The sequence below is a fragment of the Erythrobacter sp. K21-9 genome (genome assembly GCF_055808355.1).
Genome location: NZ_CM147866.1, coordinates 2,223,461 through 2,334,871 on the forward strand (window position 1 = coordinate 2,223,461; position 111,411 = coordinate 2,334,871).

Here is a 111,411-nt window from a genome sequence, read left to right on the forward strand (position 1 = left end):
CCCCGCCGGACCGAGCGCAAAGATGATGTCATCGCGCGCAAGGCTGCGCATGTAAGTCACCTGCGTCGCGCTACGCGGCACGATGGTCTTGCGCCGCGCGCGGATCATGATTGGCGGCGATTCTTTCTCGCCCGAAATGATCCCTTCCAGAGTCGGCTCGTTCGACATCGCGATCAGCGCTTCGATAGCGCCCGCATCGAGGTCCTGCCCCATCGCCAGCCGGTCATACATCGTGTTGAGCGTCTCACGGGCACGGGCGACATTGTCCTCCGGCCCCTCGATCACGATCTCGTCACCGCGTGCGTGGATCATCACCGAAAGCCGGTTTTCGACCTGTACGAGGTTGGCGTCGAACTGACCGAAAAGCGGGCCCAGCAGCGACTGGTCTTCAAAGCTGATCTCGGCGCGCGCGCGGCGCGATTCGCGAATGGGGGTCGGATCGGGCGAAAGCTTTGGCTCTCGCTGGGGATCGGCTGCGCGGGTTGGTCTACGGCCCATAGGTTCCTTTGTCTCAAGGCGGAAATTGGCCCGCCTCCGAGTCGGAAAGGTAAGGTGCGCGCAGCGCAAAGCAAGTTCGTGGGCATCGCGTAACGGTGGAAAGTCACGCAGATGTCACGCGCGCACTCAGGCCGGGACGGTTTCGCGCAGGGCGCCCTCCAGCGAGTTGGGTCCAGCTTCGACCAGATCGACATGGACCATATCGCCGATTGCGACGTCGCCTTCGAACCAGACCGATTGCAGCCACGGCGACTTTCCGAGCCACTGGCCGGGATGCTTGCCCTTGCGCTCGACCAGCACCGAGCATGACTGCCCGGCCTTCGACTTGTTGAAAGCAAACTGGTCCCGGTCGAGCCGCGCCTGAAGGCGCTGAAGCCGCTCGTCCATCACTTCCCTGGCGATCTGGTCGGCCATTGTCGCGGCAGGCGTGCCGGGCCGGGGCGAATACTTGAAGCTGTAGGCCTGCGCATAGCGGACCTCGTCCACAAGGCTCAGCGTGTCCTCGAATTCGGCCTCGGTTTCTCCCGGGAAACCAACGATGAAATCACCCGACAGCGCAATGTCGGGCCGCGCCGCGCGCATCTGCTCGAGCAGCCGCAGGTATCCCTCGGCCGTGTGCTGGCGGTTCATCGCTTTCAGCACCCGGTCACTGCCGGACTGCACGGGCAGGTGCAGATACGGCATCAGCTTTTCGACTTCCGCGTGACACCTGACCAGCCCTTCGGTGAAATCGTTGGGATGGCTCGTCGTGTAGCGAATTCGCTGCAAATCCGGGAGTTTGGCAAGCTCTCTTATCAACCCGTCAAGGCCGATAGTGTGACCTTTCGCATCCTCGCCGCCCCAGGCATTCACATTCTGTCCGAGCAGCGTGATTTCGCGCGCGCCGTTATCGACGATGCGCTTCGCTTCATCCAGCAGATCGGCAAACGGGCGGGAAATCTCGGCACCTCTGGTGTAGGGCACCACGCAATAGGTGCAGAACTTGTCGCACCCTTCCTGCACCGTCAGGAACGCAGTAGGAAACCGCTTTTTGCGAACCGGCAGGCTGTCGAACTTCGCAATTGCCGGCATGTCGGTATCCGTCGCGCGCTCGCCCTTCACGGCCTTGCCGAGCATGTCGGGCAGGCGGTGATAGGCCTGCGGGCCGACCACCATCGACACGGCGGGGGCGCGTTTCATGATCTCCTCGCCCTCTGCCTGAGCGACGCAGCCTGCAACCGCGATCATCGGCGCCTTTTCCTGAGTCTTGCCCTTGGTCAGGCGCCCGATATCGGAATAGATCTTCTCCGCCGCCTTCTCCCGGATATGGCAGGTGTTGAGCACCACCAGATCGGCATCCTCGCCCTCGCCAGCCTGCGAAAGGCCCTGTTCGTTCAGCAATTCGCCCATACGCTCGCCATCATAGACGTTCATCTGGCAGCCGAAGCTTTTGACCCGGTAGGTCTTGGGAGGATTATCGGTCGGTTTCATGATGCCGGCGCGTTTAGCGGGAAGCCGCCATTTTATCAATCGGCGCGCTGTTCATCCGCCAGGCAGGCGGCGCGGCGCAAGTCCTTCTCGCGCCCGAACAGTTGGAGGATGGTGATCAACTCCTCACGATCCGGAACAAACAGTCTGTGACGATCGACCATGACCAGCTGTCTGGTTTCAGGAGCGACGCGCTGCCATTCGCCGCCAGCCTCGACCTCCAGACCGTACATGAACTCAACCTCGACCTCTGGTTCTGACCAGCGACCGAACCGTGCGGAGCGGAACATTTTTTTGCCGACATCGGGCGTGTCGGTCAGCGGCAAGTGGCGAAAAAGCGCATCGATATCCGGACGCGAAACGAGCACGTCTATATCGGCGATATTGCCCGCATTGCTGCCATGCAATGCCACCGCTGCACTGCCGATAATCCACCAGGGTTCTTCTGCGCCCTTCATTGCTTCGGCAAGCCGGTGCAGCGAACTTCGGAGCGCAGGCTCAGTCATCTTTCTCGCGCCGCGACTGGTGCACGCACGGCGCGAACTGGCGAAAGCCGACGCCTGGATGCGGCTTGTTGTCCTCCCCGCACTCGACCATCGGTTTGGGCACCGCATTAGCCGCGACCACCGCACCTGCATCCTCGCTACCATATGCGGCAATCCATGTGATGCAGTCGGCGAGCGGCCTGATCTTGTGCTTGGTGAACCGACCTGCCTCCGGCGCGCAATTGATCACGAATTCGTCCGCCGCCGGAGCCATGCGGTAGCGCGAGGCCCTGCGCAACAGTTCGCCGCGCTCGTTGATGACGGTCCGGCGCACATCGTTCGTCATCGCTTCGCCGCGGTAAAAGGGCGATGTGTTGAACATGTAGGCCTGCACTTTGGGGTATTTGATCGAAACCTCGGTCGCGAGCGCCCCGCCGAGCGAATGGCCGGTGACAATCCATTTAGGATCATCGCCCCACCGCTCCCGTTCTGCCTCGAAATATCGGAGCGCAATCTCGATCTGGTCATCGCGAAGCGCGCCGTAGAAGATATCGGTGAAGCCGTCGAAATCGGTCCCGCGAAAGGCGAGAATGCGAGCGATGGCCGCGCGCTCGCCGTCTTCGCCAGGCGGGCCAAGCTGCTCGAAAATCTCGTAGCCAAAGCCCTTGTCTGCATCCTCCGGTGCTATCTCCAGCCGCTCGAGGCGTTTGAGCGCCGGGCCAAGGTCTTTGTAGAGATCTTCATCGCCCATATAGGCGTTGGTCGAGGCCACAGCGAAAGGATAAGCCTCCACCGCCGCATCGCGCACAAACGCACACCACCCGCCGGGTTCGGTCCGGCAGGGGGAGCGCGATTGCGTGATGTCGGGATAGGTGACGCAGCCGGAAAGGAGGAGTGCGAAGGACGCGATTACAACGTGATTCGGCGCTCTAAACAGAAGATCAAGGACCGACATGACCGAATACAGCCCAAATCTCACTGATCCGTCCATCCTTTTCGCGCCAACGAACAGACCATAATGAAGAAATTGGGAAGCCTTTGTTGCGATACGTGAGGACGCGGAAGTCATCGCTCGAAGTAATCGTTTCTTCAAACCCCTGAGCCAATAAAGCGGCTATCATGAATTCGACATCCGAACCGACGGGAAACAGCTCCTCCACTCGTTGCTGAAACGCTACTTCCCCTTTGGGCACAGACGTCGAGAGGTCTCGAGCAATTTCCGGCGCCGCGACGGCGCCGCAACCAGCCAAAGCCAGCAATCCAGCGACCGCTGCGAGCCGAAAAGCACTTCCAATCTCAGCCAACCGTCGCCTTCACGATCTTGCCCGGCTGCGCGGGCGGTTCGCCTTTTGGCAGTGCATGGACGTGCTCCATGCCGCTCTGGACCTGGCCCCAGACGGTGTATTGTCCGTCGAGGAATTCTGCGTCTTCGAAGCAGATGAAGAACTGGCTGTTGGCGCTGTCGGGCATTTGCGAGCGAGCCATCGAGCAGGTGCCCTCGGTGTGCGGCTCTGCATTGAATTCGGCTTTCAGGTCTGGCTTGTCGCTGCCGCCCATTCCGGTTCCGGTCGGATCGCCGCCCTGCGCCATGAAGCCGGGGATCACGCGGTGGAACACCACGCCATCGTAAAAGCCGTCCTTGGCAAGCTCGGTAATGCGCTCGACATGGCCGGGGGCGAGGTCGGGACGCAGCTTGATCGTAACGTCCTTGCCCGCGCCATCGCCGGTGTCGAGCGTGAGGGTGAGTGTGTCGGCCATGAATGAATCTCCTTTGATTTGCCACGGCGCTATAAAGAGTTGAGCGCCAGAGTCACCCGCTTGCTTTTCAAGGGCGCGACTCTAAACCCGCACCCATGGTCGAACCGACAGATCTTCACGACGACACGCTGCTGGCCGACTCGCCGGAAGAAGAAGTGCGCCCGGACGACCGGATCGACGATGAGCGCCATGACGAGGAAAATCGGCTCAAACCCGAATATGTGCGCGGCGTGCGCGATGCGCTGGAGGCGGGCGATAAAGGCGTGGTCTATGACCTTGTCGAGCCGCTGCACCCGGCTGACATTGCCGACCTGATCGAGCTGCTCGACAGTGACGAGCGCGCGCAGCTTGCGACATCGATCACCGACCTGATGACGAGCGATGTCGTTGCCGAGCTCAACGATCACGTCCGCGAAGTGATGATGGAGGCGCTCGAGCCCGAAGCGGTCGCCACCATTGCCGAACAGCTGGAAACCGATGACGCGGTCCAGCTGCTCGAAGACCTCGACGAAGACGACCAGAAGGCGATCATCGCCGAGCTGGAGCCGGAAACGCAGGCGGCGGTCGAGAGCGCGCTCGCCTATCCGGAGGAGACGGCTGGACGCCTCATGAACCGCCACGTGATGGCGGTGCCGGAACACCTGACCATCGGCGATCTGATCGATTTCCTGCGGGAAAACGGCGATCTCGAGCACGATTTCCACGAGGTCTTCGTGATCGACGCGGCGCACCATCCGGTGGGCACATGCGCGCTCAACTGGATCCTCACGACGCCGCGCTCGGTCAAGCTCACCGACGTGATGAAACGCGACCAAACCCTGATCCCGGTGACGATGGACCAGGAAGAAGTCGCGCTGATGTTCCAGAAATACGCGCTGATCTCCGCCGCCGTGGTGGACGATAGCGGGCGGCTGGTCGGGCAGATGACGGTCGACGATATCGTCCACATCATCTCCGAGGAAGCGGGCGAGGATGCGCTGCTGCTGTCGGGCGCAGGCGACGGCGATATCAATGAACCGATCCGCGAGGCCTATTCGAGCCGCGTGCGCTGGTTGATCGCCAATCTCGGCACGGCGGTGGTTGCGAGCGCCATCATCGCATTTTTCGGAGCGGCGATCGAAAAGCTCGTGGCGCTCGCAGTTCTCATGCCGATCGTCGCGAGTATCGGCGGCAATGCAGGCACTCAAACGATGGCAGTGGCGGTGCGCGCCATCGCGACAAACCAGCTGACCCGCGCCAATACAAGACGGATCTTGTGGAAGGAGCTGCGCGTCGCGGTCCTCAACGGGGCGACGGTTGCGGTGCTGATCGGGATCGCGGCAGCGCTGCTGTTCTCTCCGATGATGGGCGTGGTCATCGCTGCGGCCATGATCATCAATATCGCCGTCGCCGGCCTTGCAGGCGTGCTCGTGCCCGTAATTTTCGAGCGCCTGAACCAGGACCCTGCCGTCGCTTCATCGGTGTTCGTGACGATGATTACCGATTCCATGGGCTTCTTCGCCTTCTTAGGTTTGGCAGTGGCGAGCGGCCTCACCGGCTGATAGCGCGTCCTCTCGGCGACGATTGAGGGGAGAATGAAATGGGCAGGGTTCAGGACAAGGTCGTGCTGCTTACAGGCGGCGCGATGGGATTGGGCAAGGCCGCGGCAAAGGCGCTGCTGGCCGAGAGCGCGACCGTCATCATCACCGATATCGACGAGGCGGCAGGCACGGCAACTGCAAGCGAGCTTGGCGCGAATTGTTCATTCCTGCCGCAGGACGTCACCGATTGGGAGCGCTGGCAGGCGCTCATCGCCGAGGTCGAGGAGAGCCACGGGCGGCTCGACGTGCTGGTCAACAATGCCGCCGTCACCGTGTTCGGCTCCATCGCCGACATCAGCCCGGAGGATTTCCGGCGGTGCTACACGGTCGACGTCGATTCCATCTTCATGGGCTGCAAGGCGGCGATTCCGCTGATGGCGCGGTCCGGCGGTGGGTCGATCATCAATTTCTCCAGCGCGGCTGCGAACAAGCCCAATGCCGACCTCGCCGCGTATAACAGCGCGAAGGCTGCCGTGCCGATGCTGACGAAATCCATCGCGCTGTATTGCGCGCGCGAGCAGAACAATGTGCGGGTGAACTCGGTCCAGCCGGGCACGATCCTCACCCCCAATGTCGAGAGCGTGATCGCGGGCGCGCCCGATCCCGACGCCACGCGTGAGGCGTTCTCCATCGCCCAGCCGATAGGCCGCATGGGAGAGCCGGAGGATATCGCGCATCTCATCGTCTATCTCGCCAGCGATGAGAGCAGGTTCGCGACCGGCGCGCCCTTCATTGTGGATGGCGGGCTAAGCATCGCTTGAACCGCGCGCAGGAAACGCCAGATTGAACCCATGCCTCTGCACATGACCAAGATCGCGTTCGGCGCGAAGAGCTGGAAGGACCTGGCGGGCTGGTACACAAACCGAAGCGAGATCGCGCTGACCACCAAGTATCGTCCCACGCGGCACGAGGAAATGGTTGGAGGCTCGCTTTACTGGATTCTCAATCACTCACTCGTCGCGCGCTCGGAAATCCTGGGCTTTACCGAAACCAGAGACGGGCGCTGGCACATCAATCTCAAGCCGGAGCTTGTCCGCGTTCATCAGAAGCGCAAACGCGCGCATCAGGGCTGGCGCTACCTCAAGGAAGAGGATGCACCGCGCGATCTTGCCGAGGGCGAAGAGATTGGCGACGTCCTGCCGGGGAAGATGGCGGCAAAGCTGGAGCGGCTTGGGCTGATCTAGTCGGCGAAACTAGCCGAGCGGCGGCGCGCCCAGCCATACCCACGACGCCAACGCCGCAGCAACGATGAATGCGATGCCCGCCCTGCCCCAGTCAGGAGCTTCGATGCCTTCGACATTCACAGGCACCTCGCGCTTTCCAGTGACCATTGGTCCGACAATATCGTCCATGCGAATAAAGGCGTAAACGCTGATCGCGATGATGTGCAGCGCGATCATGCCAAGGACGACATAGACGAATATCTCGTGCCAGTCGGTAAGCCTATCGGCGGTCATCACGCCGACAAGACTGTTGAGCGGCCCGGTCGCGCCGTCATAAGGATCGCCTGCGAACAGCCCCATGCCGACCTGCGCAAGCATCACTGACAACAGAGCCAGGACCGCCAGCGCGCCAAGCGGATTGTGCCCGATATTCTCGTCCTTGGAGTAACATCCCTTGAGATAGGCGATCACACGCGACGGACCGGCAACGAAATTCGCGAAACGGGCCGTTCGCGTCCCGATGAAACCCCAGACCAGCCTGAAAATGAGGACGCCGAGCAGCACCACGCCCAGCCGCGTGTGCCACCACCACAGCGAATTCTCACCAGTGTACCACATCGCCAGCACGAGGCCGACGAAGCTCCAATGGCTAAGCCGTACTGGCAGATCCCAGACTTTGACCGGGCGGGTCGTCATGGAATTGGGGCCGGTAGATTAGTCGTCATCGACGCGGAACTTGTCGTGGCAGGCCTTGCAGGTGCCGCCCATTTCCTTGGCCTGAGCGCCCACCGCAGCGGCATCTCCAGTGGCCGCCACTGTGACGAGCTCAGCGCTGGCTGCGACAAGGTCTTGCGCCGCTTGCTCGAACTCGGTCGGTTGCTCCCAGATCGCAGCAAGCGCTTCGGTGTCGTAGCCATCATCGATGCTTGTGCCCTCGGGGAAATATCCGGTGATCCGCTTCGCGCGTTCGTTGATATCGGTCGCTTGCGCCTCGATCGCTGCGAAGTCCGGATCGCCGCTTTCAAGCTGGCCGCGGATCGCCTTGAAGGCATCGCCAATGGCTTCGTAATTGTCCTGCCGCTCATATATGATTGCAGGTTCCTCGGTTACGGACGCTACCCCGTCGTCTTGGGGACCGGCTTCACGGTACTGCGCGCCGTGAGCGTCAGAAGGATTGCCGCAGGGCCGATGGCGCGAAGAACGCTCTTGGATTGCATGGTCGATAACTCCGGTCGCGAAAGGGGTCGTCACGATAGGTCGCTTCCGGGCCGGCGGCAAATTGTCATTTTCGCGAGTGAAGGCCGGGTCAGGCAGGCGCGCGAATCCGGAACCAATGGGCGGTGTTTTCCATTGATTGCAAAAGGAGATTATTCATGCCCGAAAGACAAAGCCTTCACCCCGATAACGAACTGATCGACGAATTGACCGCCGGTCTCACGCCGTCACAATCCAGCACATCGGGCGGCAGCGTCAACGTGCGCGTCGGCAAGCGCGCCGAGCTCAACCGTGCGACCGATCCGGACAACAGGGAGCCGGTGATCGGCTCCGACAATCCGGTTCAGGATGCGCAAAAGGGTCCGAAGACAATGCAGGCGATCAAGCAGGGCCAGGCGAACTGATCCGCGAACCGACCGGCAATTACGAAACCCGCGCCTGAGCTAACCTGCTTCGGCGCGGGTTTTTTGTGCGACCCGGCGCAGCGCATTCACATAGGTTTCCGGAGCCTGCGCGCCGGGGATCATAAACTTCTCATTCACGATCATCGCCGGAACGCCTGAAATGTTGAGGTCCCACGCCTGCCGCTCTTCGGCGACTACTCGCGCTTCGAGATCGGGATCGCTCAGTGCCGCTTTCGCCGCTTCGCGGTGCAGCCCGACATCGGCGGCAATATCGAGCAGCACCTCGCGGTCACCGATGCGCCTGCGTTCGTTGAAATGCGCCTTGAACAGAGCGAGCTTCAACTGCGTCTGCACCTGCGGCCCGGCCTGTTCGAGCGCGAAGCCGAGCAGTTTGTGCGCGTCGCGGGTGTTCCAGATCATCGCAGGCGGCGCATCGCCCTCACCCTCATAGGCGAGCGACACGCCCGCCCCTTCGGCGATGTCTTTCATCTGGCTGCGCACCGCCGCGCCTTCTTCAGCCGAGCGGCGATATTTGCGCTGAAGGTGCGCTTCCTGTTCCTCGCCCTCGCTCGGCATATCCGGGTTGAGTTCGAACGGGCGCCAACGGATCTCCGCGTCGATCTCGCCATCGAGTTCGCCGAGAGCCTTTTGCAGCTGGCCGTAACCGATCGCACACCACGGGCACATGACGTCCGAATAGATGTCGATGGTCAGCTTTTCAGGCGCGCTCATTTCGATTTCTCCAGCCACCATTTCATCAGGCTGTAAGCGATAGCAGTCGGCGGCGGCGCGGTGAACGCTGTCTCCGCACCGTCCCCCTCATATCCGCGCGCATGGGCGACCGATTTCTCGACTTCCTCGCGGGTGAACCATCGCGCTTCTTCAAGTTCCTCAACGTCGAGCGTGATTTCGGTGTCGTCGGTCTGCGAATAGCAGCCAATCATCAGCTGGCTGGGGAATGGCCACGGCTGGGTCGCGATATATTCGACATCGCGCACGCGCAGGCCAGCCTCTTCCCAGACCTCGCGCGCCACGGCCTCCTCGACGGTTTCGCCCGGCTCCACGAACCCTGCGAGGGCGGAGAAACTGCGCGGCGGAAAACGGGGCTGGCGGCCCAGAAGCAGACGGCCCTCGTTCTCGACCAGCATGATCGTGACCGGATCGGTGCGCGGGAAATGCTGCGCCTGGCACGCCCCGCACGTGCGCTGCCAGCCGCCTTTGGCGATTGTCGTTCCTGCGCCGCAGCGGGCGCAGAATTTGTGCCGCGCATGCCAATCGACGAGGCTGCGCGCGCCGCCATAGATTGCGAGATCGGGCAGGCTCAGCTGCTGGATCGCCTGCCATGCGCGAGGCATGGCATAGGCAGGCCCAGTCGCCCCATCATCGGGGACAGCGGCAAAGCACGCCTTGTCATCGAGCAGGCCGAGGAAGACCAGCTCCGCATCTGGATCGATATCGGCCAAGGTGCCCCATAGCAGCGCGCCGTCATCGCCGATCTGTGGCAGCAAGCCATCGAGCAGCAGCACCTTCGCGCGCCAGTCCATCCTTGCAGACAGCGCCTCTGGATCGACCCGGATCAGGTCGGCGCGGTCTATCGGAGAGCCCGCAAATGCGATCGGGCCGGTGCGGGCAAGCTCTGGATGCGCCGGGTGGCTCATCAGGCCGCCTTGGCAGCGCGCATCGCAGTGAGGTCGGCCTCCAGCGCCTCGAGAAATTCGTCGCGCATCGGATAGGCCTCGGTCGGCATGTACTGTGTCCAGAGTGCGGATCGCAGGCCGAGATTGTAATCGACCGCAGCGATAGTGCCCGCAGCGCCGCCCCAGCCGAACGTGCCATCGACCACGCGGCCACCGGCGCCGTGGCCTTGCCCTGCCATCCACGATCCGTTGGTATCGACCGACTTGGGCAGCAGGTTGGAGGTGCCGACCCTGACGGCCAGCTCACCCATCACCTCGGTCCCGTCGATTGTGCCGTAGCCGAGCAACATGCGCAGGAACCGGTCGTAATCCTTGGGCGTAGAGACCAGCCCGCCTCCGCCCGACGGCACTTTGGGCGCGTCGCTGTAGATCGTCGCCGCCGCCGGATCGAGTGGCAGCGGAAAGCCGCCGAGAATGCCGTAATTGTCGGTCATGCGCGAAAGTTCGCTCTGCGGCACGGTCATCCAGGTGCTGTCCATGCCGCACGGTTCGAAGATGCGCTTGGCGAGGAACTCCTCGAAACCCATCCCCGATGCAACTTCGATCACCCGGCCCAAAAGGTCGATGCTGCACGAATAGCTCCACTTCGTCGCAGGCTGGTACATCAGCGGCAGCTCGGCAAGCCGGTCGGCCCAGACTTCAAGGCCCGGTGCGGGCGTAACCTGAGGGATGCCGGGGATCGGCATCCGGCTGACCCGGCCTCCGACAATGCCGGCGTCGTTATATGCATCGCGCAGCGGCCCTTCGCTGATGATGTTGTAACCAAGGCCCGCCGTATGGGTGAGCAGCTGGCGAATGGTGATCGGCTTATCGGCGGGAACCCTGTTGCCAAGCGAACCAGCCGGATCGACCAGCACCTGCATATCGCGGAACGCGGGAAGCACTTCATGCAGCGGCTGGTCGAGACCCAGCAGGCCATCGTCGATCAGCATCATGGTCGCCATGCCGGTCACCGGCTTCGTCATCGAATAGATGCGGTAAAGCGAATCCTCGTCCACCGCGCGGGCGCGATTGAAGCCGAGTTTCCCGCCGCCGACCGTATGCGCATGGTCTTCCTGCCCCCAGCCGAAAGTGAGGAACAGGTTCGCCACTTTCCCTTCCGAGAGGTAGCGCTGGGCGAGCGATGCGACAGTCGGCCATGCCTGGCTTACGTCATGGGCAAGCAGACTGCGCCCGAACGGCAGCGTGCTGAGCGCAGCGCCCGCCGCGAGGTAGCTTCCGCCCCGAAACAGCGAGCGGCGTGAAAGGTCGGTCTGGTGGAATGCGCGAAATGCCATGGGGGTATTCTCTCCGGGGGGTTTTGCTTGACGCCTGTGTGAGCGAGTTGAAACCAGTGGTCAATCAGGACTTGATCTTCAGCGGTGTGGTAGCCATATAACACACATGTTCAATCTCCTCTCCTGGCTTATCGGCCTCCTCTCGCTTGTCATCGTGATACCGGCCCAGATCCCGCTGCTCGGCTGGGCCAACTGGATCGCCTTGCCCTTCATCGTGGTCGGCATCATATTTGGAGCGCTTTCCTCGAGCGACAGTGGGCGCAATTTCTGCCTCGTCGTCCTGCTTATCGCGGCGATCCGCCTCACTATCGGGGGCGGAATTCTTTAATCGCGCGCTAGAGCGAGCCTTGCGGCTTTCAGGAACAAGGTCGGCAGGCCCGCCTCTTCGATCCGCTGGATCGGCCACCACTCGCCATCGCCTTGCGGGTCGGTGGCGATTTGCGCGCGGCTGACGCTCAGGGTCAGGTGCGCGTGGGTAAAAGTATGGCGCACTGCGCCAAGCTCCTGCCATTTCGCAGCAAACGGCGCTTCATCCGCACCGTCCTCGCGGGCCGTCCACCCGTCATCGGGAAGCGCGCGCATCCCGCCTAGCATTCCGGTTCCTTCGCGCGTGACGAGCCAGACATGCTCGCCGCGCTCGATCCAGTAGGCCCTGCCGCTCCGTTCGGGTTTGACCTTCTTGGCAGGTTTGACCGGCAGACGTTCCGGCGCACCGGCCTTCCTTCCCTCGCAATTATCATGCAGCGGGCACAGCGGGCAGCGCGGGGCCTTGCTCGTGCAAATCCCCGATCCGAGGTCCATCATCGCCTGCGCGAAATCACCGGAGCGATCCTGAGGCGTTATCGCTTCCGCGCGGGCGCGAATGGTCTTGCGCGATCCGGGCAAAGGCTCGATAATATTGAACAGGCGCGATACGACCCGCTCGACATTGGCATCGACCACCACCGCCCGCTCGCCAAATGCAATCGCCGCTATCGCCGCCGCAGTGTAAGCGCCTAGACCGGGAAGCTCGCGCAGCTCGGCCTCGGTTTTCGGAAAGCCGCCTTGCCCGGCCACCTCGCGCGCGCATTTCACCAGATTGCGGGCCCGCGAATAATAGCCCAGCCCTGCCCATGCGGCCATCACCTCGTCATCGGATGCAGCCGCGAGATCATCGACGCCCGGCCAGATGCGCAGGAATTTCTCGAAATACGGCTTCACCGCCGCAACCGTCGTTTGTTGCAGCATGACTTCGGATAGCCATACGCGGTAAGGCCATGCCGCGTTTTTGGGAGCAGGCTGCCCCGGTGGATTGCGCCACGGAAGCGAACGGGCATGGGCATCATACCAGTCCAGCAGCGTGGAAGAGATGTCGTCGGGCATGGAAGTCACGCGCGCCCTATGGCATGGCTCTTGGCGAGATGGGAAGCGACGACACCAGGAAGCCGGGCAAGGGGCGCAAGAAAACCGCCAAGCCCTATCTGCGTCCGCGCGGCGGCGGGCCCAAGGCCATTGGCGATCTCATGCCGGAAATCGGGCGCACGGCGTTTCGCCGCTTCGGCTTCGTTCAAAGCTCGGTCGTAACCCGCTGGCCGGAGATCGTCGGACCGAAACACGCCCGCGTGTGCAGCCCCGAGGCGATCCGCTTTCCGCCGGGCGAGAAATCGGAAGGCATCCTGCACCTCGTCGTCAGCCCGGCCCACGCTCCGCTGATCCAGCAGGTCACGCCGGAAATCATGGAGCGGGTGAACCGCTTCTTCGGCTACAGCGCGGTTGCGCGCGTGAAGATCCGGCAAGGCGCGGTTAAGCCTGCCCATGCTCAAAAGCCCGCCAAGGCACCGCCTTCGCTCAAGCCGATCCCGATGGAACTGGGTGACAGCCTGCGCGATATTGGCGATCCGGAGCTGCGCACGGTGCTCGAATCGCTGGCGCGCAGCTTCGGCAAAAAGGAAAAGGACGGGGACGCAGAATGAGAGCATTGATGGGCGCTGCTGCGCTGGCTGCTCTGTGCCTTCCGGCTCTATCGTCGGCGCAATCGCTCGAAGACGAGCGCAGCGTGTTCAAGGATTTGACGAGCAAGAAGGCGTGGCACGCGGAGGTCGAGCGGACCGAACGCGGGCACCTGATCGGCAATCCCGATGCGGACGAGCGGCTCACGATGTTTGTGAGCTATGCCTGCGAGGGCTGCTACGATTTCGCGTTTCGCGGTGATCCCGAACTGGACCTCGCGCTGCTCGCTCCAGGCATACTGAGCCTCGAGATACGCCAGCGGCTGGACCATCCCGCCGACCTGCCACTCAGCCTGCTTGCGCAGTGCGGGGAGCCGGCCAAGTTCAAGGTCAACCATTCGATGCTGATGCGCGCGCAGGAGCGCTGGATGGAGCGCTGGGACAAGGCCTCGGCTTTCAACCGCACGAACTGGTCGCGCGGCACGCTTCCCGCCTGGCGCAGCCTCGTGAGCGCGCTCGATTTCGATGACATGATGGCGCGCCGTCGCGGATATTCGCGGATGGACCTGGGCCGCTGCCTGTCCGACCGCAAGGCCGCCGCCAAGCTGCGCGCGGATAGCGAGGCCGATACTGCGGAATACGGGCTGCCGACCGGCAGCGATGCTTTTTCCAAGCCCTATTTCGCGCTGAATGGCGAAATGCTCGAAGGGGTCCATTCATGGGACGCGCTTTACGAGGTGCTGTCCGGGCGCTTCAAACCCGAACCCGAGCCCGAGGACGATTAGCCTGACAAGCCTGCGCAATTCGTCCCAAAACGAGCCAATGGCGCAGTTATGCAGAATTTTTGCACAAGGACGTGTCCCCGCGCTATTGGCGCTCTCCGAACCACCCGTTTATCCTCTGCAATTCGATTGAAGGTAGCATCCAGATGATTTCGACCAGCAAACGCCGCATCGCGGCCCTCAGCCTGACCGCTCCTCTTGCGCTTGCGCTTGGCGCGTGCGGTGCTGAAACGGACGAAGGCGCCATTGCCGCCGGTGAACCGATCGAGGCGATTGCAGCGCCGGATGGCGCCAACTGGACCGAGACTGTCACGATTTCGGAAGACGATGGCTACGTCATCGGCAACCCCGATGCACCGCTGAAGCTCATCGAGTTCGCGTCTCACACATGCGGCGCCTGCGCGAGCTTTTCGCAGCTCGGCAAGGCTCCGCTGAAGGAATATGTCGAGACCGGCGTCGTCAGCTTCGAACAGCGCAATCTCGTGCGCGATCCGATCGATCTCACCATCGCTACGCTCGTGCGGTGCGGCCAGAAAGAAAACATGCAGCCCCTGTCCGATCAGGCATGGGGTTCGCTCAACGAAATCTTCGGCAGCATCCAGCAGAATTCGGCGCAGTACGAGGCATCGGGCAACCTTCCGATCGAGCAGCGCTTCATCGCAATCGCAGAGGCTGCCGGATTGATCGAATTCTTCTCGGCACGCGGGCTGTCTGCCGATCAGGCGCGCACCTGTCTTGCCGACACGCAGAAGATCGAGACCATAGCCAACAATTCGCAGGCTCAGGCCGACGAATTGAACGTGAGCGGCACTCCGACCTTCTTCCTCAATGGAAACCGCATCGAAGGCATTACCTGGAACGATGTCGAGCCCGCTCTCCAACGCGCCGGCGCGCGTACCGAGTAAGCGGGGGAAACAGCAAACATATGCAGATCAGCCGGCTCAAGCTCAGTGGTTTCAAGAGCTTTGTCGAGCCGGCCGAGTTGCGCATTGAACCCGGGCTGACCGGGGTCGTCGGGCCCAATGGCTGCGGCAAATCCAACCTTCTCGAAGCGATCCGCTGGGTCATGGGGGAAACCTCTGCCAAGTCGATGCGATCGGGCGGGATGGAAGACGTCATCTTCGCAGGCACATCCAGCCGCCCCGAGCGCGCCTTTGCCGAAGTTGTCCTGCACGCCGAAGACGACGAGGGCGAAGAACTGGTCGTTACCCGCCGGATCGAGCGCGGCGCTGGCAGCGCCTACCGCGTCAATGGCAGCGATGTCCGGGCCAAGGACGTCGCGCTGACCTTTGCCGATGCGGCAACCGGAGCGCACTCGCCTGCACTCGTCAGCCAGGGCAAGATCGCGCAGGTCATCGCCGCCAAGCCCGACGAGCGCCGCAAGATGCTCGAAGAGGCAGCGGGCATTTCCGGCCTCCATGTCCGGCGCAAGGATGCCGAAAGCAAACTGCGCTCGACCGAGGCGAACCTCGCGCGGCTCGAAGACCTCATGGCGGGGCTGGATCTCGCAGATGGCCTCGCTCAAGCGGCAGGCCAAACAGGCCGAGCGCTACAGGAAACTCACCGACCAGATCACCGTGGCCGAAGCGCGTCTGCTGTTCGCTCGCTGGCGCGACGCGGCAAAGGCAGCGAAAGAAGCGCGCGCCGCCGCAGAAGGTGCCGAGGCCCGCGTCGCCGAAGCCAAGGCCGCAACGGACGCTGCGCAAAAGGAACAGGCCGAGGCCGCCGCGAAACTTGCCGAAGCGCGCGACGAACTGACCGACCGCCGCGACGATGCCAGCGCGCATGGTCACCGCATGTCGGCGCTGTCCGAAAAGCTTGAGGCCGCCGAAGCGCGCCTCGCCGACCTTGATCGCCAGCGCACCCGCCTCGAAGAAGACCGCATCGCCGCCGACCGGATGACTTCGGACGCAGCCGAAGCGCTCAAGACCCTCGCCCGTGACCTTGACGCGAGCACTGCATCGGTCGCCGAGGCTGAAACCCGGCGGCCCGCGCTCGCGGATCGCAGCGAGGATTCAGAACGCGCGAGCCGGACCGCCGAACTGGCGCTGGCCAAGGCAACCGCCGACCATGCGGGTGTCGAGGCCGAGTGGCGCGTTGCCGAAGCCGCTATCGAGCAGGCCGAAGCGCGGCTGTCCCGGCTCGCCCGCGAAGAGGACCGGATCGCGAGCGCGCGCGCGGAACTCTCGAACGGGCAAGACCCCGACGACGCGGTGATTGCCGCAAGGGCAGCTGCCGATGACGCGGCAAGCGAGGTGTCCCGTCTCCGCGCGAAACTCGAGGGCGATCAGGCGCGCAAGGGCGATCTGCAGGAAGCGCGCGACGAGGCTGCCGCTGCCTATGCCACTGCAAAGGCGGAACTTGCCGGGATCGAGCGCGAATATACCGCGCTCACCCGCGACCGCGACGCCCGGGCAAAGCGCGCCGCGGGCCGCGAAGGGCTGCCCGCAGCGCTCGACAAGGTCAGCGTGGCGTCGGGCTATGAACGGGCTCTCGCAGCAGTGCTGGGGCGCGATGCGAAATCGCCGCTCGGCTCGCCGCAGGAAGCAAGGGACGGACGGTTCTGGACCGGCGGAAATGCGCCAGCACAGGTCGGCGACAGCCTGCTCGCCCATATCAAGCACTGCCCCGATGAATTGCGTGCGCGCCTCGCGCTGGTCCATGTAGCTGGCGAAGACGATGGCCGCACGCTCGCGCCGGGTGAATGGCTGGTCACGACCGGCGGGCACCTGCGCCGCTGGGACGGCTTCATCGCGCGCGGCGAAGGGTCGGCAGAAGCGGCCATGCTCGAAGCGGCGAACCGGCTCGCAGAACTTGAAAAGGTGCTGCCCGATCTGCGCAGCGCGGCAGAAGCCGCTGAAATCGGCGAGCGCACCGCGCGCGAGGAATTGAGCGCGCTCCAGACCGGACTGGTGGCGCAGGAACGGGAAATCGCGGGCGCAATCGAGGCGGAACGCCATGCGCTGCGGGCGCTCGATCAGGCCGAAGCGGCAAAGGAACGCGTCGCTGCGCGGCTCGAAGAACTGTCCAGCACGGCAAACGATCTGGCCGAGCAGGTCAGCGCTGCACAAAGCGAGCTCGAGGCGGCGCAAGAGCAGCGCGCAGCCTTGCCCTCGCCCGATACAGGCCGCGCCTCGCTCGATGCCGCGCGCTCCAAGCACGAAGCTGCCAAGTCGGCGGTACAGGCCGCGATGGCCGAACTGGCGGCGCACGATCAAGGCATGGCGGTTTCGCGGGAGCGGCTCGCGGCGCAGCAGGCCGATCATGCCAACTGGCAGGCGCGCTCCGGCGAAGCGGCGCAGCGCATGGCCGAAACCGCGCGCAGGCTCGAGGAAATCGAGGAAGAACGCGCGGTTATCGCGGCCAAGCCCGCCGCGCTGATGGCGGAGATCGAGCAGGGCGATGCGATGCGCGAACGCCTGACGCGCGAACTTGCCGAAGCCGAGCAGGCCAAGAACGAAGCACAGGGTCTGGTGACATCAGCCGACCGAACGCTGGCCGATGTGACCGAGAAACTGGCGCAGGCCCGCGAGGGACGCGCCACTCTCGCCGCGCGCGCAGAAAGCGAAGAGGAACGCCGCGGGGAAATGGCGCGTATATCGGGCGAGCGCTTTCAGTGCCCGCCGCCGCTGCTCTCCGAGCGGTTCGAATTCCCGGAAGACGACGTGAAGCATTCCTCGCAGGAATCCGAGGAGATGGACCGTCTCACTGCCAGCCGCGAGCGGATCGGGCCGGTCAACCTTGTTGCCGCAGACGAGCTCGCCCGGCTCGAAGACGAGCATGGCACCAATGCCACCGAACAGGCCGAGCTTGCCGAAGCGGTGAACCGGCTGCGCGGATCGATCGGCAACCTCAACCGCGAGGGGCGCGAACGTCTGAAGGCCGCATTCGAAGAGGTAGACGGGCATTTCCGCGTGCTCTTCACCCGGTTGTTCCAAGGCGGACAGGCGCATCTCGCGCTCGTCGACAGCGACGATCCGCTGGAGGCGGGCCTTGAGATTTTCGCCCAGCCGCCGGGCAAGCGCCTGCAATCGCTCTCACTGCTATCGGGCGGCGAGCAGGCGCTTACCGCGACCGCGCTGATCTTCGCGCTGTTCCTGACGAATCCGGCTCCGATCTGCGTTCTGGACGAAGTCGATGCGCCGCTCGACGATGCCAATGTGGAGCGGTTCTGCGACCTGCTCGACTCGATGGTGCGGACGACGAACACGCGCTATCTCATCGTCACCCATAACGCCGTGACGATGAGCCGGATGCACCGGTTGTTCGGAGTGACGATGGCTGAAAAAGGCGTGTCGCGCCTCGTCAGCGTCGATCTGGGCGAAGCGGAACTGATAGCGGCAGAGTGATCCGCCAGGCATGCGCCGGATCAGGTATCCAGCGCCTTTTCCAGGCGGCCGCGCACCTGCTTCAGCTTTGAAATTGCGCCGTTGATCTTTGGCTGGAGGCTAGCGGCGGCTGAGCCCTGCCCGCCACCTGCGTCACGCGCGCCGGCCCTGCGATCGCCGGAACGCCGATCCTCGCTGCGCCGATCAAGCTCGGACTTGCCCGATGACCGCAGCACGGCTTCGGCCCCTTTCAGGGTGTAGCCTTCCTCGTTCACTAGACGGTTGATCGTCTCGACCAACTCCACATCCTTGGGCCGGTAATAGCGCCGCCCGCCGCTGCGTTTCAGCGGTTTGAGCAGCGAAAACTGCTGCTCCCAATAGCGCAGCACGTGAGGCTTGATATCAAGCGCCTCACTGATCTCGCCGATGGTGCGCAGTGCACCATCGTCCTTGCCGTCCTCGAATTCAGCCATGCTACCCGTTCACTCCCAAATGGGCCCGGATCGGGCAAACGTCAGTCGCCTTTTGCGATCCGCTCTTTCAGCAATTGGCTTGCACGAAATGTCATCACTCTGCGCGGTGTAATCGGCACTTCGATCCCTGTCTTGGGGTTCCGTCCGATCCGTTCATTCTTGTCCCTGAGGACAAAGCTGCCGAATCCCGAAACCTTGACGTTCTCACCATCGGCGAGCGCGTCGGACATCTTGTCGAGAATCGATTCCACCATATCGAGCGATTCTGCGCGGCTAAAACCAAGCTTACGATTTATCGTTTCAGCCAGATCAGCCCGGGTCAAAGTCCCCACTGAACGCATCATACGCTTTTCTCCCTTCGTCGGTGCGACCCTGCACGAAGCTCATGAAGTGTAACGATTTTTGCTGAAAGCCGCAACTTGTATGGACATCGTTGCGGAGCTTGTGGACAAATCTGAGCATATCGCGCCTAAACGCGCATCAGTGTTGCGCCCCAGGTAAAGCCACCGCCCATCGCTTCGAACATCACCAGATCGCCCGGCTTGATCCGGCCGTCGCGGCGCGCAGTATCGAACGCCAGCGGAACCGACGCAGCCGAAGTATTTGCGTGCCGATCGACCGTCACGATCACTTTTTCCGCCGGAATGCCAAGCTTTCTCGCGGTTGCATCGAGTATCCGGGCATTCGCCTGATGGGGCACGACCCAATCGATATCGGATGCAGATATGCCAGCGTCGTCAATGACTTCGTTCAGGACGTTGGCAAGGTTTACGACGGCGTGGCGAAACACTTCCCGGCCTCTCATGCGCAAATGGCCGACGGTTTGCGTCGTCGAGGGTCCGCCGTCGACATAGAGCAGGTCGTGCTGCGCTCCGTCAGCGTGGAGGCGGCTCGCGAGGATGCCGGGAGCCGACGGATCGGGAGCGCTGTTTTCGTCCGGAGCCTCGAGCACGACGGCCCCCGCTCCGTCTCCGAACAGCACGCATGTGGTGCGGTCTTCCCAATCGAGGATACGGCTGAAAGTCTCAGCGCCAATGACCAGTGCGCGCTTGCCCATGCCGGTCTTCAGCAGCGAATCGGTCGTCGCCAGCGCATAGAGAAAGCCCGAGCAAACCGCAGCAACATCAAAGGCTACGCAGCCATTGCAGCCGAGCGCGTCCTGGACCTTGGTCGCAGTTGCGGGGAAAGTGTTGTCGGGCGTAGCCGTGGCCAGCACGATCAGGTCAATCGTGCTCGCATAGATCCCGGCATCGGCAATGGCCGCGCGGGCGGCGGCGATCGCCAGCGTCGCAGTCGTTTCGCCTTCGCCGGCAATGTGGCGCTGGCGGATGCCAGTGCGCTCGACGATCCATTCATCGCTGGTGTCGATCTGGGTCGCAAGCTCGGCATTGGTCAGCACCTTTTGCGGAAGTGCCGAACCCGATCCGAGCAAGCGCGCGCCTGTCACGCCGCGGCCTCGCTGCCTGCCGATGGCCCGCTGCCGTTTTCCTTCAGCGCTGCCTCACCCAGTTCATCAAGGTCATGGGCGATGCGCTGTGTCAGCTTGTCTTCGAGCAGCCGCGCGGCAACCGTGACTGCGTGGGCCACGCCCTTGGCGTTCGCGCTACCATGGCTTTTCACGACCACACCATTAAGGCCGAGGAAAACCGCGCCGTTGTGATTGTTGGGGTCGAGGTGGTGGCGCAGCAATTCGGTCGCGGGGCGGGAGACCAGGAAACCGATCTTCGAGCGCACAGAACTGGTAAAGGCCTGTTTGAGCAGGTCGGTGACGAACCGCGCCGATCCTTCGATGGCTTTCAGCGCGATATTGCCCGAGAACCCGTCGGTCACGACGACATGCGTTTCGCCGCGGTTGATCTTGTCGGATTCCACGAAGCCATCGAACTTGAGCGGCAGCCCGCCTGTGTCCCTCGCATTTGCCGCGGTGAGCCGTGCGGCTGCATCGCGCAAGGCCTCGGTGCCCTTGATCTCTTCGGTGCCGATATTCAGCAGGCGGACGGTCGGCTTTTCGAACCCGTTGACGATCCGCGAATAGGCGGCGCCCATGACCGCGAACTGGACGAGGTTGCGCGCGTCCGCATCGGTGTTTGCCCCGAGGTCGAGCATGACCACGTCGTGATGTTCGAGGGTCGGGAGCAGCGCCGCAAGCGCAGGACGATCGATGCCGGGCAAGGTGCGCAGGGCGATCTTGCTCATCGCCATCAGTGCGCCGGTGTTGCCCGCGCTGATCGCAGCGCCAGCAGCGCCTTCCTTCACCGCATTCACGGCAAGGCCCATAGAGGTCGTCTTGGCGCGGCGGATCGCACGGCTCGGCTGCTCATCGCCGCTGATCACATCCTCGCAGTGGAGGATTTCCGACGCGCCGCGCATGTTCGGGTGATCTTCAAGCGCGTTTTCGATCCGCGCCTGGTCGCCCACCAACAGGAAATTGAACTTGTCGTGAGAACGACGAGCCAGCGCCGCGCCTTCGACCATGACGCGCACGCCTTCGTCGCCGCCCATCGCGTCAACGGCGATACGCGGCAGGCTCATATCAGTCTCTCCGATGTCATCGTCAGCGGGGCCTTAGAGCCCGACTGCGACGACCTCACGCCCATTGTAGTAGCCGCAATGCGGGCACAGATTGTGCGGGCGCTTGAGCTCGCCGCAATTGTTGCATTCGTGATGCGCTTCGACTTTCAGCGAATCGTGCGCGCGGCGATTGCCACGGCGATGCGGGGATACTTTTCTCTTTGGAACAGCCATGGCGGCACCATTTCCTCAAATAAATGCGTGTGTTCAGAACGAATGACGTTACGTCTTGGAGCCGCCTGTAAGGCAAGGTCGCGGTTCGCACAAGCGCATAAGGCTGGCGAGCGTCCTTGCCGAAAGCTGGCGGGAAGCCGCGCGCTATAGCGGAAAATTCGCGCGTTGCAAGCGGAGTAGCGCGCGCCTAGCAATGCACGCCACACTTCTTGAGGGTATCACGTTCATGGTATTGCTTCCTGTAACGCTCGCGGCCGCGGCGGCCGCGGCCATTCTGAATATCTGGCTTATGATCCGCGTAGGACGCGTAAGGGCCGCTGAGAAAATCTTCGTCGGCGACGAGGACAATGAAAACGTGATCCGCCGAATGCGCGCGCACGCAAACTTCACCGAAAACGCGCCCTTCGTGCTGATCCTCGTCGCCGCGATCGAGCTGACCGGCAAAGGCGATCCGTGGCTGGCCTATGTCGCCGGCCTGTTCATCATCGGCAGAGTCCTGCACGGCTTCGGAATGGATGGCGGCGCTTTCGCGAAAGGCCGCATGATCGGCACGATCATCTCGATGCTGACGCTGATCGGACTGGCTGTGGTGGCGGTGCTGATCGGGGCCGGGGTGATGTAGCACCGGTCCCGAGGACTGACTAAGCCAGTGCCTGATCGCTCACAAAAGCGTTCGTCTTGCGCTCTTGTCCAAAGGTGCTGGTCGGGCCGTGGCCGGGGATGAACATCACGTCTTCGCCAAGCGGCCATAGGCGCTGGGTGATTGCGTCGATCAGGTCCTGGTGATTGCCGCGCGGAAAATCGGTGCGCCCGATGCTACCCTGAAACAGGACGTCGCCGACAATCGCGAACCGGCTTGGCTCGTGGAAGAACACGACATGGCCGGGAGTGTGGCCCGGACAATGGATAACGTCGAGCGTGAGCTCGCCGACAGTGACCGTGTCGCCCTGTTCCAGCCAGCGCGTTGGCTCGAAACTCTTCGCCTCCATACCGTAGCGCGCGCCATCATTGTCGAGCTGCTCGATCCAGAAAAGATCGTCCTTGTGCGGCCCCTCGATCGGCAGCCCAAGCTCGTCGGCCAGCATCCCGGCCTGCCCGCAATGGTCGAGATGACCGTGGGTGATGAGGATCTTCTCAAGCTCGACCCCCGCCTTTGCAACGCCCTCTTTGAGCCGATCGAGATCGCCGCCGGGATCGACCAATGCGGCCTTGTTGGTCTTGGTGCACCAGATCAGCGAGCAGTTCTGCTGCAGCGGCGTCACCGGAATGATCGCGGCTTTCATGGGCGGTGTAGGCTTCATTTCTGTCATGGCAGCTATGTGGCGGCTCCGCTTCAAGTCGGCAAGACGCTTGCGCGCCCTTGCCCGGCCAATTTTGGGACGATCTTGGGATTAGTGCGGAATTTTCTTTGACATCGCGGTGGCCGATGTGATTCTTGGGCCAACGAGAAAACCCGGTCGCCAGCCACAACCTATGACGCCACGCAAAGCCAGAGCCAATCGAGGTTCCGGGGTGAAACCGAAATGGAAAACACGCAGGTCTTCACCGACTATTGCGCGTTGCTGCAAGTCAATTCGACCTGCGATGCCAAGATGCTCGAAAAGGCGTATCGGCACTTTGCCCAGATGTACCATCCCGACCACGCGGAAACCGCCGATGTCGAGAAATTCCAAGAAATCATCGAGGCGTACAGGGTCCTGAGAGACCCCGGTTTGCGGGCCGATTACGATGAGACTTACAGGGCGAGGCGAAAGGACAATTTCTTCGAATTCGTTCAGACCGAAGATTTCAGGGTCGATGAAACCTCTGCGATCGACGATGCCGAAGCGCACCAGAAAATTCTCTACCTGCTATATATACGTCGCAGGGAACATGCAGACAAACCGGGCATCCTTGGCTTCTACCTGCAGGAATCGCTCGATTGCTCGGATGAAACATTCGAATTTCACACTTGGTACCTGAAGTCCAAGGGTTTCATCGAGAAGACAGAGGAAGGGACGCTGGCGATCACGATCGAAGGCGTGGACCACGTCATTTCATTCACTCGGGCGAACGAAGCCGCCAAGCTGCTAACGTCCGAGGCAGAGCGGCGCATGAATTGATCGCCGCGCGTTGAGCGTCAGATCCGGTCGCCTTTCCAGACGACGCGGCCCACAATCTCAAGGTCTTCGGCGTCGACGTTGACCGGCGGATAGGCGAGGTTCTGGCTGAGGAGCGACAGTTTGCCTGCGCCCGCGCTGGCCACACGCTTTACCATCAGCGTCTCCCCCATGCGCACGACATAGATGCCGTCACGGAACGGACGCGCGGTGCGATCGACCAGTATTTCATCCTTGTCGTTGAGCAGCGGCTCCATCGAATCGCCCTCGACCGTGATGGCGGATAGCTGGGCGCGCTCAAGTCCCTGCTCGGCAAGCCAGCGCCGCGAGAACCGGAACGTGTCGAATGCATCCTCGCCGTCGGGCAGCGCGCCCGGTCCGGCAGAGGCCCCGATATCGATGCGCGGAACGTCCACATAGGCCGAATCGCGCTCCCCAGGCTCACCCGTATAGGAATTTTCCTTCGATCCGCCCAGTTCGCCCTCGCCGACGCCAAAGAATTGCGCGAGTTTCCGGCGGTCGCCTTCCTCCAGCTTCTTCGGCGTCCCGCGCTTTATAAACTGTTGAAGATAAGCGGCATTGCGGCCCAACAGTTCGGACAGCTTGCTCAGGCTTACATCCCGCTCGCGCGACAGTTCGAGCAGTCTGGTCCGCTCCGATGACATTTCCGAATTCGCCAATTTCCGCGCCTTTCCCTGGGTTGGACCCCTTCATTTTTCCTATAGCATAGGATTTTTCCTAGACAAGTAGGATTTGAGTTGGAACATTTGAGGAACAGACACCGAATCGCCTGTTCGTCAAATGCCAATACGGGGACCTAAATGCTGATCCGCAAAGTCGAAAAATTTCTGCGTGCTCACGATATGCCTGCCACCAAATTCGGGCGCCTCGCAGCGCATGATCCGCGCTTCGTCCTCGACATGCGCATGGGGCGGATACCGCGCCCCTCCACTGAAGCGCGCACGCTGCGCTGGATGGAACAATACGAAATCGCCGCCTCGACAAACGCCCAGCCCATTCAAACAAAGGAGCTCGCCCCATGCTGATCGACACCATCATTGCGTCCGCCGATCTCGAAACCAAATCGGCCGATACGGCGCCCGCACCGACCCTGCGGGCGCGCCGCTATCGCCCGCGCCGCACGACTGCGGACCGCGTGCGTGAAGCGCTGTTGGCATTGGCCAAGGGCCAGGCGAGCCTGCTCACCCACGAGGAAAAGGCCTGGGCCTCGATCACGTTCTCGGGCGCGCGGCATGAAGTCATGCTCGATTTCGATGGCAAGGACGCGGTTGGCGTGGGTGAGGAGTTCATCGCCAACCTGCCCGATCACGAATTCCATATCCCCGGCCAGCTCGTCGCCGAGGCTACCGTGCGCGAAGTCGATCACCGTTTCGGCTGCGCGGATGAGCGCATGGTCGTAACCGCAGTGCTGCTGCTGCTTGAGGAGAGTTAGGTCCGCCGTACGACAAGGTTCCGGATTTCGCTCATGTCCTCCATGGCGAACCGGATACCTTCGCGGCCCAGTCCCGAATCCTTCACCCCGCCATAGGGCATGTTGTCGACCCGGTAGCTGGGGACATCGTTGATGATGATGCCGCCGACATCGAGCTTGTCCCAGGCGTCGTACATCTTGAACAGGTCGCGGGTGAAGATGCCGGCTTGCAGCCCGAATTCGCTGCGGTTCACCTCGTCCAGTGCGGCGTCAAAATCGGAGAATTTCTGCAGGATCGCCAGCGGACCGAATGCCTCGTCGTTCAGGGCCCTCGCGTCCTTGTCGACGTTTTCGAGCAGCGTCGCCTCAAGCATGTTGCCGTTCGAAAGCCCGCCGCCAGTGAGCAAAGTTGCTCCGTTTGCGACCGCTTCGTCGATCCAGCTCTTGAGCCGCGTTGCCTCGCCTTCGGAGATCATCGGGCCGATAAACGTCTCGCGGTCCTTGGGATCGCCGGCGATCAGCGTCTTCGTCTTCTCGACCAGCATATCCTTGAAGCGCTCATAGACGTCCTCGTGAATCAGGATCCGCTGGACGCCTATGCAGGACTGGCCCGACTGGTAAAACGCGCCGAACACCACGCGCTCCAATGCGTCGTCCAGATCGGCATCGTGGTCGATGATGACGGCCGCATTGCCGCCCAGTTCCAGCACGACCTTTTTCTTGCCCGCCCTGGCCTTGAGCGCCCAGCCAACTGCGGGTGAGCCGGTGAAGGACAGCAGTTTCAGCCGCTCGTCCTCGGTGAACAAATCGGCGCCGTCACGGCTTGCCGGAAGCACCGAGAACGCGCCCTCGGGCAGCACATCGCATTCGGCCAGGACTTCGCCGATGATGATCGTGCCCAGCGGCGTCTTGGACGCAGGCTTGATTATGAACGGGCAGCCCATAGCGAGCGCGGGCGCAATCTTGTGCGCGGCCAGGTTGAGCGGGAAGTTGAACGGCGAGATAAAGCTGCACGGCCCGATGGGATAGCGTTTCCACATCGATTGATAGCCACGCGCGCGCTCGGAAATGTCGAGCGGCATGACCTCGCCGTAATTGCGCACCGCTTCTTCGGCAGCGATACGGAATGTGTCGATCAGCCGCGTGACCTCGCCCTCGCTATCGCCGATGGGCTTGCCCGCCTCGACGCACAGCGCATAGGCCAGCTCGTCGAAGCGCTCCTTGAAGCGGCTGACGCAGTGCATCAGCACGTCCTGTTTTTCGTAACTGGCAAGCTTTGCCATCGGCTCGGTAGCGGCGACCGCGCCAACGATGGCCTTGTCGATCGTCTCGGGATCGGCAAGCGCGACGCGAAAGGCGATCTCACCTGTATACTTGTCGGTCACCGCGAGGTCGGTGTTGAGCTGCTGCGCCTTGTTGTTGAGATAGAGCGGGTAGGTGTCTTTCAGCGTCGCCATTGTCGGTCTCCTTTCCCTATCAATCTCAAAGCTTTGCGCTCAGTTCCTTGATGTCGTGATTCAGTATCTGGTCGTTTTCAGTGTAATCGACCGGGCAATCGATCAGGTGGACGCCGGGCGTTTCGCGGCACTGCGCCAGCACGTCGGTCAGGTGCTCGCTGCTGGTCACGCGGTGACCCGATGCGCCGTAGCTCTCGGCGTATTTCACGAAGTCGGGATTGCCGTAGGTCAGCCCGTAATCGTCGAACCCCATATTGGCCTGCTTCCAGCGGATCATGCCATAGGCGTCGTCGCGCAGGATCAGCACGGTCAGGTTGAGGCCAAGGCGGACGGCGGTTTCCATCTCCTGGCTGTTCATCATGAACCCGCCATCGCCGCAGATCGCCATGACCTTGCGCTCGGGATAGAGCATGGCGCTCATCATCGCGCTGGGCAGACCTGCGCCCATGGTCGCCAGCGCATTGTCGAGCAGAACGGTGTTGGGCAGGTAAGCGGTGTAACCGCGCGCAAACCAGATCTTGTAGATGCCGTTGTCGAGGCAGATGATACCGTCGCGCGGCATGCAATCGCGCACCTGCTTCACAAGGTGCGGCGGGAAGATCGGAAAGCGGGTGTCGCTGGCGAGCGTGTTCGTGTGCTCCAGTTCGGCATCGTGATAGGCGATCATGTGCTCGAAATCCCAACTGCGATTGGGCGAGACGTCTTCCTTCATCTGCCAGATGGCGTTGGCGATGTCTCCGATCACTTCGATCTGCGGGAAATATACCGGATCGACCTCTGCTGTCCTGGTCGAGACGTGGATCACGGTGACGCCATTGTCGTGCATGAAGAACGGCGGCTTTTCGATCACGTCGTGCCCGACATTGATGATGCAATCGGAAGCCTCGACCGCGCGGTGGACGAAATCGCTCGCGGACAGCGCCGCGCAGCCGAGGAATTTCGGGTGGCGTTCATCGATCACCCCCTTGCCCATCTGGGTGGTGAGGAACGGGATGCCGGTCTTCTCGACAAATTGTTCGAGCATCCGGCCCGTCATCTTGCGGTTTGCGCCTGCGCCAATGACCAGCACCGGATTCCTCGCGGCTTCAATCGCCTTGACCGCCTGGCGCACCGCCTTTTCTTCGGCAGAGGGTCGGCGCGCGCGGCTTTGGGGAAGCGGCTTGTAATCGCTGGTGGCCTCTTCGGCGATATCCTCGGGTAGTTCGATCAGGGTCGCGCCGGGCTTCTCTTCCTCGGCAAGCCGGTAAGCCTCGCGCGCGCGGCTGGGCAGGTTGTCACCCGCCGCGATCTGCACGGCGTATTTGGTGATCGGCTCCATCATGGAAACCACGTCGAGGATCTGGAAGCGGCCCTGCTTCGATTTCTTGATCGGTTTCTGGCCGGTAATCATGAGCACCGGCATTCCGCCAAGCTGCGCATAGGCGGCGGAAGTCACGAGATTGGTCGCCCCCGGTCCCAGGGTCGCGAGGCACACGCCCGTCTTGCCGGTGTGGCGGCCATAGGTCGCGGCCATGAAACCGGCGCCCTGTTCGTGGCGGGTCAGCACCAGCTTGATCTGGTCCGAACGGCCAAGCGAGATCGAGCAGGTCGAGGTTCTCTTCACCGGGCGCGCCGAAAATATACTCGCAGCCCTCCGCCTCAAGGCAGTCGATGAAAACGTCCGAGGCTTTCTTCGTGTCGGTCATTGTGTGATCCCCCAATTGCGAAGCGTTCGATGCGCGGCCTGCGGCAGCGCTCATGCACTGTGTTCGGTGCCGGGCGCCATTGCGTTACACATGTCCCGGAGCAACGCCCCGGATCGCCACGATGCCCGCAATTGATACGCTTTGACAGTGCTCAAGCGCCAGGCAGTTCGCGTCAGGCGATCACGTGGCGACCGATCAAGGGGCGGGCGCTCAGTAACCGCGTGCAGGATCGAAAATCGGCGCAACCGGCTTTCCGCGGCGGTAATTCTCGAGGTTCTTCAGGAATCGGTCCGCGCTGCGAAGAAACATCTTGTCCTGCGCGCGGCCAGACAGGTGCATCGAAATATGCGCATTATCGAGCGCCCAGAGCGGGTGCTCCTCCGGCAGCGGCTCGGGTGTCGTCACGTCGAGGAAGGCACCGCCGATCCGCTTTTCCTCGAGCGCACTGACAAGGGCTGGCTGGTCGATCACGGCCCCGCGCGCGATATTTACGACCACCGCATCGGATTTCATCGCCGCAAGTTCCTGTGCACCGATCATGCCGTCGGTCTCTGGCGTCGCGGGCACGGCGAGGATCACCCAGTCGAACTCGCCCAGCTTGCCGCGCCACTGGTCCGGCGTAAGCGCGCCCTCCCCTCCCGAACGGCGGACGACCGTGACATCGACATCGAAAGCCTCGAGGCGCGGTTTGATCAGCTTGCCTATCGCGCCATAGCCCAGCACCAGCGCCTTCGACCCGGCCAATTCGCGTTTGCCCGGACTGTCTGTCAGCCATTCGCGCCTTTCCTGCGCGCGCACCACATCGCGGTACCCCTTGGCGATGTTGAGCATTCCCATCACCACGTATTCGGCGATGGTCAGGGCATTGATCCCTGCGCCGTTGGTCACCGTGATATCGCGTTCGATCAGCACGTCCATCGGCAGAAAGTCGAGCCCCGCATAGATGGAATTGAGCCATTTCAGGCTTGTCGCTGCGCGCAAGGTTTCGGCCATAGCCTCTTGGTCGTTCATGTCGAACCAGCCGATCTCGGCATCCGGCACGACGTCCAGCGCCTCCTCCTTGGTCATGAACCAACGCACGTCGAGGTCGTCGGGCAGGCGCGGTTCGAGCAAGGGGCGGATCAGGCCGGAAATTGCGAGGGTGGTCATGTCGTCTCCTTGCGCAAGGCAACCCAGGTGAATGCCTGCTCGGCATCCCACGGTGTGCGGTGCATTTCACGCCAATGCTCGATCACGCGAAAGCCGTCACCAAGCTCTTGTGACAGGCCATCGGCATCGTAACGACGCACGGGCAGCCCGCTGCATTTCTCGGGGCCGTCGAGCGCGAAGGTCGCGAGCAGCAGCAATCCGCCCTCTTCCAGCCCGCTTTCAAGAGCCGAGCGATAGGCGCTGCGCTGGTCCGGTTCGGTCAGGAAATGGAACACCGCCCGGTCGTGCCAGACGGCGTACGTACGGCTGGGTTTCCACTTGGTCACATCGGCTGCAATCCAGTCGACGTCTGCGGCGGCACCACTCATCGCCGATTGCGCGGTTGCCAGCGCGGCGGGCGACAGGTCGAGCACCGTGAGATCGCGCCACCCCGCATCGTGCAGCTCAGCCGCGAGCGTAGAAGCGCCGCCGCCGACGTCAATGAGCGAAGATCCGGGCGAGCCACCATGCCGCGCAATCGCATCGAGCGAGGTTCTGGATGACGACTGGAACCAGCTGACCTCATCGGCGCGCTTGGACGAATAGACGCCTTCCCAATGGTTGGCGCGCGTGTCGGTCACGACCCGAGCTTCCAGTCCCATCCGAGCGGATCGCCGTCCATGACCTCCACACCTTTCGTCACAAGTTCGTCGCGCAGGGCATCGGAGGTCGCAAAGTCCTTCTCGGCCCGCGCAGCCTTGCGGCGGGCGAGCGCGTCTTCGATTTCCGGTTCGGTGACCTCGGCCGTCTTCGGCCGGATGCGCAGGTCCGCGCGCGCGAGGTCGAACAGGCCGAGGCCGAGCACCTCGTCCATCGCTTCGACGACGGCGCGCTTGATCCCGGCATCGACCTTCTTGACCGCCAGCGCATCTTCGAGTGCGGTCAGGGCGATCGGCGTGTTCAGATCGTCGGCGATGGCCGCTTCGAACTTGTCGAGCGCTGGCGCAAACTTGGGGTGCTCGGCTTCGGGCTGTGACGCTGCATCTGCCATCCGCTCGGCGAGGATCACCATCCTCTTCAACCGCGTCAGCGCTGCGTCCATCCCTTCCCAGCTGAACTCAAGCTCGCTGCGGTAATGCGCTTGCAGGCACATCATTCGGTAGGCGAGCGGGTGGTAGCCGCGATCGACCAGAGTTTGCAGGACCAGAAACTCGCCCGTGCTCTTCGACATCTTGCCCAACTCGCCCTTCGACCGGTCGATCAGGAAGTTGTTGTGCATCCAGATGCTCGCCGCGCTATCGGCCGAGCAATTGTGCGCCTGGTTCTGCGCAATCTCGTTGGGGTGATGGATCTCGCGGTGGTCGATCCCGCCGGTGTGAATATCGAAGGGATGCCCCAGCAATTCGGCGCTCATCACAGAGCATTCAAGATGCCACCCCGGAGCGCCCTTACCCCACGGCGAATCCCATTCCATCTGACGCGTCTCACCGGGCGGGGTCTTGCGCCAGATCGCGAAGTCCGCCGCGTTCCGCTTGCCCTCGACGGTTTCGATCCGCGCTTCGCCATCCTCTGTCACGGCGCGGGCAAGCTTGCCGTATTCGGGCACGGTCGAGACATCGAAATACAGCCCGCTTTCCAATTCATAGCAGTGCTTGTCCTGCATCTGCTTGCCCCATTCGATCATGCTTGCGACATAATCGGTCGCGCGCGGATGGGCGGGTTTGCGGACGTTCAAACGGTCGAGATCGGCCTCGAACACGTCCTGATAATACCGCGCAATGTCCCACGCGCTCTTGCCTTCACGCGCGGCGGCTTTTTCCATCTTGTCGTCGCCTGCATCGGCGTCACTGGTGAGGTGGCCGACATCGGTGATGTTGACGACGTGGGTGAGTTTATAGCCCTTGTGACGCAACGTGCGCCCGAGAGTATCGGCAAAGATATAGGCCCGCATATTGCCGATATGCTGGTAATTGTAGACCGTCGGCCCGCAGGTGTAGACGCGTGCCTCGCCGGGATGGATCGGAACGAATGCCTCCAGTTGGCGATTGAGACTGTTGAACAGTTTGAGCGGATTATCGGACATGGCCTGCCCATGCGACAATCCGCGCAGGCGTGCAACAGGAGGCGAAGATCAGCAAGGATGCAGGGACTGACACTTTATCGAGGACGCTTGGCGGGATTGCCATTGCCGGCTGCCTGATCGCCGTGATCCTGGACCTGGTCGGTGTCGGCCTTTCGGATAGGGTCGGGATGATCCGCGACACGATCAGCGACCTTGCGGCGGCAAAGCGCGATTCCATGATCGACGATCTTGCCGATATCGGGATTTACGCGTTCGTTCTGGCGGTGCTCGCAACCACGGCGGGGCTGCTGCGCTGGCGGATCGACCGGCTGGACTGGAAGATCGGATCGTACCTGCTGGTGGTCGTGGCGATCTGCGTCACCCTTATCGCCGCATATGAAGCCTATACGACCGGAGAAGGGCCCGTGATCCATTACCGGCTCGTCTATGTCCTCGGCGTCGCCTTCCCGCTGACCGTGCTTCTCACGGCTGGTCAAGTCTGGGAGATCAACAAGCCGCTTGGCATCACGCTCTATGTCGGCGGCGCGCTATGGGCGGTGCTTGGGCCGCTCTTCTTCTTCGTGCCGACCGAATATGACGGCGCCTATGAGCGGATGCTGGCGGGCCTCATGCTCGCGTGGTTTGTCACGATGGGCGTGATGATCTGGCGCGATCCGGACATCGCTCGGCAGGTGAGCGAAGAGCAGCGCGGTCACGCATAGATAGCGCTATTCCCAACCGAGAAAGGTCACCTGTTCGTCCAGCGGTACGCGCTCGCGTTCGTAATTGTTCACCGGCGCATCGGGATCGCGGTAGCCGATCGCCATGCCGCAGAAGAACATGTAGCGATCATGGTCGAGGCCGAGATGGTCGCGAATGACATTGGCGTAATAGGCCATGAATTCCTGGAAGCAGCTGTCGAGCCCTTCCTCGCGTAGAAGCAGCGCGACGGTCTGGAGCCACATACCCGTATCCGACCATTGCGGTTCCTTCATCAGCCGCGGGAAGTAGACGAACATCACCGCCGGCGCATCGAAGCTGGTCGCATTGCGCCCCATCGCCGCCATGCGCGCCGCGCTATCTTCGCGCGCAATGCCGAGCGCGTCGAACATTCCTCTGGACACGCCGTAGAGGCGCTCTTTGTAAGCGTCCTCGGACTTGGGCGCGTCCCAATCGTATTCGAGCTGTTGCGGAGGCGTGGAGGTTATCTTGGCCTGCAAGTCCTTGAGCGGCTGGCCGGTCAGGATCGAGGCTTCCCACGGCTGGTAATTGCACCCCGAAGCGGCCCAGCGAGCCTTGTCCATCACCCGCTTTAGCGTGTCGAGTTCGACCGGCTTGTCGAGAAAATCGCGGATCGAACGGCGGGTGGTGACGGCTTCAGTTACGTTCATTCTGGGAAGGTCCTTGTCACTTCGATTTGACCGACGATTGCTGCGTTGAATTCTTCCAACTCTTCGGCGGGAATCCAGTATTCGGCGTGTTCTTTTCCTCCAGCGAGCTGAACATCATATTTGTCGAGATGATTTTTTCGCACCTCAAACCGGGTCACATAGCCAGAGCCGCTGGCGCGCACATTCCAGTCCCGCGCGATCTTGATGGCGTATTCTTCTGTGGTGACGGGATAAAAGATTGGCTGTTCGGGAAGACGCGGGGGCCATGCTTTCCAGCCAGAGTCCTCGACCAGCTTAAGTTCCTTCGGACCTGTTGGACGCCAGAGTGTGACGGTCTCGACCAAGATATTCTTCCTTTACTCGTCATTCCCGCGAAGGCGGGAATCCAGAATCTGTTTCGGCCACTTAAAAAGAGCAAGCGGGGTCCCCGCCTTCGCGGGGATGACGGAACTGCGCTATCTGCGCCCCTTGCCCTTCTCGTCCTCGAACAACTCCGCGAGCTGCTCCATGATCGTGCCGCCGAGCTGCTCCACGTCCATAATTGTCACTGCGCGGCGGTAGTAGCGGGTCACATCGTGGCCGATGCCGATGGCTACCAATTGCACGGGCGAGACCTTCTCGATCCACTCGATCACGCCGCGCAGGTGCGCTTCGAGGTAGCCTGCGCTGTTCACGCTCAAAGTGCTGTCATCGACCGGGGCGCCGTCGGAGATAACCATCAGTATGCGGCGTTCTTCGGGTCGGTAGATCAGGCGGGAATGCGCCCACAGCAGCGCCTCGCCATCGATGTTTTCCTTCAGCAGCCCCTCGCGCATCATCAGGCCGAGATTGCGGCGCGCGCGGCGCCACGGCTCGTCGGCCTGTTTGTAGATGATGTGGCGCAAATCGTTCAGGCGGCCCGGACCCTGCGGCTTGCCATCGGCGAGCCATGCTTCGCGTGCCTGCCCGCCCTTCCACGCGCGGGTGGTAAATCCGAGGATCTCGGTCTTGACCCCGCAGCGCTCCAGCGTGCGCGCGAGGATATCCGCGCTGATCGCGGCGATGGAGATCGGGCGGCCACGCATCGAGCCGGAATTGTCGATCAGCAAGGTGACGATCGTGTCCTTGAAATCGATATCACGCTCGACCTTGTAGGTGAGCGCGGTCCCCGGCGAGACAACGACGCGCGAGAGGCGGGCAGCGTCCAGCGCGCCTTCTTCCTGGTCGAAATCCCAGCTGCGGTTCTGCTGCGCCATCAGGCGGCGCTGCAAGCGGTTGGCAAGCCGGGTGACGACGCCCTGGAGCCCGGTCAGCTGGCTGTCGAGATAGGCGCGCAGCCGGTCCAGCTCCTCGGCATCGCACAAGTCCGGCGCGTCCACTTCCTCGTCGAACCGGTCGGTGTAAGCCTTGTAATCGAGCCCCTCGGGAATGTCGGCCTGCGGGCGGTTCGGGCGCACAGGCGCGCTGGAAGCGTCGCCTTCATCGCCGGGCTCGCCGTCCTGCATCTCCTCATCGGCAGACATTTCGCTGTCCGCCTCGCCCTCGCCTTCGCCCTCGGCCATTTCTCCGGCCATTTCGGCGCTTTGCGGATCGGCATCGCCTTCGTTCTGATCGTCGCCGGTCTGTTCGTCGTCGGCGCCGTCCTCGTCCTCGCCGTCGTCATTATCGGTTTCGTCGGGAGCGTCGGTCGGGCGCGTCAGGTCAAGCTCGCGCAGCATGTCGAGCGCGAGTTTCTGGAACGCTTCCTGATCGCCGAGCTGATCGGACAGGGCGGAGAAATCCTTGCCCACCTTCTCCTCGATAAAGTCGCGCACCAGCCCTACGCCTGCCTGCGCGCGTTCGGGTATTGCCTCGCCGGTCAGTTGCTCGCGCAGCATCAGCGAAAGCGCGGTCTGGAGCGGGACTTCGCTGGAATTCTGCGCGCGGACGATGTCGTCGCCAGCCGTGCGAATTTCAGTTGCCGCATCGAGGTTCGACTTGATCCCGCCAAACCGGTTGGCGCCGAGCGCCTCGTACCGGACCTGCTCGATCGCGTCGTAACATGCCCGCGCCACCGGCTCCGGCGGAGCGTTCACGGCGTGCAGACCCGAATTGTGGTGGCGCAGCTTGAGCGCGAAACTGTCGGCAAAGCCGCGCGCTTCGGTAACCTGGTCGCCGGGCAGGTCGCGCGCCGGCAATGGCACGCGGAAGCGGCTCCCCGAAGCGCCAGGCACGTCCGCGCTCCACGCCACTTCGACCTCGGGGTCTTTGGCGATGGCGCGGGCCGCCCCGGTCAGTGCGTGCTTGAATGTGTCGAGTGGGGATTCTTCAGCCATTGTCAGCCCAGATAGGGATTACAGGATGCTCTGTCCCGTCTTTTCCCAGTCGGCGAGGAAGCCTTCTATACCCTTGTCGGTGAGGACGTGCTTGAACAGTCCGTGGATCACCTTGGGCGGCGCGGTCATCACGTCTGCGCCGATCTTCGCGCTTTCGAGGACATGGGTGACATGGCGCACGCTGGCGACGAGGATTTCGGTTTCGTAGGCGTAATTGTCGTAGATCAGGCGGATGTCCTCGATCAGGTCCATCCCGTCGAAGCCGTTATCATCATGGCGTCCGACGAACGGCGAGATGAAAGTCGCCCCGGCCTTGGCAGCGAGCAGCGCCTGATTGGCCGAGAAACACAGCGTCACATTCACCATCGTGCCGTCTTCGGTCAGCGCCTTGCAGGTTTTCAGCCCATCGACCGTAAGCGGCACCTTGATGCAGACGTTGTCCGCGATCTTGCGCAGGATGTCGGCCTCTTTCATCATCGTATCGTGATCAAGAGCGACGACTTCGGCGGAGACCGGCCCATCGACCAGCCCGCAGATTTCCTTGGTTACTTCCATGAAATCCCGGCCCGATTTGGCGATCAGCGACGGGTTCGTGGTCACGCCGTCCAGCAGGCCAGTGGCGGCCAGTTCCTTGATGTCGTCAATTTCGGCGGTGTCGACGAAGAATTTCATGGTGGTGTTGCTCCTTGGCGCGTGTGCGATTCGTTGCAGGTGGGGTTGGCACAGGCACCGGCGAGTGGCCAGATGCGAGCCGTGTTACGCACCCTCATTTTTGACGGGGAACGTGCCTCAGGTATTGATCTTGATGTTAATGTTATCACATTGCAGAACAAGTGATGTGTAGGATCATTACGGACGAGACGACGATGCGAGCAGTCACCTTGATCGGCGCGGCCTGCGCCGCGATTTTCGCTAACCCCGCCGCTGCGGCGGACGACGATTTCAACATCTGGGCCGGACAATACATCTTTGTCGATATCGATGACGAAGGTGATTGGTATGTGCGCGCCGAGGCTCAGGAACGCTTCACCAACGATGCCGATCGGTTGGGTCAGCTCTTGCTGCGATCCTTCATCGGTTATCGAATCAGCGATGCGGTCAATGTTGGCGGCGGATATGCATACATTCTGACCGACCCCATTGGCCCAGTAGAGGTTAATGAGCACCGCATCTACCAGGAGCTCAACGTCACGCTGTTCGACAACGGGCGCGGTTTCCGGGTCACCTCCCGCAACCGGCTGGAGCAGCGTCTATTCGAGGAAAGCGATGCGACCGGTTGGCGGTATCGTAACCAGGTCCAGATGGTTGCGCCGATCAGCAAGAACAACAATCTCGTGCTCTACACCGAGCCGTTCATCGGTCTCAACGATGTGTCATTCAATCGTGAGGGTATCGCCAATTGGCGCAACTTCGTAGGTGTGTCTTTCCCGATTTCCGAACAGGTCACGTTCACGCCGGGTTATCTCAATCAGTACGCCGTGCGCGACGGCGAGGACCGGATGGACCACATCGCCAATATTGGATTGACCGCGCGCTTCTGACCCGCGTCAGATCACTGCGCCAGCGCCGAACACGCCGATCAGCACCGGATCGCCGGTTTCCTGCGGATTATCACGAATCGCCGCCTCTTCCGCGCCCATCTCTGTCCAGATCGCATCGTCGATATTCCCGGCGAGCCGCTGCGCAATTCCGCTGACATTCGTGCCGGCGGCAGCATCGATAAGCTGTCCGACCAACGGATCGGAGGCGATGCGGATCGCGTCGCCCAATTCGGGGACCATCGCGTCGATCAACCGGCCGCCCAGCTCTCCGCGAAGCGCCTGCGTGGCCGCGGTCGGCCCGCCGCGAACGAGGTCGATCGCGTTTGCCAGACCAATAGTGCGCACAGCCTCCGTAACGAGCGGCGCGGCGCGGTAGGAGCCCTCGATCGCGATATCGGCAAATGCATCTTCAAGGCGGTCTTTGAACAGCGTGGATGTAAGAATGCGCGAAAGCACATCGCCGCGCGTACCCAGCAGGTTGCCAAGTCCGAGCGTAGCAACTTGATCATCCCAATAGCCGCCAGGCGACGTCAACCTGGCAAAGGCCCGTTCGCTCGAAAGCAGCAATATCCGGCGGATCGCCTCGGTCAGACTGAACCCGGGGTATGTCGCACAGGCAGGCAGCGCCATGACCAGCGCGACCCCGGCCCCGCCCCTTAGCAAGGCCCTGCGTCCCAGCTGCGATTGTTCAAGCCCGTTCATATCCATCATTCGCTTCCTTGTCCTCTGCACCGCATCGCCCCCATATTAGGCGCCATACATGAACCGCGTCCGTCTTCTCGTCCTCAATGCCGCGCTTGGCCCGCTCGATTACAGCGTGCCCGAGGGGATGCATGTCGAGCCGGGGAGCGTCGTCATCGCGCCGCTCGGCCCGCGCACGGTCACCGGGATTGTCTGGGAAAGTGAACGGCTTGCAGCCAGCGAGGTTCCGGCTGAAAAGCTGCGGCCACTGCGCGAAGTCGTCTCGGTCCCTCCGCTGTCCGCTCCCCTCATGCGCCTGATAGAATGGACCGCCGATTACTATTGCGCCGCGCTAGCCAGCGTAGCCCGCATGGTGCTTTCAAGCGGCGGCGCGCTCGGCGGGCCGGCGACAATGACCGAATACCGTTTGAGCGGAGCCGAACCGTCGGGCCGCCTTACTGCGCAGCGCAAGCAGGCGCTGGAAACACTGGGCGGAAAGCAGGGCACGATCAGGGAGCTTGCCGGATACTCGAGCGTGTCCGAGGGCGTGCTGCGCGGCATGGTGAACGCTGGTCTGATCGATCCTGTCACTGTTGCCATCGACCGCCCTTACCCGCCCGCCGATCCGGACTTTCACCAGCCCGCACTCTCCGCCGATCAGATGGGAGTCGCCAAAATTCTGGTGAAAGCGGTGGAGGCGCGCACATTCGCCCCCGTGCTGCTTGACGGGGTGACCGGATCGGGCAAGACCGAAACCTATTTCGAGCCGGTGGCCGAAGCGATACGGCTGGGGCGGCAGGTGCTGGTCCTGCTGCCGGAAATCGCGCTCACCGAAAACTTTCTCGTGCGGTTCGAACAGCGTTTCGGCACCGCGCCGGTTCTGTGGCATTCCTCGCTCAAATCGACCGAGCGCAGGCGCGCATGGCGAGCGATCAGCGAAGGGCCGGGAAATGGAGGGGCGCAAGTGATAGTCGGGGCGCGCTCGGCGCTGTTCCTGCCCTATGCCAATCTCGGGCTGATCGTGGTCGATGAAGCCCACGAGGTCAGTTTCAAGCAAGATGACGGCGTGCGTTACAATGCGCGCGATGTCTCCGTGATGCGGGCACGGTTCGAGGATATTCCGGTCATCCTCGCAAGCGCGACGCCCGCGCTTGAAAGTCTGCACATGGCGCAGACCGGAACGTATGAACTGCTCGAATTGCCGAGCCGGTTTGGCGGCGCGCAATTGCCCGAAATCAAGCTGGTGAACCTCACCGAGGAAAAGCCCGCGAGCGGTCGCTGGCTGTCGGCGCCGATCATTCACGCTTTGGAAGAACGCCTTTCGCGCGGTGAGCAATCGCTGCTGTTTCTCAACCGCCGGGGATACGCTCCGCTGACATTGTGCCGCAATTGCGGGCACCGGTTCCAATGCCCCAATTGCAGCGCTTGGCTGGTCGAGCACCGCCTATCCTCGCGCCTCGCCTGCCATCATTGCGGGCTGGAAACGAAAGTGCCCGATGCCTGCCCCGAATGCGGCGAAGGCGACTGCCTCGTCGCCTGCGGACCCGGTGTCGAGCGGATCGCGGACGAGGTCGCAGAGCTTTTCCCGGAGGCCCGCGTCGCGGTCGCCACGTCCGACACACTTGGCAATCCGGAGCGAGCAGCGCAGTTTATCGCCCAGGCCGAGGCAAAGGCTATCGACGTGATTGTCGGCACCCAGCTCGTGACCAAGGGTTTTCACTTTCCCGAGCTGACGCTGGTGGGAGTGGTCGATGCGGATCTCGGCCTCGAAGGCGGAGACCTGCGCGCTGCCGAACGGACTTATCAGCAGGTTGCGCAGGTCGCCGGGCGCGCAGGGCGCGGCGCGAAACCGGGCGAAGTCCTGATCCAGACGCGCCATCCCGACGCGCCGGTTATCGCCGCGCTGGCCAACGGCGACCGCGACGCTTTCTACGCCGCCGAGACCGAAGCGCGCCGCGATGCGGGCGCTCCTCCATTTGGCCGGTGGGCGGCGATCATCCTGTCCTCCGAAGACGAAAAGGAAGCGCGCGAGGCCGCCATCCGGCTCGGCGACACGCGCCCGCAGCTCGACGATCTCTACATCCTCGGCCCCGCCCCTGCCCCGCTGGCGCTGCTGCGCGGACGCTACCGCTACCGCTTCCTTGTGAATGCGCGGCGCAGTGCAAATCTCCAGACGGTGCTGCGCGAATGGCTCGACGCTCACAATTTCGCACCCGGCGTGCGAATTGGGGTGGATATAGATCCCTATAGCTTTGTATGACGACGAGTATGTCTTTGCCTGTCCAGCTTTTTATTCGCTTTGCAGCTGCTTTCGCGCTGACCGTTTCATTAACCACTACTGTTGCTGCTTCCGATTGGAAACGGGCGGACACGCACAATTTCGTGGTCTATTCGGAAGGATCGACAGGCCAGCTTGAAGACTATGCTCGCGACCTTGAACGGCTGGATGCATTGTTGCGCAAATTGTGGCGCAAGGATCCGGTACGAACAGAGGGCGCGGCTGACCGTCTACCTCCTCGAAGACAGCCGGAACGTCAGTGCATTGGCCGGGCGAAGCCGCAGCGACGGCATGCTCGCAGGTTTCTACATGCCCCGTGCAGAGGGATCATTTTTCGTCGGCAATCGCCGCCGTAGCAAGTTTGCAGAGCGATTGACCGGAAGGCAGGTTCTCTACCACGAATACGCGCACCATTTCTTCTTCCAGAATTTCTCAATACCCTCCCCCGCGTGGTTCGCCGAGGGCTATGCCGACTTCGTCTCGACCGCCGAATTCCTGCCTGATGAGCAGTGGACGATCGGCAAATACGCCACCCGGCATGTAGGCACTCTGGCATACACTACCGACTACGATTTCCTGGAACTTCTCAAAGGCCCCAAGCCCGCTGAAGACGTCGTGCAGTTTTACGCCTGGTCGTGGGCGCTTACCCATTATCTCTATTCGCAGCCGCAGGGCTCGGGCCGGAAAATCACCGCATATCTTGGTGATATCAACAAGGGTGTTGATCCGGTCGACGCGGCCAACCGGCATTTCGGGACGACGGAGGAGCTTGAGAAAGCGGTCAGGGCATATGTGAAGGAGCCCTTCACCTTCCAGAAATCGACCGAGCCGCTCGATTACCAAAGCGAGGTGGCGATCACTCAGCTCGATGACGCAGCATCAAGCCTCGTCGAATATCGCCTCCAGCGCTTGATGGGTTACGAGCTGCGGGACGCGCGCAAGGGATTGCTCGATCTCGTGAAATCGCCGCAGGCTTCCGCGCAGGCCTGGTCTGAGCTGGCGCATGTTCACTATGTTCTCGAGCAGGGCAAAGATCCGAAGAAGCGCAAATATGCAAAGGCTGAGGCCGCTGCCAACCGTGCTATCGAAATCGATCCGAGCCATGCCGAGGCGCTGGTCCTGCGCGGCCGGATCGCCCACGAGCGGTATCAGTTTTCTGGTGAAAGCGACGCGGCCCTGTTCGATGCCGGGCTCGCCGACTTCGAAGCGGCGGCGGCACAGGCTCCCGATCATCCCTGGCCCCTAGTGAACCTGGCGCAGGCGCTCGACTATAACAGGACAGATGGAGAGCGCGCCGATACCTTGAGCGAGCGTGCATTCGAACTCGCGCCCGAAGTCGTGCCGATACGCTTCCGCTACGCCTTCACTCTGATGGCTCGCAGCGACTATGACGGCTCGATCCGGCTGCTGAAGATTATCGCCAACAATCCGCATGGAGATGGCGAGCGTGCCGCAGAGTTCATTACCAAGGTCGAAGATATGCGCGAGCGCTTCGGGGATGCAAGCGATGCAGGCGATGACGATATGGGCGAGGACTGAGCTTTCTCGCGGCACTATTTTCCGCTCCGATCATTGAGCGGGCATGGCCACCAACCCCATTCTCGTCCCCATTCTGGGCGACCAGCTGACCCGCACACTCGCCTCGCTTCGCGGTACGGAGCAAGGACGATACCGTCATCCTGATGATGGAGGTCTGGGACGAGGCAACCTACGTCAAGCATCACAAGCAAAAGATTGTCCTGATCTTCTCCGCCATGCGCCATTTCGCTGACGAATTGCGCGATGCCGGGTGGACTGTCGACTACATTCGCCTGACCGACACTGGCAATTCCGGCAGCTTCACCGGCGAAGTGGCGCGCGCTGTCGAACGCCATGCTCCGCGCGCAATCCACATGACCGAAGCTGGCGAATGGCGGGTGCAACAGGCAATCGAGGAATGGCCGGATAAATTCGCCTGCGAGGTCGAAATACTCCCCGACGACCGGTTCCTGTGCGAGCACCAGGAATTTCGCGAGTGGGCCGAGGATCGCAAGCATCTCACGATGGAGCATTTCTACCGCGAGATGCGCCGGAAGTCAAGCCTGCTCATGGCGGAGGATGGCAAGCCGGAAGGCGGCGAATGGAATTACGACAAGCAGAACCGCGAGCCGCCGAAGGATGAGATGGACCCGCCGCCTGTCCCGAAATTCGAACCCGACGACATCACTCGCGAAGTCATCGCTCTGGTCGAAGACGAATTCGGCGATCACTTTGGAGATCTCGAACCGTTCCGCTGGCCGGTAACGCGCGATGAGGCCGAAAAGGCCGCCGACGCCTTCTTCGCCGAGCGGATCGAGAAATTCGGTCCCTATCAGGACGCAATGGTGCACGGCGAAGACGACATGTATCACTCAATGCTTTCGACCAGCATCAATCTCGGCCTGCTGGACCCGGTTGCGCTGTGCGAACGCGCGGAGCAGGCCTACAGGGATGGCGCAGCCCCGATCAATTCGGTCGAGGGCTTTATCCGCCAGATCATCGGCTGGCGCGAATACATCCGAGGGTTCTACTGGCTAAACATGCCGGGCCTCGAAAGCGACAACAAGCTCAACGCGAAGCGCGCGCTCCCGGAGTTCTTCTGGACCGGCGAGACCGATATGCGCTGCCTCTCCGACTGCATCCGTTCGACCCGCGAGAATGCCCATGCGCATCACATCCAGCGGCTGATGGTGCTCGGCAATTTCTGTCTGCTCGCCGGGATTGATCCGCGCGACGTGCAGGATTGGTATCTCGCGGTCTATGCCGATGCCTATCAATGGGTCGAATTGCCCAATGTTTCCGCGATGATCCTCTATGCCGATGGCGGGAAGCTGGCGACCAAACCCTATGCGGCGAGCGGCAATTACATCAACAAGATGTCGGACTACTGCAAGCAATGCTCGTATTCGGTGAGCAAGAAAACGGGCGAAGGCGCGTGCCCCTTCAACCCGCTCTACTGGCATTTCATGGACCGGCATCGCGACCGGCTGGAAAGCAATCACCGCGTCGGGCGCATCTATTCGAACTGGGACCGGATGGACGACACGAAGCGCGCCGATTATCTGGAGAGTGCTGAAAAATTCCTCGACTCGCTTACCCCAGCGGCGAAGGATTGGGCGCGGGAGCGATAGCGCAAGCCTTGCCGCTCCGCTCTCAGCGGTGCTTTGTAAATGTGCGGTTCAGGTGAAAGCCAAGGTTTCTGCGGTTTCGAAAATTCTCCATCGTTTTCATCCGCTTGTTCCCGATTCGCGCAGAATGTGGTATAAGCATTCCCGGAGCGCTCCTACTTACCCACCCCTCGTTTGTAGGAGCAATATCGTGCACTCGTTATTCAGAAAGCTTGGCTGCGGAATAGCCACCGCCGCCTTGGCTACGACCTCCCTATCGGCGCAGGCGAGCGGCCTGCCCTGTTTCGAAGAAGCCGAAATGCAATCGGCGCGCATCCATGACCTTCGCGTGAAGTTGATGGTGAGCGCGCTCAAATGCCGGCAGCTTTCGCCCCAGACCCTGCGCACCTATGGCCGATTGCTGGACAACCGGTCGGATGAGCTTGGCTTTCACAGCCAGCAGGTTCGCAACACGCTCGTCGCTCGCCATGGACTTCGTGACGGACAATATGCGTTCGACGATTACGAAACCCGGATCGGCAACATGCATTCTGGCGTCCGGCCCTCGCGCGAATTGTGCGGCGATACCGACGCCTTCATCCGCCTTGCGCAGCGTGCGGATCAAAGCGAGCTTGAGACGCTATCCAAGCTCGTAACAAACCGCGCGATCGATCGCTGCCTGATCGCGCGCGCAGCTCCGTTTCCAGTGCCAGCCCCGGCGGTAACAGAGCCAACCGCGCCTTCGGCTACGGAATACGAAATGGTCGACGGCATCCCGACCTACACGGCTCCGGGCACTGCGCCCGATACCCAGCCCGAACCGCTCGAAACCGCCGATCTCGAAACTCCTGCGACAGCAGCAGCGCCCGCGCCTGCCGTCGATCGGTAAGAGGAACGGCTGGCCCGCGCAATCGACGCGCTGGACGCGGCAGCCTACGCGCTGCGAGACATGCAGACGGGCTCAGACGGGCCGACCGAATAAGCCTGCCGGGCGCTGCGATACGAAAGGAGTGGTGGGCTTCTTTCCTCGCAGGCCCGTAGCCCGATACTGGTCCTTCAAAGCCGCTCCGAGCACTTGCGCTCCATCGCCAATGCCGTAACGCGGCGTGATGCATTATTGGGAGCCATGTTCATGCTGACCGTCCATCACCTTCGCATTTCGCAATCCGAACGCATCGTCTGGCTCCTCGAGGAACTGGGGCTCGATTACGATCTCAAGCTCTACAATCGCGATCCTGAAACGCGGCTCGCCCCGCCTGAGCTGAAAGCGATCCATCCGATGGAAATTGCGCCGATAATCGAGGACGGGGACATCAAGCTTGGCGAGAGCGGCGCAATCGTCGAATATATAGTAGGCAAGTACGCGCGCGATACGGACCTGGTCCCCGGCCCCGATCATCCCGATTTCGCCGATCATCTCTATTGGTTCCATTTCGCAAACGCGACGTTCATGACCAACGGTATGATGCAGATCGCGGTGGGTGCGGTTGGCGCAGAGATGCCGCCGCCGCTTGCCAAACGCATCACCAATGCCTGGTCCCAGATCGAGCGGCGACTGGGCGAGGCGGACTATTTCGGCGGATCGCAGCTGACCACCGCCGACATCATGATGGTGTTCCAGCTGACCACCAGTCGCGCTTTCAACGGCATGAGCATCGACCACCTCCCCAACCTCAAAGCCTATCTCCAGCGCATCGGCGCGCGCGATGCCTACCAGCGCGCAATGGAAAAGTGCGAGCCTGGCTTCCCGCCGAAACTGGATTGACGGCAGCGGTCAGAACGCACGTGATGGATACCGGGCAGGTTTGAATGATGACGAACAGGCAGCCGCCTCCCATACGCGCAAAACTGAAGCCCGATCACGACTTTTTTGACTGTATCGAAAGCGCCTATCGCGTATTTGAGAGCCCCAAACCGGCAAGCATCGAAGTGTGCGAAGGTTGCTGCATGGAGGCGGATATCGAGGCCGATTTCTTTCGGCCCGGCATTCGGGACCTTCCCCTTCACTACCTTCAGGACTGGTTTTTCGCAGCCTGTGATCCGCAAGGCATCGCGAAGCAGACGTGGGCCTACCTCCTGCCTCGCATCCTTGAAGTGCTGGCGGCGGATGAAGACCTCGCGAGCGTCGGTGTGGAAGTCAGCCTGGCCCGCTTTGACACCGGCAATCCGGACCAATGGACGCACGAACAGTGGGCGGTCCTTGATCAGTTCCAGCGCAGCTATCTGACCCGCCATATCGAGAGCGAGAAACCCGACCCTCTCGATGACGTATTGTGCATGTTCACGCTTGGTGGCTGGAGCATCGACGACCTGCTGGATCAGGTTTGGTCCTCGCCCGACGAGGTATTGACCAGACGTCTATGGCGCGATTGGTGCCAGTCTGCTGCGAAGGGGCAGGAGAGCATCTGGATAACGGCATTCTGGAAATCTCCCGGAAACGAAAAAGCTTACGTATTCTACACCTCGGAAAGACTGCGCAGCCGAATGGAAGCGCTCGCCCTTTCAGACGATACCGACCCCGATCTCGCAGCAAAGGCGTCAGCGGTGGTCGATGTGATCGAGAGAAACCGGGATTAACCGCCGAAATCTATGTCGCTATGACCCACGATAACGCCCTCAGTTCTCACGGCAGCGCACCCAATGCTCGCGGCCTGCGCGCCAGATCGAACCATCGTAGGAATAGGTTTTCTCGTTATATTGCGCGCTCAGGATCAGCTCTTCGCGTAGCGCGTTTTTCGAGACGAGCGCTAGCCGCATCTCGCTCCCGCGCAGCCACCACTGGGTCGCCGTGACCGGCACTTCTTTTCCGTTGTCGACCAGCCGCGCGAGGAACAGCGAGGCGCTGGGGACATGGCCAAAACCGAGCTGCACCACGATCGGCTGCTCTCCCGCAGTCTTGCAGAGGAAGCCGCCGGTCGCATGCGCGGGCGCTGAAAGCGCAGTAAAGGCAATGGCGGCAAGATAAAGCGGCGTCTTCATGCTCGCACGGTGCAACACCTTGAATGAACAGGCGATTATGCGCCGCTCACTCCCGCCCTTCGCGCTTGAGCAGCTCCGCCTTGATGTCCGGGCCATAGGCGTATCCGCCCAGCGAGCCATCGGCCTGCACCACGCGGTGGCACGGGATCAGCACGGCAATATTGTTCGCCCCGTTCGCGCCGCCGACCGCGCGGCTGGCTTTGGGATTGCCGAGCGCGGCTGCAAGCTCGCCGTAGCTGCGCGTTTCGCCTGAGGGGATATCGCGCAGCGCCTGCCACACGCGCTGCTGGAAGGCGGTCCCCTTGATATCGAGCGGGATGGCCGAGGCATCGCAGGAGGGCTCTTCGACCGCTGCCACCACTTGCCGGAACAGCGCGCTGAATTCGCCGCCCCCTTTGACCAGATCGGCATTGGGAAAGCGCGCTGCGAGTTCATTCTCGCCCTCTCCGAATGCAAGGCAGCACACGCCTTTCTCGGTCGCTGCGACGAGCATCTCTCCGAGTGAGGTCGCAATCACGCTCCAGTGGATGGTGCGGCCCTTCCCGCCATTGCGCCAATCGCTCGCCTGCATACCCATTCGTCCTTTCGTGTCGGCGTAGAAGCGTGAGGGCGCGGAATACCCCGCCTCGTATAGCGCATCAGTGACGCTCACGCCGTTTTCGAGCGCGCCGCGAACTCGCTCTTCGCGCAGGGCCCGTGCAAAGGCAGCCGGAGACAGGCCCACGGTCCGCTTGAACAGGCGCTGGAAATGCGTGGGCGAATAACCGGTGAGGCCGGCCAGCTGGTCCAGCGTCATCGCGCCGCTCTCGCGGATTGCGGCGATGGCTGCCAGAACGCATGCCTCCTCCGCGCTCTGGGTATTGGGCGAGCACCGTTTGCAGGCACGCAGACCCGCCGCCTCGGCATCGGCAGCGTTCGTATAGAACCGCACATTCTTGCGCAGCGGCGCGCGTGCCGGGCAGCTCGGGCGGCAATAGATGCCGGTGGAATGCACCCCGGTCACGAACGCGCCGTCATAGCGGCGGTCCTTGGCCAAAGCGATTTGCCAGCGCTTGTCATCGGTCAGAGATTTTACGTTCGTCATGGGTCAGCTTTTCTCACAAGCGTGGTTACAGCGCATCCCGGAGCTTGCGGTCAATGTCATGCGGTGGGTAAGAACACCGCGATGAACAAATTCATGCATTACGTGACCGCGCTGATCGCCCTTGTCCTGTCGCAAGCGGCGGCGGCCGATGCTGGCGATATCGATGCAGCCGCGCGCGGTGTCGTCCGGGTCGTCATCATCAGCCAGAATGGCGAAGAGCTGGTCCCGGTCACGCATGGGAGCGGCTTTGCCGTTACCCCGACCAAGATCGTCACCAATGCACACGTGATCCGCGAGGCGCTGCAGGATGACACGCTGCGCATCGGGATCGTGCCAAGCGAAGGCGAGGATGGCGCATTTGCGCGGTACCGCTTGCTGTGAGCCCGCGCAACGACCTTGCCCTCATCGAAATCGTCGATGACGACATGCGCCTTCCGCCGCTGACAATTGCAGGCGGCGTCGGCGTGAACCTGGGTGAAGTGTCAGCCGTTGGCTATCCGATGAACGTCGATGTCGCGCAGGGGCTGGAGATCAGCGACATCTTCAACGCGCAGCCGCCGGTCAAAAGCCGCGGGTTCCTCTCCGGAGAGCGCCCGAGCCGCCAGTTCGACACGATCCTGCATACAGCGCCGATTGCGCGAGGGAATTCAGGCGGGCCGCTGCTCGATGGCTGCGGCCGCGTTCTGGGTGTCAATTCATTCGGCGCGGATTCCGCCGGGTCGGACGCGGAATTCTACTTTGCGGTAAGCCTGCGCGAGCTGCTGCCATTCCTGCGCGCGAACGAGATCGAGCCGCAGACCAATGCCCTTCCCTGCCGCTCGATCGACGAGCTCAACGCGGCCGAGCGCGCCCGCTTCGATGCGCAGCGCGCCGATGCCCGCGCCCGCGTGGAAGCGCGCGAGAACGAGCTGCGTGAAGCACGCGCCGACGCAAGGCTGGCGGCGCAGATGGCTGTGATGGAGGAGCGCGACAATGCGATGGCGATGGCGCTTATCCTCCTGCTGGTCGGCATTGGATCGGGCTATGCGGCAACGCAGCTGCGCCAGCAGGCGCGCTCCGACACTGAAACCGACAGCAAGGCGCAGACCCGCGCGCTGATCGCCGCCGGGATTGCAGGTGCAGCGATCATCGGCACGGTGCTCATCTGGATCACGCGCCCCGGCTATAGCGAGATCGAAGACCGCGTGGCCGCCGCAATCGAAGGGCTGGCAACGAATGGAGGGGACAGCTCGCCGCCGATCTCGCTCGCAGGGGACGGCACGCTCATCTGCACACTGATCCCTGAACGCAGCCGCATCACCGGCGCACGAACCGACGATGTCGAGTTCGACTGGGCCGCCGACGGCTGCGTCAACGGGCGCACGCAATATGGTATGACCAATGGCAAGTGGTCGCGTGTGCTGGTCCCGAACGACGAGGCGGCTGTCGCGGTCAACACCTACGAACCACAATCGCGCATCTTCCAGACCGAACGGTATCTGCTGAGCCGCGCAAGGATGCAGGCTGCCCGCGATATCAGAGGCGCTTACACACCGCCGGCCTGCGGAGTGCTCGACGCCGCGCGCATCCTGGGCGAGCAGCAATCAGGCGTGCTGGCGCAATTGCCCGATCGTCCGAATGAGCGGCTGGTTTACAGGTGCGAGGCGACCGACAGGGCCGCTGGCGCAGGCGGCGAACCCTGAGCGCCTCTGGTCCGCAGGAAGGCTATGCCGCCAGCGCCTCACCCGACAGCGTGATGCGGTGCATTTCGCGGCGGTGTCCCGCATAATCGTTGATCGCATTGTGCCAGGTCGTGCGGTTGTCCCAGATGGCGACCGTGCCGGGCTTCCATTGCAGACGGCACTGATTGTCATCGGTCAGCGCAGCGTCGCACAGCCGCTGTAGAAGCGGCAGGCTCTCCTCGCGCGTCTGGCCGACAAAATTGATCGTGAAAGCGGTGTTTACATAAAGCAGCTTGCGTCCGGTATGCGGATGCCGGATCACGACCGGGTGGACCGCGCCGGTTTTCATGTCCTGCCCGCGCAAACTCTTGCCCATGTCCGTCTGCGCATAAAGACCATCGGCCTTGTATACGTGGTCGGCGGTATGAAATGCCTCCAACCCTTCGATCTCTTGCTTCAGATCGTCCGGCAACGCGTCATAGGCGGCGCCCATATGCGCCCACTCGGTATCGCCGCCTTTCGGAGGCAAGTCGCGCGCCACCAGCACCGATCCCATCGCCGGGATCTGGTCATAGGAGTGATCGGTGTGCCACGCCCCGCCGATATTGGTCGCCTGATCGGCTTCCTTCTTGACCACTGCGATCTCGCCATAGTCTTCCTGCAGCGGGAAATAATTGTTGATGTCGATCCCGCCCCAGCGCTTGCCGAACTTGATGTGATCTTCCGGAGAGAAGTCCTGATCGCGGAATACCGCGACGCCGTGTTCGTAGATCGCCTGCTTGATCTGATCCATTTCGGCGTCGGTGCAATCCGCCAGCGAGACGCCTGAAATTTCAACACCGCACTTGGGTGCCATCGGTGTAAGCTGCATTTTTCCTCTCCCATGAGCTTTTTCGCTCCTGGAGTAAGTTGTGCCTCAAGCAATTCCCCATGTCCATAATTCACGCGCGCTTCGCTTGCGGAATCACAAAGACATTGCTAGGCGCGCGCCAGCTTCGTCGGGATGCTTCCAAGCGACCCGAAACCCCGAGGCGATGCATCGTTATTCTCGAAGATCCTAAAGGACATCGAAACGCGTGGATATTTCCGCCGGTATTCAGGCTAGCCTGGCAGGCCGTTACGCCTCAGCTCTGTTCGAACTCGCAAGCGAAGCGGGGACGGTTACGGCCGTCGAATCCGATCTCGCCAAGCTGAGCGAAGCGCTGGACGAATCGGACGACCTGCGCAGCGCCACCACCAATCCGCAGCTCTCGCGCTCTGCGCATGGCGACGCTGTCGAGGCGGTGGCAAGGCACCTTGGGCTTGCCGATCTCACCACCAATTTTCTCGGCGTGCTCGCGGCCAACCGGCGCCTGGCCGCCCTGCCCGACATGATCGCGGCGTTCAAAGCCATTGCCGCTGCACAGCGCGGCGAAGTGACCGCCAATGTCACCAGCGCGCATCCACTCACCGACAGCCAGCTTGCCGAGCTCAAGAGCAAGCTGACCGCCCGCGAGGGCCGCACTGTCATGCTTTCAGCCGATGTTGACCCCGATTTGCTCGGCGGCCTCGTCGTCACCATAGGGTCGAAGCGCATCGACGCCTCGATCCGCACCCGTCTCAATTCACTTGCCCAGGCCATGAAGGCTTAAAGGAAGAAACATGGAAATCCGCGCCGCAGAAATCTCCAAGGTCATCAAGGACCAGATCGCCAATTTCGGCACCGAAGCGCAAGTCAGCGAAGTCGGCTCCGTCCTCAGCGTGGGTGACGGTATCGCCCGTATTCACGGCCTCGATAAGGTGCAGGCCGGTGAAATGGTCGAATTTGCCAATGGCGTTCAGGGCATGGCCCTGAACCTCGAAGCAGACAATGTCGGCGTCGTGATCTTCGGTTCGGATGCCGAGATCAAAGAAGGCGACACCGTCAAGCGGACCGAAACCATCGTGGACGTTCCGGTTGGCAAGGCCCTGCTGGGCCGCGTGGTCGATGCGCTGGGCAATCCGATCGACGGCAAGGGCCCGATCGAGACGACCGAGCGCAGCCGCGTCGAAGTCAAGGCGCCGGGCATCATCCCGCGCGAATCCGTTTCCGAGCCGGTGCAGTCGGGCCTCAAGGCAATCGACGCGCTCGTACCGGTTGGCCGCGGCCAGCGCGAACTGATCATCGGCGACCGTCAGACCGGTAAGTCGGCTGTCGCCATCGACACTTTCATCAACCAGAAGGACGCGCACCAGGGCGACGATGAGAAGCAGAAGCTTTACTGCATCTATGTCGCTGTCGGTCAGAAGCGCTCGACGGTTGCCCAGATCGTCAAGCAGCTCGAAGAAAACGGCGCGATGGAATATTCCATCGTCGTGGCCGCTACCGCTTCGGAGCCTGCCCCGCTTCAGTACCTTGCACCTTACACCGGCTGTGCGATGGGCGAGTATTTCCGCGACAACGGCATGCACGCCGTGATCGTTTACGACGACCTTTCCAAGCAGGCCGTTGCTTACCGTCAGATGTCGCTCCTGCTGCGCCGCCCTCCGGGCCGCGAAGCCTATCCGGGCGACGTTTTCTATCTCCACAGCCGCCTGCTTGAGCGTGCCGCAAAGATGAACGGCGACAATGGCGGCGGTTCGCTGACCGCGCTGCCGATCATCGAAACGCAGGCGGGCGACGTGTCGGCCTACATTCCGACCAACGTGATCTCGATCACCGACGGCCAGATCTTCCTTGAAACCGACCTGTTCTACCAGGGTATCCGTCCCGCCATTAACGTGGGCCTGTCGGTCAGCCGTGTGGGCGGTGCCGCCCAGACCAAGGCGATGAAGAAGGTTTCAGGCTCGATGAAGCTCGACCTTGCGCAGTACCGCGAAATGGCGGCGTTTGCGCAGTTCGGCTCCGACCTCGATGCTTCGACGCAAAAGCTGCTCAATCGCGGTGCACGTCTGACCGAGCTGCTGAAGCAGCCACAATTCTCGCCGATGCCGTTCGAAGAGCAGACCGTGTCGATCTTTGCCGGCACCAACGGCTATATCGACGATGTCGCTGTCGAGCGGGTGGGCGAATACGAAGAGCAGATGTTGGCCTTCTTCCGCGGCGAACACGCCGACATCCTCTCGGACATCCGGACGAGCAAGAAGTTCGAAGGCGATGTGAAGGACCGCACGGTCGCAGCGCTCGAAACCTTCGCCAAGCAGTTCGCGTAAGGTAACGCCCAATGGCATCGCTCAAGGAACTCAAGGATCGGATCGGGTCGGTTAAATCGACCCAGAAGATCACCAAGGCCAAACAGATGGTCGCCGCGGCAAAGCTACGCCGTGCGCAGGCCGCTGCGGAAGCGGCGCGCCCGTATCAAGAGCGTCTTGCTGCCGTCATGGCCTCGCTTGCGGACAAGGTTTCGGGCGACAGCGCTCCGAAGCTGCTCGCAGGAACCGGCTCGGACAAGCGGAACCTCCTCGTGGTGGTCAACACCGACAAGGGGCTGTGCGGCGGTCTGAACTCGAACATCGTCAAGGCAGCCAAGGCCAAGGCGAAAGAGCTGATTGCAGAGGGCAAAGAGGTAGAGTTCTACCTTGTCGGCAAAAAGGGGCGCGCGCCGCTCAAGCGTGATTATGCCGATCGGATCGGGCAGCATTTCGACACGAGCACGGTCAAGACGCCGGGCTTCGAAGAGGCCGATGCGATCGCAGCCGAGCTGATCGAGATGTACGACGCGGGCAAATACGATGTCGCGCACCTGATCTACCCGACTTTCAAATCGGCGCTGGTGCAGGACCCGACCGTCAGCCAGCTGATCCCGGTTCCTTCACCCGATGTCGCAGACGACAGTGACGCCGTGGTCGAATACGAGCCGGGCGAAGAGGAAATCCTCGAAGAGCTGCTGCCGCGCTACTTGAAGACGCAGATCTTCGGCTCGCTGCTCGAACGTGAGGCATCGGAGCAAGGCGCTTCGATGACCGCGATGGACAACGCCACGCGCAATGCGGGCGAGCTCATCAAGGATCTCAACATCGAATACAACCGCCGCCGCCAGGCTGCGATCACCACCGAACTCATTGAAATCATTGCAGGCGCGGAAGCGCTTTAATCGAAGGCTAAGGAACACAACATGGCCACCGCACCAGTCCTCAACCAGACCACCAACGGCGTCATCAGCCAGGTCATCGGCGCTGTCGTCGACGTGCAGTTCGAAGGCGAACTGCCCGCGATCCTCTCCGCGCTGGAAACCAAGAACGACGGCAAGACCCTCGTCCTTGAAGTTGCCCAGCACCTTGGCGAGAACACCGTTCGCACCATCGCAATGGACGCGACCGAAGGCCTCGTCCGCGGCGCTGAAGTGATCGCAACCGGCGCGCAAATCTCCGTGCCCGTGGGTCCGAAAACGCTCGGACGCATCATGAACGTGGTTGGTGAGGCCATTGACGAACGCGGTCCGATTGGCGCGGACATGACTGCACCGATCCATGCCGAGGCACCGGCTTTCGTCGACCAGTCGACCGAAGCGGCAATTCTGGTCACCGGGATTAAGGTCATCGACCTTCTTGCGCCGTATGCAAAGGGCGGCAAGATCGGCCTGTTTGGCGGCGCCGGGGTCGGCAAGACCGTTCTTATTCAGGAACTCATCAACAACATCGCGAAAGGCCACGGCGGCGTGTCCGTGTTCGCCGGTGTCGGTGAGCGTACCCGCGAGGGTAACGATCTCTACCACGAATTTCTCGACGCAGGCGTCATCGCCAAGGACGAAGACGGCAACGCGATTTCTGAAGGTTCCAAGGTTGCCCTCGTCTTCGGTCAGATGAACGAGCCTCCCGGCGCGCGCGCCCGCGTTGCCCTGTCGGGCCTCACCATGGCGGAATATTTCCGTGATGAAGAAGGGCAGGACGTCCTGTTCTTCGTCGACAATATTTTCCGCTTCACGCAGGCCGGTTCGGAAGTGTCCGCACTGCTGGGCCGTATTCCTTCTACCGTGGGCTACCAGCCGACCCTGTCGACCGACATGGGCAACCTGCAGGAACGCATCACCTCGACCAACAAGGGATCGATCACTTCGGTTCAGGCCATCTACGTGCCTGCTGATGACCTTACCGACCCTGCTCCTGCAACCTCGTTCGCTCACCTCGACGCGACCACCACGCTGAACCGCGCAATTTCGGAGCTGGGCATCTACCCGGCGGTTGACCCGCTCGATTCCACCTCGCGCGTTCTTGAGCCGCGCGTTGTCGGTCAGGAGCACTATGACACGGCTCGCCGGGTCCAGGAAACGCTCCAGAAGTACAAGTCGCTGCAGGACATCATCGCCATTCTCGGCATGGATGAGCTTTCGGAAGAAGATAAGCTCACCGTAGCGCGCGCCCGCAAAATCCAGAAGTTCCTCAGCCAGCCGTTCCACGTGGCAGAGGTCTTCACCGGTATTGACGGCATCTTTGTCCAGCTCGAAGACACGGTGAAATCGTTCAAGGCGGTTGTCGACGGTGAATACGATCACCTGCCCGAGCAGGCATTCTACATGGTCGGCGGCATCGAAGACGTGCAGAAGAAGGCCGCTAAGATGGCCGAGGACGCTTAAGCCAGATGTCACTCCACTTCGAACTCGTAACCCCGGCCAAGCTGGTCCGTAGCGAAGACGTCCACATGGTCGTCGTCCCCGGCACCGAAGGCGAATTCGGTGTGCTCGAAGGCCACGCGCCTTTCATGTCGACCATCCGCGATGGCGCGGTGCAGGTCTACAAGACCGAAGGCGCAGAGCCGGAGACGATCGAAGTCAAAGGCGGCTTTGCCGAAGTCGGTGATGCCGGCCTGACGGTCCTTGCGGAGCATGTCGAAGCCTAGGCGCCGAGACAGTTCAAGAGACACGAAAAGGGCGGCTCTGCCATGATGGCGGGGCCGCCTTTTTCCTTTTCGGAACCGCGCCTTGCCCATCCCGTTGGTTGACCAAGGGTAACTTCAGACTTGCTGCGGGGTTGGGCGTATCATTCGGTTTCTCACAATTTTCTTGCTCGCGCTGATTGCAGCGCCGCTCGCCGCGCCCCTTGCTGCGCAGGGCTCGGACGACGTGCCTGCTTCTTCCGAACCCTATGTTTACGAAATCGACGCGATCAATCCGGGCCTTCCCCAGCCAGCCGAGCCGCTCGATCTGGAGACGCCTCAGGCGCTCCTTGAAAGCTTCATCGACGCAGGGCATGACAAGGAATGGGACCGCGTTGCGACAGCACTGGACCTGTCCGACATGCCAGCCTCGGAACAAGCCTCACGCGGTCCAGAACTCGCGCGGCAGGCATTCGATATCGTCAACCGCTCGATCCTGATCGACTGGCGCGGCCTTTCCGACCGGCCCGACGCAGTCGAGGTCATCGCCAGCAACAAGGAACCGCTTGCAGGCGAACCGCGCCGCAGCATCGTTCTCGCGCATCTTCGCGCTGAAGGACGAGATTACTCGTTCCGTATTGCGCGCCTGCAAACACGCGATGGAGAGCCGGTCTGGATGATCAGCCGCCAGACGGTCGAGAATGTCCCGGCGCTCTATGATCGCTACGGCCCGTCGAAGTTCGAGCAAGCCCTTCCCGCCCCGCTGCGCGAGCAGGCGTTCTGGACCCTCGCATGGTGGGAAGTCATCGCTCTGCCGGTCGTGCTGGTTCTGGCCATGCTCGTTGCGGCATTTGTCTATGCCGGTATCCGGCGTTTTCGGAAGAGCCATGACGAGGATACGCTTGCCCATAGCATAGCGCGCGCCATCCACCTGCCAGCCTCGCTCACGGCGCTGGCGGGCACATTTGCGCTCCTGCGCAGTTCGATTTTCAATTTCTCCGGCACCGTTGCGAGCATCCTCGACCCGCTGGAAATCACCTTGTTTGTCGCCGCCATCGCCGCGCTGCTGCTGGTGGTCATTGAGACGATCATCGATTTCGCTGCCGGTCAGCGCAGCACAGAACTCGAAGACCCCGATAACGAGGAAGCCCGCGATTATTTTACGAAGCTGAGCGCTGGCCAGCGCATCCTGACCGTTTTCGTGGTGCTGATCGCGGTCGCGGTGGTGTTGATCCAGACCGATATCGCGAGCACGCTTGGCTTCAGCCTGCTGGCCTCTGCCGGGGTGCTCGGCCTCATCCTTGTATTCGCGGCGCGGCAGGCGCTCGGCGATCTGATGGCCAGCATCCAGATCGCGTTTGCGAAGACCGCGCGGATTGGCGATGCGGTCTATTGGCAGGGCCAATGGTGCTATATCGAGCGGATCGGCTTTACCCACCTCCGTCTGCGCACGTGGGATGAGCGCCGCCTGATGGCGCCGGTTGCCGCCTTTATCGGCGAAAGCTTCGAAAACTGGACCAAGACCGATCCCAGCCTGATGACTCATGTCGAGCTGATGCTCGATCACCGCTCCGATATCGACAAACTGCGCGACGAGTTCGAGAAGTTCGTCGAGCAGGACGATGATGTGATGGACGCCGACGAGGCCGAAGTGCAGGTCGTCGGCCACGATGCGCTGGCGACGACCGTCCGCTTTCTCGCCCGCGCGAAAGATCCCAAGATCGGCTGGAAGCTGCAATGCCGCCTGCGCGAGCACATGCTCGCTGCGATTGCGCGCATGGACGCCAGCGACGAGACAGCGCCTGTTTTCCTTCCTCGGGAACGCGAAGTGCAGGTTGCCGAGCAAACAGGCTGATATTGCCTCCAACTGCCTGCTTTCGCCCTTCACTTTTGGCGGCGGCTTGGGCACACCATTGTCAATGCATTTCCCCACAGGAGAGGACACTTGAAGCTTGTCTCAACACTTGCACTGGCGGCTGCCATGACACTAACCGCTGCAACCGGCGCCAACGCCGACGACCACACTGCCACGGTTATTGATGAAGCGGGCGTTCCCGGACCAGAACAGGACCCCTATATCTGGCTCGAGGAAGCTCGCAGCGAAGAGGCTCTTGCCTGGGTCACCAAGGAGAACGAGCTCACGCTTGGTGCGCTGGAAACCGATCCCCGGTTCGAGGAGCTCAAGGCTGAAGCGCTCGCGATCTATGACAGCGAGGACCGCGTCCCTTATGTCAGCTTCCGCCCTGATGGCCTCTACAATTTCTGGCAGGACAAGCAGAACCCGAAAGGCCTGCTCCGCCGGACCACGCTGGAAAGCTACCAGACCGACGAACCCGAATGGGAAACCGTGCTCGACGTGGACGCGCTTGCCGCTGCCGAGGGCAAGGAATGGGTCTACAAGGGCTCGACCTGCCTGCCTCCGGCACAAAGCAAGTGCATGATTGCACTGAGCGATGGCGGCGAAGATGCGACAATCATGCGCGAATTCGACACCTCGACCAAGAGCTTCGTCGAAGGCGGGTTTGCGCTCGAGGAAAAGAGCCAAGGCGGCGTGCAATGGCTCGATGAAGACACCCTGCTCGTCAGCCGTGATTTCGGCGAAGGTACACTCACCGAGAGCCAGTATCCGCGCACCACGCGCCTGTGGAAGCGTGGAACGGACATCGCCGATGCGCAGGAAATCTGGCGCGGCGAACAGTCCGATGTCTGGTCCGGCGCATCGCTTTCCCGCGATAACAAGGGCATCGTGCACGGCTATTTCGGCTTCCGCGCAACGAGCTTCCATGAGACGGAATATTACTGGCTGAAGGACGGCGAGTGGGTGCGTATGGATATGCCCCTCAAGGCGTCGCCCTATGGCATAATCGACGGGCAGGCGCTGTTCACGACCGATGTCGATTGGGAAACGCAGGGTCAGACCTTCCCTGCCGATGCGCTGGTTGCGGTCGACCTGGAGGAATTCAAGGCCGATCCCAACGGCGCGAAAAAAACGCTCGTCTGGGCGCCGGGCGACCGGCAAACCAAGCGCGGCGCGGCGAGCACCGCCGGAAGCCTCTATGTCAGCATGCTGGACAATGTCGTGGGCAAGGTCCTGCGGTTCGATTTCGTCGACGGTGAGTGGACCAGCGAACCGGTCAACCTGCCCGACAATGCGACCGTGGGTGTTGCAGCGTCTTCGAACGAGACCGAGCAGGTGATGTTCACCGTCACCGACTTTCTCAATCCGACCACGCTTTACTACACCGATGGTTCGGGCGACCCTCAGGTGCTCAAGACCTCGCCAGCGCGTTTCGATCCGGCCGGGATGGAAGTCGAGCAGCATCAGGCGACGAGCAAGGACGGGACGCAAATTCCGTACTTCATCGTCAAGCCTGCCGGCATGGAACTGGACGGCACCACGCCGACACTCATGTATGGTTATGGCGGCTATCAGGTCTCGATGCTGCCCAGCTACCTCGGTAGCCAGGGCAAGCTCTGGCTCGAAAATGGCGGAGCCTACGTGCTGACCAATTTGCGCGGCGGCGGTGAGTTCGGCCCCGGCTGGCACCAGACCGCGATGCGCGAAAACAAGCAGCGGACATGGGATGACTTCATCGCTGTCGGCGAAGATCTCGTCGAGCGCGGCTTCACCTCACCTGAGCATCTGGGTATTCAAGGGGGCTCTCAAGGCGGTCTGTTGGTCGGAACCGCCCTCACGCAGCGGCCTGACCTGTTTGGCGCCGCGATCGTGGCGATCCCGCTGTTCGACATGCTGCGGTACCACCTGATCGACCGCGGCGCATCGTGGACGGGTGAATATGGCGATCCGCGCATTCCTGAGCAACGCGCCTGGATTGAGAAATATTCGCCCTACCAGAAGCTCGTAGAGGGCGTGGAATACCCCACCCCGTTCCTGTGGGCCTCGACCGCAGATGATCGCACCCATCCCGCTCATGCGCGCAAGGGCGCGGCGAAGCTGAAAGAGCTTGGCCAGCCCTATTACTACTTCGAGGATATGACAGGCGGGCATTCAGGCGGGGTCGACAATGAGCAGCGCGCGAAGCTGCAGGCGCTTCAATACGTTTACCTGATGCAGCAGCTGATGGGTGAACAGCCCGGCGGCTGACCCGCAGAGAATCGCTGGAGAACCGGGGCGGCTCCCAAAAAGGGCCGCCCCTTTTTTGCGCCCGAATTTCAGGGTGTAAAGCAGATCGACACTTTGGCCTCGCTTTACCGCAAGCCAGCCACGTAGGGCGGCGTCAACGCGATGTTAACCATGCTCGGTAGGACCGAATTAAGCCTGAAAACACGATCACATCTCCAGCAACACAGGGCGTTGTGAACCAGGGGCACTTTAACAAGGAGTACGAAAACGTGGCATACCCCCGACACCTTTCCATCGCCGACGCGATCAAGCAGTACGGACTGCCAAAGTCGCACAGGGTTTATTGGTCAAAGGCAAAGAAAGCAGACGTAGTGCAGGCTGTACACGACCGCGTGATCAGCTTTCACGAAGCGCGCGAGCGTTATCTGCTGAGCCGCAGCGAATTCGAGCAATGGGAGCGTGAAAGCGGTCACACCCCGACCGCGGCTACCCGCACACTCGAAGACGCCTAGGACGTGATCTGAAGCTGGCGGTACCGGTTAGCCCCTACTCGTACCGCCACTTCGATCATCACCTCATTACGCCGCAGCGGTCCCGGGACCATCGGCGCATCGTATCCCGCATACACAGGGTTGCCGATTGTCTTGAAACCTCGGCGAGCCGTCCATTCCATCAGCTTCGCTTCCATTTCGGCAAGGGCCGTCTCGCGCGAATTGCCGCTGAAACGCACCGCCGCCATTCGGCGCGCGGGTACTTCGGTCAGCGAAATGTCGGCGGGCGCGGCAGGAAGCGTCTCAAGCGTGTATTTGGCGGGCATGACAAAGCGCATGCGCCATGTGTCGCTGCCGGTCCGTTCCTGGAGTACCGGAGCGGTCATCTCGATCTTCTCATCCTGATCTACGCGCTCGGTCAGCACAGGCGCTGTCATCGCAATTTCCTCGCCGCCCTGCGGGCGATCCTGCCCGAAGATGTATGCGGCAAGCCTGCGAAAGCTCGCACGGCGGGCATTGGTCCGCTACCCGGTATGCGTGACCTCGGCGACGATGATGGACGGGTATTCGCGCACTTCGAAGTCGCCGTCTTCCATGACGACCTTGTAAGGTGCCTGTTCGGTGTCGCTATATTGAGCGTAGGCGGCAACCGCGCCCACTGCTGCAATACCAAGTCCTGCCGCAACCCATCTGCCGATACCCATATTCACGCTCCTGATAATGTCTCGGCTTATCAGCAGTCTTGCGAGGTAATGGTTCCCGGTCGCCCAAGCTTAGCCGCGAGTGGGTGCGTGGAAGTCCGGCGGCTTGCTGCTCACCCACTTCACGAATCTGGCGACCGCAGGATGGCTGCGAACGGTTTCGCGATCGTCCCCGATCCGCGCCAGCTCTGCATTGGTGAAATTGGCGTGTATGGTTCTGTGGCAGATCGGATGGACCGGAACGGTACCGTGTTTGCGTTTCCCGTCAGGCGCCTTTTTCGATTTCGGAACAGGATGATGCCACTGGATCAGCGTTCCAAGCTGGCGCGAGCAGAGCCAGCAGACCTGCGCGTCCACTTTGGCGTCCGACTTGGTCACCCCTTTTTGGCTGCCGCCTTCTTCTTTTTCATCGTGTCGTGGAAACGGTCGGCCCAGCCCTGTTTCACGAGCTGGTCGGCGCGCACCATGCGCAGCTCGCCCGCGCCGACATCGCGGCTGACGGTCGAACCTGCGGCGACGATGGAATCCGGGCCGATCGTAACCGGAGCGACCAATGCGCTGTTCGATCCGATGAAGGCGCGCTCCCCGATAGTCGTGTGATATTTGAAATAGCCATCGTAATTGCAGGTGATCGTGCCCGCACCGATATTGGCGCCTGCGCCCACCGTTGCATCGCCGATATAGGACAGGTGGCTGGCCTTTGCGCCCTTGCCCAGCACGGCCTTCTTCATTTCGACAAAATTGCCGATGAAGCTGTCTTCCTCAAGCACCGCTCCCGGGCGCAGGCGCGCGAACGGGCCGACTTGCACGCCGCTGGCCAGCGTTGCGCCCTCCAGGTGGGAGAAGGACTTGATGTGGACACCGTCGGCAATTTTCACTCCGGGGCCGAACACGACATTGGGTTCGACCACCACGTCCTTGCCCAGCTCGGTATCCCAGCTGAAGAACACCGTCTCGGGAGCCTTGAGCGTCGCACCATTCGCCATCGCCTCTTCGCGCTTGAATGCCTGCCACTGTGCCTCGGCCGCGGCGAGCTCGGCGCGGCTGTTGATCCCGGCCACTTCGGCGGGGTCGGTTTCGACCACTTTCACGGTGTCGCCGCGCGCGATGGCTCCGGTCGCAACATCGGGCAGGTAATATTCGCCCTGCGCGTTGTTGTTGTCGACCGCATCGAGCAGCGGCCACATATCGTCCGAATGCGCAACGATCAGACCCGAATTGCACAGGTCGCAGGCGCGCTCGTCATCGCTCGCATCATTGAACTCGACCATTTTGCGCACCGTGCCATCGGCATCTGCTATCACGCGGCCATATTGGAGCGGATCGCCGGGCCGGAACCCGAGCACCGCGACCTTCGCCCCGTCGGCAAGCGCGCCGACCAGCTTGCGAACGGTTTCAGCACCGACCATCGGGCAATCGGCGAAGCACACCAGAATGTTGCCGGAAAAGCCCGCCATTGCCTCGCGCGCCTGCAAGGCTGCGTGCGCAGTGCCGTGCTGCGGTTCCTGCAAGGCGGTTGTGATGTCGCGGTCCGCCAGCGCCTCATCGAGCTGCTCGCGCTTGTCACCCACGACAACGACCGTGCGCTGCGGGGAAAGCTCTTCGAAACTGTCGAGCAGATGCATCAGCATCGGCTTGCCCGCAATCGGGTGCAGGACCTTGTGCAGGTCGCTTTTCATGCGAGTGCCCTTGCCCGCAGCAAGGATGATGGCGGCAAAATCAGTCATGGTTTCTCCCATACGCCCGGCGGCGCTTGCCATCAAACGCTTGCGGTTTGAAGACCGTTCCGTCACGCGGTCGTGCATGACTGACTTTCCTTTTTCGGCCATCGGTTTCGATCTCGACGGCACGCTCCTCGATACCTACCGCGACCTCGGAATGGCGGTAAACCACGCGCTGGAGATTGGCGGGTTCGATGCCGTGCCCATCGACAGCAGCAAGGACCTTATCGGCGGCGGAGCGAAAGTCATGCTTGCCCGCGCAGTCGAGGCGCAGGGCGGGATGCCCGAGGATGATTTTCACGCGCTCTACAAACAGATGCTGCGCTTTTACGCGGACAATAACGCGGTTTATTCGCGGCCCTATCCCGGTGCGCGTGAAGTCGTGGCCCAGCTCAAGGGTCGCGGGGTCACGGTGGCGGTCGTGACCAACAAGTTCGAGGATTTCGCCCGTTCGATCCTGACCCAGCTCGATTTTATCGCCCCGTTCGAAACAGTCATCGGCGGCAACACGATGGGCAAAGGCCCCGGCGGGAAATACATCTCAAAACCGCATCCCGAGCCTTTGATAGAAGCGCAGAAACGCTGCGGCGGCGGCTCGATGGCGTTCGTTGGCGACAGCACTTACGATGTCAATGCAGCGCGGGCCGCCGCCATGCCGGTGGTCGCCGCCGCATACGGATATTGTGACAAACCGCCCCATGAACTGGGCGCGGACGCCGTCATCGATCTCGTTCGATGGCCTGATTTCCGCCTTGGAAACCCTTTAAGGCGCACCCTGCCCCTACGGCGTGCAAGGCTCGCGCAGGACGCTGTTGCAACGCAGCACGATTCCTGCCACCCAGCGCCCACACAAGTTTACGCGCGCGTAAAGCGCCAACACAAAACAAGACGCACGGAAGGATCCATTCATGAGCATCGATTTCAAAGACAAGGTAGCAATCGTCACCGGCGCAGGCGGAGGCCTTGGCCGCGCCTACGCACTCGAGCTGGCGAAGCGCGGCGCGAAAGTTGTCGTCAACGACCTTGGCGGATCGCGCGACGGCACCGGCCATTCCGACATGGCGCTGGAAGTCGTCGAGGAGATTGAAAAGGCCGGCGGCGAAGCAATGTCGAACGGCGGCTCGGTCACCGAATACGACCAGATGGAAAAGATGGTCGCCGACGCCAAGCAGAAATGGGGCGGCGTGCACGTCCTCATCAACAATGCGGGAGTCCTGCGCGACAAGACCTTCGCCAAGATGAGCCCCGAGGACTTCGAATTCGTGCTTAAGGTGCACCTCACCGGCTCGGCATTCGTCACGAAGGCATGCTGGGAAACCTTCCGCGAGCAGTCCTATGGCCGCGCGCTGATGACTGCATCCTCGACCGGCCTGTTCGGCAATTTCGGTCAGGCAAACTACGGCGCCGCAAAGCTCGGCCTTGCCGGTCTGACCAAGACGCTCCAGCTCGAAGGCGCGAAATACAACATCCGCTGCAACTCGCTCTCGCCGGTCGCAGGCACGCGCATGACCGAAGACCTCTTCCCCGAAGAAGCGTTCAAGCTGTTCGCGCCTGAAAATGTGGTTCCGGCGGCGCTCTTCCTCGTCAGCGAAGATGCCCCCACCAACGCCATCGTGGGTGCCGGTGCAGGCGGTTTCCACTCGGCATGGGTGGTGATGAATGACGCCGTGTGGCTGAAGGACGGTGAGCGCACGGTCGAAGGCTTTGCAGATCGCTGGGACGACATCACTTCGTTCACCAACCTCGTCGCCCCGCAATCGGGCAGCGAGCAATCGGGCGCGATCCTGAAAGCCATGCAGAAGGTCACCGGTACGGGCCCTGACAGCGCCCGAGGCTAAGACCTGGAAAATGCGCTCAATCACAGCGTATTGACACAGTAATACACCGGGCCTAGTTTCCCCCGCGTCAGCAAGGGGAGGCTGGGCCCGATGTACAGTGAAGACGATATCAATTCCGCAGTAACCGCCGGGGCGCTTACCCCGGAGGCCGCGCAAAGCTTCCGCTCTCACATGAGCCAGATGCGTGAAATACCGCGCTCCTCGGAAGAGAATTTCCGGCTGATCAACAGTTTCAACGATATCTTCGTCGCCATCGGAGTGGTCATCCTGCTGCTCGCCGTCGGCGCGATTGGTCAGGCGATTGCAGGGCTGATCGCTCCCGCACCCGATTTCTTCGCATTGATCGACCGCGATCCCAAGCCGAGCGAAACCGAAATGGCGGCATGGCGTGAAGCCAACAATTTGCGGCAAGCGCTCGAAATCTCGCTAGCGGGGCTGTTTGTGGCCATTACATCATGGCCGCTCGCCGAGTTCTTCACCAGGCGTCGCCGCATGGCCCTGCCCTCGATCCTGCTGCTGCTGGCCTTTGTCGGCGGGACTTTCGCGACCGTCCTTGGCGTAGGCGTCGCTTTGGTCGAAGGCGGCAATGACCGGCTTGGTGCTCTCGCCATATCACTGGCGGCTTTGGTCGCGGCGGGAGGTGCTTTCCTGCACTGGCGCCGGTTCATGGTGCCCATCACGGTCGCTGCCGGAACCGCGGCGATTGCAGCGACGGTTATCGGCCTGATCGTCACCGGCATCGGGCCCGACAATTTCACCGAAACCACCGTTCTCATGCTCGTTTTCATAGCGGGTCTCGCGGTGTTCGGCTTTGCGATGCGGTGGGACATTTCCGACCGCACGCGCACGACCCGGCGCAGCGATGTCGCGTTCTGGCTGCACCTGCTGGCCGCACCCATGATTGCGCATCCGATTTTTGCGCTGATTGGCGTGACCGACGGCGACAATATCGGCATCGCTGCGGCTGTCGGGGTGGTTGCCGTGTATATCGGCTTCGGCCTGCTCGCCCTCGCCATCGACCGGCGCGCATTGCTGGTGTCCGCGCTCGCTTACGTGCTGTTCGCGCTGACATTCCTGTTCCGCGAGTTTGGAGCGGTGGAGCTCAACTTTGCTCTGACTGCATTCGTGATCGGCTCGGCCCTTCTGAGCCTGTCAGCATTCTGGCAGCCAATCCGCCGGAGCATCGTGGCGGCACTGCCCGGGGACATTCAGGCGGCGCTTCCTGCGACACATGACATGCCGCTACCTGCCCAGAACGCCTGAACGCGGCGCCTGATCACAAAGTGCTGTCAGTCGCCGCCGACAGACTTCATCAGGCGGCGCTCCATCGGGGCCAGCACCCCGGCGAGCTCGTGCCCGCGCCTGAGCACTTGACCATGTTCACCGAACAGCGTCCACATGCCCTGCTTGGCGCGCAGGGCGGGCCGCTTTTCTACGCGGGCCTGGGGACGCTCTGCGGTTCGGCGAAAAGCGGCAAAGCTTGCGGCGTTCCTGTCGAAATCCATCGCGTAATCGCGCCACTGCCCGGCTGCGACCATCCGGCCATACAGATCGAGGATGCGTTGCAGTTCCTTACGGTCGAAGCCGACCTGACCTGCTGTCCTGCCAGGGAATGCGACGACCTGTCCGGGATTGCCCGGCCCCGCTGCTGAGCCCATCAGTCGTCGGTTCCGCTCTTCTTGGCTTCAAGATCGAGCGAGGCTTGCTCAGGCAGTTTCCGGTCGCCCGATGATGCCGCCTTTAGCTCGGCAATTTCGGCCTTCATGGCGCTAAGTTCGGTTTCGAGCTTCTCGATACAGTCGACCCGGTTGCCCTCGGCATCCTCGCACGGCGTGCCGTAGGGTATGAATTCGCGCATCCATTGCTCGGCAGGGACAAGGGTCGAGCGCGCCTTGAACCCGACCATCGTCGCACCGGCTGGCACGTCTTCCATCACCACCGCATTGGCGCCGACGCGGCCGCGCTCTCCGACGGTGATCGGACCGATTATCTGCGCGCCCGAGCCGATAATGACGTTGTCCTCGAGGGTCGGATGACGCTTTCCGCCCTGCCCGTTGGTTGGATTGGTACCACCCAGCGTGACGCATTGGTAAATCGTCACATTGTCGCCAATCTCGGCAGTCTCACCGATCACCGTAAAGCCGTGGTCGATAAAGAAATTGCGTACCGATCGTCGCTCCGGGATGGATATCGATAGCGGTAATAGCACGCGAAAAATGGTTCACGACGCGCGCAAGGAAATAGAGCTTCGCATCGAACAGCCAGTGCGCAATCCGGTGGAAGAACACCGCCCAAACACCTGGATACAAGAGGATTTCCCAGCGCGACCGCGGAGCTGGATCACGGGCCCGGATCGAGTCCAGATAGGTCTTGAGCTTGTCGAACATGACATTTTTCTCCCACCAAACGGGCAGATTTGCAAATCCTGACTACAACAGTTTTTGTTGTTCGGGCCCTTGCAATGCTTCCAGCGCGGCGCGCCAGACCGACATGGTGGCCGGAACCTGCCGTTCAAGACTGATGCGGTCAATCGCCCGAACAAGCGCTTCCAGGGCCGCAAAACTGCGCTCTGTGCGCGGCACGAGATAGTCCGCCGCCCCCTCCGCAAGAGAAAGCGCACGCTGCTCTGCATAGGCCTCGATCAGGCCTGCCGCCATCGCATCGTCCGGCTCCCCGATCTCAAGCTGGAGCGATCCGCCGAGGCGCGATGCAAGGTCAGGCAGCGCGATCTGCCACGGCTGGCTATCCGCAATCAGCAGCAGCGCTTCTCCCGCTTTCGAGCCGCCCTCCTGGCTGGCGTTCCAGCGGTGGAACAGCTCGGTTTCGTCCATGCAGTCGGCGCCGTCGATCACCGCAATGCCCTGAGCTTTCGCCCAGCGGCCCAGCAGCGACTTGCCTGAGCGTGCAGGTCCGGTGAGGACCGCGCTGCGAAACGGCCAGTTGGCAGCATCTCCCAGTGCATCGACTACATGCGCATTGGCATTGCCGACGACGATGCGCTCGGCCTCGCCGCCATCGCGCGGAACAAGCGGTAATGCGATCTGCTGGGTGGAAGGAGCCGGTTTTGCCATCTCTCGAGACCCTTAGGCCCTAACGGCTGATGGCAAGCGCGTTCGAACCCTGGCGCACAGTGAACCCGCGAGAGCGAAGGGCTGCGGCCAGTTCGTCGAGCGTGCCGGCATAGCTGACGCTCATCACCGAAGTACCGCCCATCGCAGTGCTGGTAACCGCCACGCCGCGCACTCCCCCGTTCCACGAACGCTTGAAAGCGCGCTGTCGAATGCGCCTGCATCCGGTGTGGCGAATTGCACGGTGTAGCTGCTGACACTGACAGGTGCCGGGGCAGGAGTGTCGATTTGCCCGCTGTTTGCCTCAGCGGTTGCGGCGACTTCGGCAGCCTCGGCAGCGGCGGCGTCGCGTGCGCGCACTGCGCGTCCGATGTCGATCAGGCGCTGAAGGGCAGGATCGACCTCGCCCGATGCGCCCAAGCGCAAGGTCGGGTCGGGCTGCAATATTCCCTCGGCGAGCGCGGCCTCGTAGATCGAGATCCATGCGCTCGACCGCTTGTTCGAGCATGTCGCTCAGCTGCGCTGGGCTGTCCGCGGTCAGCGCGAAAGTTTCAAGCACGCGGCTGTCCGGCCCGTAACGCGCGGTAAACGTGCCGGTGATCGGTCCGCCTGGATATTGGTAATCGAGCCGTGCAATGGGAACGAGCGCATCAGCCGCGCCGTACTGGTCGAGCGTCGAGCGCCACCATGCGCGGCTGCGGCGACCGGCCTGTCCGTAGGTGAGCAACAGCGAGATCGCCTCCTGCGCCGGAAGGCCGCACGTAATCGATCCGGCTACGCCCCGGATTGAACTGCGCCCATGCCCGCTGCCACGGATTGCGCACTTCAAACGTGGTGAAAGTTCCCGCGCTGATCGACACGGGAAGGAGCAGCATCGGTGCAGATGCCCGCGAAGTCGTCATGCCGCCCAGATACCGCCCGGCACGCTGGCGGTCGAAGATGACGCCAAGCGTCGCGATATAGCGCTTCGGCCCAATCCGCTCACGCTGGATTACGATGGAGGAGACCATGCCCGAAAGCTGACTGTCGGACACGGGCGGCCCGTCGAGCCGCTGCCACGCGATCCGCTGCGCACGCTGCCAGGCAGCCTGCCGCGCCTCCTCGCCGGTATCGGCCCGCTCGTCGATTTCGATCCCGCGCACCTCGTAATCCGCAGAGGATGCCGTCGGCGCGATCCCGCGATCCCCGGCAACCTGCGCGAGTACGAGCGCATAGGCTCCGCCCAACAGCACAAGCGCGATGATCGCAGCCATAGCGCGCCTCATCCATGCGGGTAGCGATGCTCGCTGGAGGGCCTCTTTTGCAGGGCCGGAAAGGGTGATTGTCGCAACCATCGGGGAAATCAGCGGCCTTTTGCCCAAACCGACGTGGAATTCCAAGCGAGAAAGGCTAAACGCATGGGCATGAGTTTGGGGATTGTATGACTTCTGAGACGGGTTCAAGCGGTAAAGACGGCGAAAGCTCGGCAGGCAGCGGCTACACTTATGCCGGTGCAGGCGTGTCGATCGAGGCTGGCAATGCGCTGGTCAAGGCAATCGCTCCGCTCGCCAAGGCGACCGCTCGCCCCGGCGCAACCAGCGAACTTGGCGGCTTCGGCGGGTTTTTCGATCCGAAAGCAGCGGGATACAAGGATCCTTTGCTGGTCGCGGCGAATGACGGAGTCGGCACCAAGCTGAAACTCGCGATCGAGCATGACCGGCACGGCAGCGTCGGCATCGACCTGGTCGCAATGTGCGTGAACGACCTGATCGTGCAAGGCGCGGAGCCGCTGTTCTTCCTCGATTACTTCGCCACCGGACATCTCGAGAGCGGTGTCGCGGAGCGCGTGGTCGCAGGCATTGCCGAGGGATGCAAACAGGCCGGATGCGCGCTGATCGGCGGTGAGACGGCCGAGATGCCTGGGATGTATGCGGACGGGGATTACGACCTCGCAGGATTTTGCGTCGGCGCGGTCGAGCGCGGCGAACAGCTGACCGGTGAGAAGGTTGCGCCGGGTAACATCCTGCTGGGCCTCGCATCCTCGGGCGTGCATTCGAACGGCTATTCGCTCGTACGGCGCTTGGCGGCGGATTTCGGCTGGAAGCTGGAGCGCCCTGCTCTGTTCGACCAGGACCGACTGCTTATCGACGCGCTGATCGAACCGACCCGCATTTATGTCGCGAGCCTGTTGCCGCTGATCCGCGAGGGCCTCGTCAACGGGCTTGCCCACATCACTGGCGGCGGGTTGCTCGAGAACATCCCCCGTATCCTGCCCGAGGGCGCACACGCGCAGGTCGATGCCGGTAGCTGGGATCAGCCTCGCCTGATGGCATTCCTGCAAGCGCAAGGGAACATCGCGCCTTCGGAAATGGCGCGCACCTTCAATTGCGGAGTGGGAATGGTGCTTGCGGTCGAGGCAGACAAGGCAGCCGCTGTCACGGCGCGGCTTACCGAGGCTGGGGAAAAGGTTGTGCAGGTCGGTGCGATCGAGGCCGGGGCACGCGGCTGCACCGTTCGCGGTGCGCAAGGCACTTGGTCGGCGACGAGCGATTGGGAGGCCACGCACCTTGGCTGAAAAAGCCAGAATCGCGATATTCATCTCGGGCACCGGCACAAACATGGCGGCGCTGCTCTATGCCAGCCTGCTCGAGAACTGCCCTTACGAAGTGGTGCTGGTCGCCAGCAATATCGCAGGTGCAGGCGGTCTGGACATAGCCGCTGCCGAGGGGGTCGAAACCTTCGTCCATTCGCACAGGGGTCACAGCCGCGAAGCGCACGATGCGGCCATGGAGACGGCCCTGATCGCTGCGGATACGGAATATTTGGTTTTGGCAGGGTACATGCGCATCCTGTCAGATGATTTCGTACGCCGCTGGGAGGGCCGCATCCTCAACATCCACCCCTCGCTTTTGCCCAAATACAAGGGCCTCGACACCTTTGCCCGTGCCATTGCGGCAGGCGACAGTCATGCTGGCGCGAGCGTGCATGTCGTGACGCCCGAGCTCGATGCGGGCGAGGTGCTGGCGCAGGCGCGCGTGGCGATCCGCGACAGCGAAACGCCCGAAAGCCTGTCCGAACGGGTCAAATATGCCGAGCACCAGCTCTATCCGCGCGCGGTCGCCGACTATGTTTCGCGCGGATACGATGCGGACTACCTTTACTCGCAGGTCAAGGAGCTTGCCCTCGCCCTGCCGGAAACCCATCCGCGCGACAGTCACGGATCCCCTGCCTTCCGCGTCGGGACTGAAAAGTCGGGTAAATTCTTCGCGCATTTCAGCGAGTGCCACCACGGCAGCGAGCATATCGCAGTTCTGGTCAAGACGAGCGGGCTGGACGAATTGCTTGACCTGGTCGAAGCGCAGCCTGAGGTCTATTTCAAACCCGCCTATTACGGCGCTAGCGGCTGGATCGGGCTGATCCTCAACCGCCCGGGTGTCGATTGGGCGCATGTCGCGGACTGGATCGAGCGCAGCTGGCGCAGTGTCGCCCCTGCTCGCCTCAACAAGCTGCACGATGCGGCGGACATGTTCTGATGGCATCTAAAGCGATATCCGGCCTGCCCGCACGCACCCATCCGCTCGCCCGCGCACCAATTGTCGACAAGTCGAACGGATGGCTGCGGCAGGCTTGGGACAAGGGCTGGCTTCCTGCTCCCACCCTCGATGCAGAAGAATTGTGGGCGGCGGCGGCGAAGGGTCTGGGCGATCGCGCCGAAGAGGCTGAGATCGCCGGACGCAGTCCAGAGGATGTCGCCGATTTCCGCTTGCGGCTCGAACGGCTGACCGAGGCGGTGCAGACAGAGGCCGACCTCAACCCGATGGGACGCGCGATGGCGTGGGGCCAATTGGTGCGCGTGATCCGCAACCGCCTGCGTTTCGGCGCGCTGTGGGCCGACCGGCCCGAGCTGCTCGCGACAAAGCTCCCCCCGCCGATCATTGTCATTGGCCATATGCGCAGCGGAACGACGCGCATTCACAAATTGCTCGCCGCCGATCCAGCCCATTCCGCGACCCGCTATTGCGATGCCTCGCACCCGGTCCCCAGCTTTCCCGACATGCGGCGGCTGAGGGGCGCGATCGACCTGATGATGATGCGGCGGATCAATCCCTGGATCGACGTCATTCACCCGATGGCGAGCGGAGAGGTCGAAGAAGAACTCGGCTGGATCGCGGCGGCGCTCAACCATTCGATTTACGAATCGCAGTGGCGCATCCCGAGCTATTCCGCCTTTAGCGAAGCGCGCGATCCGGCACCGGTTTACCGCGAATTTACGCGGATGCTCAAAACCGATGCTGCCCACCGCGATCTGGCGGCAAGTCCGCGCGCGCTCAAGGTGCCCGCTTTCTCCGAAGACCTTGCCACGCTGCTCGCGCAATTCCCCAATGCCCGGCTCGTCATTGCCGAGCGCAAGCACGAATCGGTACTGCGCAGCGCGGTCTCGCTGGTGGCAAACCAGATGGCGATCCAGTGCGACGCCTGCGACCTCACCTGGATCGAGAGCGAGTGGCGGCGCAAGCTTGCGTTGCGCGAGGCGCGCATGGCGGCCGCGCTGGATGGGTGGGACGGCCCGGTCGCGCGCTTGCACTTCGACGCGCTCAACGCCGATTGGGAAAGCGAGGTCAGGCGCACCTATCGCGAGATCGGCATCGAACTCACCAAAGAGGCGCTCGCTGCAATGCACCGCGAAATGGAAGACAGCGAAAGCGGCCACCACCGCGCGCATTCAGCGCAGCTCGCGCACTTTGCCAAGAGCGCAGCGCAAGCTGGCTGAGCGCAAACGAAAAGGGCCGCCCCGCAGGACGACCCTTCGCGATTCGTATCCGGTCAGCGCTTAGCCGACGATCTCGTCTTCGTTGAAGAAGAAGTCGATCTCGATCTTGGCGTTTTCTTCGCTGTCCGATCCGTGGACGGTGTTTTCACCGATTGAAAGCGCGTGCTCCTTGCGGATCGTGCCTGCGTCGGCTTCGGCCGGGTTGGTTGCGCCCATGATGTCGCGGTTGCGCTTCACGGCGTCTTCGCCCTCAAGCACCTGCACGACTACCGGTTCGCTCATCATGAAGTCGACGAGCTCGCCGAAAAACGGGCGTTCCTTGTGGACAGCATAGAATCCTTCGGCCTGCTCGCGGCTCATGTGAATGCGCTTGGAAGCGACGACGCGAAGGCCGGCTTCTTCCAGCATCTTGGTGACGGCGCCGGTCAGGTTGCGTCGGGTTGCGTCGGGCTTGATGATCGAAAAGGTGCGGGTGACCGCCATGACTTGGGTTCCTTGAGAAATATGCGCTGGGATCGCGCCGGGTTTGGCCCGCAGGGCGGACCGATTGTTTTCCGGCGCGCGCTTAGCCGCGCACGCGCTGCAGTTCAAGCTTTAGCAGCAGCCTACAGGCCCAGATCGCCAAGTCCGGTGGTGAGCTGGCCGGTCGTCTTGCCATCCTCTGTGGTTGCATTGAGGGCAAATACTGATCCGCCCGGAGCCTTGCCTGCCAGCATTCTACCTCCATTGATCGTCGCATCGACCTCGATTGTAACACCGGCCTCCTCGGCCTGCTCCTTATAATAGCTGGCAATATCCTCTGCGCTGTCATCGCTTTCGAACGACAGCAGCACGACTCGCGCTCCCTCGCCCTGATTGACGACAGTGTTGGTGACGACCGAGGCACCGGGATAGAGACTGAAACCGTCGGGAAGATCCACCGGCACATCCGCGCCCGAACGCAAGGTCGCGGTGCCATCTGCGGTTTCGATGGTGGCGGTGGTTTCTCCGGTCGAACTGTCGATCGTGTATTCGCCGGTTTCGCCATCGGCGGTCGTAAATTCGCCCGAATTTTCCGAGCCGCAAGCGCCTAGCAGCGCGGCGGCGGCGATGATCGTAGTGATACGGTGCATGGTCTCATTCCCCTCAATGCGAGGCGAAGCATCCCCTATCGCGGCGAATTCTTCAAGGGATCAGGCGACCTTGACCCACTTGCCGTCTTCCTGCCGGAAATAGGACCGCTCGAGATTGTCCTTGTCATCGAGCGCGCGCCATGTCGCGCGCGCCTGCTCCAAAGTCGCATCGCCAAACAGCAGGAAAGTGCGGGCAAAGCCCGCGGTTTCGCGGAACTGGCCATCGGCGAAGATCACCTGGCTGGCCCCGTTGCCCGCCTCGGGAGTGTCGGACAGGAGGACCGGCTGGAGATCGTCACCTTCGCCGCCCGCTTCGCCATTGGCGAGGAAACTGGCGGGGCCAGCCGTCCAGAGCGATTTCGCAATCGCGGCGCGCTGCTCGGCATCCTTGCTGACGACAAGCAGACGCTCACCCGAGCCCAGCACCCTCTCGGCAATGAGAGCGCAGACCTTTTCCGCCGGATCACGCGAGAGCTGCCAGAAATCGACTTTCATGGCGTCGGTTTTAGCCAAAGCCGCTCGCACCCTCCACCCTTCCGCCCGGAATATTTTCGGATACGATCCGGGTGGAAGGGTGGAGGGTGCGGGTGGTCATAAGACGGCGCTAGGATTTCTTATTCCGCCTGCAGCGTTCGGAGCAATAGCGAACGTTGTCCCAATCGCGCTCCCATTTCTTGCGCCACGTGAAGGGCAAGCCGCAGGCTTCACAGACTTTGGAGGGCAGATCCGATTTCTTGCGCATCCGCCCCACAACGATTTACTCCGCGACGTCTTTCACGAACCGGTCGATCAGGCGCGCTCCATACCCGGTTGCGCCCTTGTCCCAGGTGTGGCCCGGCTTGTCCGACCAGACCATGCCCGCCACATCCAGATGCGCCCACGGTGTATCCTTGCGGATGAACCGGTGGAGGAACTGCGCCGCCGTGATCGAGCCTGCCGGACGCGGACCGACATTCTTGATGTCGGCAATCGGCGAATCGATCAGCTTGTCATAGGCCGGACCGATCGGCAGGCGCCAAAGCTTGTCCCCGGTTGCCTTGCCTGCGCTCAGCAGCTCATCGGCCAGCGTGTCGTCATTGGAAAACAGCCCGCCATGTTCGTGGCCCAGCGCAATGATCATTGCCCCGGTCAGCGTCGCAAGATCGACGATACGGGCGGGATCGTATTCCTCCTGCGCCCAGTGCAGCGCGTCGCACAGCACAAGCCGCCCCTCGGCATCGGTGTTGAGCACTTCGACTGTCTGGCCGCTCATCGTGGTTATGACATCGCCGGGGCGCATTGCCTTGCCGTCGGGCATGTTTTCGACAAGGCCCATGACGGCGACGACATTGGCTTTTGCCTTGCGTGTGACCAGTGCGAGCATTCCGCCTGCCACCGCGCCCGCGCCGCCCATGTCCCACTTCATGTCTTCCATGCCGGGTCCGGGCTTCAGCGAAATGCCGCCGGTGTCGAACGTGACGCCCTTGCCGACGAACACGGTCGGTTTGTCGCCTTCCTTGCCGCCATTCCAGCGGATCGCGAGCAGGCGCGAAGGACGGTCTGAGCCGAGCCCGACGCCGAGCAGCGCGCCCATGCCGAGTTCTTCCATTTCCTTATCGCCCAGCACAGTGATCTCTGCGCCGGTTCCGGCGAACTCGTCCTTGCACATCTCGACGAAGCTTTCCGGGTAGAGGATATTGGCCGGCTCGGTGATGAGCTTGCGCGTGAATTCCACGCCTTTCGCAATGGCCATAGCCTCCTGCCATGCCGCCTCTGCGCCATCGGGCGCACCGATCACATGGACCTTTTCCAGCGTCGCGCGCTTCTCCTTGGCGAGCTTCGTGCGGTATTCGTCATACCGCCAGGCGCGCAGGCGCACACCCAGCAGGGCGGCTGCGGCTTCCTCACCCGACAGGTCGGCATGGCCGAGATCGAGCACCATTTCGGTCTCGCCCGAGCGCAGGAACTTGGCGGTCAGCGCCGCGCCGGCCTTTTCGAGGTTGAGCCGCCGGTTGTCCGCATCGGTCTCGCCCGCTCCAGCAAGCGCCACGCGAGTCAGAGCGCCGTCCACCATTGCAAATCCTTCGAACACCTGTCCGGTACGTCCCTTGAACCGAGCCGCTTTCGCTCCATCGGCAAGCGCCGCGTCCATATCGGAAAGGCCGTCCCCCTGATTCACGATGCGGGCGGAAAGGCGCACATTGGCGGGCGCTGTATCGTCGAAATGGATTTGCATGGGTTCTCCAGCGTGTTGGGTGTAGCGGCGGGGGACTTCCAATGGTGCCATATGCAACGCACGAGGCGGCCCGTCGGCACCAGAGCAGCAGGTCCTGAATGGCGATTGCGATTAGGCGCGAGCGGTGCAATAGGCAAGGCATGTCGCGAGGTTGGAAGGTCGGCGGATTGGTCGCAAACGGCACTTTATTGCGTTGCAGGACAAGTCCGCTTGGGCTTGCAATGCTTGGCGCGCCCGCGCTTGCCATGGCCTCGCCGCTGGCTGCGCAAGACGAACCGGATGACAATAGGCCCATATCCCTTCCTGTTACCGAGCCCGACCCAGCGCCCACAGAACTGGAAGCGCCGCAGCTGGGCGAAGCTATCGACTTCGAAGCGGACCAGCTCACTTATGACAGTGAGGCGGACACGGTAACGGCGCGCGGGAATGTCATCCTGCGCAGCGCCGACAATTCAGTGCGCGCCAATCAGGTCGTGTGGGACCGGACAACCGGGCAGATCTTTGCCACCGGCAATATTCGTTTCGTCGATGACAGCGGCAACCAGCTCTTCACCGAATCGTTGGAACTGACGGACGAATTCGAGGCGGGCGCGATGAGCGATCTGTTGCTCGCCCTGCGCGCTGGCGGACGGCTGGCTGCGAGGTCCGGCGCGCGCGGCGAGGACGGCACGGTCATCCTCACCGATGCGGCCTACACCGCTTGCGCCGTCACGGGCGAGGATGGCTGCGCGAAAGACCCGAGCTGGCGCATCACCGCCGACCGGGTGACCTATGATCCGGTCGATAGCCAGGTGCGGTTCCGGGGCGCGATGCTGGAATTGTTCGGCGCGCGCATCCTGCCGCTCCCCGGCCTGTCGCTGCGCACTGACGGCAGCGCGGTGTCCGGCTTCCTCGTCCCCAATGTCCGCGTATCCGAGGTCAACGGGCTGGAACTTTCGGGCGAATATTACTGGCGGCTGGCCGAAAACCGCGACCTGACGCTCGGTGCGTACGTGTTCTCCGAGGTTGCGCCGATGGTGAATGCGCAGTGGCGCCACCTGACGGACAAGGGCGCGTACCAGATCACCGGCTATGCCACCGTGTCGAGCCGCGTGGCCGATTTCACCGGCGTGCCCACGACTGAAAGCGACCCGCGCGGCTACCTGTTTGCCAATGGCACGTTCCAGTTCAGTCCCGAATGGAGCCTGACGGGCTCGGTCCGCGTCGCCAGCGATCGGACGTTCCTGCGCCGCTACGATCTCAGCCGCGATGACCGCCTGCGCTCGACTATCAATCTGGAGCGGATCGATGACAAATCGTACCTGTCGCTGGCCGGGTGGGCGACGCAGACCTTGCGGATCAATGCGGAGCAGGGCCAGATCCCGGTCGCCGTCCCCGCCTTCGATTACCGCCGCATCCTCGATGATCCAGTGCTGGGCGGACAGGTTCAGTTGCAGGCCAATACGCTCAGCCTGATCCGCAATGAAGGGCAGGATACACAGCGCGCGTTCGCCGGTGCGCAGTGGGACATGCGCCGCCTGACGGGGCTGGGTCAGGTCGTGACCCTGACCGGCCTGGTGCGCGGCGATGTCTATCATACCGACAATTCGCTCGCGACGCAGACCGAGATTTATCGCGGGAACGAAGGCTGGACCGCGCGCGGCATCGCCACCGCTGCGCTCGATGTGGAGTGGCCATTCGTCGGCGAGGCATTCGGCGGTACGCAAGTGCTCACCCCGCGCCTGCAGCTCGTCGCGAGCCCGCCGATCCGCAATCTCGCCGTGCCCAATGAGGATGCGCGCGCGATCGACCTTGAGGATTCCAACCTGTTCGCGCTCAACCGCTTCCCCGGATACGACCGGGTCGAAGACGGTGCGCGCCTGACATGGGGCGTCGACTGGTCGCTCACCATGCCCGATTGGCGTATCAAGACGAATGTCGGTCAGTCCTACCGCTTCGACGCCGAGCGCACGATCTTCCCCGACGGGACCGGCCTGTCGGAACGGGTTTCGGATTTTGTCGGACGCACCGAGGTCCGCTGGCGCGACTACATCCAATTCACCCACCGCTTCCGCCTCGACAAGGACAATATCGCGCTTCGGCGCAACGAGATCGACGCGACAGTCGGATCGCAGCAGACCTATCTGGAGGTCGGCTATCTCCGCCTCGACCGGGACATCAAGACAGTCGAGGATTTGCAGGACCGCGAGGAACTGCGCGCCGCTGCGCGTGTCGCTTTCGGTCCGCACTGGTCGGCGTTCGGTTCAGGCGTGTTCAACCTGACCGGCGCAAACGAAGACCCTACCTTCGCGCCCGACGGGTTCGAGCCGATCCGCACGCGGCTGGGCGTGGCCTACAACGATGATTGCATCGAATTCGGCCTTACCTGGCGGCGCGATTTCATCACCGCAGGCGATGCCGAGCGCGGCAATACGTTCCAGCTGTTCTTCGCCCTGCGCAATCTTGGCTTCCGCTAGGCGCGATTGCCGTTTCGGGGCAAAGGCCCGACCACATGAATTGGCAGCGGGCTAAAAAGCAGTTAAAGGCGCTGCGTCAGGAGGATACGCGCACTCAGCCCTCGTTAAGCCGCGCGCTGCCAACGCCTGACCGGAAGCGCATGTGGGGCCGCGCCGACTTGGATACATCACCATGTTTTTGCGCTATAAACGCGCGGTAAAATGAATTGGGATTGATACGTGACGATGAAGGTTTTTTCGAAGCGCTGTGCTGCACTCCTGGCCGCCGGCCTGATGGGCGCGGCCACTTTCGCGGCGCCTGCCGCTGCACAGACGCAGGGCCAGCCGACCGCAAGTGACCCGTTTGGGATTCCCGAAGACTTCTCGATCCTTGGCAGCGAAGAAGGCGGTGAGCGCAGCGCGACTGCTGTCGTGAACGGATACGTGATCACCGGAACGGATATCAACCAGAGGGTCGCGCTCGTCACGTCGGCCTCTCAGAATGAATTGTCCGAACAGGAGCTTGACCGGCTGCGCGAACAAGTGCTCCGCAATCTCATCGACGAAACGCTCAAGATCCAGGCTGCGCAAGCGCTCGAATTGCCGGTCGAACGCGCGCGTGTCGAAGAGACCTACAACCAGCTAGCCGCTCAGAATTTCGGCCAGAACCCTGAACGGATGGCGGAATACCTGGAATCGATCGGATCTTCACCCAATGCTCTTAAGCGCCAGATCGAAGGCGAGCTTGCCTGGGAAAACCTGCTTCGCCGTAACATCACGCCATTTGTGAACGTGTCTGCCGAAGAGGTGAACGATGTTCTGCAGCGGATGGAAGAATCGCGCGGCACCGAAGAATACCGGCTCGGCGAGATCTACCTGTCGGCCACACAGGAAAATCGCGCAACCGTTCTGCAAACTGCCGAGCAGATCATGGAGCAATTGCGCCAGGGCGGCAGCTTTGTCGCCTATGCCCGCCAATATTCCGAAGCGACCACTGCGGTGGTTGGCGGCGACCTCGGCTGGATTCGCCTCGGCCAGCTTCCCACGGCGCTCGGCGCTGCCGCGCGCCAGATGCAGCCCGGCCAGCTTAATGGGCCGATCGAGATACCGGGAGGGTTCTCGATCCTGTACTTGATCAACAAACGTCAGGTGCTGATGGCGGACCCGAACAATGCGCTGCTCAGCCTGCGGCAGATTTCCATCAGCTTTGCCCCGGATGTGAGTCAGGAAGAGGCCGAAAGCCAAGTCAATGAATTCGCCACTTTCATCCAGAGCCTGCGCGGCTGTGCCGATGCCGACCGCGCGCGCACAGAGCTTGGCGCGACGGTCGTGACCAATGACCAGATTACCGCTGGCTCACTCCCCGACCAGCTGCGCAACATCATCCTGCAATTGCAGGTCGGGCAGACCACCCCGCCCTTTGGCAGTCCGCAGGAAGGCGTCCGCGTCCTCATGCTGTGCGAGCCGCGATGATCCGGAAGATGCAGGCGCTCCGACATTCGAGGCTGTGATGAGCCAGATCGAGGAGGAGCGAGATCAACAAGCGCGCCCAACGTTACCTTCGCGACCTGCGCAACGACGCCTATATCGAGTACAACTGAGCCAGCGCGGGTGAGCGGCGTCCGTTTCCCACTGGCCGTATCGCTCGGCGATCCGGCGGGCATCGGACCTGAGATCATCTGCGCCAGTTATGCGCGGCTTCGCGGCGGGCGCAATGTGCACCCATTTTTTGTCGTCGGCGGGGTCGAAGTGCTGCGTGCCGCTGCCGAATCTGGCGGGATCGACTGCCCGATCATTCCGATCGCGCAGGCCGATGAAGCGGCCATGGCTTTCGCCGCCGGACTGCCGGTAATGGCTGGTCTCGACACGCACTACACGCCCGGCAAGCCGACCGCGCAAGGCGCGCAGTTGGCCCTGTCATCGCTGCAATGGGCGACACAGATCGCGCTGCGCAGCGAGGCAGCGGCGATGATCACCGCACCGGTTGCCAAGGCGCAGCTGATGGACATCGGCTTCGACTTTCCAGGCCAGACTGAATTCCTTGCCGAGGCGTGCGAATTGCCTGCGCGCGATGCCGTCATGATGCTTGCCGGGCCGTCGCTGAGGACTGTGCCGCTAACCGTGCATGTCGCGCTTGCCGAGGTGCCCTCGCTGCTTACCGCCGAGCTGATCACCCACAAGGCGCGGATCGTGGCGCAGGGACTGAAACGCGATTTCGGTCTCGCCCGCCCGCGCCTCGCCATCGCCGGTCTCAACCCGCATTCGGGCGAAGGCGGGCAATTCGGAGACGAAGAAGCGCGCGTGATCGAGCCGGCTATTGCCGCGCTCAAGGACGAAGGGTTCGACGTGATCGGTCCTGTGCCGGGCGACGCGCTATTCACGCCAATCATGCGCGGCGGCTATGACGCGGCCTTGTGCATGTATCACGATCAGGCGCTGATCCCGCTCAAGGCGCTCGAATTCGACGAGGGCGTGAACGTGACGCTTGGCCTGCCGATCATCCGCACCTCGCCCGACCACGGCACCGCTTTCGATATTGCCGGCAGGGGCAAGGCTGACCCGAGCGCGATGTGCGCCGCGATCCGGATGGCGGGCGAATGCGCTGCGGCGCGCGCCGGGTAATGGCGGACCTCCCCCCGATCCGGGAAACGATTGCGCGCCACGGCCTGTCCGCGTCGAAAGCGCTGGGCCAGAACTTCCTGCTCGACGAGCAATTGCTGGGCCGTCTCGCGGCCATACCCGGAGATCTCGATGGCAAGCCGGTGCTGGAGGTCGGCCCCGGCCCCGGCGGCCTCACCCGTGCCTTGCTCCGCGCCGGAGCGCGCGTGAGCGCAATCGAGATGGACCAGCGTTGCCTCCCCGCCCTCGCCGAACTGGAAGTGGCGTTTCCCGGCCAGCTCACCGTGATCCAGGGCAATGCGATGAAGCTCGACCACAGCGAGATCATGGGCGGCGAGCGGTTCGCGGTGCTTTCCAACCTGCCCTACAATGTCGGCACGGCTTTGTTTGTGCGCTGGCTGTCGGGAGAAGACTGGCCGCCCCAATGGACTTCGCTCACCCTGATGTTCCAGCGCGAAGTGGCCGAGCGCATCGTCGCCAAGCCCGGCACCGGCGCTTATGGACGGCTCGCAGTGCTGGCCAATTGGCGGGCGGAGGCGAATCTCGCGATGAAGGTGCACCGCAGCGCCTTCACCCCCCGCCCAAGGTGATGAGCGCGGTCGTGCATGTCGAACCGCGCAAAGCACCCGGTGGCGTGTCCGCGCGCATGCTCGAACGCCTCACCGAAGCCGCATTCGGGCAGCGCCGCAAGATGCTGCGGCAAAGCCTCAAGGGCGTGCCGGGCGCGCTCGATGCGCTGGGCACGGTCGGGATCGACGAAACGCGCCGCGCGGAGACGGTGAGCGTCGAGGAGTATGTCGCGCTGGCGCGCGCACTCGGCCAAAAATAGCATCCGCCCCCGAAATTGGCGCGTAGCTTGAAAGCCATCGTTCGAACACTAATGCCAAGGATGCCCAGATGATGCTTCTCAAACCTCTCACAGCTTTATCCGCACTCCTTATTTCCTCATTGGCCGCGGCGCAGAACGCTGATTTGGCGATCACCAATGTCAGCGTCATCGACGTTGAAAACGGCACTATCGAAGCCGAACGCACAGTGGTGATTGATGACGGAAAGATCAGCGTCATCATTCCAGCGGGAGGGCCGAGGCCCGAAACCACCGAAACAATCGACGGAGCAGGCAAGTACCTGATCCCCGGGCTGATCGACATGCACGTCCACTTGAACCGGGATTCGCTGCCGCTTTTCCTACGCTTCGGCGTAACCACCGTGCGCGACATGGGCACGCATTTTGCTGCTCTGGAGGCTGATTCGGGAGGTCAGCTGGCTATTCGAAACGAGATTGAGGCGGGCACACTGGAGGGCCCCGAACTCGTGCTCGCCCTGCGCATTCTCGACGGCAACATCCCGCGCAATCCGCGCTGGGCAATGCATTACGCCTCCATCGCGACACCGGAAGAAGCTCGCGCTCTTGTGCAGCAGGTTGCCGATGCGGGAGGGGATTTCATCAAGGTTTACACCGACCTTTCGCCAGAGGTGTTCGCGGCAATTGTCGACGAGAGCAAGCAGCGCGGTCTTGAATTTGCAGGACACGTCCCGGGCGAAGTCGGCCATGTCGCGGCGGCGCAGGCGGGTATTCGCACGGTACCGAGCATTTACGAGGGATATTCATCGACATTTCCTCTGAGGAAGAACGCTGGCGCGCCGAATTTGCAACCGAAGCTGCAAAGCTCACCCCGTCCGCAACCTACCGTTTCACAAACAGCAAGCTCACCGAAATGGCCGCGACACGCGATCCCGCAAAAGAGGCAGCGTTGATTGAGGTGCTGAAGGACAGTGATGTGGGCATTGTTCCGACGCTGGTTGTTCTCGATGATCCGCGCTGGCTTTATCCCTCGGCAATGCCCGATCCCTCTCTCACCGAAGAACTGTCATTCATCTACAAGAGCATCGTGACGCCGCAAGGCGACCCACGCGGGCCGTTTGACAGCGTGTCCGATGGCATGGCGGCGTATAAGCTCAGAATGGAGCTGGTTGGGCGCATGCATGCTGCAGGCGTGGCTATCCTGGCCGGAACCGATGCCTCCAATCCCTTCGTAGTGCCCGGTGTCTCGATGCACACAGAGCTTGCCAACCTCGTCCGTGCCGGGATGACGCCTGCAGAGGCCCTCCGCGCCGCGACGCTGGCAAATGCGCGCTATATCGATGCAGCTGACAGGATTGGCAGCATTGCGGAGGGCAAGGAAGCCGATTTGATCGTGCTCGAGGCAAACCCGCTCGAAGACATCACAGCGACCCGGCGGATTTCCGCGGTCATAGTCAATGGCAAGCGCTTCGTGCAGGAAGTCGAAGAGCCTGACAGAGAGTGAGGCTCACCCAGCCTTCGCCTTTTGCCGCCATTCGTGCAGCAGTGGCTCGGTATAGCCCGATGGCTGCTCGACACCCTTGAAGATCAGGTCTTTCGCGGCGCGGAATGCAGGGGCGTCCTCGTTGCCGATGAGCGGGGTGTAAGTCGGGTCGCCAGCGTTCTGCGCGTCGACCTTCGCCGCCATTCGGGTGAGCGATTCCATCACCTGTTCCTCGGTCACGACGCCGTGGTGGAGCCAGTTGGCGAGGTGCTGCGAGGAGATGCGCAAGGTCGCGCGGTCTTCCATAAGGCCGACATCGTTGATGTCGGGCACCTTGGAGCAGCCCACGCCTGCGTCGACCCAGCGCACCACATAGCCGAGCAGGCCTTGCGCGTTGTTGTCGAGCTCGTCGCGCAGCTCATCCACGGGCCAATTGGTGTTCTCAGCCAGAGGAATGGTGAGCAGCGCATCGAGGCCCGGCGCTTCGGGCAGCGACTTCTGGATCTCGAAAACGTTCTCCCGGTGATAATGCAGCGCGTGGAGCGTCGCGGCGGTTGGGGACGGAACCCAAGCAGTGTTGGCACCGGCGCGAAGATGACCGATCTTTTCCTCCATCATCTGACCCATGAGGTCGGGCGCGGCCCACATCCCCTTGCCGATCTGCGCTGTGCCCGACAGCCCGTGCTTCAGTCCTATGGCGACGTTGCGCGCTTCGTAAGCCAGCAGCCATGGGGCGCCCTTCATCGCGCCCTTGCGCATCATCGGTCCGGCGCGCATCGAGGTGTGGATCTCGTCGCCGGTGCGGTCGAGGAAGCCGGTGTTGATGAACACGATCCGGTCCTTCACAGCGTGGATGCATGCGGCAAGATTGGCGCTGGTGCGGCGTTCTTCGTCCATGACGCCGACCTTGATCGTGTGGCGCTTCAGGCCGAGCAGGTCTTCCACCGCATCGAACAGGTCGTTGGTAAAGGCGCATTCCTCGGGTCCGTGCATCTTGGGCTTCACGATATAGATGCTGCCGGTTTTCGAGTTGCCGTATCTGGCATGGCCCTCGACATCGAGCGCGCTGATCGTTGAGGTAAAGACCGCATCCATGATGCCCTCCGGAATCTCGCTACCATCGGGCAGGCGGATCGCGGGATTGGTCATCAGGTGGCCGACATTGCGCACGAACATCAGGCTGCGTCCGGGAAGCGAATGCGTGTCGCCGTTCCGGTCGGTGTAGTCCTTGTTGCGCGCCAGCTTGCGGGTCAGCGTGCGCCCGCCTTTCTCGAAACTTTCCTCAAGATCGCCGCGAATGATGCCGAACCAGTTGGTGTAGGCCAGCAGCTTGTCCTCGGCATCGACGGCTGCGACCGAATCCTCGCAATCGGCAATCGTGGTCAGGGCGGATTCGACGATGATGTCGGCTATGCCTGCCTTGTCGTCCTTGCCCACGGGTGTATCGCGATCGAACACGACTTCGATGTGGAGGCCGTTATTGACGAACAGCAGGCCTTTATCGGTCTTGCCGACATACTGGCTTTCGTCCTGCAACTTGCCGTCATTCTCATTTAAAAGGTCGGCCCAGCTCTGCTCCACCAGCGGTAGCGCGGAATCGAGGAATTCGCGTCCGCGCGCGATCACCGCACGCCCACGAGCCTTGTCATATCCGCCGGGCTTGGCAGGCGGCGCATCGAGCGCGTCAGTTCCGTAGAACGCGTCGTAAAGGCTACCCCAGCGCGCATTCGCCGCGTTAAGCAAGAACCGCGCATTGAGGATCGGGACCACCAGCTGCGGCCCTGCCGTTGTCGCAATCTCCGGATCGACATTCTGCGCGCCGATCCGGAAGTCGCCGGGCTCCGGCACGAGGTAGCCAATGCTTTCCAGAAACGCTCGATATTCGCCTGCATCATGCGGCTTGCCCCGGCGTTCTTCATGCCAATGGTCGATCTGCGCCTGCAAGTCTTCGCGCTTTTGTAGCAAAGCGCGGTTCTTCGGCACGAAATCAGCGAGCAGTGCGGCGAATCCCTGCCAGAACGCGGTCGGATCGCGGCCAAGCTGCGCGAGCACCTGCTTTTCGAGAAATTCGGCCAGCTTCCGGTCAATCGAAAGTCCGGCGCGATCTGTCTGTGTGGTCATTGCGGTCCTCATGGCTCCATCAAATGGGTCCTGGGGAGGAGGACGGGGGCGATATGACCAAATGCTCGGCAGATTGCAACGGCTTGGACTGGTCCCATTACCCGGCTAGGGGTGATTTCCAATGAAACCTGAAATTCTCTCTCAAATCGATGCAGCGGCAATGCTGGACAATGTGCAAAGCTGGTGCGCGATCAACACCGGCACCGGCAATCTCGGCGGGCTGAAACGGCAGGCCGGCGCCCTCGCCGATGCATTCAGCGACCTGCCCGGCGATGTGGAGCTGGTCGATCCCGCTCCTGTCACGGGAATCACCGCCGATGGCAGCGAGTTCGAGATTGCCAATGGTCAGCACCTGATCGTGCGCGTGCGGCCAACCGCCAATCGCCGCGTGCTGTTCACCGGCCACATGGACACCGTCTTTCCGCAGGATCACCCGTTCCAGCAGCAGACATGGCTCGAAGACGATGTGCTGAACGGCCCCGGCGTCGCCGACATGAAGGGCGGCATTGCGGTCATCCTCCATGCTCTCAAAGCGTTCGAGGCTTCCGGCAAGTCATCCGCGCTCGGCTATGACATCCTTATCAATTCGGACGAGGAAACCGGATCGCTCGCCAGCTCAGACCTGATCGCAGAGATGGCGCGCGGCAAGCTGGCGGCGCTTACCTATGAGCCTGCCGCCCTGCCCGATGGCACTCTCGCCCATGCCCGCGGGGGCACGGGCAATTACTCGATCACGCTTACGGGCAAGTCCGCACATGCTGGCCGCAACCCGGAAGATGGGCGCAATGCGCTGGTCGCCGCTGCCGACCTCATCCTGAAGCTGAAGGCGATGGAACGCGAGGACATCACCGTTAACCCTGCGAAACTCGAAGGCGGCGGCCCGAACAATGTCGTGCCTGACCACGCTGTGCTGCGCTTCAATATTCGCCCCAAATCCACGCAAGCGATGGAGAGTTTCGATAGCACTCTCAATACCTTGCTGCGTGACATGGAAAGCGCGCACGAAATCACCGCGCATCGGCATGGCGGGGTCACGCGCCCGCCCAAGCCGGTCGACGACAAGGCGCAGGCCTTGTTCGATCTCGTGAAGGAATGCGGCGCCGAGCTGGGCCAGGAAATCGGCTGGAAATCGACCGGCGGCGTGTGTGACGGCAACAATATAGCGGCCTGCGGCGTGCCCGTGGTCGATACGATGGGAGTGCGCGGCGGCTCGATCCATTCCTCCGACGAATTCCTGATCGTACCCAGTTTGGCAGAGCGCGCCGCGCTCTCCGCCCTCGTCATTTCGCGCCTCGCCGATGGCGCGCTCGCCGGAGACCTGAATTGACCTTTCGCCTGCGCGCCGCGCGCACTTCCGATCTTGAGCATCTCTACGAGATGGCAAAGCTGACAGGCGGCGGCTTCACCAACCTGCCGCCCGATCGCAATGCGCTTTCGGCCAAGCTCGAGCGAGCAGCAGAGGCGTTTGCCAACACCGAAGACACGCTGGTCGATGAGCAATTCGTGCTGGTGCTCGAAAATCTCGAGACGAAGAAAGTCGCAGGCACATGCCAGCTGATGACCAAGGTCGGGCAGCAATGGCCGTTTTATTCCTATCGGCTGAACACGCTGACACAATATTCGCAGGAGCTTGACCGCACTGTGCGCGCCGAACTGCTCAGCCTGACGACCGATATGGAAGGGTCGAGCGAAGTTGGCGGGCTGTTCCTTCACCCGAATGAACGTGCCGGCGGCCTCGGCCTGCTGCTCGCGCGCAGCCGCTATTTGTTCGTCGCGATGCACCGCAAGCGCTTTGCCGACCGTATCCTTGCAGAGCTGCGAGGGATTATCGACGAACGCGGCGGATCGCCGTTCTGGGACGGGGTTGCAGGCCGGTTCTTCGGCATGAGCTTTCAGGAAGCGGACTATTTCAACGCGATCAACGGCAATCAGTTCATCGCCGATCTGATGCCCAAACACCCGGTCTATGTCTCGATGCTCTCCGAAGACGCGCGCAGCGTCATCGGAGTGCCGCACCCCACGGGCCGCGCAGCGATGCGAATGCTCGAGAATGAAGGCTTCCGCTATGGAGGTTATGTCGACATTTTCGACGGCGGACCAAGCATGGTCGCGCAGACCGACGATGTGACCAGCGTCAAGAATTCCAGCGAAGCCACCGTCACCCATGTCGATCTGGATGAAGGCGAACGCGCAATCCTTGCCACCGACCGCCTTGACACGTTCCGCGCCTGCTATGGCGCGCGCAAGCTGGACGGTGACGGCGGAATAGCGATCGACGCCGTTGCCGCCGATGCTCTCGATGTGAGCGAAGGTGACACTGTCTGGAGCGTCGCGCGCTGAGCGCCGGTCAGCGCGGCTGCTTCTCGAGCGCAATCACCGCATAGCTGGTCGCGTATTCGCCCAGCACCGGCAGCGCCATCAGCGCATCGCCCACCAGTTTCTTCGCGCCTGATTGGCCGAAGCCCGATCGGTCGAGCCGGTCGATCCTGAAGCCCGCCTCCGCAGCCAGCCGCCGGAAGGCTGCAATGTCGAGGCCGTTGACAAAAGCTTGTTCGGCAAAGCTTTCCCACTGCGTCCACTTGTTCGGCTTTTTTCGGCCCTCTGGATCGAGATCCCAATGGCGCGGCATGAAAGCGGGATCGTCGTAGATTTTTGCGGCGGTGCGGAACATGGCTTTTTCGCCGAACAGGACATGCGCCCACGGGACGGGGATCAGCGCCTCCATATGCGGTCCCCACGGCCCCTTGAACGGAAACCATTCGATCAGCGCCCGCCCGCCGGGCCGCAGGACGCGCGCCCAATCCCTGAGGATCGCGCCGGGCTCCATGACGTGCTCCATGCAATCGAAGGCTGTGATCAGGTCCACGCTTTCATCAGGGACCGGCAGGCCGTTCACATCGCCTTCGATAAAGCGCAGGGTTTCTGCAAATTCAGACCGTTCCCGCAGGGTCGCGCGCGCCCGCCCAAGTGCCGCCGTGTCGATATCGACGCCCGTGACCGTGCGCGCCAGCCCTTTGGACGCGAACAGGAACGCAAGCTGTCCTGCCCCGCAGCCGAAATCCAGCACGTCCTTGCCCGCCAATTCATCATCGGAGAAATGCCGCCAGCTGCTCACCAGCGACTGATCGCGCCAATCAGCATAGGCATCCACCCTCGCCATACGCGCATCGGGCTCGCGCATCAGTCGCTTGCTGATCGCGGTGCAGGCCAGGGTGCGGATATCCATGGAACGGCTACATAGTTTACAGGATTTGCAAGGAGGTTAAGGCTGCACCCCATGTCTCTTATAGAAATCAATTTTGATGGCATTGTCGGGCCGAGCCACAATTATGCCGGTCTCAGCCTCGGCAATATCGCCAGCGCCAGTCACAAGGGCGATCCGTCCTATCCGCGCGCAGCAGCCTTGCAGGGCGTGGCAAAGATGCGCGGCAATCTCGCGCGGCTCGGCGTGCAGGGTTTCCTCCTGCCGCTGCCGCGCCCGAACACCGCGCTGGCCGAAGCGCTCGCCTATGACGGGACCGAGGCCCCTGCCCTGCGCGCCGCGCCGTGGTCGGCATCATCCATGTGGACCGCCAATGCGGCGACCGTCTCGCCCGCTCCGGACACCGGCGATGGCAAGTGCCACCTGACGCCCGCCAACCTCGTCACCATGCTCCACCGCGCGCAGGAATGGCCCGATACCAAGGCGATGCTCGAGGTTGTATTCGGCAATAGCGAACACTTCACCGTCCACGACATCGCCCCGATGACATTCGGCGATGAAGGCGCGGCCAATCACATGCGTTTGTGCGAAGGGCACGGCAGCGCCGGCGTCGAGGTGTTCGTATATGGCCGGCCCGGCGGCAAGTTCCCCGCACGCCAGCATGAGCAAGCCAGCCGCCTTGTCGCGCGCCGCCACGGCCTGGACCCTGCGAAATGCGTCTTTGTCGAACAGAATCCGGCGGCCATCGAAGCGGGCGCGTTTCACAACGACGTCGTCTCGGTCGCCAATGAACGCGTGCTTTTCAGCCATGCCGAGGCTTTCGCCGATCAGGAAGGCACCTACGAAGCGATCCGCGGCGCCTTCCCCGCGCTCGAAGTGGTCGAAGTGCCCAGCGATGCGGTAACCATCGAAGAGGCGATCCGCACCTACCTGTTCAACGCGCAATTGGTTACGCAGCCCGACGGCACGATGGCACTGATTGTGCCCGAAGAGTGCCGCGAGAGTGCGAGCGTGTGGGCTTATTGCGAGCGGATGATGGCGGGCAATGGCCCGATCAAGCACGTCATCCCGGTCGATGTGCGCCAGAGCATGGCCAATGGCGGCGGCCCTGCATGCCTGCGCCTGCGAGTCGTGTGCGATCCGGCCAATGTCGATCCGCGCTTCTTGCTCGACGAGGCCAAGGCGGAGCTTCTGGAACAGACAATCGGCGAGACTTATCCCGAACAGATCGATCCGGTACGATATTGGCAGCGAATCCCTCGCCAAAGCGGTCGTCGCCGCGCGCGGAGCACTGCTGGCCGCGCTCGATATCCCGGAGCTTGGTTAACGCGTTTGCAACCATTCGCCCGATGCGCTTAGAGTAAATCTCACGTTTACCAGCCATGCCAGCGCCGTGTCGGTGCTTGTGTTTCAACAGGTTAGCAACAGGCCAAGGGAAAGAGAGCGCATGCTGCGAAAGATCGGAAGTCTGTTTGTAATCAAGAACAGGTTCGAGGCCTTCGTGATCATCTATGCGCTGGCTCTGGGAGCAATGACGCGCGGCGTCGATTACCTCGAGCAATATCCCGGCGGCTGGGGCTGGGCCTTGTTTTTGGCAACCAGCGGCGCGGTTTTCCTAGCGGGAGCGAAAATCCTGGACTGCCTGAAGCTTGAACGGGAAGTGGCGGAGCTGCGAGAGGTCGCCGATTAGTCGGCGAACACGCTGCTCACTCGGCGGCGGATTTCTGGAGGCGGGCGAAGGGAGCTATCAATTCCTCGCTACTTGCCTCGTCTATTGCTCCCGCCTCCACTTCACCGGTCGACCAGAACAGCGACGGGGCTTCGTCATCGAGCATGGACCATGACGGAAACATGCGCTCCGAAGCAGGCTCATCAAGCAACAGCTTCACGTTTGCATGGCGATCATCGGCCTCAATACGCGCGAAGAGCCGGTCGATCCGGTCGGCGGGCCCCTCGATCAATTGCAGGTAGATGTCGTGCCGGCAGATAAGTGCGCCAGTTATGTCGTCGCGCTGATTGTTCCGCCGTGCCTGAGACAATATTCCTGCCAGCATCGCATGATCGAAGCCAAACGGCTGCGAGCGGTAAATCAATCGCTTTTCCAATTCTCGCCTCCACCCGGTGCTCCGGAAATTGATCTACGCCATCCGGAGCCTGCGGTATAGCGCAGACGGCAATCTCGGTGATAAACGCATCTGCTGCAGTCAGGCGTCGTCTCTTTTCGTCGATGCAGGAGTGGGGGTTTCTGTTGCTAGCTACCCCCGGAGCCCCGGAATCCGTTCTGTTGCCCGGTCGGTCCAACCGCGCTTAGCTTTGTAAATTCGGGCCGCTAGGCCCTAAAATTACGCAGCGATTGCGAGTGCGTCGTTATCGTTAGCACTTATGAGATTGAACAGTTTTACGGGTTACTCAGCCCGGGCAAAAACTACGCTTTTCAGTCCACGTCGATCCTAGTTCGGCCCCGTCAAAAACCTCTTTCAACAGAGGGTTATGGTGGAGCCGCCGGGTACTGCCCCCGGGTCCGTTGTACCTATTGCACGCAGCAATTTATCGCCATAGTCGGTTGCCCGACGCTCCCTATATAGCGTGAAATTGCTGAATATAAAGTGAGTGGGGGAAGTCTTTGTTTTCCGCTAGCCATCCGGCGCGCGATATCCTCGCGCCATCGGCGATGCGGGCGACAACGACATTACCCACGCACACCCGCTATTTCTTCAGCGCATCCCTGATCTCGGTCAGCAATTCCACTTCGCTCGGACCTTCGGGCTCGGCGGGCGCTTCTTCTTCCTTCTTCTCCATCTGCTCCATAACCTTCATCGTGTAGCGGACCAGCAGGAAGATGATGAAGGCGAGGATCAGGAAATTGATGATCGCCGAGATAAACGATCCCCATGCCAGCACATTCGCGCCCGCTTCTCGCGCAGCCTCAAGCGACATGCCTGCGTCGATGGCGTCCTCACCCGACAGGATGATGTATTTGTCCGAGAAATCGACATCGCCGAAAATCGCTCCGACAACCGGCATGATGACCTCGTCAGTCAATGATTTGACGATCGTTGCGAATGCTCCGCCGATTATGACGGCGACGGCGAGTTGCATGACATTGCCCTTGGCAATGAATTCCTTGAATTCCGAAAGCATGATGATCCCTTTGCGCAGCGAATGATCGCCCATGTTCTATGCAGCAAAGGCCGATCCTGCCAAATGAACCGCGCCGCGCCTGTGGACTTCTTGAAAGCGCCCGGCGGTGTGCTATATCGACAATACAGGCTTCAAGCGCGCGTCCATATCCGGCTCGCCGCACTTTTCTGGAGGATTTGCATGTTCTTAAAGACCGTCACTCGCGGCTTCATGGTGCTCGCGGCAACGCTCACGCTGGCAGCTTGCGGGATCAACTCCGTCCCCGCTGCCGAGGAAGAGGCTAAGGCCAAATGGGCCGATGTCGAGGCGCAGTTCCAGCGCCGCGCGAACCTCATCCCCAACCTTGCCGAAATCGTCCAGGGTGCTGCCGAGAACGAGCGCGCGATCCTCACCGAAGTGACCGAGGCCCGCGCCCGCGCCACCAGCATCAACGTCACTGCCGAGGATCTGAACGATCCGGCGAAAATGGAAAATTACGCCGCCGCGCAGGCGCAGATGAGCCAAGGCATCGTACCGCCTGCTCGCCAGTTTCGAGGCGTATCCCAACATCCAGTCAAACCAGAACTATCTGGCTTTCCAAAGCCAGTTCGAGGGCACAGAGAACCGCATCGCGGTCGCCGTGCGTGATTACAACGAAGCGGTTCGCAAATATAACACCACGATCCGCACCTTCCCCGACACCATCGGGGCGAATATCATCCACGGTGCGGAACCGCTCGTGCCCTACACGTCAACGACCGAAGGCGCAGAAATCGCACCGCAGCTCGACATGACGTCCAATTAAGCGCGCGGCTCCGGTCCTCGTGCTTCGACAATTCCTCCTGGTACTCGCGGCGGCGGGGGCGCTCCTTGCGTCCCCTCTTGCTGCGCAGCCTGCTTTTCCCGAGCTTACAGGCCGGGTTGTCGATAACGCCGACATAATCCCTGCCGATGTCGAGGCGCAGCTAAACGCGCGGCTCGAGGCGCTGGAGACGCAGTCGCAGCGCCAGCTTGTGATTGCGACCGTGCCCGACCTGCAGGGCTACGATATTTCCGATTACGGCTATCAACTGGGCCGCGAATGGGGGATCGGCGATGCGGAGCGCAATGACGGCGCGCTGCTGATTGTCGCCCCGAATGAGCGCAAGGTCCGGGTCGAGGTGGGTTATGGGTTCGAAGGCTATCTGACCGATGCGCTGTCCTCCCTCATCATCCAGAACCAGGTCCTGCCGCGCTTTCGCGATGGCGATTATCCCGGCGGCATCGTCGCAGGCACGGATGCGATCATCACGCAGCTAGAGCTGCCCCCTGACGAGGCGCAGCGCGTCGCGCAGGAGGCCAGCCAACAGCGCAGCAGCAGTTCGCGTGATGGCGGCTTTCCGATCGGCACGCTGATTTGGCTAGGCTTCATGTTCTTCTTCTTCGTCCTCCCGTTGCTGCGCGGACGCAGGCGGCGGCGCAAGTATCGCTCGAAGGGCAAAGGTCCGTGGGGCGACCGAGGGCGCGGGCGTGACTGGAAAGACACCGCCGGCGACATCATCCTGTGGGAGGTTGGCAGCGCCATCGCTCGCGGCGCCATGGGCGGCGGACGACGCGGTGGCGGCTTTGGCGGCGGATTTGGCGGCGGGGGCTTCGGAGGAGGCTTCGGCGGCGGCGGCGGATCGTTTGGAGGCGGCGGCGCTTCGGGGGGCTGGTAAGGCATGGCCTATCTGACAGAAGAACAGCACGAGATTGTCTCTAGTGCCGTGCGCGAGGCCGAGCTTACGACGTCCGGCGAAATCGTCACCGTCCTTGCCGACCGCAGCGATGGCTACACCGATGTGGCGCTGTGGTGGGCGATTGCAGCCAGCTTTACTGCGATGAGCCTGTTCGCCGCCTTGCCCCAGCCGTTCCTCGATTTCTGGGACACGCTCAGCGGCGGATGGGGCCGCGAATGGTCGATTGGCGAGCTTGCCAGCATGACCATCGCGCTCGGCCTGATCGCATTTGTCACCGTCATGCTGGTGCAGCTGTGGGAGCCGCTCAAATTTGCCCTCGTGCCCGGCCCGGTCAAGACGACGCGCGTACACGAACAGGCGATCAAGCATTTCAAGGTCGGCGCAGAGCGCCGCGCGCATGGCCGCACCGGGGTGCTGATCTACCTCTCGATGAGCGAACACCGCGCAGAAATCGTCGCTGACGAACCCATCGCGGAGAAGGTTTCTCCCGAAGTCTGGGGCGAGGCGATGGGCGACATGCTGGTGGAGATCAAGGCGGGCCGGATTGCAGAAGGCATGGCGGTCGGCGTGCGCGATGTCGGCTTTGTGCTGTCCCAGCATTTCCCGCGCGCCGAAGACGACGAGAATGAGCTTCCCGACCGCTTGATCGAAGTCTAAGCCTCACCGCGACCATGACTCGCGACTTCACCGACCTCACCAAAGACAAGGACGCCGATCAGCCGGAGCAGATCCGCTGGGAGGGCCGCTTCATCACCGCCAAAACGCGCGGTCGCTGGGAATATGCCGGGCGCGCGCGCAACATCCGCGCAGCCGCAATCATCGCACTGGACGAGGATGCGGACGGCACTCGTCACGTGATCCTCGTCAGCCAGTACCGCGTGCCGCTCTCGCGCTTCAGCCTCGAGATACCAGCCGGGCTCATAGGCGACGAGGACGGCGAGGAAGACGAGGACGCGGAGACTGCTGCCGCGCGCGAGCTGGAAGAGGAAACCGGCTACCGCGCCGATACCCTCGATGTGCTGGGCGAGTTTTACTCCTCTCCCGGCATGGTCTCTGAAAGTTTCACACTGCTGCGCGCCACTGGTCTGACCAAAGTCGGTGAAGGCGGCGGGCTGGAAGATGAAACCATCAACGTGCACCGTGTTGCCTTGCGCGACCTCGCGGGCTTCGTCGCCGATTGGCGCGCCGCCGGACACGCGGTGGATGTGCGCATCGGCATGTTGCTGACGCCGGAATATTTGGGAGAGGAATTACGATGACGACCACAAGACCTGGACGCTGCGAAGGCAAACTCGCGCTGGTTACGGGCGCGGCACAAGGGCTGGGCGCGGCCCATGCGACCTTGCTCGCCCGCGAAGGCGCGCGCGTGTTGTGCACCGATATCAACGGACAGGGTGCGGAAGACACCGCCGCGCGGATCAACTCCGAATGCGGCGCAGGCCACGCGCACGGTATCGCCCATGACGTGACCGACCCCGACCAATGGGAAGCCGCTGTCGATGCCGCGCGCGAGGAAATCGGCGGGCTCAACGTGCTGGTCAACAATGCCGGGATCGGCGTGCCGGGCAATATCGAGGAATGCGACTTCGACGATTGGAAGCGCTGCTTTTCGATCAACGTGGATTCGATCTTTCACGGCTGCCAGAAGGCGCTGCCGCTGATGCGCGAACACGCGCCGGGGTCGATCATCAACATCTCGAGCATCGCTGGACTGATCGCGAGCGACACGATGCCCGCCTACAATTCGTCCAAGGCTGCGGTTTGGATGCTGTCGAAGTCGATTGCGCTTCACTGCGCGAAGAAAAACATGCAGATCCGCTGCAATTCGGTGCACCCGACCTTTGTCGACACGCCGATCCTGGACGGCACGGCAAAGGCGCATTCGCTCGACAAGAATGTGCTGATGGACAAGCTCGCGCGGCAGATCCCGCTGCGCTTCGTCGGCGAGCCCAACGATATCGCCAATGCGGTGGTCTATCTCGCCAGCGACGAAAGCCGCTTCATGACGGGCGCGGAGATCAAGCTGGATGGCGGCATTTCGGCGATGTAAATAAAAAAGGGGCCAGATGGCCCCTCCCGGTTTTTCAGAATGTAGGTCGCGCAGCTTCCCTTGAAAACCGGGTCGGCTGTCAGTGGCTGCGCGATCAATCGGCGATAAGTGCGACTGCAAGGTAGATCGGAATGGTCAGGCCAACTCCGAGCAGGGTGGCAACGACAAGGCCGATGCGCCAGATGGTCGCGTCGATGTCGGTCAGATTGGCAAGGCCCGAGCAGACGCCGAACAGTTTGCCGTTCTGCTTGTCGAGGCGATAGCCGGTCTGCGGCGGACCGCCATTGCGGTGCGAAATATTGTTCATGCGAGTGCTCCCATCATGAAGGGGGTTGCTGGGCTGGCCGGGACGATGGCGGTTGCCATGATCACGACCGTGATTATCGTTGCGGCGAGACCTGCTGCGATGCGAGCGCCTGCCGTGCCGCCGAGGTCAAAGAACGAGTACATTTGTAGGATTTCCTTTCGTAAGTTGTGAGCGTTGTCCGATGCGTTAAGCGATACCGGGGCTTCCGGGGATGATCGCGTAAGCGAAGAAAGAGGCCGAAACGATCACCGAAAATGCGGCGGCGAAAAGGCGAACTCCGGTTTCGTTGGTAGGCATGGTGTGTTTCCTTTTGAAAGAGTGTGCGGCGATCAGGCCAACAGCGAAGGGCTGGCGGGGATGATTGCGTAAGCGAAAAATGCGGCCGAGATTACAACTGAGAAGGCAGCGGCTGCGAAGCGGTTGGAAAGATCGGTTACGAACATGATGTGGTCTCCTGTGTGAGTTGCGTTGTGTCTTCCGGGACGATCCCTTGGGACACCCAACACTCTGCAGGAGGTGTGCCAAACTCAGAAAACGGCAGAATTCCGCCATTTTCGCACCGCAGCAACCTGAACGCTAGGTTAACAAATCCCACACATTGGGAAATTTCCCCACCTGTTGGGATTGGTGATTTCGCGCGGTTGCGTGCTGGCCTTTGATGTTGACCATGCTACCGCTTTCGCCTCATGGCGCTGACCCGGATCACCCTCCAGAACTTTCGAAACCACGCCGCCAGCGAGCTGGTAGACACCGCGCATTTCAACCTGCTGGTCGGGGAGAACGGCGCGGGCAAGACCAATGTTCTGGAGGCGCTGTCGCTGCTCAGTCCCGGACGCGGACTGCGCCGCGCCAACCTTGCCGAACTTGCGCAAAGGAGCCATCCCGGTGCCGATCCGGGTGCGTTCGCCATCGGCGCGAGCCTCATCGAGCAGGGCCAGACCTCCGCGCGCATCGGCACCTATACAGAAGCCGATCGCCCCACCCGCCGTCTCGTCCGCATCAATGGCGCGGAGGCGAGCGCGAACGCCCTGTCCGAATGGCACGCCGTGTCGTGGCTTACGCCTGCGATGGACGGCCTGTTCACCGACAGCGCGGGCGCGCGGCGGCGCTTCGTCGACCGGATGACGCTGGCCGTGGAGCCAGGTCATGCCAAGAACGTTTCGGCGCTCGAGAACGCGCTGAGAGAGCGCAACAGGCTCCTGGAGACAGGCGGAGAGGCGCGCTGGCTCGATGCGGTCGAGGCGCAAGTGGCGCAGCACGGGGCGGTCGTCTCGCAAAACCGAGCGCAGCTTGTCACGCAACTGGCGGATGAGTTGAGCGCCCTTCCACCTGAACCCTTTGCTCGCCCGATCCTCACCTACCGCCCGGGCGGTCCGACCGATCCGGCAGAATTTCTTGCCGAGCTCGCCCGCGCCCGCCCGCGCGACAGGGCGGCAGGACGTGCACTCACCGGACCGCACCGCGACGAACTGGAGGTGATGATGGCATCGACGGGCGTGCCGGCGGCGTCATCCTCGACCGGCGAGCAGAAGGCGATGCTGATTGCAATCATACTGGCGCACGGCGTGATAGCGTCAACGGGCAGGCCCAGCGTCCTGCTGCTCGATGAAGTGGCCGCGCATCTCGATCCGGTCCGGCGCGCGGAATTGTTCCGGCGACTCGGTCAGGGCCAGGCACAGGTATGGATGACCGGGACCGAGCTTGCCCCCTTCGCCGACATTCAGCGCGACGCCGCGATCTGGCGCGTCAGCGGCGGCGAACTGGAACGGCTGTAAACGCCGCCTAGGCGGCCTCGTCCATATCCTCGGCTTCGGGAATAGCCGCCGCCACCTCGTCTACCGTCGATTCGACCAATTGCTCGATCCCTTCTTCGGTCGGGTGAATGCGATCCGACTGGAACAGCGATTGGTCTTCGTAGATGTCCTCGAGCCAGAACGGGATCAGCGCCGCGTCATACTCCTGAGCCAGCTCCCCATAAAGCGCATCGAAATCCGCCTGGTATTCCGGACCGTAATTGGGCGGCGCGCGCATACCCATCAGCAGGACGGGGATGCTGCGGCTTGAAAGCTCGTCGAGCATCGCGGCAAGGTTTGCCTTGGTTTCTGCCGGAGAGAGCCCGCGCAGGAGATCATTGCCGCCCAACTCGAGTATGAACAGGTCAGGTTTCTCCTGCTGCGCGTCGAGCGTGAATACGAGCCGCTGACGTCCCGCAGCGCTGGTGTCGCCCGACACCCCGGCATTGATCGCCGCGGCATTGATACCCCTTGACCGCAGCGCAGCTTCCAGCTTGGCAGGGTAGCTGTCCGACTGGTCGACGCCGTATCCGGCAAACAGGCTGTCTCCGAAGGCCAGAATCCTGACTTCGGGCCCCATTACCGGGATCGCTGGCAGGTCGCCATCGACGCGCGCTACACCCGATGCGGGAACCGCCGCGGCGTCTTCGGCGTTCTCGCTGCACCCGGCCAATGCCAATGGCATTGCCAGCGCCGCCAGCAATACGGCGGAATATGTCCTCATTTTCGACCAAGTGCGTTCGTGCATCTATCAGTCCCTCAGGTGGGTATCTTGTTGAGAGCCCTCCCCTATGCCATCTGGTGCCTGTGACCAATACTTCTTCTGGCGCGTCGCTCGCCATTTCCGCCCGCGACCTTACCCTCACCCTCGGCAGCAATGCTGCGCCGGTGGAAATCCTGCGCGGTATCGACCTGGATATCGCAAAGGGAGAGGTCGTCGCCCTGCTCGGTCCGTCGGGGTCGGGTAAAAGCTCGCTGATGGCGGTGCTGTCGGGTCTTGAACGCGCAACAGGAGGCAGCCTGCATGTCGCGGGCGCGGATTTTTCCGGCATGGACGAAGACGGGCTGGCGCAGGCGCGGCGCGGACGCATCGGCATCGTGCTGCAAGCCTTTCACCTGCTCCCCACCATGACCGCGACCGAGAACGTCGCGACACCGATGGAACTGGCAGGGGCCGAGGATGCGCAGCCGCGCGCCAAGGCGGAGCTCGAAGCTGTCGGGCTGGGACACCGGACGGACCACTACCCTACACAGCTTTCAGGCGGCGAACAGCAGCGCGTCGCCATCGCCCGCGCCATCGCGCCGCGCCCGGAACTGATCTTTGCCGATGAACCCACCGGCAATCTCGATGTCAGCACCGGCGAGGAAATCGTCAGACTGCTGTTCGAACGCCGCGCTGAAACGGGCGCCACTCTGCTCGTCATCACCCACGATGCGAGCCTCGCTGCCAAGTGCGAGCGCGTGCTTACCATGGCTGACGGGGTGATCGTGTCCGATACCCAGAACGCGAGGGCTGCCGCGGAATGAGCCTGGCAGGCGATCTTTCCTGGGCAGGTGCTTGGCGCATAGCCCGGCGCGATCTCAATGCGAGGTTTCGCGGGCTCAGGCTGCTGCTGGTGTGCATCTTCCTCGGCACCGGCGCGCTGGCGGCAATCGGCACGCTGACTGCGGCGATCGAGCGCGAGCTTGCAGCAAGTGGTCAGGTCCTGCTCGGCGGCGATCTCGAAGTCGAAGTGTGGCAGCGCGATCTTACGGCGGAAGAACAGGCGGCTTTGAGCGAATATGGCACGCTGTCGGGCGGCACTCGGTTGCAGGCGATGGCGACGGCAGGAAACGGCGATGACAGCCGCGCTGCGCCGGTCGAACTGAAAGCGGTTGATGATCGCTGGCCGCTTTACGGCACGCTCACCCTTGCCGATGGCCGCGAAACCGGCGCGCCGACCGGGACCGACGCTTACCTGGCGCGCGGGGCCATGGACCGGCTCGAAATCGAAGTGGGCGACCGCTTTACCGTCGGCACGGTTGAACTGACCGCCGCCGGAGTAATCGAGAACGAACCTGATCGGCTATCCGAAGGGTTTCAACTCGGCCCGACCGTACTGGTCGCCGAAGAAGTCCCGCTCAATGGCGGGCTGCTGCAGCCAGGATCGCTCTATCAGAGCAAGTACCGCGTCGCGCTCGACAACCTGGGACAAAGCCCTGAAGCCATCGAGGAGGAGCTATCACAGGCCTTCCCCAATGCCGGGTTCGATTTCCGCAGCCGAGACCGCGCTTCACCCGGCGCGGACCGTTTCGTGCGGCAGATGAGCGACTTCCTCACACTGGTAGGCCTCGCCGCGCTGGTGATCGCAGGCATCGGGATAGCAGGCGGCGTTTCGTCCTACCTCGATGCGCGCCGCACGAGCATTGCGACCTTCAAGGTTCTGGGCGCGTCCTCGCGCGATATTGTGCGCATCTACGCGCTCCAGATCGGAGTCGCTGCGCTGATCGGGAGCGCTGCCGGACTTGCGACAGGCGTGCTCATCACGCCGCTGCTCGGGTCCGCGCTCGAAGGATTGCTGCCGGTTGAAAGCGGGTTCGTGATCGAACCGGCGCCGCTATTGCTCGCCGGTGCATACGGCCTGCTGGTCGCGTTTGCGTTTGCCGCTGCGCCGCTGCTGCGCGCGCGGTCATTTCCGGCGATGGCGCTGATGCGTTCGCGCATCGTGCCGCTTACGCGCGACAAGCGGGCGCTGGTGGCGACCGCCATCGGTATCGCCGCCATCTGCGCGCTGGCACTGCTGACGACGGCGCAGCCGCTGCTGTCGGGCGGGTTTCTTATCGGCGCAGGCGGCGCGCTTATCGCGCTCGCAGGACTGGGCCTGCTGATCCAGTACATTGCGCGCAGGCTGCCGCGTCCCTCGAACCCCTTGCTGCGTTCGGCCCTGTCCAATATTCACCGCCCCGGCGCGCCCACCGGCTCGCTGGTTACCGCGCTCGGTTTCGGGCTTGCCGCGTTCGTGCTGCTCGCCGCGATCCAGTCCGCGATCGACGGCAATATCCAGAGCCGCGTTCCGCGCGAGGCCCCCGACTATTTCGTGCTCGACGTCCCGGTCCAGGGCGAGGAGCGCTTCAGGGAATTGATTACCAATCGCTATCCAGAGGCAGCAATCCGCACCGTCCCGACCATGCGCGGTTCCGTGCTCGCATATGGCCCGCAGGACGACATGGTCCGCGTCGCCGACCTCGAAGAACTGCCCGAAGGCGCTTGGGTGCTGCGCGGCGAGCGCGGCATCACCTATTCCGACACCGTGCCCGAGGGCAACCGCGTGACACGGGGCGAATGGTGGGACGCCGCGCATGAAGGCGAGCCGCTCGTTTCGATCGATGCCGACTTTGCCGAAGCGGTGGACCTCGAAATCGGCGATTATCTTACCATCGGCATTCTCGGGATCGAGCGCGATGCACGCATCGCAAATATCCGCGAGATCGACTGGGAGAACATGGGTTTCAATTTTACCATGGTATTCTCCCGCAACGCGATCTCCGATGCGCCGCACAACCTTTCGGCGACGATCGAGCTTCCCGATGCCGACGATGTGCTGGACCAGGGTTCGCTGCTGCGCGATCTCGTGCAGGAGTTTCCGTCAAGCTCGGTCGTCGAAGTCGGCGAAGTGCTGACCGAGGCGCGCACGATCCTGCAGCAAGTGAGCCTCGCCACGCTTGCCGCCGCTGCGGTTGCGGTGCTCGCGGGCCTGGCCGTGCTGATGGGAGCCATCGCCGCGGCCCGCGCTGCGCGGATGTACGACACCGTGGTCCTGCGCGTGCTCGGCGCGAGCAGGCGGCAGATCCTGATGATGCAGCTCGCCGAATACGGTCTAATCGCGCTGGCTCTCGCGGGCGTGGCGCTGGCGCTGGGATCGACGCTGGGCTGGGTCATCATAACGCAGCTGTTCGAATTCGACTGGCTGCCCAATTGGGGCGAGATTCTCGCCGTGCTCGGCCTCGGCCTGTTCATGGTCCTTGCCTTTGCACTGGGCGGATCGTTGCCGTTGCTCCGGGCGAAACCGGCGCAGGCCCTCAGGGAATTGTAGCGCACCAACGAAAAAGAGCGGAAGCTTTCGCCCCGCCCTTTTCCAATTCTAATGCTGAGTGAGTTCAGTCGAACACGGCGGTGTCCACCATTCCCTGACCGGGATCAGCACGGAGGACCAGCGTGCTCGCAATTATGTCATGCAGCCCTTGCTTGCGCTCGGTAAAGGCGACCATGACATATCCAATCAGCAGAATAAGACCCGAAAGGATTTTTGCCAGATAGCGCCCGAGCGCGCGCAGCGGTGTGATCCGCCGCCCCTCGTGATCGGTCACGATAAGACCGAGAGCACGCTTGCCCGGCGTTCCTTGCAGGGACGAACTTTCGAAACCGACGAAATATGCAATGCCAATAACCAGGCCCAGAATATCGGTGAATCCGGTTTCTGGTTCGGCACTGGTGTCGATAAATGGCTGCCCCGTTGCGAAAGCCAGTACTACCCCGATGATCACCAGCGGAACGAGATCGATCAGATAGGCCAGCACTCTAATCCAAAAACCACCATATTGCATATACGATCCTCGTCTTAATTCGGTCCACAAAGCACCACAGAACGTGGTGTAAACGAATAACTTTGCCCTACAAAAAAGGGCCCCGCCATTTTAACGGCGAGGCCCTCAAATTTCATTAATTCCAGATCAGGCGATCAGAACTTGAAGCGAACAACGCCGCCATAGGTGCGCGGGTCGCTAGGATAGCCAGAAACAGTCCCACCCTGGGCAACGCCGTCGAACACGGTTGAAATATACCGGTCGTCCAGCAAGTTGCGAGCAAACGCACCCACTTCCAGCCCGTTGGCAAGTGCCAAGGTGACAGAGGTGTTCACCAGGTTCACTTCACGGCGGAAAATCTGCGTGTTGTTGAATGGCGGGAGGTTGAAGGTCGGCAGACCGTTATTGATGTCGGTATTGCTTTCATGGTTGTAATCGATCCGGCTGATGAGGCGTGTCCCGCTATCCCATTCGTGGGTGTAGGTTGCGCTCGTCGAGATCGACCATGCAGGAATGCCGCCCGGTCGCGCGCCAGACAGATCGCCAAGGACGCTTCCGGCGAAGCTGTCGAACAGCGGATCGAGGTGTGTCAGCGCGAAAGTGAACACGAGACCATCGAGCCGGATTGACCGTGGCATCGAGTTCGAAACCACGAACCGACTGCTTACCGGCATTCTCAAGCGTGAAACCGAGTCCGGTGAAGACGAAGCTTTGGAAGTCTTCGATCGTCTGGTCGAACAATGCTAGGTTGAAGCCAACCCCTTCCCACTGCGCCTTGATCCCGATTTCATAGACTTCCGCCTTTTCGGGATCGGCGGTCCGCGTGCCGTTCGAAAGGTTTACGGTTGCAAGACCCGCGTCCGTGATTGGCGACGACGGCGCAAGGAACGTCGAGTTGACCGGTCCCGGTGTGAAGTCGGCAACGGACGGACGGCTGTCACGCGAAAGGTTCACCGAACTTGCCTTGAAGCCGGTCGCATAGCTTGCGTAGACATTCACCTCTGGCGAGACCTGATAGGCGACGCGCAGAAGATAGGTCAGTTCGTCATCGTCAGTGCGGTCGGGCTCGATCGCGTTTGGAACATCGAGGAAACCAGTCTGGAACTGCAGTGCGGAGAGCCCGAGGAGTGGATTCTGGGCCGGATCGAGCGCTGCAGCAGTGAGCCCGGCCTGGACTGCGCCTGGAAGCGCAAGGAAGCCATCGCGGGTAGTCACTGTTGGCAGACCCGGGTTTGCCGCTGTAGCCCCGGTGATGAAGGCATCGACGACATTGATCTGGGCCAGCGGATCACCGGCTTGTGTCTCGATCACGAAATCTTTCTGATCGTCGGTGTAGTTGAAGCCGGTACGTGAAGACGAGACCATCGATTGGCTCAAAATCGAAGGTGCCGAAGATTGAATAGGACTGGTTGTCCATCGCATAGCGCTCATTGGCGAGCAGACCTCCGCCCAAGATGCTACCCGCCGGAAAACCGAGTCCTGCTTCGGCATCGAACAAAGCCTGTTCGCCAAGGCCGATCTGGACCGGCGCAGGTACGCCTGGAATGGCAGCACCAACCAGTGCCGGCTGGCCTGCAGCGCTATAGAAACCTGCACTAGCCGCCACGAACGAAGCGAACGGACGGAAATCCGAACCAATCGTGAGGAAGCTGGTCTGTTCGATAGATTCATCGAAGAAATAGCCGCCCAGCAGGAAGTTGAACGGTCCGTCGAAGTCCGACGTGATCCGGATTTCCTGAGTGAACGTATCGACAGCCTGATCGCGGGTTTCGTTCGAAAGGTCCGCGCTGGTGAAATCGATATCCTGATTGAAGAAGTTGCGCAGCTCGCGATAGGCAGTGATCGAAGTCACCGAGATCGCGCCGATGTTCCAATCGATCTGGCCAGAGAAACCGTAGTTTTCGGCCACATTGACCGGCGGAATGTTCAGGAAATTCTGGTCCCCGAAGAAATCGGTCGGAGCCTGCCCGCCGACTGCTGTAATCGCATCGGTGGTCGTAGGGCCGACGACGAGCGAGGCGACCTGGCAGCATACTTCGTCAATTTCAGAATAGTCCGCGATAAGCCGAACGCTGATATCCGGCGTGGGCTCGATCAGGAGCTGACCACGAGCCGTGTAGCGGTTGCGGTCGGCAATATCGGTGTTGTTCAGGTTGACAATTTCACCGAAACCGTCGCGCTGCTGATAACTGCCATCGACCGAAAAGGCGATGTTTTCGCTGATCGGGCCGGTTATGTCGCCTTTCAGGAATACGGTGTTGAAATTGCCGTAGACCGCTTCGACGCTGCCGCCAAATTCGAACTGCGGCGGGCGGGTTACGACCGAGATAACGCCAGCAGACGCGTTCTTGCCGAACAGGGTCGATTGCGGGCCGTTCAGGACTTCGATGCGCTGGACATTGGCAAGATCGTTCAACGCCGATGCTGAGCGTGAGCGAAAAACGCCGTCGATGAAGACGCCGACCGAAGGCTCGATGCCGAAGTTGTTGGCACCGTTACCGAAGCCGCGAATAATGAAGGTAGTGTTCGACGAGCTCTGCAGCTGGCTAACGCGCAGGGACGGGGTAACCGTCTGGAGGTCGAGCACGTCGCGGATCTGCGCCTGTTCAAGTGTCTCGCCGCTGGTCACGGAGACCGAAATCGGCACTTCCTGCAGCGTCTGCTCACGCTTGGACGCGGTCACGATAATGACGTTGCTGCTACCCTCGTCTTCGAGGACGAGCTCATCGGCATCGTCGCTGTCGGCTTGGGTGCTGTTATCCTGGGCAAAAGCTGCGCTTGAGGTGGACACCGCGAAAACGGCGGCACCTGCCAGCAGGGTAAAGCGGTACGACCCGGCAGAGCCGGTTGAAATAGAACGCATGGAAGCTCCTCTCCAATATCCCATCGAGCCTCGGTCGCCGTGACGGCGCGCATCCCCAGATGCGCTGAACCTTCCGCTCGATTGGCTAATCCAATAGGCGAGGCATACGTATGCGACAAGCGCGAAACCCCCGGTAATCCTCGGGAAATGGGGTATTGTTGCAACACCGACACAGTGATGTGGCCACGCTTCACCGCTCTATCATCTGCCAAAGCTTGCCCAACGCGCTCACCTGCGCTAGGCGCGCCGCGCATGTTGCGTTGCAGCACCAGGAGTGGCCATCGGCGAATGCCGTAGCGTCACGTCGGCTGTCGCAAACCCGCCACATACCTGCATTAACCCCGCGCGGTCTCGCGTCCCGGCTGATCACACCACTGGATCGGCCCCTGATCTGGAAATAATTACAAAATGTCCTCCTCACTGCGAAATATCGCGATCATCGCCCACGTTGACCACGGCAAGACGACCCTCGTCGACCAGCTGTTCCGCCAATCGGGCACATACCGCGAAAACCAGCGGATCGAAGAACGCGCGATGGATTCCGGCGATCTGGAAAAAGAGCGCGGCATCACGATCCTCGCCAAGTGCACCAGCGTCGAGTGGGAACATGACGGCGAGACCACGCGCATCAATATCGTCGACACGCCTGGCCACGCCGATTTCGGCGCCGAGGTCGAGCGTATCCTCAGCATGGTCGACGGGGTGATCCTGCTGGTCGACAGCGCCGAAGGTGCAATGCCGCAGACGAAGTTCGTCACCGGTAAGGCGCTGGCCCTTGGCCTCAAGCCCATCGTCGTCGTCAACAAGATCGACCGCCCCGATGGCCGCCCGCAGGAGGTGCTCGACGAGGTGTTCGACCTCTTTGCCAGCCTCGATGCGACCGACGAGCAGCTCGACTTCCCCTCGCTGTTCGCGAGCGGACGCGATGGCTATGCCAGCGAGGACGAAAGCGCGCGCGATGGTTCATTGGAGCCGCTGTTCAAGCTGATCACCAGCCACGTCCCTGCCCCCGGCCTCGATACGACAGGCAAGTTCAGTTTCCTCGCGACCCTGCTCGACCGCGACAACTTCATGGGCCGCGTCATCACCGGGCGCGTCCAGTCCGGGACGATCAACGTCAACGATCCGATCCATGCCATCGATATGGACGGAAACGTGATCGAGACCGACCGCGCGACCAAGCTGATGAGCTTTGACGGGCTGGAGCGCGTGCCGGTCGAAACCGCGCAGGCCGGTGACATTATTGCGCTCGCTGGCCTTGAAAAGGCGACCGTCGCCAACACGATCTGCGATCCGTCGGTCACCGAACCGATCGAAGCCCAGCCGATCGATCCGCCGACCCTCGCCATGCGCTTTGCCGTCAATGACAGTCCGCTTGCGGGCCGCGAAGGCGACAAGGTCACCAGCCGCATGATCCGCGACCGCTTGCTGCGAGAGGCCGAAACCAACGTCGCCATCCGCGTGACCGAGGCCGACGACAAGGACGCATTCGAAGTGGCTGGCCGCGGCGAATTGCAGCTCGGCGCGCTGATCGAGACGATGCGCCGCGAAGGCTTCGAACTGGGCATATCGCGCCCGCGCGCGCTGCTTCGTGAAGAAGACGGCCAGAAAATGGAGCCATACGAAACCGTTGTCATCGACGTCGATGACGAGCACTCCGGCACGGTTGTCGAGAAAATGCAGCGCCGCAAGGCCGACCTTACCGAAATGCGCCCATCAGGCGTCGGCAAGACCCGCATCACTTTCTCCGCCCCGTCGCGCGGCCTCATCGGCTATCACGGTGAATTCCTGTCCGACACGCGCGGCACAGGCATCATGAACCGCCTGTTCGAAAAATACGGTCCTTACAAAGGCACCATCGAAGGCCGCATCAACGGCGTCCTCATCTCCAACGGCGATGGCGAGGCGAACGCCTACGCTCTCAACATGCTGGAGGAGCGCGGGGAGCTGTTCGTTGCCCCGCAGATGAAGCTGTATGAAGGCATGGTAATCGGCGAGAACGCCAAGCCCGATGACCTCGAGGTAAACCCGATGAAGGCCAAGCAGCTTTCCAACGTGCGCTCGACCGGCAAGGATGACGCGATCCGCCTCACCCCGCCGCGCCGGATGACCTTGGAGCAGTCCATCGCCTATATCGATAATGACGAGATGGTCGAAGTGACCCCGCAGTCGATCCGCCTGCGCAAGACGCTGCTGTGCCCGCACGAGCGCAAGAAGGCGAAGCGCAAGAAGGAATCGTGAGGTTCAGGCTGGCGCGGGCCTAGTGCCCGGCCAGCCACAACTCGCCCAGCACCAGCGCGGAATAGCTGACAGCCCCGGCCAGGAATGGGCCGAAGCGGCTTTCGCTTTCCTCGGGTAATTCCTCCTTCAGCGCGAGCATCACGACTGCGCCTGCCACGAATGCGAACAGGCAGCCGATCACCAGCTCCGACACATTGAGCGCGATGCCTGCCGCCCAGCCCGCCAGCGTCGCCGCTGCCAGAACCCAGCGCCCCTGACGGTCGTACAGCTCGGGATGATCCGTCCGTGTGCCGAAATCCGCGCTGACGAAATGCAGGAGCAGCGCGATAAAGAACAGGCCAAGGCCCGCAGGCGTCGCGTCTTCGCGGTGGTTCAGCAGGTAGGCGATGATTGCCGCGACAATGGCAGATGCGGCGATATGCAGCCAGAAAACGCTGGCGCCCGGTCGCGCGCTCCCGCCGCCGCTTCTTGAGCTCGCGGCGCTGCTGATTACGAGACTTCTCTCGATCCCGTAAAACAGCACCAGCCCCGCGAGCGCGATGGCATAGACCCATCCGCGCGCGAGCGGCTCGGCCAAGTCCGTCTCTGCGGCGAACAGCCCGCCATGCGCCCCAAGTTCGGGCATGACATGCATGAAGATATACCCGACAGCGACGCCGCCCGCGAAGGAGAGCGACGCGCTGCGGGGGCGTATGTGGAGGAAGCTCAGCCTGCCGACGAACACATGCACCGCACAAAATGCGAGCGCCATGCCCAGTGTGACCCAAGGTTCGATGGCGCCCACCGCCACGTATCTCCCTAGCTATAGGCCATGAAATTCGGCTGGCCGCTCGATGAGCTGACTCCGCCATCTACGGCCAGGTTCACACCCGTGATGAAGCTCGCATCCTCGCTGGCGAGGAATGCTGCGGCGAGCCGCGATGTCTTCGGGCTCGCCCATTCGGCCCAGCGGGATATGGCGCATGAAGGCTTCGAGCAGCTGTTCGTTGCCGGTGATGCCGCCCACCATGTCCGAGCGTGTGAGCGACGGGTTGATCGCATTGACCCGCACTCCGATCATCCCCAGCTGCTGCGCCAGCCCGCAGGTCAGGTTCGTCACCGCGCCTTTCGATGCATTGTAGATCGGCAGGGTGGAATCGCCGCCGGTCCCCGACACGCTGGAAATATTGACGATCGATCCGCCCGATTTCTTCAAGTGCGGAATGGCAGCGCGGCAGAGATACAGCACGCCCTTCACATTAATGTCGATCACCCGGTCGATATCGCCATCGCTGGCCTTGTGCAGCATTCCCGAGGCGGCAACGCCGGCATTGTTCACCAGCGTATCGAGCGCGCCAAAGCGTTCGACTGCGGCTTCGATGATCTCGCTTGCAAATTTGGCCTTGCTGACATCGCCGGAGACCACGAGCGTCCGATCCGCATCAAGCGTTTGCGCGACCTTTTCGCAATCTTCCCTGCTGCGCGAATTGATGATGACATTGGCCCCCTCGCCGGCAAAGCGGCGCGCAATCCCCTCCCCTATCCCGCCGGAGGATCCGGTGACGATGACGGTCTTGCCGATAAAGCGGGTGAGGTTGGTCATGAGGAGTGCCTTTCAAATCGGTGGGTGCAAGCAGTGGGAAACACAACGGTGGCGCCCGGCTTTTGTGCCGAATTCCACCAGCATTCTCGTACTGGAATGGCTGCTTGTCGCGGCAAGCGGATGCCATTTCGCCGAACCTGATGCGTGTGGTATCTTCAGACGGCCCAATGCAGGGAGGTGACGTCATGCTTCGCAGGCTTCTTTTGCTCGTCTTGTGCTGCGGCCTGTTCGCTTGCGAAGCCGCCGATGACATTGCGGAGAACGCCGGTGAAAATAGCGAAAATACCAATATCGAAGCATATTGCCGACCGGTTTCAGCGATTATCAGCATTCGAGATTGCGAACTCATAGAGCAACAGATCGACGAGCTTATCGGGGGCCAAGCGACGCTGACGGCGCCGGAAACCATGTATCGCGGAGAAACACGCCAGATCGCTTTGCTGATCGCTCCGGATGACGATGCAGAATTCGCTGCAATCGAGGAAGCCGACCCGCCGCCGCAACCATCGGAAGGGCAGACGAACGAATTCGCGATCAGGATTGGCCGAGTGATGGAAGCCGAGCTTTCTGGCACCGGTTTCACGATAATTCCTGACGGTCCGCAGGAAATCGACCTCGGGGCCAGTCGCCGAGCGGTCTGGCGCTGGGACATTACCGCTGAAGAAAGGGGCGATCACCGCCTTGACGTGGACGTTCGAGCCAAGGCCTTGGGCGCCAACGGGGAAATCACCAATCTCGACCTTTATTCCGAGAGCGAATTCATCAGCATCAAGGTGAAGACGGTACGATCAGGTCTCCGATTTCTTTGGCGCGATCGCACGTCAATTCGAAACGATCGAAGGCGCGCTTGTCGCATTGGCAGCGTTGCTCGCTGCCCTCGCGGCTGTGATCGCCGCGTTTCGCAAGCTATTTGGCCGCAGGAAAGGCCCGGGGGATGATCCTGACGACACGGGCGAAAAACCATAGCTCTCGGGTCGGCTTCGGTGGCCAAAGGTGGCTTGGTTTGTTACTCGCCCGCGCAACATGAATTCAGCCACACTTGTCTCGCTCGCCGCCTACTTCGTCCTGATGATCGCCATCGGGCTGTATGCCTGGCGCAAATCGACCGCCGACAGCGAGGGCTACCTGCTCGCAGGGCGCAACCTGCCGCCGTCGGTTGCCGCGCTGTCTGCGGGTGCCTCGGACATGTCGGGCTGGCTGCTGCTGGGACTACCCGGAGCGCTCTATGCTGCCGGGCTGGTGGAGGCATGGATCGGGATCGGGCTGTTTGCAGGCGCCGTCGCGAACTGGTTTGTCGTCGCCCCGCGCCTGCGCGAGCAGACGGAAAGATATGGCAATGCGCTCACCATCCCGCAATTCCTCGCCAATCGCTTTCCGGACAAGGCGATCGCGCTGCGGGTCATCTCCGCCATCGTGATCGTCGTGTTCTTCACCGTCTACACGGCGGCGGGGCTGGTCGGCGGAGGCAAACTGTTCGAGACCGCGTTCGCCGGATTACTGCCCGGAACGGGCATGAGCGATTACATGCTAGGCATCGTCATCACTGCCGGGATCGTGCTCGCCTACACAATGGTCGGCGGCTTCCTCGCGGTGAGCCTCACCGATTTTGTCCAGGGCATCATCATGATGGTGGCGCTGGTGGTAATGCCGCTGGTCGTCATGTTCGGCAGCGGCGGAGATGCTGGCGGGTCGATTGGCGAGGTGGACGTCCCCGGGTTTCTCAGCCTGACCGAGGGGCTGACTCTGCTCGGCTTTATCAGCGCGGTGACATGGGGCCTTGGCTATTTCGGCCAGCCGCACATCATCGTGCGTTTCATGGCCATCGACACGGTCGCCAAGGTAGCGCGCGCGCGCAATTACGGCCTCAGCTGGATGGCGATCTCGCTGCTAGGCGCAATCGGAATGGGCCTGGCCGGGCGCGCCTACGCCGAGCGCAACGGCCTGGTGGTCGAGGATCCTGAAACGATCTTCATCATCCTGTCCGAATTGCTGTTTCACCCGCTCATCACCGGCTTTCTGTTCGCTGCCCTACTGGCCGCGATCATGAGCACGATTTCCTCGCAATTGCTGGTGTCATCCAGCTCTTTGACAGAGGATTTCTACCGCCTGTTCCTGCGCAAGCAGGCGAGCGAAACCGAGGCGGTCAACGTGGGGCGTATCTGCGTCGCGCTGGTGGCGATTGCGGCGATGGTAATCGCGAGCAATCCGGACAGCCAGGTGCTTGGCCTCGTCGCCAATGCATGGGCAGGATTTGGCGCGGCGTTCGGGCCGCTGATCATTCTCTCGCTGACGTGGCGGGGCATGACCGGCGCGGGCGCGGTTGCCGGCCTGGTCACCGGCGCGCTGGTAGCAGGCGTGTGGATCGCGCTTGGCCTCAATGCGGACTTCATCGGCGGTCAGGGACTCTATGAGATCGTCCCCGGCTTCATCGCAGCGTGGATCGCGATTGTCGCGGTTAGCAAGGCGACGCAGGGCAGCGCTCAGGTCGCTCCGGCAGAATAATCGGCGGTGCGCCTGTAACCACCGGCGTATTTCCCGCGAACATCCTCCTGAACGCACCGGCGCTTTGCCGGCACATCCCGATTCTGGAGCCCATTCGCATGACCCGCCTGTTCATCCTCATCGCCGTAATCGCCGCCGCAGTCGTCGGCGCGATGCAGCTTTCCGCCCGCGCCAATACCGATGGCTGGCAGGTCTACGACGAAGCCGAATTCGTGATGGCGCAGGGCAAGGGCAAGACGATTGTGGTCGATGTCTACGCCGATTGGTGCCCCACCTGCCGTGCGCAGGCCCCGATCCTCGACGAACTCCGCAGCGAGAAACAGAGCGGCGACGTCCTGTTCGTGAAGGTCGATTTCGACGAAGAAAAGGCATTCCTGCGCCAGCACCGCATCCCGCGCCAGTCCACGGTGCTGGTCTTCGATGGTGAGGCCGAGATGTTGCGCTCGATCGCGGAGACCGACCGCAGCCGCCTGCGCCAAACGGTGCTCGGCGCGCTCTGAGCGCCTGACCTGCGACCTCAGGCTGCCACACGATGCTCGCAAGCGGATTTCTGTCTTTCGCCGCCGGATTGGTGACGATCCTCAACCCATGCGTCCTGCCGCTGGTGCCGATCCTTGTCGCATCGGCGCTTGGCAAGAGCCGGTTCGGCCCGCTCGCGCTGGCTGGCGGGTTGGTGACGAGCTTTACGCTGTTCGGATTTACCGTGATCGCGTTCGGCTATTCGCTCGGCATCAATGAGCAAGCGGTGCGCTTGTTTGCAGGAGCGATGCTCGCGGCAGCGGGATTTGTCCTGCTCGTCCCGCAAGCACAGGCGGCGCTGACCGCCGCCGCCGCTCCGATCGCGAATTTCGGCAATCAGCGCCTTGCGCGGCTCAGCGGAAACGGGGCCGGCGGCCAGTACGCCATCGGCCTGCTGCTCGGCATTGTCTGGGCACCCTGCGTCGGCCCGACGCTCGGCGTAGCTATAGCCGCTGCGAGCCAGGGCGAGAACCTAACCAGCAGCTTCCTCATATTCCTGATCTTCGGTCTGGGCGTCGCGACTTCCGTGCTCGCCTTCGCCTATGGCTCGCGCAAGGCGCTGGGCGAACGGCGCAAATCGATGCAGGCGCTTGCCAGATACGGCAAGCCGCTGTTCGGCGCCGCGCTGCTGGTGGTCGGCACAATGGTGCTTACCGGTTTCGACAAGGTGATCGAGATCGCCATACTCGGCGCTCTGCCCGACGGCGTGATCCAGTTCACCACGCGTTTTTGATTGCGCGCCGCGTCTGCGGTTCGACATCCTCTCTCACGCGGCTTTCAGCCGCATTGCTGCGGGCGAGCGCCCTTGCAGGCCTGCGGCCTGTTCTGTGCGCCGGTTTTGCTCCATGTTAAGCGGCGTTGGATGAGGAGGAGAGAGCGCATGAACGAGACAACCGGACCAAGGGTCACAGGGCTTGGCGGCGTGTTCTACGTCGCTGCCGATCCCGAAGCGACCCGCGCATGGTATCGCGACACTCTTGGCATAGATGGCGAGTACGGGCCGCAGCTCGCGTGGTCTGAAGAGCCGAAACCGAACCCCTA

General features: G+C 62.1%; 113 protein-coding genes, 1 other RNA gene and 9 pseudogenes (2 of these 123 only partly in view). 61 read left to right on the top strand and 62 right to left on the bottom strand.

All coding sequences use genetic code 11. The features are described 5' to 3' along the window. The 6 genes from AC0L39_RS11370 to AC0L39_RS11395 all read right to left on the bottom strand — a co-directional run. Positions 1 to 498, bottom strand: partial view of a PhoH family protein gene (locus tag AC0L39_RS11370; protein WP_473257959.1) — the 5' portion only. 546 nt of this gene lie to the left of the window's left edge; the window shows 498 of its 1,044 coding nt (coding positions 1–498); its start codon is at positions 496 to 498; its stop codon lies beyond the left edge, outside the window. A 126-nt stretch (positions 499 to 624) separates the two neighbouring features. Next, complete coding sequence (gene miaB / locus AC0L39_RS11375; RefSeq protein ID WP_473257960.1) at positions 625 to 1,968, bottom strand: tRNA (N6-isopentenyl adenosine(37)-C2)-methylthiotransferase MiaB; 1,344 nt, start codon at positions 1,966 to 1,968, stop codon at positions 625 to 627. Between the two features lie 35 nt (positions 1,969 to 2,003). After that, on the bottom strand, positions 2,004 to 2,471 hold the full coding sequence (locus AC0L39_RS11380) for a hypothetical protein (RefSeq protein ID WP_473257962.1): 468 nt from the start codon (positions 2,469 to 2,471) through the stop codon (positions 2,004 to 2,006). Further along, on the bottom strand, positions 2,464 to 3,243 hold the full coding sequence (locus AC0L39_RS11385; RefSeq protein ID WP_473257964.1) for a hypothetical protein: 780 nt from the start codon (positions 3,241 to 3,243) through the stop codon (positions 2,464 to 2,466). The genes AC0L39_RS11380 and AC0L39_RS11385 overlap by 8 nt, the downstream gene beginning before the upstream one ends. 148 nt (positions 3,244 to 3,391) lie before the next feature. Continuing rightward, complete coding sequence (locus tag AC0L39_RS11390) at positions 3,392 to 3,754, bottom strand: hypothetical protein (RefSeq protein WP_473257965.1); 363 nt, start codon at positions 3,752 to 3,754, stop codon at positions 3,392 to 3,394. After that, positions 3,747 to 4,208 carry a peptidylprolyl isomerase gene (locus tag AC0L39_RS11395; RefSeq protein ID WP_473257966.1) on the bottom strand — a complete coding sequence of 154 codons (462 nt, stop codon included), beginning with the start codon at positions 4,206 to 4,208 and terminating at the stop codon, positions 3,747 to 3,749. Before AC0L39_RS11395 ends, AC0L39_RS11390 begins: the two co-directional genes overlap by 8 nt. Before the next feature lie 95 nt (positions 4,209 to 4,303). Here AC0L39_RS11395 and mgtE point away from each other — a divergent pair, with 95 nt between their 5' ends. The 3 genes from mgtE to AC0L39_RS11410 are packed head-to-tail and all read left to right on the top strand — an operon-like array spanning position 4,304 to position 6,972. Next, positions 4,304 to 5,749, top strand: a complete 1,446-nt coding sequence (gene mgtE / locus AC0L39_RS11400; RefSeq protein ID WP_473257968.1) for a magnesium transporter — start codon at positions 4,304 to 4,306, stop codon at positions 5,747 to 5,749. Positions 5,750 to 5,787: 38 nt separating this feature from the next. Then, on the top strand, positions 5,788 to 6,549 hold the full coding sequence (locus AC0L39_RS11405) for a glucose 1-dehydrogenase (RefSeq protein ID WP_473257970.1): 762 nt from the start codon (positions 5,788 to 5,790) through the stop codon (positions 6,547 to 6,549). A gap of 30 nt (positions 6,550 to 6,579) precedes the next feature. Then, positions 6,580 to 6,972: a DUF1489 family protein gene (locus tag AC0L39_RS11410; RefSeq protein WP_473257971.1), complete on the top strand. Its 393-nt coding sequence runs from the start codon at positions 6,580 to 6,582 to the stop codon at positions 6,970 to 6,972. A gap of 9 nt (positions 6,973 to 6,981) precedes the next feature. Here the strand turns inward: AC0L39_RS11410 and AC0L39_RS11415 are convergent, their stop codons facing one another. Together AC0L39_RS11415 and AC0L39_RS11420 are read right to left on the bottom strand one after the other, a co-directional pair. Further along, positions 6,982 to 7,647 (bottom strand): cytochrome b/b6 domain-containing protein, encoded by a 666-nt coding sequence (locus tag AC0L39_RS11415; protein WP_473257973.1) that lies wholly within the window; start codon positions 7,645 to 7,647, stop codon positions 6,982 to 6,984. Between the two features lie 18 nt (positions 7,648 to 7,665). Continuing rightward, on the bottom strand, positions 7,666 to 8,202 hold the full coding sequence (locus AC0L39_RS11420; RefSeq protein WP_473257974.1) for a c-type cytochrome: 537 nt from the start codon (positions 8,200 to 8,202) through the stop codon (positions 7,666 to 7,668). Between the two features lie 122 nt (positions 8,203 to 8,324). Here AC0L39_RS11420 and AC0L39_RS11425 point away from each other — a divergent pair, with 122 nt between their 5' ends. Then, positions 8,325 to 8,570, top strand: coding sequence for a hypothetical protein (locus tag AC0L39_RS11425; RefSeq protein WP_473257976.1), 246 nt, complete (start codon positions 8,325 to 8,327; stop codon positions 8,568 to 8,570). Between the two features lie 39 nt (positions 8,571 to 8,609). Here AC0L39_RS11425 and AC0L39_RS11430 read toward each other — a convergent pair whose 3' ends face one another. From AC0L39_RS11430 to AC0L39_RS11440, 3 genes are read right to left on the bottom strand one after another with little or no spacing between them, the layout of a single operon-like run. Next, entirely contained in the window at positions 8,610 to 9,302 is a 693-nt protein-coding gene (locus AC0L39_RS11430) for a DsbA family oxidoreductase (protein ID WP_473257977.1), read from the bottom strand. Next, the gene (nudC, locus tag AC0L39_RS11435) at positions 9,299 to 10,228 is read right to left on the bottom strand and encodes an NAD(+) diphosphatase (protein WP_473257979.1); all 930 of its coding nucleotides are present in this window, start codon (positions 10,226 to 10,228) and stop codon (positions 9,299 to 9,301) included. Before nudC ends, AC0L39_RS11430 begins: the two co-directional genes overlap by 4 nt. Further along, positions 10,228 to 11,544 carry a serine hydrolase domain-containing protein gene (locus AC0L39_RS11440; RefSeq protein WP_473257982.1) on the bottom strand — a complete coding sequence of 439 codons (1,317 nt, stop codon included), beginning with the start codon at positions 11,542 to 11,544 and terminating at the stop codon, positions 10,228 to 10,230. The genes nudC and AC0L39_RS11440 overlap by 1 nt, the downstream gene beginning before the upstream one ends. A gap of 106 nt (positions 11,545 to 11,650) precedes the next feature. On the opposite strand from AC0L39_RS11440, the gene AC0L39_RS11445 reads away from it, so the two are divergent. Continuing rightward, positions 11,651 to 11,872, top strand: coding sequence for a hypothetical protein (locus AC0L39_RS11445; RefSeq protein ID WP_473257983.1), 222 nt, complete (start codon positions 11,651 to 11,653; stop codon positions 11,870 to 11,872). Here AC0L39_RS11445 and AC0L39_RS11450 read toward each other — a convergent pair. Beyond that, on the bottom strand, positions 11,869 to 12,906 hold the full coding sequence (locus AC0L39_RS11450; RefSeq protein ID WP_473257984.1) for an A/G-specific adenine glycosylase: 1,038 nt from the start codon (positions 12,904 to 12,906) through the stop codon (positions 11,869 to 11,871). The two genes, AC0L39_RS11445 and AC0L39_RS11450, sit on opposite strands and share 4 nt — an antisense overlap. 23 nt (positions 12,907 to 12,929) lie before the next feature. On the opposite strand from AC0L39_RS11450, the gene AC0L39_RS11455 reads away from it, so the two are divergent. The 4 genes and pseudogenes from AC0L39_RS11455 (at position 12,930) to AC0L39_RS11470 (ending at position 18,603) form a co-directional block, all read left to right on the top strand. Then, a complete protein-coding gene (locus AC0L39_RS11455; protein ID WP_473257985.1) occupies positions 12,930 to 13,496 on the top strand; it encodes a DUF721 domain-containing protein in 567 nt (188 codons plus the stop codon). Then, on the top strand, positions 13,493 to 14,257 hold the full coding sequence (locus AC0L39_RS11460) for a DsbA family protein (RefSeq protein ID WP_473257987.1): 765 nt from the start codon (positions 13,493 to 13,495) through the stop codon (positions 14,255 to 14,257). Before AC0L39_RS11455 ends, AC0L39_RS11460 begins: the two co-directional genes overlap by 4 nt. 143 nt (positions 14,258 to 14,400) lie before the next feature. After that, positions 14,401 to 15,159: a thioredoxin domain-containing protein gene (locus AC0L39_RS11465; RefSeq protein WP_473257989.1), complete on the top strand. Its 759-nt coding sequence runs from the start codon at positions 14,401 to 14,403 to the stop codon at positions 15,157 to 15,159. 20 nt (positions 15,160 to 15,179) lie between these two features. Next, positions 15,180 to 18,603: pseudogene (locus AC0L39_RS11470) on the top strand (chromosome segregation SMC family protein). A 20-nt stretch (positions 18,604 to 18,623) separates the two neighbouring features. On the opposite strand, the gene AC0L39_RS11475 reads toward AC0L39_RS11470, so the two are convergent. The 5 genes from AC0L39_RS11475 to rpmF form a co-directional block, all read right to left on the bottom strand. Further along, positions 18,624 to 19,055, bottom strand: a complete 432-nt coding sequence (locus AC0L39_RS11475) for a MerR family transcriptional regulator (RefSeq protein ID WP_473257990.1) — start codon at positions 19,053 to 19,055, stop codon at positions 18,624 to 18,626. A 41-nt stretch (positions 19,056 to 19,096) separates the two neighbouring features. Then, on the bottom strand, positions 19,097 to 19,399 hold the full coding sequence (locus tag AC0L39_RS11480) for an integration host factor subunit alpha (protein WP_473257992.1): 303 nt from the start codon (positions 19,397 to 19,399) through the stop codon (positions 19,097 to 19,099). A gap of 125 nt (positions 19,400 to 19,524) precedes the next feature. Then, positions 19,525 to 20,502: a beta-ketoacyl-ACP synthase III gene (locus tag AC0L39_RS11485; protein WP_473257995.1), complete on the bottom strand. Its 978-nt coding sequence runs from the start codon at positions 20,500 to 20,502 to the stop codon at positions 19,525 to 19,527. After that, positions 20,499 to 21,587: a phosphate acyltransferase PlsX gene (gene plsX / locus AC0L39_RS11490; protein WP_473257996.1), complete on the bottom strand. Its 1,089-nt coding sequence runs from the start codon at positions 21,585 to 21,587 to the stop codon at positions 20,499 to 20,501. Before plsX ends, AC0L39_RS11485 begins: the two co-directional genes overlap by 4 nt. 33 nt (positions 21,588 to 21,620) lie before the next feature. Beyond that, a complete protein-coding gene (gene rpmF / locus AC0L39_RS11495) occupies positions 21,621 to 21,800 on the bottom strand; it encodes a 50S ribosomal protein L32 (protein WP_390587962.1) in 180 nt (59 codons plus the stop codon). A gap of 193 nt (positions 21,801 to 21,993) precedes the next feature. Between rpmF and AC0L39_RS11500 the strand changes: the two genes are divergently transcribed. Further along, positions 21,994 to 22,422, top strand: coding sequence for an MAPEG family protein (locus AC0L39_RS11500; protein WP_473257998.1), 429 nt, complete (start codon positions 21,994 to 21,996; stop codon positions 22,420 to 22,422). Positions 22,423 to 22,441: 19 nt separating this feature from the next. On the opposite strand, the gene AC0L39_RS11505 is transcribed toward AC0L39_RS11500, so the two are convergent. Continuing rightward, positions 22,442 to 23,083 (bottom strand): MBL fold metallo-hydrolase, encoded by a 642-nt coding sequence (locus AC0L39_RS11505; RefSeq protein ID WP_473257999.1) that lies wholly within the window; start codon positions 23,081 to 23,083, stop codon positions 22,442 to 22,444. Between the two features lie 240 nt (positions 23,084 to 23,323). Here AC0L39_RS11505 and AC0L39_RS11510 point away from each other — a divergent pair, with 240 nt between their 5' ends. Then, positions 23,324 to 23,902: a DnaJ domain-containing protein gene (locus AC0L39_RS11510; protein ID WP_473258000.1), complete on the top strand. Its 579-nt coding sequence runs from the start codon at positions 23,324 to 23,326 to the stop codon at positions 23,900 to 23,902. Positions 23,903 to 23,919: 17 nt separating this feature from the next. Here AC0L39_RS11510 and AC0L39_RS11515 read toward each other — a convergent pair whose 3' ends face one another. Continuing rightward, positions 23,920 to 24,564, bottom strand: coding sequence for a S24 family peptidase (locus AC0L39_RS11515; RefSeq protein ID WP_473258002.1), 645 nt, complete (start codon positions 24,562 to 24,564; stop codon positions 23,920 to 23,922). 156 nt (positions 24,565 to 24,720) lie between these two features. Between AC0L39_RS11515 and AC0L39_RS11520 the strand changes: the two genes are divergently transcribed. Beyond that, positions 24,721 to 24,945, top strand: coding sequence for a hypothetical protein (locus AC0L39_RS11520; RefSeq protein WP_473258004.1), 225 nt, complete (start codon positions 24,721 to 24,723; stop codon positions 24,943 to 24,945). After that, positions 24,939 to 25,352, top strand: a complete 414-nt coding sequence (locus AC0L39_RS11525; protein WP_473258006.1) for a hypothetical protein — start codon at positions 24,939 to 24,941, stop codon at positions 25,350 to 25,352. The genes AC0L39_RS11520 and AC0L39_RS11525 overlap by 7 nt, the downstream gene beginning before the upstream one ends. Here the strand turns inward: AC0L39_RS11525 and AC0L39_RS11530 are convergent. From AC0L39_RS11530 to cysS, 5 genes and pseudogenes are all read right to left on the bottom strand, one after another. Then, entirely contained in the window at positions 25,349 to 26,788 is a 1,440-nt protein-coding gene (locus tag AC0L39_RS11530) for an aldehyde dehydrogenase family protein (protein WP_473258008.1), read from the bottom strand. The genes AC0L39_RS11525 and AC0L39_RS11530 overlap by 4 nt on opposite strands. Before the next feature lie 25 nt (positions 26,789 to 26,813). After that, positions 26,814 to 28,473, bottom strand: a pseudogene (locus tag AC0L39_RS11535) (acetolactate synthase large subunit). Between the two features lie 210 nt (positions 28,474 to 28,683). Beyond that, a complete protein-coding gene (locus tag AC0L39_RS11540) occupies positions 28,684 to 29,622 on the bottom strand; it encodes a D-2-hydroxyacid dehydrogenase (RefSeq protein WP_473258010.1) in 939 nt (312 codons plus the stop codon). Beyond that, positions 29,619 to 30,242 (bottom strand): class I SAM-dependent methyltransferase, encoded by a 624-nt coding sequence (locus tag AC0L39_RS11545; protein WP_473258012.1) that lies wholly within the window; start codon positions 30,240 to 30,242, stop codon positions 29,619 to 29,621. Before AC0L39_RS11545 ends, AC0L39_RS11540 begins: the two co-directional genes overlap by 4 nt. Continuing rightward, a complete protein-coding gene (gene cysS, locus AC0L39_RS11550; RefSeq protein WP_473258014.1) occupies positions 30,239 to 31,684 on the bottom strand; it encodes a cysteine--tRNA ligase in 1,446 nt (481 codons plus the stop codon). The genes AC0L39_RS11545 and cysS overlap by 4 nt, the downstream gene beginning before the upstream one ends. 29 nt (positions 31,685 to 31,713) lie before the next feature. Between cysS and AC0L39_RS11555 the strand changes: the two genes are divergently transcribed. Next, positions 31,714 to 32,385 carry a DUF998 domain-containing protein gene (locus tag AC0L39_RS11555; RefSeq protein ID WP_473258015.1) on the top strand — a complete coding sequence of 224 codons (672 nt, stop codon included), beginning with the start codon at positions 31,714 to 31,716 and terminating at the stop codon, positions 32,383 to 32,385. Between the two features lie 6 nt (positions 32,386 to 32,391). Here AC0L39_RS11555 and AC0L39_RS11560 read toward each other — a convergent pair whose 3' ends face one another. From AC0L39_RS11560 to fsa, 4 genes are all read right to left on the bottom strand, one after another. Further along, positions 32,392 to 33,054: a nitroreductase gene (locus tag AC0L39_RS11560; protein ID WP_473258017.1), complete on the bottom strand. Its 663-nt coding sequence runs from the start codon at positions 33,052 to 33,054 to the stop codon at positions 32,392 to 32,394. Beyond that, on the bottom strand, positions 33,051 to 33,398 hold the full coding sequence (locus AC0L39_RS11565; protein ID WP_473258019.1) for a hypothetical protein: 348 nt from the start codon (positions 33,396 to 33,398) through the stop codon (positions 33,051 to 33,053). The genes AC0L39_RS11560 and AC0L39_RS11565 overlap by 4 nt, the downstream gene beginning before the upstream one ends. Before the next feature lie 111 nt (positions 33,399 to 33,509). Beyond that, positions 33,510 to 35,348 carry a cobaltochelatase subunit CobT gene (cobT, locus tag AC0L39_RS11570; protein ID WP_473258021.1) on the bottom strand — a complete coding sequence of 613 codons (1,839 nt, stop codon included), beginning with the start codon at positions 35,346 to 35,348 and terminating at the stop codon, positions 33,510 to 33,512. A gap of 18 nt (positions 35,349 to 35,366) precedes the next feature. Further along, complete coding sequence (gene fsa, locus AC0L39_RS11575) at positions 35,367 to 36,020, bottom strand: fructose-6-phosphate aldolase (protein WP_473258023.1); 654 nt, start codon at positions 36,018 to 36,020, stop codon at positions 35,367 to 35,369. A 194-nt stretch (positions 36,021 to 36,214) separates the two neighbouring features. Between fsa and AC0L39_RS11580 the strand changes: the two genes are divergently transcribed. Next, the gene (locus AC0L39_RS11580) at positions 36,215 to 36,889 is read left to right on the top strand and encodes a DUF2490 domain-containing protein (RefSeq protein WP_473258025.1); all 675 of its coding nucleotides are present in this window, start codon (positions 36,215 to 36,217) and stop codon (positions 36,887 to 36,889) included. Between the two features lie 6 nt (positions 36,890 to 36,895). Here the strand turns inward: AC0L39_RS11580 and AC0L39_RS11585 are convergent, their stop codons facing one another. Then, positions 36,896 to 37,600: a DUF4197 domain-containing protein gene (locus AC0L39_RS11585; RefSeq protein WP_473258027.1), complete on the bottom strand. Its 705-nt coding sequence runs from the start codon at positions 37,598 to 37,600 to the stop codon at positions 36,896 to 36,898. A 49-nt stretch (positions 37,601 to 37,649) separates the two neighbouring features. On the opposite strand from AC0L39_RS11585, the gene AC0L39_RS11590 reads away from it, so the two are divergent. From AC0L39_RS11590 to AC0L39_RS11615, 6 genes and pseudogenes are all read left to right on the top strand, one after another. Next, positions 37,650 to 39,830 (top strand): primosomal protein N', encoded by a 2,181-nt coding sequence (locus AC0L39_RS11590; protein ID WP_473258029.1) that lies wholly within the window; start codon positions 37,650 to 37,652, stop codon positions 39,828 to 39,830. Between the two features lie 153 nt (positions 39,831 to 39,983). Beyond that, a complete protein-coding gene (locus AC0L39_RS11595; RefSeq protein ID WP_473258031.1) occupies positions 39,984 to 41,387 on the top strand; it encodes a tetratricopeptide repeat protein in 1,404 nt (467 codons plus the stop codon). A 43-nt stretch (positions 41,388 to 41,430) separates the two neighbouring features. After that, positions 41,431 to 42,997, top strand: a pseudogene (locus AC0L39_RS11600) (cryptochrome/photolyase family protein). A 187-nt stretch (positions 42,998 to 43,184) separates the two neighbouring features. After that, positions 43,185 to 43,862, top strand: coding sequence for a hypothetical protein (locus tag AC0L39_RS11605; protein WP_473258034.1), 678 nt, complete (start codon positions 43,185 to 43,187; stop codon positions 43,860 to 43,862). A 243-nt stretch (positions 43,863 to 44,105) separates the two neighbouring features. After that, positions 44,106 to 44,738, top strand: coding sequence for a glutathione S-transferase family protein (locus AC0L39_RS11610; protein WP_473258035.1), 633 nt, complete (start codon positions 44,106 to 44,108; stop codon positions 44,736 to 44,738). Between the two features lie 44 nt (positions 44,739 to 44,782). Continuing rightward, entirely contained in the window at positions 44,783 to 45,550 is a 768-nt protein-coding gene (locus AC0L39_RS11615; RefSeq protein WP_473258038.1) for a hypothetical protein, read from the top strand. A 39-nt stretch (positions 45,551 to 45,589) separates the two neighbouring features. Here AC0L39_RS11615 and AC0L39_RS11620 read toward each other — a convergent pair whose 3' ends face one another. Continuing rightward, a complete protein-coding gene (locus AC0L39_RS11620; RefSeq protein ID WP_473258039.1) occupies positions 45,590 to 45,952 on the bottom strand; it encodes a hypothetical protein in 363 nt (120 codons plus the stop codon). Between the two features lie 46 nt (positions 45,953 to 45,998). Then, positions 45,999 to 47,036: a bifunctional DNA-binding transcriptional regulator/O6-methylguanine-DNA methyltransferase Ada gene (ada, locus tag AC0L39_RS11625; RefSeq protein WP_473258041.1), complete on the bottom strand. Its 1,038-nt coding sequence runs from the start codon at positions 47,034 to 47,036 to the stop codon at positions 45,999 to 46,001. A gap of 81 nt (positions 47,037 to 47,117) precedes the next feature. On the opposite strand from ada, the gene AC0L39_RS11630 reads away from it, so the two are divergent. After that, positions 47,118 to 47,417, top strand: coding sequence for a hypothetical protein (locus tag AC0L39_RS11630; protein ID WP_473258042.1), 300 nt, complete (start codon positions 47,118 to 47,120; stop codon positions 47,415 to 47,417). After that, a complete protein-coding gene (locus tag AC0L39_RS11635) occupies positions 47,414 to 48,718 on the top strand; it encodes a trypsin-like peptidase domain-containing protein (RefSeq protein WP_473258043.1) in 1,305 nt (434 codons plus the stop codon). Before AC0L39_RS11630 ends, AC0L39_RS11635 begins: the two co-directional genes overlap by 4 nt. 22 nt (positions 48,719 to 48,740) lie before the next feature. Here AC0L39_RS11635 and AC0L39_RS11640 read toward each other — a convergent pair whose 3' ends face one another. Continuing rightward, entirely contained in the window at positions 48,741 to 49,568 is an 828-nt protein-coding gene (locus AC0L39_RS11640; protein ID WP_473258044.1) for a TauD/TfdA dioxygenase family protein, read from the bottom strand. 205 nt (positions 49,569 to 49,773) lie between these two features. Here AC0L39_RS11640 and AC0L39_RS11645 point away from each other — a divergent pair, with 205 nt between their 5' ends. The 8 genes from AC0L39_RS11645 to AC0L39_RS11680 all read left to right on the top strand — a co-directional run bounded on the left by AC0L39_RS11645 (position 49,774) and on the right by AC0L39_RS11680 (position 59,063). After that, on the top strand, positions 49,774 to 50,328 hold the full coding sequence (locus AC0L39_RS11645) for a F0F1 ATP synthase subunit delta (RefSeq protein ID WP_473258046.1): 555 nt from the start codon (positions 49,774 to 49,776) through the stop codon (positions 50,326 to 50,328). 10 nt (positions 50,329 to 50,338) lie between these two features. Beyond that, on the top strand, positions 50,339 to 51,868 hold the full coding sequence (gene atpA, locus AC0L39_RS11650; RefSeq protein WP_473258047.1) for a F0F1 ATP synthase subunit alpha: 1,530 nt from the start codon (positions 50,339 to 50,341) through the stop codon (positions 51,866 to 51,868). Between the two features lie 11 nt (positions 51,869 to 51,879). Further along, positions 51,880 to 52,749 carry a F0F1 ATP synthase subunit gamma gene (locus AC0L39_RS11655; RefSeq protein WP_473258048.1) on the top strand — a complete coding sequence of 290 codons (870 nt, stop codon included), beginning with the start codon at positions 51,880 to 51,882 and terminating at the stop codon, positions 52,747 to 52,749. Positions 52,750 to 52,770: 21 nt separating this feature from the next. Further along, positions 52,771 to 54,228, top strand: coding sequence for a F0F1 ATP synthase subunit beta (gene atpD, locus AC0L39_RS11660; RefSeq protein ID WP_473258050.1), 1,458 nt, complete (start codon positions 52,771 to 52,773; stop codon positions 54,226 to 54,228). Positions 54,229 to 54,233: 5 nt separating this feature from the next. Continuing rightward, complete coding sequence (locus AC0L39_RS11665; RefSeq protein WP_473258052.1) at positions 54,234 to 54,491, top strand: ATP synthase F1 subunit epsilon; 258 nt, start codon at positions 54,234 to 54,236, stop codon at positions 54,489 to 54,491. Between the two features lie 163 nt (positions 54,492 to 54,654). Continuing rightward, complete coding sequence (locus AC0L39_RS11670) at positions 54,655 to 56,322, top strand: mechanosensitive ion channel family protein (RefSeq protein WP_473258053.1); 1,668 nt, start codon at positions 54,655 to 54,657, stop codon at positions 56,320 to 56,322. Between the two features lie 90 nt (positions 56,323 to 56,412). After that, entirely contained in the window at positions 56,413 to 58,572 is a 2,160-nt protein-coding gene (locus AC0L39_RS11675; RefSeq protein WP_473258055.1) for a prolyl oligopeptidase family serine peptidase, read from the top strand. A gap of 248 nt (positions 58,573 to 58,820) precedes the next feature. After that, complete coding sequence (locus AC0L39_RS11680) at positions 58,821 to 59,063, top strand: DUF1153 domain-containing protein (protein WP_473258056.1); 243 nt, start codon at positions 58,821 to 58,823, stop codon at positions 59,061 to 59,063. Here the strand turns inward: AC0L39_RS11680 and AC0L39_RS11685 are convergent. The 4 genes from AC0L39_RS11685 to glmU form a co-directional block, all read right to left on the bottom strand. Beyond that, positions 59,060 to 59,521, bottom strand: a complete 462-nt coding sequence (locus AC0L39_RS11685; protein WP_473262363.1) for an SOUL family heme-binding protein — start codon at positions 59,519 to 59,521, stop codon at positions 59,060 to 59,062. The two genes, AC0L39_RS11680 and AC0L39_RS11685, sit on opposite strands and share 4 nt — an antisense overlap. A gap of 45 nt (positions 59,522 to 59,566) precedes the next feature. Continuing rightward, complete coding sequence (locus AC0L39_RS11690) at positions 59,567 to 59,746, bottom strand: hypothetical protein (RefSeq protein WP_473258058.1); 180 nt, start codon at positions 59,744 to 59,746, stop codon at positions 59,567 to 59,569. Between the two features lie 69 nt (positions 59,747 to 59,815). After that, positions 59,816 to 60,121, bottom strand: a complete 306-nt coding sequence (locus AC0L39_RS11695; RefSeq protein ID WP_473258060.1) for an HNH endonuclease — start codon at positions 60,119 to 60,121, stop codon at positions 59,816 to 59,818. Continuing rightward, positions 60,118 to 61,470 carry a bifunctional UDP-N-acetylglucosamine diphosphorylase/glucosamine-1-phosphate N-acetyltransferase GlmU gene (gene glmU / locus AC0L39_RS11700; protein ID WP_473258062.1) on the bottom strand — a complete coding sequence of 451 codons (1,353 nt, stop codon included), beginning with the start codon at positions 61,468 to 61,470 and terminating at the stop codon, positions 60,118 to 60,120. Before glmU ends, AC0L39_RS11695 begins: the two co-directional genes overlap by 4 nt. A 151-nt stretch (positions 61,471 to 61,621) precedes the next feature. Between glmU and AC0L39_RS11705 the strand changes: the two are divergent. The 3 genes and pseudogenes from AC0L39_RS11705 to AC0L39_RS11715 form a co-directional block, all read left to right on the top strand. Continuing rightward, positions 61,622 to 62,071 (top strand): annotated as a pseudogene (locus tag AC0L39_RS11705) (HAD family hydrolase); the annotation flags it as partial. 301 nt (positions 62,072 to 62,372) lie between these two features. Next, positions 62,373 to 63,302 carry an SDR family NAD(P)-dependent oxidoreductase gene (locus AC0L39_RS11710; RefSeq protein WP_473258064.1) on the top strand — a complete coding sequence of 310 codons (930 nt, stop codon included), beginning with the start codon at positions 62,373 to 62,375 and terminating at the stop codon, positions 63,300 to 63,302. A gap of 90 nt (positions 63,303 to 63,392) precedes the next feature. Further along, positions 63,393 to 64,565, top strand: coding sequence for a hypothetical protein (locus AC0L39_RS11715; RefSeq protein WP_473258066.1), 1,173 nt, complete (start codon positions 63,393 to 63,395; stop codon positions 64,563 to 64,565). Between the two features lie 26 nt (positions 64,566 to 64,591). Here AC0L39_RS11715 and AC0L39_RS11720 read toward each other — a convergent pair whose 3' ends face one another. From AC0L39_RS11720 to AC0L39_RS11745, 6 genes and pseudogenes are all read right to left on the bottom strand, one after another. Continuing rightward, positions 64,592 to 64,960, bottom strand: coding sequence for a DUF2794 domain-containing protein (locus AC0L39_RS11720; RefSeq protein ID WP_473258069.1), 369 nt, complete (start codon positions 64,958 to 64,960; stop codon positions 64,592 to 64,594). Then, positions 64,960 to 65,689 (bottom strand): annotated as a pseudogene (gene epsC / locus AC0L39_RS11725) (serine O-acetyltransferase EpsC). The gene AC0L39_RS11720 and the pseudogene epsC overlap by 1 nt, the downstream one beginning before the upstream one ends. Positions 65,690 to 65,731: 42 nt before the next feature. After that, complete coding sequence (locus AC0L39_RS11730; protein ID WP_473258071.1) at positions 65,732 to 66,373, bottom strand: HdaA/DnaA family protein; 642 nt, start codon at positions 66,371 to 66,373, stop codon at positions 65,732 to 65,734. Positions 66,374 to 66,392: 19 nt separating this feature from the next. Then, entirely contained in the window at positions 66,393 to 66,536 is a 144-nt protein-coding gene (locus tag AC0L39_RS11735; RefSeq protein ID WP_473258072.1) for a hypothetical protein, read from the bottom strand. A 138-nt stretch (positions 66,537 to 66,674) separates the two neighbouring features. Next, on the bottom strand, positions 66,675 to 67,097 hold the full coding sequence (locus tag AC0L39_RS11740) for a hypothetical protein (protein ID WP_473258073.1): 423 nt from the start codon (positions 67,095 to 67,097) through the stop codon (positions 66,675 to 66,677). Beyond that, positions 67,021 to 67,623: a hypothetical protein gene (locus AC0L39_RS11745; RefSeq protein ID WP_473258075.1), complete on the bottom strand. Its 603-nt coding sequence runs from the start codon at positions 67,621 to 67,623 to the stop codon at positions 67,021 to 67,023. The genes AC0L39_RS11740 and AC0L39_RS11745 overlap by 77 nt, the downstream gene beginning before the upstream one ends. A gap of 167 nt (positions 67,624 to 67,790) precedes the next feature. Here AC0L39_RS11745 and purM point away from each other — a divergent pair, with 167 nt between their 5' ends. From purM to AC0L39_RS11760, 3 genes are read left to right on the top strand one after another with little or no spacing between them, the layout of a single operon-like run. Then, positions 67,791 to 68,924 (top strand): phosphoribosylformylglycinamidine cyclo-ligase, encoded by a 1,134-nt coding sequence (gene purM, locus AC0L39_RS11750; RefSeq protein ID WP_473258077.1) that lies wholly within the window; start codon positions 67,791 to 67,793, stop codon positions 68,922 to 68,924. Beyond that, positions 68,917 to 69,882: a phosphoribosylglycinamide formyltransferase gene (gene purN / locus AC0L39_RS11755; RefSeq protein ID WP_473258079.1), complete on the top strand. Its 966-nt coding sequence runs from the start codon at positions 68,917 to 68,919 to the stop codon at positions 69,880 to 69,882. Before purM ends, purN begins: the two co-directional genes overlap by 8 nt. Next, positions 69,882 to 71,120 (top strand): sulfotransferase, encoded by a 1,239-nt coding sequence (locus tag AC0L39_RS11760; RefSeq protein WP_473258080.1) that lies wholly within the window; start codon positions 69,882 to 69,884, stop codon positions 71,118 to 71,120. The genes purN and AC0L39_RS11760 overlap by 1 nt, the downstream gene beginning before the upstream one ends. A 60-nt stretch (positions 71,121 to 71,180) precedes the next feature. Here the strand turns inward: AC0L39_RS11760 and ndk are convergent, their stop codons facing one another. From ndk to AC0L39_RS11785, 5 genes are all read right to left on the bottom strand, one after another. Further along, the gene (gene ndk, locus AC0L39_RS11765; RefSeq protein WP_473258082.1) at positions 71,181 to 71,603 is read right to left on the bottom strand and encodes a nucleoside-diphosphate kinase; all 423 of its coding nucleotides are present in this window, start codon (positions 71,601 to 71,603) and stop codon (positions 71,181 to 71,183) included. A gap of 122 nt (positions 71,604 to 71,725) precedes the next feature. Further along, complete coding sequence (locus AC0L39_RS11770; protein WP_473258083.1) at positions 71,726 to 72,232, bottom strand: hypothetical protein; 507 nt, start codon at positions 72,230 to 72,232, stop codon at positions 71,726 to 71,728. 60 nt (positions 72,233 to 72,292) lie between these two features. Continuing rightward, positions 72,293 to 72,745 (bottom strand): DNA polymerase III subunit chi, encoded by a 453-nt coding sequence (locus AC0L39_RS11775; protein ID WP_473258085.1) that lies wholly within the window; start codon positions 72,743 to 72,745, stop codon positions 72,293 to 72,295. A gap of 91 nt (positions 72,746 to 72,836) precedes the next feature. Continuing rightward, positions 72,837 to 72,974: a DUF2256 domain-containing protein gene (locus AC0L39_RS11780; RefSeq protein ID WP_473258087.1), complete on the bottom strand. Its 138-nt coding sequence runs from the start codon at positions 72,972 to 72,974 to the stop codon at positions 72,837 to 72,839. 15 nt (positions 72,975 to 72,989) lie between these two features. Continuing rightward, complete coding sequence (locus AC0L39_RS11785; RefSeq protein ID WP_473258089.1) at positions 72,990 to 74,447, bottom strand: leucyl aminopeptidase; 1,458 nt, start codon at positions 74,445 to 74,447, stop codon at positions 72,990 to 72,992. Between the two features lie 221 nt (positions 74,448 to 74,668). Here AC0L39_RS11785 and AC0L39_RS11790 point away from each other — a divergent pair, with 221 nt between their 5' ends. From AC0L39_RS11790 to AC0L39_RS11815, 6 genes and pseudogenes are all read left to right on the top strand, one after another. Then, on the top strand, positions 74,669 to 76,903 hold the full coding sequence (locus AC0L39_RS11790) for an LPS-assembly protein LptD (protein WP_473258091.1): 2,235 nt from the start codon (positions 74,669 to 74,671) through the stop codon (positions 76,901 to 76,903). 225 nt (positions 76,904 to 77,128) lie between these two features. After that, positions 77,129 to 78,355 carry a peptidylprolyl isomerase gene (locus AC0L39_RS11795; protein WP_473258093.1) on the top strand — a complete coding sequence of 409 codons (1,227 nt, stop codon included), beginning with the start codon at positions 77,129 to 77,131 and terminating at the stop codon, positions 78,353 to 78,355. 138 nt (positions 78,356 to 78,493) lie between these two features. Then, positions 78,494 to 79,504: a 4-hydroxythreonine-4-phosphate dehydrogenase PdxA gene (pdxA, locus tag AC0L39_RS11800; RefSeq protein WP_473258095.1), complete on the top strand. Its 1,011-nt coding sequence runs from the start codon at positions 78,494 to 78,496 to the stop codon at positions 79,502 to 79,504. Next, a pseudogene (gene rsmA, locus AC0L39_RS11805) lies at positions 79,504 to 80,330 on the top strand (16S rRNA (adenine(1518)-N(6)/adenine(1519)-N(6))-dimethyltransferase RsmA). Before pdxA ends, rsmA begins: the two are co-directional and overlap by 1 nt. Before the next feature lie 68 nt (positions 80,331 to 80,398). After that, positions 80,399 to 81,259, top strand: coding sequence for an amidohydrolase family protein (locus AC0L39_RS11810; RefSeq protein WP_473258097.1), 861 nt, complete (start codon positions 80,399 to 80,401; stop codon positions 81,257 to 81,259). Further along, on the top strand, positions 81,220 to 81,810 hold the full coding sequence (locus AC0L39_RS11815; RefSeq protein ID WP_473258099.1) for an amidohydrolase family protein: 591 nt from the start codon (positions 81,220 to 81,222) through the stop codon (positions 81,808 to 81,810). The genes AC0L39_RS11810 and AC0L39_RS11815 overlap by 40 nt, the downstream gene beginning before the upstream one ends. A 3-nt stretch (positions 81,811 to 81,813) precedes the next feature. Here AC0L39_RS11815 and AC0L39_RS11820 read toward each other — a convergent pair whose 3' ends face one another. Further along, the gene (locus tag AC0L39_RS11820) at positions 81,814 to 83,910 is read right to left on the bottom strand and encodes a malate synthase G (RefSeq protein ID WP_473258101.1); all 2,097 of its coding nucleotides are present in this window, start codon (positions 83,908 to 83,910) and stop codon (positions 81,814 to 81,816) included. A 121-nt stretch (positions 83,911 to 84,031) separates the two neighbouring features. On the opposite strand from AC0L39_RS11820, the gene AC0L39_RS11825 reads away from it, so the two are divergent. Together AC0L39_RS11825 and AC0L39_RS11830 are read left to right on the top strand one after the other, a co-directional pair. Beyond that, complete coding sequence (locus AC0L39_RS11825) at positions 84,032 to 85,237, top strand: hydrolase (protein ID WP_473258103.1); 1,206 nt, start codon at positions 84,032 to 84,034, stop codon at positions 85,235 to 85,237. Next, on the top strand, positions 85,234 to 86,250 hold the full coding sequence (locus AC0L39_RS11830) for an arginine N-succinyltransferase (RefSeq protein ID WP_473258105.1): 1,017 nt from the start codon (positions 85,234 to 85,236) through the stop codon (positions 86,248 to 86,250). The genes AC0L39_RS11825 and AC0L39_RS11830 overlap by 4 nt, the downstream gene beginning before the upstream one ends. A gap of 7 nt (positions 86,251 to 86,257) precedes the next feature. On the opposite strand, the gene AC0L39_RS11835 is transcribed toward AC0L39_RS11830, so the two are convergent. After that, positions 86,258 to 87,136, bottom strand: a complete 879-nt coding sequence (locus tag AC0L39_RS11835; RefSeq protein ID WP_473258107.1) for a class I SAM-dependent methyltransferase — start codon at positions 87,134 to 87,136, stop codon at positions 86,258 to 86,260. A gap of 51 nt (positions 87,137 to 87,187) precedes the next feature. Between AC0L39_RS11835 and AC0L39_RS11840 the strand changes: the two are divergent. Then, positions 87,188 to 88,439 (top strand): annotated as a pseudogene (locus AC0L39_RS11840) (N-succinylarginine dihydrolase). 120 nt (positions 88,440 to 88,559) lie between these two features. After that, a complete protein-coding gene (locus AC0L39_RS11845; RefSeq protein WP_473258109.1) occupies positions 88,560 to 88,802 on the top strand; it encodes a hypothetical protein in 243 nt (80 codons plus the stop codon). A 16-nt stretch (positions 88,803 to 88,818) separates the two neighbouring features. On the opposite strand, the gene AC0L39_RS11850 is transcribed toward AC0L39_RS11845, so the two are convergent. The 3 genes from AC0L39_RS11850 to mscL all read right to left on the bottom strand — a co-directional run bounded on the left by AC0L39_RS11850 (position 88,819) and on the right by mscL (position 90,253). After that, on the bottom strand, positions 88,819 to 89,217 hold the full coding sequence (locus tag AC0L39_RS11850) for a BLUF domain-containing protein (RefSeq protein ID WP_473258112.1): 399 nt from the start codon (positions 89,215 to 89,217) through the stop codon (positions 88,819 to 88,821). 165 nt (positions 89,218 to 89,382) lie between these two features. After that, positions 89,383 to 89,722: a transfer-messenger RNA gene (ssrA, locus tag AC0L39_RS11855) on the bottom strand. A 96-nt stretch (positions 89,723 to 89,818) separates the two neighbouring features. After that, positions 89,819 to 90,253: a large conductance mechanosensitive channel protein MscL gene (gene mscL / locus AC0L39_RS11860; RefSeq protein WP_473258114.1), complete on the bottom strand. Its 435-nt coding sequence runs from the start codon at positions 90,251 to 90,253 to the stop codon at positions 89,819 to 89,821. Between the two features lie 180 nt (positions 90,254 to 90,433). Here mscL and AC0L39_RS11865 point away from each other — a divergent pair. The 5 genes and pseudogenes from AC0L39_RS11865 (at position 90,434) to AC0L39_RS11885 (ending at position 94,000) form a co-directional block, all read left to right on the top strand. Further along, a pseudogene (locus AC0L39_RS11865) lies at positions 90,434 to 91,037 on the top strand (LemA family protein). A gap of 19 nt (positions 91,038 to 91,056) precedes the next feature. Continuing rightward, positions 91,057 to 91,929: a TPM domain-containing protein gene (locus tag AC0L39_RS11870; protein WP_473258117.1), complete on the top strand. Its 873-nt coding sequence runs from the start codon at positions 91,057 to 91,059 to the stop codon at positions 91,927 to 91,929. A gap of 3 nt (positions 91,930 to 91,932) precedes the next feature. After that, a complete protein-coding gene (locus tag AC0L39_RS11875; protein WP_473258119.1) occupies positions 91,933 to 92,607 on the top strand; it encodes a TPM domain-containing protein in 675 nt (224 codons plus the stop codon). 14 nt (positions 92,608 to 92,621) lie between these two features. Further along, positions 92,622 to 93,209 (top strand): NUDIX hydrolase, encoded by a 588-nt coding sequence (locus tag AC0L39_RS11880; RefSeq protein WP_473258122.1) that lies wholly within the window; start codon positions 92,622 to 92,624, stop codon positions 93,207 to 93,209. Beyond that, positions 93,206 to 94,000, top strand: coding sequence for an SDR family oxidoreductase (locus AC0L39_RS11885; protein ID WP_473258126.1), 795 nt, complete (start codon positions 93,206 to 93,208; stop codon positions 93,998 to 94,000). The genes AC0L39_RS11880 and AC0L39_RS11885 overlap by 4 nt, the downstream gene beginning before the upstream one ends. 94 nt (positions 94,001 to 94,094) lie before the next feature. Here the strand turns inward: AC0L39_RS11885 and AC0L39_RS11890 are convergent, their stop codons facing one another. The 3 genes from AC0L39_RS11890 to AC0L39_RS11900 are packed head-to-tail and all read right to left on the bottom strand — an operon-like array spanning position 94,095 to position 94,604. Then, entirely contained in the window at positions 94,095 to 94,307 is a 213-nt protein-coding gene (locus tag AC0L39_RS11890; RefSeq protein WP_473258128.1) for a PspC domain-containing protein, read from the bottom strand. After that, entirely contained in the window at positions 94,304 to 94,450 is a 147-nt protein-coding gene (locus AC0L39_RS11895) for a hypothetical protein (RefSeq protein ID WP_473258131.1), read from the bottom strand. The genes AC0L39_RS11890 and AC0L39_RS11895 overlap by 4 nt, the downstream gene beginning before the upstream one ends. 43 nt (positions 94,451 to 94,493) lie before the next feature. Continuing rightward, positions 94,494 to 94,604 (bottom strand): enoyl-CoA hydratase, encoded by a 111-nt coding sequence (locus tag AC0L39_RS11900; protein ID WP_473258133.1) that lies wholly within the window; start codon positions 94,602 to 94,604, stop codon positions 94,494 to 94,496. A gap of 389 nt (positions 94,605 to 94,993) precedes the next feature. On the opposite strand from AC0L39_RS11900, the gene recF reads away from it, so the two are divergent. Next, a complete protein-coding gene (gene recF, locus AC0L39_RS11905) occupies positions 94,994 to 96,082 on the top strand; it encodes a DNA replication/repair protein RecF (protein ID WP_473258135.1) in 1,089 nt (362 codons plus the stop codon). A 7-nt stretch (positions 96,083 to 96,089) separates the two neighbouring features. On the opposite strand, the gene AC0L39_RS11910 is transcribed toward recF, so the two are convergent. Next, positions 96,090 to 96,848 (bottom strand): arylesterase, encoded by a 759-nt coding sequence (locus AC0L39_RS11910; protein WP_473258138.1) that lies wholly within the window; start codon positions 96,846 to 96,848, stop codon positions 96,090 to 96,092. Between the two features lie 59 nt (positions 96,849 to 96,907). On the opposite strand from AC0L39_RS11910, the gene AC0L39_RS11915 reads away from it, so the two are divergent. Further along, positions 96,908 to 97,627: an ABC transporter ATP-binding protein gene (locus AC0L39_RS11915; RefSeq protein WP_473258141.1), complete on the top strand. Its 720-nt coding sequence runs from the start codon at positions 96,908 to 96,910 to the stop codon at positions 97,625 to 97,627. Continuing rightward, the gene (locus tag AC0L39_RS11920) at positions 97,624 to 100,173 is read left to right on the top strand and encodes an ABC transporter permease (protein ID WP_473258145.1); all 2,550 of its coding nucleotides are present in this window, start codon (positions 97,624 to 97,626) and stop codon (positions 100,171 to 100,173) included. Before AC0L39_RS11915 ends, AC0L39_RS11920 begins: the two co-directional genes overlap by 4 nt. Before the next feature lie 64 nt (positions 100,174 to 100,237). Here the strand turns inward: AC0L39_RS11920 and AC0L39_RS11925 are convergent, their stop codons facing one another. The 3 genes from AC0L39_RS11925 to AC0L39_RS11935 all read right to left on the bottom strand — a co-directional run bounded on the left by AC0L39_RS11925 (position 100,238) and on the right by AC0L39_RS11935 (position 103,526). After that, on the bottom strand, positions 100,238 to 100,684 hold the full coding sequence (locus AC0L39_RS11925; RefSeq protein ID WP_473258147.1) for an RDD family protein: 447 nt from the start codon (positions 100,682 to 100,684) through the stop codon (positions 100,238 to 100,240). Positions 100,685 to 101,125: 441 nt separating this feature from the next. Then, on the bottom strand, positions 101,126 to 102,028 hold the full coding sequence (locus AC0L39_RS11930) for a TonB-dependent receptor domain-containing protein (RefSeq protein ID WP_473258149.1): 903 nt from the start codon (positions 102,026 to 102,028) through the stop codon (positions 101,126 to 101,128). Then, entirely contained in the window at positions 101,952 to 103,526 is a 1,575-nt protein-coding gene (locus AC0L39_RS11935; protein ID WP_473258151.1) for a TonB-dependent receptor, read from the bottom strand. Before AC0L39_RS11935 ends, AC0L39_RS11930 begins: the two co-directional genes overlap by 77 nt. Before the next feature lie 408 nt (positions 103,527 to 103,934). On the opposite strand from AC0L39_RS11935, the gene typA reads away from it, so the two are divergent. After that, positions 103,935 to 105,767, top strand: coding sequence for a translational GTPase TypA (gene typA, locus AC0L39_RS11940; RefSeq protein WP_473258153.1), 1,833 nt, complete (start codon positions 103,935 to 103,937; stop codon positions 105,765 to 105,767). A gap of 19 nt (positions 105,768 to 105,786) precedes the next feature. Here the strand turns inward: typA and AC0L39_RS11945 are convergent, their stop codons facing one another. From AC0L39_RS11945 to AC0L39_RS11955, 3 genes and pseudogenes are all read right to left on the bottom strand, one after another. Next, positions 105,787 to 106,551 (bottom strand): hypothetical protein, encoded by a 765-nt coding sequence (locus tag AC0L39_RS11945; protein WP_473258156.1) that lies wholly within the window; start codon positions 106,549 to 106,551, stop codon positions 105,787 to 105,789. Positions 106,552 to 106,565: 14 nt separating this feature from the next. After that, the gene (locus AC0L39_RS11950; protein WP_473262364.1) at positions 106,566 to 106,808 is read right to left on the bottom strand and encodes an SDR family oxidoreductase; all 243 of its coding nucleotides are present in this window, start codon (positions 106,806 to 106,808) and stop codon (positions 106,566 to 106,568) included. Continuing rightward, positions 106,741 to 107,349, bottom strand: a pseudogene (locus AC0L39_RS11955) (SDR family NAD(P)-dependent oxidoreductase); the annotation flags it as partial. The gene AC0L39_RS11950 and the pseudogene AC0L39_RS11955, both read right to left, overlap by 68 nt. A 185-nt stretch (positions 107,350 to 107,534) precedes the next feature. On the opposite strand from AC0L39_RS11955, the gene AC0L39_RS11960 reads away from it, so the two are divergent. The 5 genes from AC0L39_RS11960 to AC0L39_RS11980 all read left to right on the top strand — a co-directional run. Then, the gene (locus AC0L39_RS11960; protein WP_473258158.1) at positions 107,535 to 108,287 is read left to right on the top strand and encodes a hypothetical protein; all 753 of its coding nucleotides are present in this window, start codon (positions 107,535 to 107,537) and stop codon (positions 108,285 to 108,287) included. Between the two features lie 85 nt (positions 108,288 to 108,372). After that, positions 108,373 to 109,851 carry a sodium/proline symporter PutP gene (gene putP, locus AC0L39_RS11965; RefSeq protein ID WP_473258160.1) on the top strand — a complete coding sequence of 493 codons (1,479 nt, stop codon included), beginning with the start codon at positions 108,373 to 108,375 and terminating at the stop codon, positions 109,849 to 109,851. 98 nt (positions 109,852 to 109,949) lie between these two features. Beyond that, positions 109,950 to 110,351, top strand: coding sequence for a thioredoxin family protein (locus AC0L39_RS11970; protein ID WP_473258162.1), 402 nt, complete (start codon positions 109,950 to 109,952; stop codon positions 110,349 to 110,351). A gap of 32 nt (positions 110,352 to 110,383) precedes the next feature. Beyond that, positions 110,384 to 111,103 (top strand): cytochrome c biogenesis CcdA family protein, encoded by a 720-nt coding sequence (locus AC0L39_RS11975; protein ID WP_473258164.1) that lies wholly within the window; start codon positions 110,384 to 110,386, stop codon positions 111,101 to 111,103. A 147-nt stretch (positions 111,104 to 111,250) separates the two neighbouring features. Next, positions 111,251 to 111,411, top strand: the 5' end (the start) of a protein-coding gene (locus tag AC0L39_RS11980; protein ID WP_473258166.1) for a VOC family protein. The gene runs 229 nt beyond the window's last position; only the first 161 of its 390 coding nucleotides appear in the window; the start codon lies at positions 111,251 to 111,253; its stop codon lies beyond the right edge, outside the window.

Bases quoted from the DNA above. Each gene is read 5' to 3' on its own strand.
- AC0L39_RS11795 (WP_473258093.1), top strand. From the start codon at position 77,129: ATGAAGGTTTTTTCGAAGCGCTGTGCTGCACTCCTGGCCGCCGGCCTG.
- AC0L39_RS11580 (WP_473258025.1), top strand. From the start codon at position 36,215: ATGCGAGCAGTCACCTTGATCGGCGCGGCCTGCGCCGCGATTTTCGCT.
- AC0L39_RS11925 (WP_473258147.1), bottom strand. From the start codon at position 100,684: ATGCAATATGGTGGTTTTTGGATTAGAGTGCTGGCCTATCTGATCGAT.
- AC0L39_RS11845 (WP_473258109.1), top strand. From the start codon at position 88,560: ATGCTGCGAAAGATCGGAAGTCTGTTTGTAATCAAGAACAGGTTCGAG.
- AC0L39_RS11560 (WP_473258017.1), bottom strand. From the start codon at position 33,054: ATGAACGTAACTGAAGCCGTCACCACCCGCCGTTCGATCCGCGATTTT.
- AC0L39_RS11930 (WP_473258149.1), bottom strand. From the start codon at position 102,028: ATGGTCTCGTCTTCACGTACCGGCTTCAACTACACCGACGATCAGAAA.
- AC0L39_RS11790 (WP_473258091.1), top strand. From the start codon at position 74,669: ATGCTTGGCGCGCCCGCGCTTGCCATGGCCTCGCCGCTGGCTGCGCAA.
- AC0L39_RS11510 (WP_473258000.1), top strand. From the start codon at position 23,324: ATGGAAAACACGCAGGTCTTCACCGACTATTGCGCGTTGCTGCAAGTC.
- AC0L39_RS11770 (WP_473258083.1), bottom strand. From the start codon at position 72,232: ATGCACCGTATCACTACGATCATCGCCGCCGCCGCGCTGCTAGGCGCT.
- AC0L39_RS11960 (WP_473258158.1), top strand. From the start codon at position 107,535: ATGCTTCGCAGGCTTCTTTTGCTCGTCTTGTGCTGCGGCCTGTTCGCT.
- recF (WP_473258135.1), top strand. From the start codon at position 94,994: ATGGCGCTGACCCGGATCACCCTCCAGAACTTTCGAAACCACGCCGCC.
- fsa (WP_473258023.1), bottom strand. From the start codon at position 36,020: ATGAAATTCTTCGTCGACACCGCCGAAATTGACGACATCAAGGAACTG.
- AC0L39_RS11825 (WP_473258103.1), top strand. From the start codon at position 84,032: ATGAAACCTGAAATTCTCTCTCAAATCGATGCAGCGGCAATGCTGGAC.
- ada (WP_473258041.1), bottom strand. From the start codon at position 47,036: ATGACGAACGTAAAATCTCTGACCGATGACAAGCGCTGGCAAATCGCT.
- cysS (WP_473258014.1), bottom strand. From the start codon at position 31,684: ATGTCCGATAATCCGCTCAAACTGTTCAACAGTCTCAATCGCCAACTG.
- AC0L39_RS11475 (WP_473257990.1), bottom strand. From the start codon at position 19,055: ATGGCTGAATTCGAGGACGGCAAGGACGATGGTGCACTGCGCACCATC.
- miaB (WP_473257960.1), bottom strand. From the start codon at position 1,968: ATGAAACCGACCGATAATCCTCCCAAGACCTACCGGGTCAAAAGCTTC.
- AC0L39_RS11445 (WP_473257983.1), top strand. From the start codon at position 11,651: ATGTTCAATCTCCTCTCCTGGCTTATCGGCCTCCTCTCGCTTGTCATC.
- atpD (WP_473258050.1), top strand. From the start codon at position 52,771: ATGGCCACCGCACCAGTCCTCAACCAGACCACCAACGGCGTCATCAGC.
- AC0L39_RS11655 (WP_473258048.1), top strand. From the start codon at position 51,880: ATGGCATCGCTCAAGGAACTCAAGGATCGGATCGGGTCGGTTAAATCG.
- AC0L39_RS11780 (WP_473258087.1), bottom strand. From the start codon at position 72,974: ATGCGCAAGAAATCGGATCTGCCCTCCAAAGTCTGTGAAGCCTGCGGC.
- AC0L39_RS11910 (WP_473258138.1), bottom strand. From the start codon at position 96,848: ATGCACGAACGCACTTGGTCGAAAATGAGGACATATTCCGCCGTATTG.
- mscL (WP_473258114.1), bottom strand. From the start codon at position 90,253: ATGCTTTCGGAATTCAAGGAATTCATTGCCAAGGGCAATGTCATGCAA.
- AC0L39_RS11460 (WP_473257987.1), top strand. From the start codon at position 13,493: ATGAGAGCATTGATGGGCGCTGCTGCGCTGGCTGCTCTGTGCCTTCCG.
- AC0L39_RS11500 (WP_473257998.1), top strand. From the start codon at position 21,994: ATGCACGCCACACTTCTTGAGGGTATCACGTTCATGGTATTGCTTCCT.
- nudC (WP_473257979.1), bottom strand. From the start codon at position 10,228: ATGAGCCACCCGGCGCATCCAGAGCTTGCCCGCACCGGCCCGATCGCA.
- AC0L39_RS11530 (WP_473258008.1), bottom strand. From the start codon at position 26,788: ATGGCGACGCTGAAAGACACCTACCCGCTCTATCTCAACAACAAGGCG.
- AC0L39_RS11615 (WP_473258038.1), top strand. From the start codon at position 44,783: ATGATGACGAACAGGCAGCCGCCTCCCATACGCGCAAAACTGAAGCCC.
- AC0L39_RS11640 (WP_473258044.1), bottom strand. From the start codon at position 49,568: ATGCAGCTTACACCGATGGCACCCAAGTGCGGTGTTGAAATTTCAGGC.
- AC0L39_RS11610 (WP_473258035.1), top strand. From the start codon at position 44,106: ATGCTGACCGTCCATCACCTTCGCATTTCGCAATCCGAACGCATCGTC.
- AC0L39_RS11430 (WP_473257977.1), bottom strand. From the start codon at position 9,302: ATGAGCGCGCCTGAAAAGCTGACCATCGACATCTATTCGGACGTCATG.
- AC0L39_RS11450 (WP_473257984.1), bottom strand. From the start codon at position 12,906: ATGCCCGACGACATCTCTTCCACGCTGCTGGACTGGTATGATGCCCAT.
- AC0L39_RS11760 (WP_473258080.1), top strand. From the start codon at position 69,882: ATGGCATCTAAAGCGATATCCGGCCTGCCCGCACGCACCCATCCGCTC.
- AC0L39_RS11820 (WP_473258101.1), bottom strand. From the start codon at position 83,910: ATGACCACACAGACAGATCGCGCCGGACTTTCGATTGACCGGAAGCTG.
- AC0L39_RS11425 (WP_473257976.1), top strand. From the start codon at position 8,325: ATGCCCGAAAGACAAAGCCTTCACCCCGATAACGAACTGATCGACGAA.
- AC0L39_RS11895 (WP_473258131.1), bottom strand. From the start codon at position 94,450: ATGTACTCGTTCTTTGACCTCGGCGGCACGGCAGGCGCTCGCATCGCA.
- rpmF (WP_390587962.1), bottom strand. From the start codon at position 21,800: ATGGCTGTTCCAAAGAGAAAAGTATCCCCGCATCGCCGTGGCAATCGC.
- AC0L39_RS11440 (WP_473257982.1), bottom strand. From the start codon at position 11,544: ATGGCATTTCGCGCATTCCACCAGACCGACCTTTCACGCCGCTCGCTG.
- AC0L39_RS11875 (WP_473258119.1), top strand. From the start codon at position 91,933: ATGGCCTATCTGACAGAAGAACAGCACGAGATTGTCTCTAGTGCCGTG.
- AC0L39_RS11410 (WP_473257971.1), top strand. From the start codon at position 6,580: ATGCCTCTGCACATGACCAAGATCGCGTTCGGCGCGAAGAGCTGGAAG.
- AC0L39_RS11480 (WP_473257992.1), bottom strand. From the start codon at position 19,399: ATGATGCGTTCAGTGGGGACTTTGACCCGGGCTGATCTGGCTGAAACG.
- AC0L39_RS11455 (WP_473257985.1), top strand. From the start codon at position 12,930: ATGGCTCTTGGCGAGATGGGAAGCGACGACACCAGGAAGCCGGGCAAG.
- AC0L39_RS11525 (WP_473258006.1), top strand. From the start codon at position 24,939: ATGCTGATCGACACCATCATTGCGTCCGCCGATCTCGAAACCAAATCG.
- typA (WP_473258153.1), top strand. From the start codon at position 103,935: ATGTCCTCCTCACTGCGAAATATCGCGATCATCGCCCACGTTGACCAC.
- AC0L39_RS11890 (WP_473258128.1), bottom strand. From the start codon at position 94,307: ATGAACAATATTTCGCACCGCAATGGCGGTCCGCCGCAGACCGGCTAT.
- putP (WP_473258160.1), top strand. From the start codon at position 108,373: ATGAATTCAGCCACACTTGTCTCGCTCGCCGCCTACTTCGTCCTGATG.
- AC0L39_RS11515 (WP_473258002.1), bottom strand. From the start codon at position 24,564: ATGTCATCGGAGCGGACCAGACTGCTCGAACTGTCGCGCGAGCGGGAT.
- AC0L39_RS11520 (WP_473258004.1), top strand. From the start codon at position 24,721: ATGCTGATCCGCAAAGTCGAAAAATTTCTGCGTGCTCACGATATGCCT.
- AC0L39_RS11710 (WP_473258064.1), top strand. From the start codon at position 62,373: ATGAGCATCGATTTCAAAGACAAGGTAGCAATCGTCACCGGCGCAGGC.
- AC0L39_RS11540 (WP_473258010.1), bottom strand. From the start codon at position 29,622: ATGACCACCCTCGCAATTTCCGGCCTGATCCGCCCCTTGCTCGAACCG.
- AC0L39_RS11970 (WP_473258162.1), top strand. From the start codon at position 109,950: ATGACCCGCCTGTTCATCCTCATCGCCGTAATCGCCGCCGCAGTCGTC.
- ndk (WP_473258082.1), bottom strand. From the start codon at position 71,603: ATGGCGGTCACCCGCACCTTTTCGATCATCAAGCCCGACGCAACCCGA.
- AC0L39_RS11590 (WP_473258029.1), top strand. From the start codon at position 37,650: ATGAACCGCGTCCGTCTTCTCGTCCTCAATGCCGCGCTTGGCCCGCTC.
- glmU (WP_473258062.1), bottom strand. From the start codon at position 61,470: ATGACTGATTTTGCCGCCATCATCCTTGCTGCGGGCAAGGGCACTCGC.
- AC0L39_RS11405 (WP_473257970.1), top strand. From the start codon at position 5,788: ATGGGCAGGGTTCAGGACAAGGTCGTGCTGCTTACAGGCGGCGCGATG.
- AC0L39_RS11505 (WP_473257999.1), bottom strand. From the start codon at position 23,083: ATGAAAGCCGCGATCATTCCGGTGACGCCGCTGCAGCAGAACTGCTCG.
- AC0L39_RS11715 (WP_473258066.1), top strand. From the start codon at position 63,393: ATGTACAGTGAAGACGATATCAATTCCGCAGTAACCGCCGGGGCGCTT.
- AC0L39_RS11885 (WP_473258126.1), top strand. From the start codon at position 93,206: ATGACGACCACAAGACCTGGACGCTGCGAAGGCAAACTCGCGCTGGTT.
- AC0L39_RS11730 (WP_473258071.1), bottom strand. From the start codon at position 66,373: ATGGCAAAACCGGCTCCTTCCACCCAGCAGATCGCATTACCGCTTGTT.
- AC0L39_RS11880 (WP_473258122.1), top strand. From the start codon at position 92,622: ATGACTCGCGACTTCACCGACCTCACCAAAGACAAGGACGCCGATCAG.
- mgtE (WP_473257968.1), top strand. From the start codon at position 4,304: ATGGTCGAACCGACAGATCTTCACGACGACACGCTGCTGGCCGACTCG.
- AC0L39_RS11975 (WP_473258164.1), top strand. From the start codon at position 110,384: ATGCTCGCAAGCGGATTTCTGTCTTTCGCCGCCGGATTGGTGACGATC.
- AC0L39_RS11745 (WP_473258075.1), bottom strand. From the start codon at position 67,623: ATGGCTGCGATCATCGCGCTTGTGCTGTTGGGCGGAGCCTATGCGCTC.
- AC0L39_RS11835 (WP_473258107.1), bottom strand. From the start codon at position 87,136: ATGGATATCCGCACCCTGGCCTGCACCGCGATCAGCAAGCGACTGATG.
- plsX (WP_473257996.1), bottom strand. From the start codon at position 21,587: ATGAGCCTGCCGCGTATCGCCGTTGACGCGATGGGCGGCGACGAAGGC.
- AC0L39_RS11690 (WP_473258058.1), bottom strand. From the start codon at position 59,746: ATGGGTATCGGCAGATGGGTTGCGGCAGGACTTGGTATTGCAGCAGTG.
- AC0L39_RS11815 (WP_473258099.1), top strand. From the start codon at position 81,220: ATGGCCGCGACACGCGATCCCGCAAAAGAGGCAGCGTTGATTGAGGTG.
- AC0L39_RS11950 (WP_473262364.1), bottom strand. From the start codon at position 106,808: ATGCGATCAACCCGTCGCTCACACGCTCGGACATGGTGGGCGGCATCA.
- AC0L39_RS11810 (WP_473258097.1), top strand. From the start codon at position 80,399: ATGATGCTTCTCAAACCTCTCACAGCTTTATCCGCACTCCTTATTTCC.
- AC0L39_RS11465 (WP_473257989.1), top strand. From the start codon at position 14,401: ATGATTTCGACCAGCAAACGCCGCATCGCGGCCCTCAGCCTGACCGCT.
- atpA (WP_473258047.1), top strand. From the start codon at position 50,339: ATGGAAATCCGCGCCGCAGAAATCTCCAAGGTCATCAAGGACCAGATC.
- AC0L39_RS11585 (WP_473258027.1), bottom strand. From the start codon at position 37,600: ATGATGGATATGAACGGGCTTGAACAATCGCAGCTGGGACGCAGGGCC.
- AC0L39_RS11415 (WP_473257973.1), bottom strand. From the start codon at position 7,647: ATGACGACCCGCCCGGTCAAAGTCTGGGATCTGCCAGTACGGCTTAGC.
- AC0L39_RS11665 (WP_473258052.1), top strand. From the start codon at position 54,234: ATGTCACTCCACTTCGAACTCGTAACCCCGGCCAAGCTGGTCCGTAGC.
- AC0L39_RS11380 (WP_473257962.1), bottom strand. From the start codon at position 2,471: ATGACTGAGCCTGCGCTCCGAAGTTCGCTGCACCGGCTTGCCGAAGCA.
- AC0L39_RS11935 (WP_473258151.1), bottom strand. From the start codon at position 103,526: ATGCGTTCTATTTCAACCGGCTCTGCCGGGTCGTACCGCTTTACCCTG.
- AC0L39_RS11395 (WP_473257966.1), bottom strand. From the start codon at position 4,208: ATGGCCGACACACTCACCCTCACGCTCGACACCGGCGATGGCGCGGGC.
- cobT (WP_473258021.1), bottom strand. From the start codon at position 35,348: ATGGCTGAAGAATCCCCACTCGACACATTCAAGCACGCACTGACCGGG.
- AC0L39_RS11920 (WP_473258145.1), top strand. From the start codon at position 97,624: ATGAGCCTGGCAGGCGATCTTTCCTGGGCAGGTGCTTGGCGCATAGCC.
- AC0L39_RS11900 (WP_473258133.1), bottom strand. From the start codon at position 94,604: ATGCCTACCAACGAAACCGGAGTTCGCCTTTTCGCCGCCGCATTTTCG.
- AC0L39_RS11720 (WP_473258069.1), bottom strand. From the start codon at position 64,960: ATGGGCTCAGCAGCGGGGCCGGGCAATCCCGGACAGGTCGTCGCATTC.
- AC0L39_RS11620 (WP_473258039.1), bottom strand. From the start codon at position 45,952: ATGAAGACGCCGCTTTATCTTGCCGCCATTGCCTTTACTGCGCTTTCA.
- purM (WP_473258077.1), top strand. From the start codon at position 67,791: ATGACTTCTGAGACGGGTTCAAGCGGTAAAGACGGCGAAAGCTCGGCA.
- AC0L39_RS11785 (WP_473258089.1), bottom strand. From the start codon at position 74,447: ATGCAAATCCATTTCGACGATACAGCGCCCGCCAATGTGCGCCTTTCC.
- AC0L39_RS11630 (WP_473258042.1), top strand. From the start codon at position 47,118: ATGAACAAATTCATGCATTACGTGACCGCGCTGATCGCCCTTGTCCTG.